This window comes from Thioclava sp. ISO4, from assembly GCF_058105145.1.
In genome coordinates this window covers 2533679-2645023 of record NZ_CM176571.1, presented here as the reverse complement: position 1 = coordinate 2645023, position 111345 = coordinate 2533679, and the positions used below count along the sequence as shown (strand labels likewise).

Sequence of the window (111345 nt, the reverse complement as noted above, 5' to 3'; positions counted from 1 at the left end):
GGCTCCGGTGGTGGTCGCGGCAGCCCCGGCGGTCAGCTCCAGCACCACGCCCGCCAGCGCGATGCCAAGCGCCAGCGAGACCTGACGGCTCATCGCGGTGAAGGCGGTGGCGGGGCTCATCTCGCGCGTGTCGAGATCGGCAAACCCGATGGAGTTGATCGCAGTGAAGACGACCGATTGCGCAGCGCCCCCGATCAGCAGAAGCGGGATCAGCTGCCAGTCATGGATGCTCGTCACGGTCATGAAGCCGAAGATCGTGACCCCCCGGATCACCGCCGCCCAGATCATCACCCATTTGAAGCCGAACCGGTCGAGGATGCGCGGCACGAAGGTCCGCAGACTGACCGCGCCCACCGCGTTCAGACCCGTCAGCGCGCCCGAGACCATCACCGAGGCCCCAAGCCCCAGCTGGAAGAACAGCGGCAGCAGCAGCGAGATCGCCCCGTTCGACAGCCGGAAGATCAGCCCGCCGGTGATCGAGACATCGAAAGTGCGGTGCCGGAACAGCCGCAGATCGAGAAGCGGCTCCTCCGTGTTGCGCGCCCGCAGCCAGTAGAGCACCAGAAGCGCCACGCCCGCGACGCTGAGGCCCGCGGCTGCCTGCCATGGCAGAATATGCTCGCCCAGCGCGGAAAACCCGGTCATCACCGCCGCCAGACCCACGGCGGACAGCAGGAAGCCCGGGAAATCGAACGGTTTCGGCTCAGGTGGGCCATCGGCGGGCATGTGGCGCAGCGTCAGCCAGATTGCCAGCGCGCCCAGCGGCAGGTTCATCAGGAAGATCGCGCGCCAGCCGAGGAAGGTCGTCACCGTCGCCCCCACGAAGGGGCCCAGCGCCGGGCCGATCAGCGCGGGCAGGGTGACATAGACCATCGCGCGGGTCATCTCCTCCTTGGACGTATGACGGAGCACGATCAACCGACCGACGGGGCTCATCATCGCCGCCCCGATGCCCTGCAGCGCGCGGGCCAGCACCAGACCCGTAAGGCTCGTCTGGATCGCACAGAGAAGCGAGGCCACGAGAAACACGCCCATCGCAGCGAGGAAGGTCCGCCGCGCCCCGATCCGGTCCGCGATCCAGCCCGAGATCGGCACGAAAGCCGCGAGCGCGATCAGATAGGTCGCCATCGCCATCTTCAGCGATAGGACGGGCACCGAAAGGTCCCGCGCGATCACCGGGATCGCGGTCGCCAGAACGGTCGCGTCGATCAGCTCCATCAGGAGCGACAGCGCTACCGTCAGCGGAATGATGTTGTCTCGAAGCCTGCTCAACATGACCGGGCATAGCTAGCACGCGGGCGACCGGTGTCACCCCGCGGCCGCGCGCAGGTTTGCGTGCTCTATCGCGCAACTGGGGCGGGCAAAGAAAACCCCGCCCGAGAGGGGCGGGGAGTTGGGAGTGAAGGGGCCTGCTTCCGGGCAAGAGAGACAGGAGAACCCGGAAGCAGGTCGTGCCGGAAACCCGGGCAGGGAGGGGTGGAGAGAGAAACCCGGCCTTTCCGTATGTCGCGAGGCATCGGCAGTGGACAGCGCTCCCCGGGGGGTGGCGTGTCCCGGTTTGCCATCTCGCCTATGCCCTTGCGTCTCGAGATGTGCAGGGTGAACCGATGCAGCAATGCCTCAGTTCCGATATTTCACCCGCCTCCCGCCCATGTGAGATCGGCTCTTCTTTGCGTGAGGAGTTGCGGCGGCGCGAACTCTTGCGTCAGGTCAAACCACTGTCATCGGTTTTGCGCTAGGGTCGGCGCGGAATCGCAACGCTAGGAGGCTGCGGGATGAAGGATCTGGCCGGGGACAAGACGCCGCCGCGCAAAGGGCCGCCGCGCAAGGGCGCGGGCAAGGCTGCCGGGAAAGCTGCGGGCAAATCTTCCAAGGCCGACACGCCTCAGGCCGAGGAGCACAGCGCGGCGCTGGCCTCGTTCGAGCGGCTCGACCGGTTGTCCCACGCGTTGAGGGGACGGGCCGAGGGCGGGCTGTCTCCGATTTCGCTCGGGCTCGCGTTTTCCGATTGGGCGACCCATCTTGCGCTCAGCCCCGGCAAGCAGGCCGAGCTGGGCTGGAAAGCGGGGCGCAAATGGATGCACCTGTTGCGCGAGATTGCGCCGCACCGGAGCGACGATGCCGAGGCGCAGCCACTCGAGCCGTTGCCGCAGGACCGCCGCTTCTCCGCGCCCGACTGGCAGCAGTTGCCCTATGCCCTCTATGCGCAGAGCTTCCTGCACGCCCAGCAATGGTGGCACAACGCGACGACGGACGTGCGCGGGGTCGAGGCGCGCCACGAGCAGATGATGCAGTTCTACGCGCGGCAATGGCTCGACATGGTGTCGCCCACGAATTTCATCGCGACCAATCCGCTGGTGATCGAGCGGACCTTGAAGGAAGGCGGGGTGAACCTGATGCGCGGGGCGCGCTATTGGGGCGAGGATGCGGTCAAGGTGATGACCGGCGACACCAAGCCGGAACCCACGCTGATCCCGGGAACCGATGTCGCGCTGACGCCGGGCAAAGTGGTGCTGCGCAACGATCTGATCGAATTGCTCCAATACGAGCCCAGCACGCCGAAGGTGCATTCGGTGCCGCTGCTGATCGTTCCGGCCTGGATCATGAAATATTACATCCTCGATCTGGAAGAGACGAATTCGCTGATCCGCTGGCTCGTGGGGCAGGGTTTCACCGTCTTCGCGATCTCGTGGAAGAACCCCGACGAGGGCGACCGCGATCTGGGCTTCGACGATTACCGCGAAGAGGGCGTGATGACGGCGCTCGATGCGGTCTGCGCGATCACCGGCGCGGAGAAGGTTCACGGGCTGGGCTATTGCCTTGGCGGTACGCTTCTGTCGGTCGCGGCGGCGGCGATGGCGCGCGATGGTGATGACCGGCTGGCTTCGCTCACGATGCTGGCGGCGCAGGTCGATTTCACCGAGGCCGGGGAATTGAGCCTGTTCACCAATGAAGACCAACTCAGCCTGATCGAAGACATGATGTGGGAGGAGGGCTATCTCGACAAGACCTCGATGGCGGGCACCTTCACCATGCTCAAATCGAAGGACCTGATCTGGTCGCAGGCGGTCCATACCTATCTGATGGGCGAGCGCGAGACGGATGGCGCGCTGGCTTCGTGGAGCCATGACGCGACGCGGATGCCCTACAAGATGCATTCGCAATATCTGCGGCGGTTGTTCCTCGACAACGATCTGGCCGAGGGGAGAATGGATACGCGCGGCACGCCGGTCTTCCTGCAAGATATCGAGACGCCGGTCTTCGCCGTCGCGACCCAGACCGATCACATCGCGCCGTGGCATTCGGTCTTCAAGCTGACATGGTCGCTGCCGGGTGCCGTCACCTTCGCGCTGGTCTCGGGCGGGCACAATACCGGGATCGTGCGCCCGCCGGGCGCGCCGCGCGCGAGCTACCGCTTGATGGAACATCGCTCCGGCATGCTGCATCCTTCCGCGTCGGACTGGGCCGCGGAATGCGCGCCCCGCGAAGGGTCGTGGTGGGAGCCTTGGGCGAAATGGCTGCGCAAGACGGGCGACGGGCAGGAGATCGCGCCGCCGCCCATGGGCAAGGGGCGCAAGTATCGCCCGCTCTGCGATGCGCCGGGTTCTTATGTGCTGATCCGTTAGGGCTGGTCCAGCTCGGGCAGCATCGCACGCAGGGTCTCGATCCGGTCGGCCTCGCCTGCGGGCTTGTCCCAGCGGATGCGCGAGATGCGCGGGAAGCGCATCGCCACGCCGGATTTGTGCCGGGTGGAGCGGTTGAGCCCCTCGAAGGCCACCTCCACCACCAGATCGGGCGACAGGGAGCGCACCGGGCCGAAGCGCTCTACGGTGTGATTGCGCACGAAACGGTCGAGCCGGCGCAGTTCCTCGTCGGTGAAGCCGGAATAGGCCTTGCCCACGGGCACCAGGAGGTCACCGTCCCAAACGCCGAAGGTGAAATCGGAATAGAAGCCCGAGCGTTTGCCATGCCCGCGTTGCGCATACAGGATCACCGCGTCGATGATGCGCGGATCGCGTTTCCACTTGAACCACGGCCCCTTGGGGCGGCCCGCCATATAGGGCGTGTCGCGGCGTTTGAGCATCACGCCTTCGATCACCACTTCGGGCGGCGCTTCGCGTAAGTCGGCGAGCTCGTCCCATGTGTCGAAGGGCAGCAGTTCCGAGACATCGAAGCGGTCGGAGTTCAGACCGGCCACGAAGGCCTCCAGCCGGGTGCGGCGGGTCTCGAAGGGCAGGGGGCGCAGGTCTTCCTCGCCCTCGATCAGGATGTCATAGAGCCGCAGCGCCGCCGGATGCGAGGCGAGCATCGCCTTGCCCGGAGATTTCCGCCCCAGCCGCTTTTGCAGATCGCCGAAGGGCGCGACCCGATCGCCGCGCCGCACGATCAACTCGCCATCGAGCGCGCCCTCGAAACCCATATGCGCAACGACATCGGGAAAGGCGCCGGAGATATCCTCGCCGGTGCGCGAATAGAGCCGCCGCTCGCCGCCCTCGGCCACGGCCTGCACCCGGATGCCGTCCCATTTCCATTCGGCGGCGAAGTCTCCCGGCGGCAGATCGGTCAGCGCCTCGAGATCGGTCGGCGTCGAGAGCATCACCGGCCGGAACGGCGCAAAGCCCGCGCGCTCGGGCTTCGCGCCGCCCTCGATCCAGTCGAAAAGCGGCTGATAGGGCGGCGAAAGCCCATGCCAGATTTCCTCGATCTCCTCCAGCTTCGGCGTGCCGACCGAGGCCAGCGCCACCCGCGCGAGCCGCGCCGAGACGCCGACGCGCAACCCCCCGGTCGCAAGCTTCAAGAGCGCATAGCGTTCCGAGGGTTCCAGCCGATCCAGCCAGCCCGCGATCAGCGGCCCGACGCGGGTCTTGGGCGTGTCCTGCAAGGTCTCGACGATTTCCGCGAGATCGACGTCCTGAGCCGTGTTCTCCTGCGGCCAGATCAGTGCGATCGTCTCGGCCAGATCGCCCACGTAGTCATAGGACAACGCGAAAAGCTCGGGATCGACCCGCTCGCCCACCATGGCGCGCAGGACCGCAGGCTGCGCGCGGCCCAGCTCCAGCTCTCCGGTCAGGGCCGCCAGCGCATAGCCGCGCTCGGGGTCGGGCGCATGGCGTAGGTAATCGGCCAGCACGTCGAGCTTGGCATTGCGCCCCGGCGTGAAGGCGAGCCGTTCGAGAAGGACCGCGAAGGCTCTCATTCCGGCTCCTCCTCGTAACCCACGAGGTGCAGCGGACGGGCCACGCGCCCCTCCAGTTCGGCCCAGCGCATCAGCGCCTCTTCGCGACCGTGGGTGATCCATAGCTCGGACGGGTCGATCTCGCGCACCGTGCGCGTCAGGTCCACCCAGTCGATATGGTCCGAGATCACCAGCGGCAGCTCGACGCCGCGCTGGCGGGCGCGGGCGCGGATCTGCATCCAGCCCGAGGCGAAAGAGATCACCGGATCAGCGAAGCGCTGCACCCAAGGGCTGGAAAAGGCGGAGGGCGGCGCGATGACCAGCGCCTGGCGCAAGCCCCGGGCCTCTGTCTTGTCCATCGTGGCGGGGCGCAGATCGCCCAAGGGGATGCCCTGTTCGATGTGATAGTCGCAAAGCCGCTGCAGCGCGCCATGGATGTAGATCGGCGCGTCATAGCCTGCCGCGCGCGCGAGCATGATGACCCGCTGTGCCTTGCCCAGCGCATAGGCCCCCACCAGATGCGGCCGCTCGGGGGCGGCCCGCATCGAGGCCATGAGCTTGGCCGTTTCATCTGCCGGGTCTGGATACTTGAAGACCGGGAGCGCGAAGGTCGCCTCGGTGATGAACGTATCGCAGGGCACCGGCTCGAAGGGCGCGCAGGAGGGATTGGCCACGCGGGCGTAATCGCCCGACGCCACGATCCGCTGCCCGCGATGCGTGATCGCGATCTGCGCCGAGCCCAGAACATGCCCCGCCGGGTGAAAGCTGACATCCACGCCGCCCACGGAGAGCGGCCCCTCGTAAGCCTGTCGCTGTCCGGCGAAATTTTCTCCATAGCGGATCGCCATGATCTCCAGCGTCTGGCGCGTGGCCAGCACATGCCCGTGGCCTGCGCGCGCGTGATCGGCATGGCCATGCGTGATCAGCGCACGGGCCACGGGGCGACTCGGGTCGATGTAGAAATCGCCGTTCGGGCAATAGAGCCCTTCGGGGCGCGGGATCAGAAGCGGCTCGGCCATGGGTCCTTCACTTACGCTAACGCTCGAAATGCATACGCGGGCGCGCGATCTCGGCCCAAACTTTCGGCATTTGCCCTGAGCCAAGCTTTTCGCGCTACGATTGTTCCAAATCAAACGCTGAGCGCCGCACCCATGCTACGCTCGCGCCATCCAGTCACAAGGGAGGCTGACATGGCACAGAAGAAATCCGCACCCGGTATGAATATGGCTGGCTGTATGCCAGTGCCTGACATGGGGTCGGTAAGCTCGGTGATGGCACCGCAGCTCAAGATGATGGAATCGATGATCGCGCAGAATATCGAGTTGCTCGAGTTTCTGAAGACCCGCTTCGAGCGCGATCAGGAGATGGTCACCCAGTTGGCGGAGACGCCCGATCCGATGCGCGCGATGAGCCTCTGGGGCGAATTCTGGCAGCGCACGGCGAGCGATTACACCGCCGAGATGACGAAGCTCGCGACCTCGATGACGGGGATTGCGGAGCGCGCGGTGCGCTCGGCCACCGAAGAGGGCGAAGCGCTCGCCAAGGCGGTCGGAAAAAAGTGACGACTCGGGCCGGCAAGCACGGGGTGAGCCTCAGCGACGTGCCGGTCTGAGCGATCCGACAGATAGATAGGCGCGGCAAGCCAAAGGGGCTCGCCGCGCGCAGTGCTGTCTGTGGGGCTGTTTGCGGGCGTTACTTCTTGTAGATCCAGCCGCCGCCGAAGATGCGGCTGTCCTCGGGCGCGTAGAACACGCAGGCCTGACCGGGGCTGACGCCTTCCTCCGGCACGACCAGTTCGACCTCGGCCTCGGTCTCCGAGATCGGTCGGATGATCGCTTCGCGCGGCGGGCGGGTCGAGCGGACCTTGACCTTCAGGTGCCATTCCTTGCGCGAGGTGAAGGGCTCGTCGCCCAGCCAGTTGATCTCGCGCACCGGGATGGTGCGGGTGGAGAGCGCCTCTTTCGGGCCGACGACCACATGGCGGGTGTCCGGATCGAGCTTCACCACGTAAAGCGGATCTTCGAGCCCGCCGATGCCAAGCCCGCGCCGCTGGCCGATCGTGTAATGGATCACGCCGCGATGCTGGCCGAGCACATTGCCCTCCATATCCACGATATCGCCGGGATCGGCCGCACCGGGGCGCAGCTTCTCGATGACGCTCGCATAGTTCCCGTTCGGCACGAAGCAGATATCCTGACTGTCGGGCTTGTCGGCCACCGCCAGCCCGTATTTCGCCGCCAGCTCCCGCGTCGCATCCTTCGAGGGCAGATGGCCCAGCGGGAAACGCAGATAATCGAGCTGCTCGGGCGTGGTCGAGAACAGGAAATAGCTCTGGTCGCGGTTCGCATCGGCAGCGCAATGCAGCTCGGGCCCGGCCGCACCGTCCTTGCGCTGGATGTAATGGCCCGTCGCCATGCAATCGGCGTCGAGATCCTTTGCCGTCTCCAGCAGGTCCTTGAACTTCACGCGCTCGTTGCAGCGGATGCAGGGCACCGGCGTCGCGCCGCCCAGATAGGCGTCGGCGAATTCGTCGATCACTGCCTCGCGGAAGGTGTTCTCGTAATCGAGCACGTAATGCGGAAAGCCCATCTCCTCGGCCACGCGGCGCGCGTCGTGGATGTCCTGCCCGGCGCAGCATGCGCCTTTCTTGGCCAGCGCCGCGCCGTGGTCGTAAAGCTGCAGCGTCACGCCCACGACGTCATAGCCTTCCTCGGCCAGTTTGGCGGCCACGACCGAGCTATCGACGCCGCCCGACATGGCGACGACGACGCGGGTGTCCGCGGGCGGTTTGGCGAAACCGAGCGAATTGAGCGGCAGATCCTTGGGCATGATGAAGCGTCCTTTAACGAGACGTGCAGCAATATAGGAAAATGCGACCCACTCTCAACCCCGCGTTTCACCCAGTGTTAAGGGCCCGCGCGCCAGTGTGGCCGGCGTGAAGAGCTTGAAGGGGTGAGCCCATGTATCTCAAGAAAGTCGATGGTCCGCGCGCGGTGACTCTCGCCGACGGCACGATCCTGACGCGCGCGGATCTGCCCTCTCCGAAAACCCGACGATGGGTGGCGAGCCGGAAAGCGGTGATCGTGCAGGCGGTCGCGCATGGGTTGATCGCCCGTGATGAGGTTCTGGAGCGTTACGCGCTCTCTGACGAGGAATTGGATCTTTGGATCGAGGGCGTCGAAAGGCACGGGATTCAAGGCCTTAAAGCCACCGCGATCCAAAAGTTGAAACAACTTTAGATTGCAACGTAACGGAAACGTGACAAGGTAACCCGGTGTTAACCATTTGGTGTAAGTCTCGACCCCGATCGAGGGATTAATGCGGAGAACCCAGGATGCGGATTTTATTGGTGGAAGACGACCCGACGACGTCGCGCAGTATCGAATTGATGCTGACGCACGCGAATCTCAACGTCTACTGCACCGATCTGGGGGAGGAGGGAATCGTTCTCGCGAAGCTCTACGATTACGATCCGATCCTTCTTGACCTCAATCTTCCCGACATGAACGGGCACGAGGTGCTGCGGCAATTGCGTCTGGCCAAGATCGACACGCCGATCCTGTTCTTACCGGCGCTGACGACACCGAGAACAAGATCAAGGGATTCGGATTCGGCGCCGATGGCTACATGACGAAGCCGTTTCATCGCCAGGAGCTGGTGGCGCGCATTCACGCGATCATCCGCCGATCCAAAGGCCATGCCCAATCGATCATCCGCACCGGCAAGATCTCGGTCAATCTCGATGCGAAGACGGTCGAGGTCGATGGCAAGCCGGTGCATCTGACCGGCAAGGAATACCAGATTCTCGAACTGCTCAGCCTCCGGAAGGGCACGACCCTGACGAAGGAGATGTTCCTCAACCACCTCTATGGCGGCATGGACGAGCCCGAATTGAAGATCATCGACGTCTTCATCTGCAAACTGCGCAAGAAACTCGCCGATGCCACCGAGGGTGAGAATTACATCGAAACCGTCTGGGGCCGCGGCTATGTGCTGCGCGATCCCGACCCGTCCGAGTTGGAGCAGCGCATCGCGATGGGTGCCTGACGTCCCGAAAGCCGATGATCTCCGTCGTCACGGCTCTTTACGCCCCCTCGGTGCTTGCCTAAACCAAGGTCAGCACGAGGGGGTCTTTTTATGTCCGAGCCAAGCCGCACCGAGATCGACGCGCTGAGCGAGGCCGAGGCTCGCGCCGAGCTGCCCGAGCTGATCGCGAAGATCGCGGCGGCGAATACCGCCTATCACACCCATGACGCGCCCGAGATTTCGGATGCGGAGTATGACGCGCTCAAGCAGCGCCTCGCGGCGATCGAAGCGAAATTCCCCGAACTGAAATCGGACAAATCGCCCAGCGTACAGGTGGGCGGGCAGCTGGCCGAAGGCTTCGGGAAGATCACCCATGCCATCCGCATGATGAGCCTCGCCAACGCGTTCTCCGACGAGGACGTGACCGAGTTCGACGAAAGCATCCGCAGCTTCCTCGGCCTGAAATCCGACGCGCCGCTGAACTACACAGCCGAGCCGAAGATCGACGGTCTTTCGCTGTCGATCCGCTACGAACACGGCAAGCTGATCCATGCCGCAACGCGCGGCGACGGCGCGGTTGGCGAAAACGTCACCGAGAATGCCCGCACCATCGACGACATTCCGACGTCGATCACGGACGCGCCCGACGTGCTCGAAGTGCGCGGCGAGGTCTATATGAGCCACGCCGATTTCGAGGCGCTCAACACCCGCAACGAGGCCGCGGGCGAGAAGCGTTTCGCCAATCCGCGCAACGCCGCTGCCGGTTCGCTGCGTCAACTCGACCCGAAAGTCACCGCCGCGCGCCCGCTGAAATTCTTCGCCTATGCCTGGGGGGAGCTTTCCGCGCCGCTGGCCGAGACGCAGATCGACGCCATCGCGCAGCTGCAATCGCTCGGCTTCCAGACCAACCCGATGACCGAGCTGTGCGACGGCCCCGACGATATGCTTAGCCATTACCGCGAGATCGAGGCCAGGCGCGCGACGCTCGGCTACGATATCGACGGCGTTGTCTACAAGGTGAACGATCTCGCGCTGCAGCGGCGTCTGGGGTTCCGCTCGACCACGCCGCGTTGGGCGATCGCGCATAAATTCCCCGCCGAGCTTGCCTGGACGCAGCTCGAAGGGATCGACATTCAGGTCGGTCGCACCGGGGCGCTCTCGCCGGTCGCGCGGCTGACCCCGGTGACCGTGGGCGGCGTCGTTGTCTCGAACGCGACGCTGCATAACGAGGATTACATCACCGGGCGCGACTCCAAGGGCGTCGAAATCCGCGGCGGCAAGGATATCCGCATCGGCGACTGGGTGCAGGTCTATCGCGCGGGCGACGTGATCCCGAAAATCGCCGATGTCGACCTCACGCGCCGTCCCGATGATGCGGTGCCCTACGACTTCCCGACCCATTGCCCCCGCTGCGGATCCGAGGCGATCCGCGAAGAGGGCGACGCGGTGCGCCGCTGCACGGGCGGTATGATCTGCCCCGCGCAAGCTGTGGAAAAGCTGAAACATTTCGTCTCCCGCGCGGCTTTCGACATCGAAGGTCTGGGCGCGAAACAGGTCGAGCAATTCTACGAGGATGGCTGGATCAAGGAGCCCGCCGACATCTTCACGCTCGAAGAGCGCTACGGTCAGGGCCTCCGGCAGCTCAAGAACCGCGAGGGCTGGGGCGAAAAATCGGCGCGCAATCTCTTTGCCGCCATCGCCGAGAAACGCAGGATTCCGCTTCAACGCCTGATCTTCGCGCTCGGCATCCGCCATGTCGGCGAGACCAGCGCGGGGATGCTCGCCACGCATTACGGCACCTGGGAGGCGTTCGAAGCCGCGATGACGCAGGCTGAGTGCGGGCAGGGCCCGGAATGGGACGATCTGATCTCGATCGACGGGGTGGGCGAGACGCTCGCGACCTCGGTTGTGATGACCTTCCAGCAGGAGGCCGAGCGCGCCTCGATCGACCGTCTCACCGCGCATCTGAGTGTCGAGGAGGCCGAGAAGCCGAAATCCGACAGTCCGGTTTCGGGCCTCACCGTCGTTTTCACCGGCACGCTGGAGAAGATGACGCGGGCCGAGGCGAAGGCGCGGGCCGAGGCGCTTGGCGCCAAGGTTTCGGGCTCGGTCAGCGCCAAGACCGACCTGCTCGTCGCAGGGCCTGGCGCGGGCTCGAAAGCCAAGAAAGCGGCCGAATTGAACATCCGCGTCATCGACGAGGATGAATGGATCGCGCTCGCGGGGGGCGCATGAGCACGCGGCCCGCAGAGCTTTTCGAGCTCTTCGCCGAGCTCGACAGTCTCGCGGGCGTCGGCCCGAAAACGGCCAAGCATTTCGAAGGGTTGGGGATCACCCGTCCGCGCGACGTGCTGTTCACCTTGCCCTATTCGGTGATCGACCGCCGCCCCGTCGCGACCGTGCAAGGCGTGCCCGCGGGCACCACAGTCACCGTCGAGGTGACCATCGGCGCCCATAGTCCTGCGCGCAAGCAAGGCGCGCCGGATCGGGTTCTGTGCCATGACGCGCAAGGCGATATCACGCTGGTGTTCTTCCGCGCGCGCGGCGACTGGCTCGCGAAACAGATGCCCAACGGGGCGCGGCGGATCATTTCGGGCAAGCTCGAGATTTACGACGGGCAAGCGCAGATCGTGCATCCCGATTACATTCTGCCGCCCGAAAATTCGGGTGAGATGCCCCGGTTCGAGCCGGTCTATCCGCTCACCGCGGGCGTCACGCAAAAGCTGATGGCGAAGGCGGCGGAGGGGGCTTTGGCGCGCGCGCCGGACCTGCCGGAATGGATCGACGATGCGCTCAAGCGCCGCGAGGTTTGGCCGGATTGGCAGGATGCGGTGCGAGCGGCGCATCACCCTGAAAAGATTGACGATCTTTCGGCCACCGCGCCGGCGCGCGCGCGTCTCGCCTATGACGAGCTTTTCGCCCACCAGATGACGCTCGCGCTCGCGCGGCGCCAGTCGCGGCGCAAGAAGGGCCGGGTGACGCGCGGCACGGGCAAGCTCTCGGCGCAGGTTCTGGCGAGCCTGCCTTACAAGCCGACCGGCGCACAGACCCGCGCGATTGCCGAGATCGCGGGCGATCTGGGCTCCGAGCGGCGGATGAACCGGCTGCTGCAGGGCGATGTCGGCGCGGGCAAGACGCTGGTCGCCTTCATGGCGCTGCTGACGGCGGTCGAGGCTGGCGGGCAGGGTGTGATGATGGCGCCCACGGAGATTCTCGCGCGCCAGCATCTCGAAGGTCTGGCGCCGCTGGCCGAGGCGGCGGGCGTCCGGCTGGAGATCCTGACCGGGCGCGACAAGGGGGCGGAGCGGGCGCGCAAGCTCGCCGATCTGGCCTCGGGCGCGATCGGCATCCTCGTCGGCACCCATGCGGTTTTTCAGAAAGACGTGGAATTTCAGGATTTGCGGCTTTCCGTGATCGACGAACAGCATCGCTTCGGCGTGGCGCAGCGGATGGAGCTGGGCGCCAAGGGGCAGGCGGTTGACGTGCTGGTGATGACCGCGACGCCGATCCCGCGCTCGCTCGCGCTGGCGCAATATGGCGACATGGATGTGAGCCTTCTCGACGAGAAGCCGCCGGGCCGGACGCCGGTCAAGACCGCGCTCGTCGCGATGGAGCGGATGGGCGAGGTGGTCGAGCATCTGCGCAAGGCGGTGGCCGAGGGGCGGCAGGCCTATTGGGTCTGCCCGCTGGTGGAAGAGAGCGAGCGCGTCGATCTGAGCTCTGCGACCGACCGTTTTCTGGCGCTGCGCGCGGCGCTTGGCGACGATGTCGTGGGGCTGGTGCATGGCCAGATGCCGTCGGCCGAGAAAGACGCCGCGATGGCGGCCTTCGTGAAGGGGCAGACCCGGGTGCTGGTCGCGACGACGGTGATCGAGGTGGGCGTGAACGTGCCCAACGCGTCGATCATGGTGATCGAGCGGGCCGAGAGCTTCGGTCTTGCGCAGCTCCATCAGCTGCGCGGGCGGGTCGGGCGCGGGGCTGTGGCCTCGACCTGCCTGATGATCTACCAGACGCCCTTGAGCGAGACGGCGGAACGACGCCTGTCGATCCTGCGCGAAAGCGAGGACGGGTTCCGCATCGCCGAGGAAGACCTCGCCATGCGCGGTGCGGGCGATGTGATCGGCACGGCGCAGTCGGGCCTGCCGCGGTTCCGCGTGGCTGACCTCGAACGCCAAGCCGGTCTGATGGCGGTGGCGCAGTCGGATGCGCGCAAGCTCCTGTCCGACGATCCCGAGTTGAGCGGCCCGCGCGGACAGGCGGCGCGGGTGCTTCTATGGCTGATGGAACAGGACCGTGCGATCCGACTGATCGGCATCGGCTGAGCCCAGTTCGACTCACGTTCTCCCCAGTGTTCTCAAATGTTCCTAAAAAGTTCTTTACACGCGACGTCAGGTGTGAGAACAAAGGGGCAACAGAGGGAATGGAGGTGCCAGATGGCCAAGGAAATCAAGGAACTTCTCGACCGCAATCACAGCACGCTGCTGGCCGACGCCGTGGGGGGCATCGCGCTTTGCGCAAGCTTCATCATGGCGCTTTGGCTGCCGGGGCTCCTCTAAGCCCGACCTGTCACATCGTTACTGCCTCGCGCTTTTTGGCTGCCGCACCTGTCCCAAACCTGCGGCTTCGCCTGTCCCCCAGGCCCGCCTGTCCGTAAAGCGCAACTTCAGCCGCCGCTCTTTCGAGTGGCGGCTTTTTTTATCGCGAGGGAGAGAGGGGTTAACGGCTCAGCACTGTTCGAGCGCTTCGAGCGTCGCCTCGGGGGCGAGCAGGATCGAGCCATGCCGGTTGGGATAGTCGCGCGCGGCTTGCAGAACCTCGTACTCGCCGAAAGGCGCCTCGGGGACGGGGCCGCCCTTGAGCATCTCGGCGAGCTGATCGCGCAGCTTTGCGACCTCGTCACGCGTGCGGCCCACGGCCTGCGTCCCGAAGATCGCAGCCGAGGCCTGACCCAGCGCGCAGGCATGCACGTTCTGGCTATAGCCGGTCACGCGGCCGTCCGCGCAGGTCAGCGAAACCTCGACCGTCGAGCCGCAAAGCGGTGCGCGCTTGCGCACGGTCACATCGGGCTCGGGCAGCGGATCGGTGCCCGGCATATCGGCGGCGAGCGCCAGAATACGCTGCGAATAGAGCTTGATCAGATCGGTGTCGCTCATCTCTTTCCCCTTCGGCCCGTCCGGCGTAGATAGGACCTGAGCCACAGGAAGGAAAGAGCCGATGCCATTCGATCCCGCCAGCTTGACCTATGACGCCAACGGTTTGATCCCCGCGATCGCGCAGGATGCGCTCTCGGGCGATATCCTGATGATGGCATGGATGAACGCGGAAAGCGTCGCAAAGACACTTGAAACAGGGCGCGTAACCTATTGGTCGCGCTCGCGGAAATCGTTTTGGGTAAAGGGCGAGACCTCGGGCCATGTGCAGCGCCTACGCGAGATGCGGGTGGATTGCGACCGCGATGCGCTTCTGGTGCTGGTCGAGCAGGAAGGCCCGGCCTGCCACACCAATCGCCGGTCGTGCTTCTACACCGCGATCCGCGATGGCGAAGAGGTCGAAATTCTCAAGCCGATGGAAGACTGAGGTCGGCCCTTCGGGGAGGGTATTTTCCTCAAGGAAAAACGGGCAGCCCAACCATGCGGCGAATGTCGTCGGGGGTGGCCCCATCTTCGCGGTATTTCGCGATGGCGCGGGCATCGTCGCGCTTGGCGAGGCGTTTGCCGCTCTCGTCACGAATTAGGTCGTGATGGCAATAGGTTGGCGTCGGAAGTTCAAGTAGAGTTTGAAGCAGAACATGGATCTGTGTGGCGCTGAACAGGTCCGCGCCGCGGGTGACATGGGTGATGCCCTGCGCGGCATCGTCGAGCACCACGGCGAGGTGATAGGACGTGCCCATATCGCGCCGCGCCAGCACGACATCGCCCACCTTGTCGATCAGATCGGCGCGGGAGACGTTATGCGTGCCTTTGTGTAGCGCGCAGATTTCCTCGAAATGGATATCGCGGGCGGCGCGGGTCATGTTCAGGCGTAGCGCGCTGTCCGGTAGTGCCGCGCCGGGGCGGTGCGCGCCACGCGCGCGGCAGGTGCCGGGATAGATCAACCCGTCGGGCCCGTATTGCACGCCTTCCTGCGGTGCGGAGGCTGCCGCCTCGATGTCGCGCCGCGTGCAGGTGCAGGCAAAGAGAAGGTCTCTTTCCCAAAGTCTTTCAAGGGTTTCGCGATAGATGTTCAAGCGGTCCGATTGGCGCAGAACCGGCCCGTCCCAGGTCAGTCCAAGCCAGCGCAGATCGTCGTAGATCTGCTCTTCCCAGTGCGGCCGCGCGCGGCTTTGGTCGATATCTTCGATCCGCAGCAGGAACGGGCCGCCGGCCTTGCGGGCCATGTCATGCGCGAGGATCGCGCTATAGGCATGGCCCAGATGCAGCGGACCCGTTGGCGAGGGAGCGAAGCGTGTGATCATCGACGCGCGCACCCCGCCAAATCAGCCGCCCGCGCGGCGATCCGCATGCGCCTGATAGATCAGGATCCAGGCGAGCAGGATGAACATCGGATGCGTCAGACCGCCCGAGAAGATGATCGCCGGAATCCAGATCACGAAGACGAGGATCGCAAGGAAGATGCGCCCGATCAGCAGGATCGAAAGTGGCGGCAGAAACAGGGCCAGAACGTAATTCATACAGTCTCTCCTTGCTGCGCCAGCCAATCGCCGAAGACCGTCTTGGCGCGATCGGTATAGGCCTTGTAGCGGTCTTTGCGGCCACGCCGCCCGCCCTTGGCGTCGATCGGCGGGAAGAGCCCGAAATTGACGTTCATCGGTTGGAAAGTCTTCGCCTCGGCCCCGCCGGTGATGTGGGTGATCAACGCCCCCATCGCGGTTTCGGGTCCCGGCGGCGGCAGTTCGCGGCCCTGAAGTTCAGCAGCAGCCATACGACCCGCCAGCAGCCCCATCGCGGAGCTCTCGACATAGCCCTCGACGCCGGTGATCTGGCCGGCGAAGCGCAGGTTCGGGTGCGATTTCAGTCGCATCTGCGCATCGAGCAGCGTCGGCGAGTTGATGAACGTGTTGCGGTGGATGCCGCCGAGGCGCGCGAACTTGGCGTCCTGAAGTCCCGGAATCATCCGGAAAACAGCCGCTTGCGCGCCGTACTTCATCTTGGTCTGGAAGCCCACGATATTATAGAGCGTGCCGAGCGCGTTGTCGCGGCGCAGCTGCACCACCGCCCAAGCCTTGGTTTGCGGATCGTGCTCATTGGTCAGACCGACCGGCTTCATCGGCCCGTGGCGCAGGGTCTCGCGGCCGCGTTCGGCCATCACCTCGATCGGCAGGCAGCCGTCGAAATAGCCCGCGGTTTCGCCCTCGTGGAACTCGGTCTTGTCGGCCTCGAGCAGCGCGTCGATGAAGGCTTCGTATTCGTCCTTCGTCATCGGGCAGTTGATATAGGCCGTGCGCTCTTCCTCGGTCTCGCCCTTGTCGTAGCGCGACTGACGCCACGCGACGGACATGTCGATCGTGTCGGCATAGACGATGGGCGCGATGGCGTCGAAGAAGGCCAGACGCTCTTCGCCGGTCGCTTTCAGGATCGCTTTGCCCAAGGATTCCGAGGTCAGCGGGCCGGTCGCGAAGATCCATTTTCCACTTGAAGGAAGCTCCGTAACCTCTTCCTCGGTAAAGGAAATATTCTCATGGGCGCGCAGTGCCTCGGTCACGGATTGCGAAAACGCCTCGCGGTCAACGGCCAGCGCACCGCCTGCGGGCAGACGATGCTGCCGCGCCGTGTCCATGATCAGCCCGTTCGCTGCTCCCATCTCCCAATGGAGCTGGCCCACGGCGTTGCGCTCGTGATCGTCCGAGCGGAACGAATTCGAGCAGACCATCTCGGCGTAGTTGCCGGTCTGGTGGGCGAAGGTTTCGACCTTGGGCCGCATTTCGTGCAGCACCACGCGGATGCCGGCATTCGCCGCCTGCCAGGCTGCTTCCGAGCCCGCCATGCCACCGCCGACGATATGGAGTTCTTCTGTCATGGCCGCTCATGTAGTGGTCAAAGCGGCAAAAGGGAAGGCCGATCGCAGCGGCTCAGTCCAGCGCGAAGGTGCCGCGCGCAAAGAGGCCGTCGAGCGGGCGGATCGGCGCGAAGCTCTGGTTGCGCACGCCGTGGCCGCGAGGGCCGAAGCGCAACGTGAGGCCGAGGGCGAGACGGGTCTCGTCGCGGCTGTCGGGGCGGCCGGTGAAATGGGCGCGCTCGATGCGGGTGAAGAGCGTCGCGGGGCCGTCGCCCAGCCGGTGGCGTATCCCGAGCGCGGCGGTGGTCTCGTGGGCGCTGAAGGCCAGCTCGGAGATGTCCACGACGGAAAGATCTGCGGTCAGCGCCGTGCGCGGGCTGACGTCCCACCGTCCGGCGAGGCCTGCGAAGACGTAATCGTTGCTGCCGGGTTTGACGGTGCCGAGCCCGGCCCGCGCCGCGACGCTGCCGCGCGCGCCCAGGGCCCAGATCGCTTCGGCGCCCGTCGCATAGACCGTTTGGCTGGCGTGGCTGGTATCGGAGACCGCGGCAAAGAGCCCATATTTTGCATGCTCCGTGGGCGCCAAGTAGAGATGCGCCGCCAGATCGCCGCGCCAGCGCGGACCGGCATTATTTGCGCCGAGGTCGAGTTGCAGCCCATGCGCCGGGGTCAGGGCGAAATCGGCGCTCAGATCGGCGCGGGCGGCTCCGAAGTCGCCGGTGGTATTCTGGATCGTCAGCTCGGCCCCGGTGAAGCCGAGCGCGCTTTGGGCGAACGCGGGGCCAGCGCTGACGGCTGCGGCGAGACAGAAAACGGCGCCCCGCAGGGCAGAGACAGGAGCGTGGCGCATGATCGGACCTCGTGACGCGGTAACTGAACAGGGCCGAGCTTCGCCGGCTGCGCCTCGGGCTCATGCTCCGCTGCGGCTTCGATCTCTTGTGACAGGCGGTCGGGTCTTAAGGAAGGCTTAAACTTTCTAATGGGTTAACGGCCCGGAGTGTTTCCAGTCCGGGCCGTTCGATAGGGTCTGACTTTGGGGTCGCGCGCTCAGAAATCGTCCAGCTTGGGCCGTGTGCCGATCGAGACGTGGTCGATATCTTCCAGCGCGAAGCCCTTTATGATCGAGGGGATCATCATCGACACGAGGATGAAGATCGGCAGCCCCACGACTGTGATGACCTGCTGCAGCGCGGTCAGTCCCGCATCGCCCGCCAGCATGATCAGCATCGCCGCGACGAGGCCCTCTGCCGCGCCCCAGAAGACGCGCTGATGGACCGGGCCGGGGGTCGGCGTGCCGGTGCAGAGCATATCGACCACCAGCGAGGCCGAGTCCGAGGAGGTCGCGAAGAAGATCGCGACCACGATCACGGCGATGCCCTGGACGATATGGACGAAGGGGAAATGCTCGAAGAAGGCGAACATCGCGAGCGGCACGCTATCCGAGACGGCCTGCGACAATTGCCCCGCCTGATCGCCCATCGCATCGCGTGCGGCTTGACCGATCCCGTCGAACTCCATCGCCTGCCAGCCGAAGATCGCGAACCAGATCAGGGTAAACAGCGACGGCGCCAGCAGCACGCCGAAGACGAATTCGCGCACCGTGCGCCCGCGCGAGATGCGGGCCACGAACAGCCCGATGAAGGGCGACCACGTCACCGTCCAGGCCCAGTAGAACACCGTCCACGACCCTTGCCAGCCCCAGCCGGGCGTGTCGGGGTTCTCATTGGCCAGCATGTCATTCCAGAAGGCCAGATGCGGCAGGTTGGTGAGATAGAGGCCGACGGTCTGCACGATCCCGCGCAGCAGGAACAGCGTCGAGCCGAAGATCAGCACGAAGACCATCAGCCCCACGGCCATGCCGATATTGATGTTCGAGAGCAGCTTCACGCCCTTGTCGAGCCCTGCCACGATCGAGGTGATCGCAACGGCGGTCAGCGCGGTGAGGATCGCGATCTTGACGAAGGTCCCGTCACCCGTGCCCAGAAGCGCGTTCAGACCGGCAGCGATCTGGCTGGAGCCGAGGCCGAGCGAGACGGCCACGCCGAACAGCGTGCCGAGGATCGAGGCGATGTCGATCGCCTTGCCGATCGGCCCGTTGATGCCTTCTTTCAGCAGCGGATAGAACACCGACGACACCCGCACCGGCGGGTCGTAGCGGTTGATGAAATAAGCAAATCCCAGGCCGGGCAGCGTGAAGATCGTCCAAGTATGCAGGCCGAGGTGATAGACCGCGATGGAGATCGCGTCTTTCGCGGCCTCGTCGGAATAGGGCGCTACGCCCGGCAGCGGCGGCTTGGAGAAATGGCTGATCGGCTCGGCCACGCCCCAGAACATCAGCACCGTGCCGATGCCGCCTGCGAAAAGCATCGTGAACCATGACAGGTTGCCGTATTCCGGGCGGCTGTCCTTGGGCCCGAGCCGGATATGGCCGTAGCGCGAGATCGCGGCCCAGATCAGGAAGCCCAGCCAGACATTGACGCCGAGAATGAAGAACCAGCCGAGCTTGGCGACGATCCAAGAACGGCCCGTGGCGAACGCATCGCCAATCGGGCCGGGGAAGATGACAAGCGCGAGCACGAAGAGGATCGTGAAGCCTGCCGATACGAAGAAAATGGTCGGGTCGGTTCTCAGACCGAGCCTGTCTGCAAAGGCTTTCATGAAACTCTCCCTGTTTCCAATAGTGCAACCGCAACGGGTGGCTTCAGGGGTGGTTCCGGGCAGATGGGGCGTTGAAGGAAAGAAAAATGCAAACGGCCCGGCGCGTGGTCCGGCCGCAACATAGGATCGCGTTTGCAATCAGGAGGTGGGTCGGGAGCGGAACAGCTTCTTGTTCGCGCCTTTGCCAAGCGCCATGCGCAGGCCGAAGTTCCAGACGTCGAACCTGTGCTGAAACAAGAAAAAAGCCCCCGTCCTTGCGGAGCGGGGGCTTGATGTCATTGCTTTTTGCGAAGCCGTTCGGAATTGGGAACAGCCTTCGCGGGATCAGCTTTCGCTATCCGGCGTGCCGCCGTCACCCGACGTGTCCGGCGCGTCCGGTGCATCGGTCGACCCTTCGGCGTCGGCGTCCAGATCGTCGTCCTCGCCCTGATCGGCGATCCGCGCGACCGAGACCACGACCTCGCCCTTGGCGGTGTTGAACACACGCACGCCACCGGCAGAGCGCGAGCGGAAGGAGATGTCTTCCACCGGGCAACGGATCGACTGACCCGTCGAGGTGGCGAGCATGATCTGATCGCTCATCTCGACCGGGAAGGAGGCCACCAGCGGACCGCCCCGCATTGCCTTGTCGATCGCCGTCACGCCCTGACCGCCGCGACCGCGGGTCGGGTAGTCATGGCTCGACGAGATCTTGCCCGAGCCTTTCGAGGTGATCGTCAGGATCAGATCCTCGGCGGCGGACATTTCGGCATAGCGTTCCATCGACAGCGGCCCCTCGGCCACGGCTTCCTCGTCCTCGTCGGGCTCGACCTCGTCCTCGGTCACGCCCGCCATCAGGCGACGTTGCTTGAGATAGGCCGCGCGCTCTTCCGACGTGGCCTCGAAGTGGCGGATGACCGACATCGAGACGACCTCGTCATCGCCCTTCAGCTTGATGCCACGAACGCCGACCGAGTTGCGCGAGTTGAACACGCGCACTTCCGGCACGGGGAAGCGGATCGCGCGACCGCTGGCGGTGACCAGCATCACGTCGTCGTCCTCGGAACAGATGCGCGCATTGATCAGGCGCATGCCTTCGTTCTCGTCTTCGAATTTCATCGCGATCTTGCCGTTGCGCATGACGTTGGTGAAATCGGACAGGCGGTTGCGGCGCACAGTGCCCTTGGAGGTCGCGAAGACCATCTGCAGGTCGTCCCATTCCGCCTCGTCGCGATCGACCGGCGTGATCGCCGCGATCGAGACGCCGGTGGGGATCGGCAGGATGTTGACGATCGCCTTGCCCTTGGACTGGCGCGAGCCGAGCGGCAGCTGCCAGCACTTCATTTTGTAGACCATGCCGCCGGTCGTGAAGAACAGAAGCTGCGTATGGGTGTTGGCGACGAACAGGGTGGTGACCGTGTCGTCATCCTTCAGCGCGCCGCCGGAAAGGCCCTTGCCGCCGCGCTTCTGCGAGCGGAAATCGGCCAGCGGCGTGCGCTTGATGTAGCCGCCCTGCGTGACGGTCACGACCATGTCTTCGCGCTCGATCAGGTCTTCGTCGGCCATGTCGCCGGCCCAGTCGATGATCTCGGTGCGGCGCGGCACGGCAAACAGCTCGCGCACTTCGCGCAGCTCGTCGGCGATGATGGCCATGATCCGCTCGCGCGAGGCGAGGATGGCGAGGTATTCGCGGATCTTCTCGGCCAGTTGCGCGAGTTCGTCCGTGACTTCCTTCACCCCGATCTGGGTCAGACGCTGCAGGCGCAGATCGAGGATCGCGCGGGCCTGCGTCTCGGACAGGTTGTAGGTGCCGTCATCGTTGACCGGATGCAGCGGATCGTCGATCAGCTTGAGATATTCGACGATGTCATGCGCGGGCCAGCGGCGCTCCATCAGGCGCGCGCGGGCTTCTGCCGCATCTGCCGAGGAGCGGATGGTCGCCACGACCTCGTCCACGTTCGACACCGCGACGGCCAGACCACACAAGACATGGCTGCGCTCGCGCGCCTTGCGCAGTTCGAACGCGGTGCGGCGCGCGACAACTTCCTCGCGGAAGCTGATGAAATAGCTGAGGAATTGGCGCAGCGTCAGCTGCTCGGGGCGGCCACCGTTCAGCGCCAGCATGTTGCAGCCGAACGAGGTCTGCATCGGCGTGAACCGGTAAAGCTGGTTGAGCACCACATCCGGCGTCGCGTCGCGCTTCAGCTCGATCACGACGCGCACGCCGACGCGGTCGGATTCGTCGGCGATGTTCGAGATGCCTTCGAGCTTCTTCTCGCGCACCAGATCGGCGATCTTCTCGATCATCGCCGCCTTGTTCACCTGATAGGGAATCTCGTCGAGGATGATCGCGAAGCGGTCTTTGCGGACTTCCTCCACGCGGGTCTTCGCCCGGATGATGACCGAGCCGCGCCCTTCAAGGTAGGCCTTGCGCGCGCCGCCGCGGCCCATGATCTGGCCGCCGGTGGGGAAGTCGGGGGCGGGGACGATCTCCATGATCGCCTCGTCCGACATGTCGGGGTTCTCGATCAGCGCCAGCGTGGCGTCGCAGACCTCGCCGAGGTTATGCGGCGGGATGTTGGTCGCCATACCGACCGCGATGCCGCCCGCGCCGTTGACCAGCATGTTCGGGAAGCGCGCCGGAAGCACTGTCGGCTCTTGCTGCTTGCCGTCGTAGTTGTCCTGGAAATCGACTGTGTCTTTCTCGATATCGGCGAGAATGTAATTGGCCGGTTTCGCCATGCGCACTTCGGTGTAGCGCATCGCAGCCGCGTTATCGCCATCCATCGAGCCGAAGTTGCCCTGACCGTCCAGAAGCGGCAGCGACATCGAGAAGGGCTGCGCCATCCGCACCAACGCGTCGTAGATCGCGGCGTCGCCATGCGGGTGATACTGACCCATCACGTCGCCGACCGGACGTGCCGATTTGCGATAGGGCTTGTCGAAGGTGTTCCCGGTCTCGTGCATCGCGAAGAGAATGCGCCGATGAACGGGCTTCAGACCATCGCGCAGATCGGGGATAGCGCGGCTCACGATCACGCTCATCGCGTAATCGAGATAGGCGGTTTTCATCTCGTCCGCGATGGACACAGTGGGGCCGAGATAAGCGGGCCGCCCGGGGCCTTCTTCTTCGGTTTCCGGCGGTTCAGGAGTGTCGGTCACGCGCGCCTCGATATTCTAGATATTGTTGTGGAACCTTATAAAGGCCGCAAGCGGCGGGTGCAATCATGGAGAAGGCCCCGGCGGGTGCGCGGGGCCTTCTTCGTGACGTCAGCTAGCGGTGATCCGGTGCGGCGCGGGCCGCAAGCGATCACGCTTCGCGCGCGGCGCGCTTACGCTCGTGCGGATCGAGGTGCAGCTTGCGCAGGCGGATCGATTTCGGCGTGACCTCGACGAGTTCGTCATCGTTGATATAGGCGATGGCTTCCTCGAGCGACATCCGCGTCGGCGGGGTCAGGCGGACCGCTTCATCCGTGCCCGAGGCGCGGACGTTGGTCAGCTTCTTGCCCTTGAGCGGGTTCACTTCGAGATCGTTTTCGCGCGAATGCTCGCCGATGATCATGCCGGTGTAGACCTGCTCCTGCGCACCGATGAACAGCTTGCCGCGCTCTTCGAGGTTCCACAGCGCGTAGGCGACCGAGGTGCCGTTCTCCATCGAGATCAGCACGCCCTGACGGCGGCCGTCGATCGGGCCCTTGTAAGGGGTCCAGCCATGGAACAGGCGGTTGAGCACGCCCGAGCCGCGCGTGTCGGTCAGGAACTCGCCCTGATAGCCGATCATGCCGCGCGAGGGGACATGGGCCACGATGCGGGTCTTGCCACCCTCGGCGGGGCGCATCTCGGCCAGCTCGCCCTTGCGGTAGCCGGTCAGTTTCTCGATCACGACGCCGGAATATTCCTCATCCACGTCGATGATGACTTCCTCGATCGGCTCCATGCGCTGGCCGTCTTCCTCGCGGAAGATCACCTTGGGACGCGAGATCGACAGTTCGAACCCTTCGCGGCGCATGTTCTCGATGAGAACGCCCATCTGGAGTTCGCCACGGCCCGAGACCACGAAAGCCTCGCCGCCGGGGGTGTCCTCGACGCGGATCGCGACGTTGGTTTCGGCCTCTTTCATCAGGCGGTCGCGAATGATGCGCGACTGGACCTTCGAGCCGTCCTTGCCGGCGAGCGGCGAGTCGTTGATGCCGAAGGTCACCGAGATCGTCGGCGGGTCGATCGGCTGCGCGTCGATCGGGGTGTCGACTTCGGGCGCACAGAGCGTGTCGGCCACGGTCGCCTTGGTCATGCCTGCGACGGTGACGATGTCGCCTGCGACGGCTTCGTCGATCGGCTGCTGCGACAGGCCACGGAAAGCGAGGATCTTGGTGCAGCGGAAGGCCTCGATGCGGTCGCCCTTGCGCGACAGCGCCTTGAGCTGATCGCCGACTTTCAGCGTGCCCGCCTCGATGCGTCCCGTGAGGATGCGCCCGATGAACGGGTCGGCCGAGAGCGTGGTGGCCAGCATCTGGAAGGGCTCGTCGGCGCGGAATTCCTGCTTCGGCGGCTCGACATGCTTCAGGATCAGATCGAACAGCGCGTCGAGGTTCTCGCGCGGGCCGTCGAGTTCTTCGTCGCACCAGCCGCCGATGCCGGAAGCGTAGAGATGCGGGAAGTCGAGCTGCTGCTCATCGGCGTCGAGGTTCGCGAAGAGGTCGAACACCTCGTCGAGCGCGCGATCGGGCTCGGCGGCGGGCTTGTCGACCTTGTTGAGCACCACGATCGGCTTCAGACCGAGCGCGAGCGCCTTCGAGGTCACGAATTTGGTCTGCGGCATCGGGCCTTCGGCCGCGTCCACCAGCAGCACAACACCGTCCACCATCGACAGGATACGCTCCACCTCGCCGCCGAAATCGGCGTGGCCGGGGGTGTCGACGATGTTGATGCGGGTGCCTTTCCACTCGACCGAGGTGGCCTTGGCGAGAATGGTGATGCCGCGTTCGCGTTCGATGTCGTTGCTGTCCATCGCGCGTTCGGCGACGGCTTGGTTTTCACGGAAAGCGCCCGATTGGCGCAGAAGCTGGTCCACGAGCGTCGTCTTGCCGTGGTCCACGTGAGCGATGATCGCAATGTTGCGAAGGTCCATGGGAGGTCGTCCTGTTCTTGAGTTGCCCCGCCCATAAAGGAAAGATTGCCTCTCGGCTAGCCCCCAGCGCGGCAATCCCGCCGCGATGCGGCATCACGTCAGTGGAAATGCGATTTCGAGAACAGGTTGATCACGATGATCCCCATCAGAATCAGCGCGATCCCGATCAGGGCGGGCAAATCCAGCCGCTGATTGAACATCAGCCAGCCCACGCCCGCGATCAGAACCATGCCGATCCCGGACCACAGCGCATAGGTGATCCCGAGCGGCAGTACCTTCAGCACCAGCGTGAAGAAATAGAGCCCGCCGATGAAGCCCACCGCCACGCCCACCGTCGGCCAGAAACGCGTGAATTGCTGGCTCGCCTGCAGACAGGCCGAGCCGAAGGTCTCGAAGGCGACCGCGATGAGCAGGAAGAGGTAGGTGTTGAACATGCCCGGCACTTTGCCGGATCACTCGGCGATATACCAGTCGCGACGGTGGTTCATCGCAACGATAAAGTTCAGCACCAGCGCGCCCAGAAGCGAGTAGAGCACCAGCGGCGGCGCGAGGATGAAGCTCGCGATGACAAACAGGCACAGGTCATGGATCAGCTGCGTCCAGCCGGCGCGGAAGCCGAACTTGTCTTGCAGGATCACGGCGACGATGGAGACACCGCCAAGGCTGCCCTTGTGGCGGAAGAGGCCGAGAAGGCCGACGCCTGCCGAAATGCCGAACAGCACGGCGGCCACGGCGGGGTGAATTTCCGCGACATGCAGCACGGGCTTGAGCGCCTCGGCCATCAGCGAAACGAGCGTCACGGTCACGAGGCTTTTCAGCGCGAAGCCTGCGCCGCGCGCATAATAGGCGAAGGCGTAGAAGGGGATGTTGATCACGAAGAACACGCCCCCGAAGCTGAACCCGGTGATATAGGACAGGATCAGCGCGGCGCCCGCGGTGCCCCCGGTCACGAGGCCCGCGGCGCGCAGCAGGTGGATCCCGAGCGCGGCTTGGGCTGCGGCCACGACGAGGCCCTGCAAATCCTCGAGCTTCGAGTAATGCGGACGGGTCGCCTCTTTGGCTGCGATCTGGTCGGCGGTGATATGTGCGTCAGTGGTCATGACCCACTAATAGGACATAATAGCTGACCTACCAAATCGCTGGGCGCAGGTCGGCTTTGCATCGCGCGAAAGGGTCGGGGCAGGGTGCGCGGACCCGTTGCCCGCAGATCACGCCCGGATCAGGTGGCGATATAGCGGTCGCGGCGGTGGTTGATTAGGATGATCACGTTCAGAACCATTGCGCCCAGAAGGGACCACAGCACCTTGTCGAGCGGCAGCACGAAGAGCGCGAAGAGGAACACGCCGCAATCGAACAGGATTTGCGTGCGGCCCGCTTTGAAACCGGTCTTGTCCTGCAGATAGAGCGCCACGATCCCCACGCCGCCGAGGCTCGCGCCGTGGCGGAACAGCGCCAGAAGGCCCGCGCCCGAGACGACGCCCGCCAAGATAGCCGCCGCGCCGGGGTGAAGGGTGGCGAAGCTCAGAAGGTTCGGAAGAATCTCGGTAAATACAGACAGGATGGCGACCGCGATCACCGTCTTCACCGTAAATCGCTTCCCCATCCGGCGGAAGGCCAGCCAGTAGAAGGGCAGGTTGAGCGTGAAGAAGATCGCACCGAAGCTCCATCCGGTGACGTAAGACAGCACCAGCGACAGCCCCGCGATTTGACCGGTGAACAGCCCCGCGCCATGCAGCAACGACACCGACAGCGCCACCAATAAGGTGCCGGTGAGAAGCCCCTGGGTGTCCTCGGGCAGGGTGTGGCGGTGCGGGTCTTGGATACGGGTCTCGCTCATGGCGCTCAGATGCCACGCGGCAACGCCAAGCGCAAGAACTGAGGCGCATCGGCAACAGAGGTGTCCAAATACCTGCGAGTCACAGTCGCGTGAGTTGCCGCCTTGTCTGCGATCGGGCCATGTGGCGTCATTCGCATTGCCCAATACAAGAGGAGGGCCGCCATGATGTCATATCGCCAAGCCCTCGCATCGCAGTGCGAAACCCGTATCGGTTTTTCGGGCACCACTCGCGTCGCACGACGCCAGGACTGACCCTCCCGATACGCCCCGGGGCCTAGGCCCCACTCCCGCAAACTGACCCGATTTCTGCGTCCCGACCCTGTCGCGACGCATCCTGGCCGCGCTCTCGCGGTCCCCGTCGGGTCTTCTTTCACATCAGTAGAAGAAAGGCCGGTTGCGGGCGGGGTCCCGCGCCGGGACATGACATGATCCAGACTCTCCAGCGTCCGAGCGACGCATTCACCATCGAAGCCACGATCGCCAAATTCGGCGCAGGCAAAGTTCTCCGTGCGGCGCTGTTTGCGCTGATCGCGCGTGGCGGTAAACCGCGCCCGCACGATGCGGGGCAACTCAGCGACCACTTGCGCAGAGATATCGGGCTCGGGCCCGCCGAGCCTCCGCCAGAGCCGTGGAGCATGATGCGGTAAGAGAAAGGGCCGGGCGTGTGATGCGCCCGGCCCATCCAAGGAGATGAGGGACGCGCCCGACCTCGGGTGGGCGCTGTGCCTCGTTCGTGGTTTGGCGCTTTATCGTGCAAGCCCGAATGACATGCGTGCCTGCGGAGACGCCGTCAATGCGCCCTCCCGGGGGGAGGTCGGGCGCGGCCCGGGGCTGGTCGCCCCGTGCCAGTTGGACTGCAGCCGCCTCGCCAAATGAAAAAGGCGGGGAGAGCCCCGCCTTCCTCAACCCGTTTCGCGCGCTTTACAGCGACAGCGACTTGTTCAGGTATTCGTCGATCTTCTCGAGGAAGCCCATCGTGGTCAGCCATTTCTGATCGGGGCCGACGAGCAGCGCGAGGTCCTTGGTCATGTGACCGTCCTCGACCGCCTGCACGCAGACCTTCTCGAGCGTTTCCGCGAAAGTCTGAAGCTGTGCGTTGTCGTCCAGCTTGGCGCGGTGCTTCAGGCCACCGGTCCAGGCGAAGATCGAGGCGATGGAGTTCGTCGAGGTCTCCTTGCCCTGCTGATGCTGGCGATAGTGGCGCGTCACCGTGCCGTGGGCTGCCTCGGCTTCCACCGTCTTGCCATCGGGCGTCATCAGGATGGAGGTCATCAGGCCCAGCGAGCCGAAGCCCTGCGCGACCGTATCCGACTGCACGTCGCCATCGTAGTTCTTGCAGGCCCAGACATAGCCGCCCGACCATTTCAGCGACGACGCCACCATGTCGTCGATCAGGCGGTGCTCGTACCAGATGCCCGCTTCCTTGAACTTCTCGGCGAATTCTTCCTCGAAGACCTGCTGGAACAGATCCTTGAAGCGCCCGTCATAGGCCTTGAGGATCGTGTTCTTGGTCGAGAGGTAGACCGGCCAGCCCTTCAGCAGACCGTAGTTCAGCGAGGCCCGCGCGAAGTCGATGATCGACTTGTCGAGGTTGTACATGCCCATCACGACGCCCGCGTCGGGGGCCTTGAACACTTCCTTCTCGATCACCTCGCCATCGTCGCCCACGAATTTCAGCGTGATCGTGCCCTTGCCGGGGAAGCGGAAATCGGTGGCCTTGTACTGGTCGCCATAGGCGTGACGGCCGACGACGATCGGCTTGGTCCAGCCCGGAACGAGGCGCGGGACGTTCTTGCAGATGATCGGCTCGCGGAAGATGACGCCGCCGAGGATGTTGCGGATCGTGCCGTTGGGCGAGCGATACATGCGCTTGAGGTTGAATTCCTCCATGCGCGCCTCGTCGGGGGTGATCGTCGCGCATTTGACGCCGACGCCGTATTGCTTGATCGCCTCGGCCGCATCGACGGTGATCTGGTCGTCGGTCGCGTCGCGGCTCTCGATGCCGAGGTCGTAATATTTCAGGTCGATATCGAGATAGGGCAGGATCAGCTTCTGCTTGATGAAGTCCCAGATGATACGGGTCATCTCGTCGCCGTCGAGTTCGACGACGGGGTTGTCTACCTTGATCTTGGTCATGCGCGTTCCTTCCATATGCTTTGGGCCGATGTCGCGGGCCAAACCCACGGGCCAAACCCACGGGCCAAATTCACGGGTTCGTGTTCCGGGGAGCCGGGAATCGAAAGGGGCGGCCCGCGCCGCCCCTTCTGTCTCAGTGCTCTCAGCCGATGATGGCGTTGAGCGTTTCGCTCGGGCGCATCACCGCGGCGAGCTTTTTCGGATCGGCGTGGTAGTAGCCGCCGATATCGGCGGGCTTGCCTTGGGCGGCTGCCAGTTCGGCCACGATCTTCGCTTCGCCATCGGCCAGCGCCTTGGCGATGGGGGCGAATTCGGCGGCCAGCTCGGCATCGCTCGATTGCGCCGCCAGCGCGTCGGCCCAGTAGCGGGCGAACCAGTAGTGGCTGTCGCGGTTGTCGGGCTCGCCGACCTTGCGCGAGGGCGAGCGGTCATTGTCGAGAATGCCCTGCGTCGCGGTCTCCACGGTTTCGCCCAGCACGCGCGCCTTGGCGTTGTCGGTCTGGTCGGCGAAGAACTTGAAGCTCTCGCCGAGGGCGCAGAATTCGCCAAGCGAGTCCCAACGCAGGTGGTTTTCTTCCACCAGCTGCTGGACGTGCTTGGGTGCCGAGCCGCCCGCGCCGGTCTCGAACAGACCGCCGCCCTGCATCAGCTTCACGATCGAGAGCATTTTGGCCGAGGTGGCAAGCTCCAGGATCGGGAACAGGTCGGTCAGGTAGTCGCGCAGCACGTTGCCGGTGATCGCGATGGTGTTCTCGCCCTTGGTGATGGTCTCGAGCGAGGCGATGGTCGCCTCACGCGGGGCCATGATCTCGAACTTGTCGGCCACGCCTTTGGCCTCCAGGATCGGCTTCACGAAGGAGATCAGCTCCGCATCGTGGGCGCGGCTTGCGTCGAGCCAGAAGATCGCGCGGTAGCCGGTCGCTTTCTGACGGTCGATGGCGAGGTTCACCCAGTCTTCGATCGGCGCTTTGCGGGCCGAAGCCGAACGCCAGATGTCGCCCTTCTTCACGTCATGCGAGTGCAGAACCGTGCCGTCGTCCAGAACCATCTTCACGGTGCCGTCGGCGGGGATCTCGAAGGTGGTTGGGTGCGAGCCGTATTCCTCGGCTTTCTGCGCCATCAGGCCGATGTTCTGAACGGTGCCCGCGGTGGCGGGGTTCAGTTTGCCGTTGGCTTTGAAATACTCGATCGTCGCATCGTAGACCGGCGCGTAGGAGCTGTCCGGGATCACGCAGACGCAGTCGTGTTCCTTGTTGTCCGGACCCCAGCCTTTGCCGCCAGCGCGGATCAGCGCGGGCATCGAGGCGTCGATGATGACGTCGGAGGGCACGTGCAGATTGGTGATGCCCTTGTCCGAGTTCACCATATACATCGGCGGGCGCTGATCGCGGACCTCTTCGATCGCGGCGAGGATTTCCGGCTCGCCTTTGACGCGCTCCAGCAGGTCGCCCATGCCCGAGGCCGGATCGACGCCGAGCGACTTCATCTTGTCGCCGTATTTCTCGAAGACCGGCTTGAGCCATTCCTTCACCGCGTGGCCGAAGATGATCGGGTCGGAGACCTTCATCATCGTCGCTTTCATATGCAGCGAGAACAGGACGCCTTCGTCCTTGGTCTTCTTGATTTCCTCGGCGAGGAAGGCATCGAGCTTGTCAGCCGACATGTAGGTCGCATCAACCACGGTGCCTTCGGGATAGCTCACGCCGTCCTTCAGAACGGTCTCGCCATCGGCGCCTTCCAGAACGATCTTCGCGGTGGACGCCTTCGGCAGAGTGGCCGAAACTTCGTTCGAGAAGAAATCGCCCTCCGACATGGTGGCCACGCGGGTCTTGCTGTCGGCGGTCCACTCGCCCATGCGGTGCGGGTTGTTCTGCGCGAATTTCTTCACGGCGGCGGCGGCGCGGCGATCCGAGTTGCCCTCGCGCAGCACCGGGTTCACGGCCGAGCCCTTGATCGAGTCGTACTTCGCGCGGACGGCTTTTTCCTCATCCGTCTTCGGCTCTTCGGGATAGTCGGGCAGGGCGTAGCCCTGACCCTGCAGCTCGCGCACGGCGGCGACCAGCTGCGGCACCGAGGCCGAGATGTTCGGCAGCTTGATGACGTTGGCCTGCGCCGTCTTCACGTAATCGCCGAGCCATGCCAGATCGTCCGACTGGCGCTGCTCTTCGCTGAGCGCTTCGGGGAAGGTGGCGAGGATACGGCCCGCGAGCGAGATATCCTTGGTGCCGACCGAAATCCCGGCCGCTTGCGCGAATTTGCGGATGATCGGCAGCAGAGATGCGCTCGCCAGTTCCGGGGCCTCGTCGACCTTGGTGTAAATGATGTCAGGAGTGTTCTTGTCGCTCATGGCACAGCCCTCTTCGGTTGAAGCCTCGGTTTGCTGCCTCTTACCCGATTCAGATGCGCTTGGCTAGACGGTATGCGATTGTATACGGAGGTTCCGCGAAATCCCCGAGGAACCCCGGCGGAATAGGGGGTGAGGGCCGGGCGCGGTCTTCAGCTGCGCGCCGCGAACCAGCCTTCGACCTTGGCGCGCACCCAGTCCCATACCGCAGGCGCGCCACGGGCGATCTTGGTGCCGATGCGCTCTTCGAGTTGCGGAAAGCTCACGTCGTACTCGATCCACGACCCGCCGCCCGACTGGTGGTTGAGCAGCACCGGCTGCACCCGGTCGAGCGATTTGGCGAAGATCGCGTCGGGGCTCTCGTTGGCCTCGAATTCGAGCCAGAGCGCCAGCATCTGTGCCCCCTGATCCTCGGGCAGCAGCCCGAAGATACGTTCGGCGGCGGCGGCTTCGGCTTTCTGGATGTCTTCCGCGCCATGCGCCGTGCCGCCCTTGGAATGGATCGGCACATCGCCCACGTCGATCTCGACCAGATCGTGCAGCAAAAGCATGCGGATCACCCGGTCGATCGAGACGCCTTCGGGCGCCTGCTCGGCCAGCGTCATCGCATAGAGCGCGAGCGACCAGCTATGCTCGCCCGAATTCTCGGGGCGCGAGGCGTCATGGATCGGCGTCGCGCGGGTCACCGATTTCAGTTTCTCGGCCTCGGCGAGGAAGGCGAATTGCTGGTCGAGCCGGGTCATGTGCGTCTCCAGAGCCGGGGTAGAAGCAGAAGCAGCGCCACGAAGGCGAAGAGACCGCCAGCGCGCCAGCTCAACGCGCGGTCGGTATAGCCGGAACAGTCGAGGTTCGGCGCCGCGAAGGCGTAGAACAGGACCGTGGCGAGAATCGAGAAGACGACGATGCCCATCCCCAGAACCGGCGGGATCGCGCGGTTCGCGGCCGCGAGCAACAACCCGGTCCAGCCCAGCCAGAGCGGAGCCACAACGAGGATCAGATGCATCGGGTTCGCGAGGAGTTCGCCGAGGCCCATGACCAGCGCCGCGCCACGCGAGGACGCGCCGCTCCACTCTCCGTCGCAAATCATGTGGCTTGCATGAAAGGCTGTCGCGATGATCAGCGACAGGGCGAGGGAGAGGGCTGCTGCGAAAACGACGCGCGCGGCCCCCGGGCTCATGATCCGGTCCCGGAGTCCGGTGTCTTCGCCGCTGCCTGCGCCCGCTTTTCCAGTTCCACCAGCTTGCGCTCGAAGAATTCGCGGCCCCGTTGCTCGGCCATATGCAGGCGACAGGCCGTGATATAGGCCTCCTGCAGCGAGGGCGACGACGTGCCGATATAGTTGCTCACCTCCATGAAGAGGCGATCGTCGTCGTATTTGCGCATCGCCTCCATCGTGTCGGTGGCGAGCTTCTCGGCCAGTTCGTCGATCAGCGCCATTAGCGCGTGCCCTCCGTAAGGCGGCGGCGGACATAGGTCTGAACCGTGTCGATCATCGGCTGCATATGGGCTTCTTCGTTCTTGAAGAAGTGATCCGCGCCTTCGATGACCTCATGGGTGATCGTGATGCCCTTCTGCTCCTGCAGCTTGGAGACCAGTTGCTCGGTCTCTTTGGGCTGCGCGATCCGGTCGTTCGTGCCGTTGATGATCAGACCCGAGGACGGGCAGGGCGCGAGGAAGGAATAGTCGTAATTGCCGGGGCCGGGCGACGAGGGGCCGGGCGGGGCCACGGAGATGAAGCCGGTGATCTCGGGGCGGCGCATCAGAAGCTGCATGCCGATCCACGCGCCGAAGGAATGGCCCGCGACCCAGCAATGCTTCGAATTGGGGTTCATCGTCTGCAGGTAGTCCAGCGCCGAGGCGGCATCGGACAATTCGCCCACGCCCTGATCGTATTCGCCTTGGCTGCGACCCACGCCCCGGAAGTTGAAGCGCAGAACGGTGAAGCCCATTTTGAAGAAGGCGTAATGCAGGTTGTAGACGACGCGGTTGTTCATCGTGCCGCCGAATTGCGGGTCGGGGTGCAGAATGATCGCGATCGGCGCGTCGGGTGCGGGCTGCGGGTGGTAGCGCCCCTCGAGGCGACCTTCGGGACCGGGAAAAATGACTTCGGGCATCGTCTCTCGTTTTTATTGCGCCAGCTCTGGGTTCCTTGGGCGCCTGCGCTCCTGCCTTTCTTGACGGGTCGGCGCGGCTGGCCTAGGAGAAAGCCTCCCCCGGCGCCATGCCGGGAGATCGGGCATTGGTGGAGGTAATCGGCCCTCGCGCTTGCGTCAATGCTTTAGCAATGATTCACTCCTGCGCGGGCGGTGTTTTCGAGCCGATTTTCGGCTAAATACGGGTTCGGATGGGTCTCGGGCCGAGGAGGGTGCATGAAACTGTCGACGAAAGGCCGTTACGCGATGGTCGCGCTGGTCGATCTGGCGCTGGCGGGCGAAGGCAGCCGGACCTCTCTGGCGGCGCTGTCCGAGCGTCAGGATATCTCGCTGCCCTATCTGGAACAGCTCTTCGTGCGGCTGCGCCGGGCGGGGCTGGTGAATTCGGTGCGCGGCCCGGGCGGCGGCTACCGGCTGGCGCGTTGCCCGTCGGAGATCCGCATCTCGGAGATTTTCGAAGCCGTGGACGAGACCGTCTCGGCGATGCATGTGGGCGCTGGCGCCTCGGGCGCGATTTCGGGCTCGCGGGCGCAGTCAATGGCGAACCGCCTCTGGGAGAGCCTGTCGGCGCAGGTCTTCGTCTTCTTGCACCAGACGACGCTGGAAGATGTGGTGAAGAACCGCATGAAACCCTGTCCGGCCGTGCCGAGCCTGTTTTCGGTCGTCGACGAGTAACTCCCACCGCCGGGGCGTGATGGCCTTTCGCGGACGCTCCGCGGGGGATATTTTTGCCAAGTCGAAGGCGCGCCCTTTCTTCTGGGGCGCGGCTGCCCTATCCCCGCCGCAGCTATCCGACATTTAACCAAGCGGAGCGTATCATGGCGCGCAGCTATCTCGACTGGAACGCGACAACCCCGCTGAGATCCGAGGCCCGCGCGGCGATGATCGAAGCGATGGATGTGGTGGGCAACCCGTCATCGGTGCATTCCGAGGGCCGGGCCGCGAAGGCGCTGATGGAGCGCGCGCGGGCTCAGGTCGCGGCGGCTTTGGGGGCCGAGGGGCAGGATGTGATCTTCACCTCCGGCGCGACCGAGGCGGCGGCGCTGGCGCTTGGCGGGCGCGAGGTGCATTGCGCGGGCGTCGAGCATGACGCGATCCGCAGCTGGTGCGTCGAGGATCTGCCCGTCGATCGGGCAGGGCGGATCACCGTCTCAGATCCGGCAAATTCGGCCCTGCAACTGGCCAATTCCGAGACCGGCGTGGTGCAGGATCTGCCCGAGGGGCTGTATCTGAGCGATCTCACCCAAGGCTTCGGCAAGATCCCGTTTGCGTTCAACTGGCTCGGCACCACCTGCGGCATCGTCTCGGCGCATAAGCTGGGCGGGCCGAAGGGCGTGGGCGCGCTGATCGTGAAGCGCGGTACGGATATCGCGGCGCAGCTCACAGGCGGCGGTCAGGAGATGGGTCGGCGGGCCGGCACGGAGAACCTGATCGGCATCGCGGGCTTCGGTGCGGCAGCCGAAGCCGCCTCGCGTGATCTTGAGGGCGGAATCTGGCGCGAGATCGAAAAACTTAGAAACATTCTAGAAAACGCCATTGCGGATCGGGCAAGCGAGACTATTTTTGTCGGGAATGAATCGCACAGGCTTCCGAACACCTCCTGCTTCATCACGCCCGGCTGGAAGGGCGAGACGCAGGTGATGCAGATGGACCTGGGCGGGTTCGCGGTTTCCGCAGGCTCCGCCTGTTCGAGCGGGAAGGTCAAAAGCTCTGCTGCGCTGGTCGCGATGGGCTTTTCGGAGACCGAGGCGGGATCGGCCTTGCGGGTCTCGCTGGGGCCGCAGAGCCGCGAAGAAGATGTCATGCGTTTCGCCGAACACTGGCTGAAATGCGAAGCGAAACACCGCGCACGGCGCGGGTAAGAGATGGGAGAGCCGGATATGGCGGGCGTTGATCAGGTGGAAGTACGTGAGGGCGTCGATCGCGAGACGGTCGAGACCGTCCAGAATATGGGCACCTACAAATACGGCTGGGACACCGATATCGAGATGGAATACGCGCCGAAAGGCGTGAACACGGATATCGTCCGCCTCATCTCGGACAAGAACAAAGAGCCCGAGTGGATGACCGAATGGCGTCTGCAGGCGTTTTCGCGCTGGGAAGATATGCCCAAGCCGAACTGGGCGCTGCTGAACGTCCCGGAAATCGACTTTCAGGACCAGTATTACTACGCGCGCCCGAAGAGCATGGTCGAGAAGCCGAAATCGCTCGACGAGGTCGATCCCAAGCTGCTCGCGACCTATGAGAAGCTCGGCATTCCGCTGAAGGAACAGATGATCCTCGCGGGCGTCGAAGGCGCGGAAGACATCAACCTCGAAGATCGCCAGATCGCGGTCGACGCTGTGTTCGACTCCGTCTCCGTCGGGACCACCTTCAAGGACAAGCTGGCCGAGGCGGGCGTGATCTTCTGCTCGATCTCGGAAGCGATCCAGGAACACCCGGAGCTGGTGAAGAAATATCTCGGCTCGGTCGTGCCGCAGGCGGATAACTTCTACGCCGCGCTGAACTCGGCCGTGTTCTCGGACGGCTCCTTCGTCTACGTGCCGCCGGGCGTGCGCTGCCCGATGGAATTGTCGACCTACTTCCGCATCAACGCGGAGAATACCGGGCAGTTCGAGCGCACCCTGATCATCGCCGACAAGGGCTCCTACGTGTCCTATCTCGAAGGCTGCACCGCGCCCAAGCGCGACACCGCGCAGCTGCACGCGGCCGTGGTCGAGATCATCGTCGAGGAAGACGCCGAGGTGAAATATTCCACGGTGCAGAACTGGTTCCCGGGCGATGAAGACGGCAAGGGCGGCATCTACAACTTCGTCACCAAGCGTGCCGATTGCCGCGGCGACCGCGCCAAGGTTATGTGGACACAGGTCGAGACCGGCTCCGCGATCACGTGGAAATACCCGTCCTGCATCCTGCGCGGCAATGAGAGCCAGGGCGAGTTCTACTCGATCGCCATCGCGAATAACTGGCAGCAGGCCGATACCGGCACCAAGATGATCCATCTGGGCAAGGACACCCGCTCGCGGATCGTGTCGAAGGGGATCTCGGCCGGTCAGGCGCAGAACACCTATCGCGGTCTCGTCTCGATGCACCCGAAAGCGACCGACTCGCGCAACTACACGCAATGTGACTCGCTGCTGATCGGCGACAAATGCGGCGCGCACACGGTTCCCTATATCGAGGTGAAGAACAACTCGAGCCGGGTCGAGCACGAGGCCACCACCTCGAAGGTCGATGACGATCAGCTGTTCTATTGCCGCGCCCGCGGGATGGACGAGGAAGAGGCCGTGGCGCTCGTCGTCAACGGGTTCTGCCGCGAAGTCCTTCAGGCGCTGCCGATGGAATTCGCGATGGAAGCTCAAAGCCTTGTGGCGATCTCGCTGGAGGGGAGCGTCGGGTGATCTTCACGCGCGCAAATATCGAAATTGCCGAGGATCTGCCGCATTTCGGGCATAATCCTTATGCATGTCTTAACCTGTCCAAATGGATAGGTGAGGGCCATGACGGTATCGAGCGCCAGTTTCAACGACCGCCTCGCGCGGATCGAGCAAACGCGGAAATCGGCGAAGGGCCGGATTCAGCTGCATATCGGGGATCAGGAAGCCTGGGTGGCGAACGATGCCGAGATGTTGCGTCAGGTCATGGCCAAGCCGCGTCACTCGCGGTTCGCTGTGCTGAAGGTCGTGCCGGCGCTGATGGTCGGGGTCTTGGGAATGGTGATCGTGACGGCGCTCAAGATGCGCTTTCTGACGCCGGAACTCGCCGAGAAAGTGGGCTCCAACCCGGATCTGGTCCTCGTGGTTGCGGCGGTGCTGACGGCCTGCGGGCTGGGTATGGTGCTGCGGCTCGCCTCGGTGAAGCTGATGGCGGTGCAATTGCTGGGCGTCGTGCTGGCCTTCGTGGGGCTGCACAATATCGCCTTCTGGGAACCGGATATGGCGGCGCTCGCCTTCACGCCCGACTGGGTGGAGCAGCAGACCGCGCATTTCGAGCCGCGCACCCTGCATTACGCCGAGACCACCATCCGCTTCTGACCCTTCGCGCGCCCGCCGCGGCCCGCATGGGTCGCCAAACGGGAGAGCGCGCATGATCGTCACCACCACCCCCACCATCGAAGGTCGCCCGATCGGGACCTATCATGGCATCGTCGTGGGCGAAGCCATCATGGGCGCCAATGTCGTCCGCGATATCTTCGCGCAGGTCACCGATATCATCGGCGGCCGCTCCGGCGCTTACGAATCCAAATTGCAAGACGCGCGCGCCACGGCGCTCGGCGAGCTTGAAGACCGCGCCCGCGAGCTGGGCGCGAATGCCGTTGTCGGCGTCGATCTCGACTACCAGGTCGTCGGCCAATCCATGCTTATGGTGTCGGCCTCCGGCACCGCTGTAACCGTATCCTGAGGAAGAACCATGCTTGATATCAAGAACCTGCACGTCAAACTGGAAGAAGAGGACAAGCAGATCCTCAAGGGCGTCAACCTGAGCGTCGAGTCCGGCAAGGTCCACGCGATCATGGGGCCGAACGGGTCGGGCAAGTCGACGCTGTCCTATGTGCTCTCGGGCCGCGATGGCTACGAGGTCACCGAAGGCGAAGCGCATCTCAACGACACCGACCTGCTGGATGCCGAGCCCGAAGAGCGCGCGGCGGCAGGCCTGTTCCTCGCGTTCCAGTACCCGGTGGAAATCCCCGGCGTCGGCAACATGACCTTCCTGCGCACCGCGCTCAACGCACAGCGCAAGGCGCGCGGCGAGGAGGAAATCTCGGCGGGCGACTTCCTGAAACTGGTGCGCGGCAAGGCGAAATCGCTCAAGATCGACGCCGACATGCTCAAGCGTCCGGTCAATGTCGGCTTCTCGGGTGGTGAGAAAAAGCGTAACGAAATCCTGCAGATGGCGATCCTCGAGCCGAAGATGTGCATCCTCGACGAGACCGATTCCGGCCTCGACGTCGACGCGATGCGTCTGGTGGCCGAAGGCGTGAACGCGCTGCGCGACGAGGGCCGTTCCTTCCTCGTGATCACCCACTACCAGCGCCTGCTCGACCATATCAAACCCGATGTCGTCCACATCATGGCGGATGGCCGCATCATCGAAACCGGCGGGCCGGAGCTGGCCCTCGAAGTCGAGAAGAACGGCTATGCCGACCTGCTCGCGAAACACGGGATCTCGGAGGTGATGGCGTAATGTCGGCAGTCGAGAAAATGACCCCCGCCGAGACGCGGCTGGCGCGCGTTTCTCTGCCCGACGGGTTCGGGCCGCAACGCCGCGCCGCGCTGGACCGTCTGACCGCGATGGGCCTGCCGGGCCGTCGCGACGAATACTGGCGCTGGACCAACCCGACCGATTTCATAGCGCCCGATCCGGTGCCCGCGGCGCCGTTCAGCGATGACGAGCCGGAGATTTTCGGCGATATCGATCGGCTCAAGATCGTGTTCCGCGACGGCGTGTTCGATGCTGAGGCCTCCGACGATCTGGCGATGTCCGGCGTCGAGATCCTGCGTCTGGCCGATGCGCCCGACGTGAACTGGGCCAGCAGCCTCTATGGCACGCTGGAAGCCAACGGTCAGGACCCGGTGAAGCGTCCCTTCGCGGCGCTCAACACGGCGTCCGCGACCGATGGTGTGCTGATCCGCGTGACCGGTGCCGCCGAGAAACCCGTGAGCCTGATTTACACCCATGAATCAGAGACTTCCGACCCGATCCTGCATCACCTCGTGAAGCTGGAAGAGGGCGCGGAGATCACGGTTCTGGAAAACGGCCCGGCGGGCGCGCGCTTCAACAAGCTGATGGAAGTGGACGTCGCCAAGGGCGCGAAATTCCAACACATCCGCGTGCAGGGCCGCGACCATGAGCGTCGGGCGATCACCTCGATCTTCACCCGCGTCGCGGAAGAAGGTCTGTTCAAGAGCTTCACGCTGACCTCGAACGGGGTGCTGACGCGCAATGAATGCGTGATCGACATCGTGGGCGACGACGCGAATGCCCATGTCGCGGGCGCGGCTCTTGGCGATGGCAAGACCGGCAAGTTCCACCACGACGACACCGTCTTCATCACCCACGGGGCCGAGCGCGGCGAGAGCCGTCAGGTCTTCAAGAAAGTGCTGAAGAACGGCGCCGAGGGCATCTTCCAGGGTAAGATCCTCGTGAAGCCGGGCGCGCAGAAAACCGATGGCTACCAGATCAGCCAGTCACTGCTGCTCGACGAGAACAGCCAGTTCCTCGCCAAGCCGGAACTCGAGATCTACGCCGATGACGTGCAATGCTCGCACGGCTCGACCACCGGTGCGATCGACGAGACCGCGCTCTTCTACCTGCGTTCGCGCGGCGTGCCGGAAGAGGAAGCCACCGCGCTTCTGGTTCTGAGCTTCGTGGCCGATGCCATTGAAGAGATTGAGGAAGAGCGGTTCCGCGATGCGATCCTGACCCGGTTGGAAGGGTGGCTCGCACGCCATCGCGGCTGAGGCGCAGCGATGTCCGCCACCGACGATATCCGGCGCAGCTATCGGCGTCCGCGCGTGGTGATGCGCGAGCATCTCGCGCGCCCGGCCTCCGAGCCGCGCGCGCTGGTCTTCCTGCTTGCGGCGCTGACCGTGATCTTCATCGCGCAATGGCCGCGACTGTCGCGGATCGCGCATGAGATGCCCGACCAGCCGATGGTCGGGCTGATGATGGGCACGGTGCTGGCGCTGCTCGCGACCGTGCCCGTCTTCTACGCGATTGCGGCACTGAGCCACCTTGTGCTGAGGCTCCTCGGCGGGCAGGGAAGCTGGTATGGTGCGCGCGTCGCGCTGTTCTGGTCGCTTCTGGCGGTCTCGCCGCTGATGCTGCTGCAAGGGCTCGTGGCGGGGTTCATCGGGCGCGGCGCGGAACTTTCGCTCGTTTCCGCGCTTGTGACCGTGGCCTTCGTCCTGCTATGGGGCGCAGCGTTGCGCGTGGTAGAATTCGAAGGAAAAACAAACTGATGCAGCCCGATCTTAAAGAATGGCTTATCCGTAGCTTCACCGATCCGAAATCGGTTGCGCGCGATTTGATCGGGCTGAATCTGAACGCCAATGCGCGGTTCATGGCGATGGTGCTGGTGGTCGTGATGACCGCAATCCTCGGTACGCTCGCGCAGCTGGTGTTCAGCTTCATCACCAAGGTGGATATCGGCACGGTGACGCCGCCGCTGACCGTGGTGGGGCTGCAGGGCGCGCTTCTGGTCTATGGTGCTTTCGCCATGTCTTTCGTCGGCCAACGCTTCGGCGGGCATGGGAAATTCCCGGATGCGCTGCTGCTTCTGACCTGGATCGAATTCGTTCTGATGATCGGTCAGATGATCCAGGTCGTGCTGATGGTCTTCTTCCCGATCTCGGCCACGCTGATGTCGGTGCTGCTGGTGGCGCTGATGTTCTACTTGCTGGTGCAGTTCACGATGGTTCTGCACGGGTTCGAAAATCCCGTGGCGACCGGCTTCGGGGTTATCCTGACCTTTCTGGGCTCGGCGATGATCGCGGGGATCGTGCTGGTCTCGACCGGCCTCGTGCAAATGCCCGCAGACCCCGCGTCACTCTGAGGTGCCCGATGTATGATATCGAAAAAATCCGCGGGGATTTCCCGATCCTGACGCGAGAAGTGAATGGCAAGCCCTTGGTTTACCTCGATAACGGGGCCTCAGCGCAAAAGCCGCGCGTCGTGATCGACGCAATGACGCAGATGTATGAGCACGACTATTCCAACGTGCATCGCGGGCTCCATACGCTGTCGAATATCGCGACCGAGAAATACGAGAGCGTGCGCGGGATCGTCGCGCGCTTCCTGCATGTCGCCGATGAAGAGCAGATCGTGTTCACTACCGGCTCGACCGAGGGGATCAACCTCGTCAGCTACGCCTGGGGCGCGCCGAACCTCGAGCCGGGCGACGAGATCATCCTGTCGGTGATGGAGCACCACGCCAATATCGTGCCGTGGCATTTCCTGCGCGAACGTCAGGGCGTGAAGCTGGTCTGGGTGGAGCCCGAGGCCGATGGTTCGCTGCCGCCCGAGAAGGTGCTGGAGGCGATCACGCCGCGCACCAAACTCATCGCGATCACCCATATGTCGAATGTTCTCGGCACCCGGGTGGATGTGAAACCGATCGCGCAGGCCGCACGCGCGCGCGGGATCGCGACGCTGGTCGATGGCTCGCAGGCGGCGGTGCATGGCGCCGTCGATGTCGACGATCTGGGCTGCGATTTCTACGTCATCACCGGACATAAGCTATATGGGCCAAGCGGTTCCGGGGCACTCTTCATCCACCGCGACCGGATGCTTGAGATGCGCCCCTTCCTTGGCGGCGGCGACATGATCGACACCGTGACCCGCAATACGGTGATCTACAACACGCCGCCGATGAAGTTCGAGGCGGGCACGCCCGGCATCGTGCAGCAGATCGGCATGGGCGTCGCGCTCGATTACCTGATGGGGATCGGGATGGAGAATATCGCCGAGCATGAGCGCGACCTGCGCGACTACACTGCCGCGAAACTGAGCGGGCTGAACTGGCTCAACCAGCAGGGCACCGCGGCGGATAAGGGCGCGATCTTCTCGCTCACGCTGAACGGCCCGGCCCATCCGCACGACATCTCGACCATCCTAGACAAGCGGGGCGTCGCGGTGCGCGCGGGGCAGCATTGCACCGGGCCGCTGATGGAATGGCTTGGGGTCACGGCGACGGCGCGCGCGTCTTTCGGGATGTACAACACCCGCGAAGAGGCCGATGCGCTGATTTCTGCGCTGGAACTCTGCCACGATCTGCTAGGCTGAGCGGGTCGCGAGGCGCGGGGACTTGCTTTTGCTGCGATGCAGCATAGCTTTGCGGCAGGGAGGCAGGGAGGCAGGGAGGCAGGGAGGCAGGCAGCGAAAGGCCCGAGCCGATGAACCGCAAGAGCATTAACCTCGCATTGCAAGGTGGGGGCGCGCATGGCGCGTTCACCTGGGGCGTTCTCGACCGTTTTCTGGATGAAGAGTGGCTGGACTACGCGGCGATCTCGGGCACCTCGGCCGGGGCGCTGAACGGGGCTGCGTTCAAGGCGGGCTATGCGCGGGGCGGTCGTCAGGGCGCACGCGAGGCTCTGGACGAGCTTTGGAGTCAGGTCGCAGAAAGCGTCGATCTGCGCATCGAGCGGCTGATGCCTGCGCAACTTCCCGGCACTGAGGCGTTGACGCGATGGTTCGACGCCTTCACGCCCGCGGCTTTCATCGACGGCATGTCGCGGGTCTTCTCGCCCTATGATGCGGGGCCGTTCTACGTCAATCCGCTGAGTTCGGTGGTGGAGCGGTTTCGCTATCGCGACGTCTGCGCGAGCGAGGGGCCGCGGCTGCATGTCTCGGCCACCAATGTGCGCACCGGCAAGATCCGCGTTTTCACCGGCGACGAGATCACCGCGGATGCCATTCTCGCCTCGGCTTGCCTGCCCGAGATTTTCCAGGCGGTCGAGATCGACGATCCGAAGACGGGTCGCACCGAGGCCTATTGGGATGGCGGCTACACCGGCAATCCGCCGCTTTTCCCGCTGTTCGAACCGGCCTATCCGCGCGATGTGGTGGTGATTTCGATCAACCCGCTTTTCCGCGACGAGGTGCCGAAGACCCCTGCGCAGATCGACGAGCGGATCAACGAAATCAGCTTCAACTCCTCGCTGCTGCGCGAATTGCGGGCGATCAATTTCGTGCATCGTCTGATCCGCGAAGACCGGCTGCCCGAAGGGGCGATGAAGGACGTGCTGATCCATATGATCGCCGATGACGACGTGATGGGCGAGCTGAGCGCGAAATCGAAGATCCTGCCCGAATGGGGGATGCTCGCGAAGCTGAAACTGGCGGGCCGGGCTGCGGCGGATCGCTGGCTCGACGCCCATGCCGACAAGATCGGCAAAGAGGCGTCGACCGATCTTCAGGCCTTGTTCGACTGAAGTTTCACCTTGGTTTTCTTCGCAGGCTTCGCCTCTTTCGGCTGCGGATAGACGAGCCCAGCCGAGATGATCAGCTTCGCCGCATCCTCGACCGACATGTCGAGATAGGTCACCTGCGATTGCGGCACGAACAGCAAGAACCCCGAGGTCGGGTTCGGCGTCGTCGGCAGGAAGACCGAGATCAGCGGATCGCCGTCTTCGGCCTGCGCCGCGACTTCGCCCTTCGCAGTCGAGGACACGAAGGCAATCGCTTTCAGCCCCTCGCGCGGATATTCGATCATGCAGGCGCGGTCGAATTTGCCCTCAGATTGGCTCAGCACCGTTTCCGCGATCTGCTTGAGGCCGTTATAGACCGTGCGCACGAAGGGCAGCCGATCGACGATGCTCTCGCCGAAGCGCAGCATCGTGCGGCCGAAAAAGCCCTTGGCGAGCCAGCCGACGATCACGGTGAAGACGAGGAAGATGATGACGCCGAGCCCGCGCACATTGACGCCGATATAGCGTTCGGGGCGCAGTTCGGGCGGCACCAGAGGCAGCACCCAGCCATCGACCCAGCCGGCCATCGTCCACATGAGCCAAATCGTCAGACCGATCGGCGCGACGACGATCAACCCGGTGAAGAAGGAGGCGCGCAGCGCGGCGAAACGCGAGCGGCGGCGCGGATGGGGGTCGTCTTTGGTCATGATCTGGATGCGCCCTCTCGTGGCGATGCGTTGCCTGCTATCTAGGCAGCGCCGCCACGATGGGCAATGGGCCGCGTATCAGGCGGCGCGCGCTGTGATGATTTCGCCCGCGATTGCGGCAGCCAGACGCGCGTTGTTCAGAACGAGGGCGATATTGGCTTCGAGCGAGCGGCCTTCGGTCAGCTCGAAGATGCGCGACAGCAGGAAGGGCGTGACCGCCTTGGCCGCGATGCCCTGCGCCTCGGCCTCTTGCAGCGCCTGTTCGATGACCGGCACGATTTCCTCGCGGGCGATTTCGGCGCTCTCGGGGATCGGGTTGGCGATCAGCTGACCGCCCGGCAGACCGAGCGACGCGCGTGCAAGTTGCGACTTGGCGATCTCGGCGGCGTTGTCTGCGCGCAGCGGCGCGGGCAGGCCGGAATTGCGCGACCAGAAGGCGGGGAAGGCGTCTTGCCCGTAGGCGATGACCGGCACGCCGTGGGTTTCCAGCACCTCGAGCGTCTTCGGCAGGTCGAGGATCGCCTTGGCGCCCGCCGCAACTACGCTGACCGGAGTCTGCGCCAGTTCCAGAAGATCGGCAGAGATGTCGAAGCTGTCTTCGGCGCCGCGATGGACGCCGCCGATTCCGCCGGTGGCGAAGACGTCGATGCCCGCGAGGTTTGCGCAGATCATGGTCGCGGCGACGGTCGTCGCACCGGTCGCGCCTTTCGCGAGGCACACCGCCAGATCGGCCCGGCTGACTTTCATCGCGTCCTTGGTCTGGGCAAGCGCTTCGAGTTCTTCCGGCTCCAGCCCAATATGGATCTTGCCGCCCATCACCGCGATCGTGGCCGGCACCGCGCCCGCCTTGCGGATCTCGGCCTCGACCGCCTGCGCGGTCTCGAGGTTCTGCGGATAGGGCATCCCGTGGGTGATGATCGTCGATTCCAGCGCGACGATGGGATGTTTTTTGGCTTTCGCGTCAGCGACTTCGGCGGCGAAGGTGAGGGGGGCGGTCATGTGGCGAGTTCTCCGGAAACATAGCGCGCGGCTGCGGTCAGGGCGCTCTCGAGCGCCTCCATGCGGTCCGCGCCGCGCTGTTCGGCCACGAGATGCGCGGCCATGAAAGTATCGCCCGCGCCAGTCACGCGGGTTACGAGGACAGGGGGCGGCGCGGAGGCGATCACATTGCCTGCGGCCGCACTGCCGTCGGCGGCCGCCTTGCCGCCATCGGTCACCAGCACGCGTTGCGCCCCGCGTTCCAGCAGGGTCTCGGCGGCATGTTCAGCGCTGTCGAAGCTGCCCTGACACAGGATGCCCGCCTCTTCGAGATTGACGTAAAGCGTCGCCGCCGGATGGGTCAGCAGCGGCGTCAGCCGTTCCGCCTTGCCGGGGCTTGCCGGGGCCACACGCAGATCGGCCTTGGCGAAAAGCGGCGAATGCGCGATCTGGCTCAGAAGCGCCTCGGTGAGATTGCCGTCGAGCGCGATGGCCCCGGTCCACGGCTCGTTTTCCGTGCCGAGCCGCCCATCCGCGAGCGGCGCGAGGATTTTCTCGCCCGCAGCCTCCAGCGAATGTGCATCCGCGATGGCGGCAATCAGCCCGTTCGCGCCTTCGATCGCCATATAGCGGTCGGTCGGCAGATCGTCGGAGCGGTAGAGATAGTTGCAATCGACGCCCAGCACCTCGGCGGACTGGATCAGATCGTTGCCCTGACTGTCGCGCCCCAGCGCGGTCAGCACCGCAGGTTTCAGCCCATAGCGGCGCAGCGTCATCGCGATATTCATCGCAACGCCACCGGGCAGCCGTTCGATCCGCCCCGGCACGTCGGAGCCTTCATGCATATGCACCGAGGCGCGGCCGATGATGTCCCACAGGACCGAACCGATGCACAGAATATCAGGTATGGATTCGCTCATGCGCGGTTCTTGGCGCGGTTTTCGGGGCGGAGCAAGGGGGCTTGGCCGCGCGCAGCGGCCTAGCCGATCCCCTCAGATCACAGGGCCGGGCGGCGCGATTTCAGGAAGGCCCAGAGCCAGATGCCTGCCAGCACGAGCGAGCCGACCGCGTTGAGGTTCGCCATGGTGATGCCGAAGATGTCCCACGGGATCTCGTCGCAGCGCACGAGCGGGGCCTCGTTGATCTGCTTGAGCAGGTCGGCGGCGGAGACGGTCGTGTCGACGGCGCTCGAGGTGCAATCGGTGGGGCCCTCGAAAATCTTCCGCTCGACGCCCGAGTGATAGAAGCCGATGACCGAGGTGGTCAGCGCGGCCAGCATGCCGAGAAGCGCGGTCCAGCCGGGCAGGCGGAAGGCGAGGATCGCAAGCCCGATGATCGCGGCGGCCAGATGCGGCCAGCGTTGCAACAGGCACAGATGGCAGGGCGCGTAGCCGAACGCCTGAAAGACGAAGGCCCCGGCGAGCACGAAGGCGGAGCCTGCGGCGGCGAAGCCCACGAGGCTGCGGAAGGAGGTCAGGGTTTGCATGCGATCTTGCATCGGGGGCCTCAGAGATATTTCAGAAGATAGAACCCGCCGATCAGCAGGATGACGAAGATGGTAAAGAGCGGGCCGAGCCAGCGCTCGATGAAGGTTTTGATCGGTTCGCCGAATTTCCACAAGAGCCCCGCCACCACGAAGAAGCGCAGCGCGCGGGCAATGAAGGAGACGCCGAGGAAGAGCACCGGGCTCAGGTTCGTGGCGCCGGCGAAGATCGTGATCACCTTATAGGGGAAGGGCGTGACGCCCGCGATCAGCACGGCCCATCCGCCCATCTCGTTGAACCGGGCCGCGAGCGTGTTGAAATCGTCGGCCTTGCCGTAGAAGTCCAGCACCGGCTTGCCGATCGCATCCATGAACCCATAGCCGATCAGATAGCCCAGACAGCCGCCCGCGACCGACGACAGCGTCGCCACCAACGCGATGCGCCATGCCGCCCAAGGCCGCGCGAGGATCATCGGGATCATCAGCACGTCGGGCGGGATCGGGAAAACCGAGGCTTCGATGAAGGCGACAGCGGCGAGATACCACATCGCATGCGGGTGGCTCGCGCGGGCCATCGTCCAGTCGTAGATGCGGCGGATCATGGCGGCATCCTTTTCCTTGCTGCTCGGTTCGCTTCATCTCCTGCGCGGGCCGCAAGGTCAAGTCACGCGCGTTGCACCTTTGCTTTTCCCGGCCTCACGCTAGACTTCACATAAAAGCGAGGGAGCATTCGCGAATGCAATGGCGAGGGCGGCGCGGCAGCCGCAATATCGAGGACCGGCGCGGCCAGCGCAGGGCAGGGGGCGGCGCGAGCCGTCTGGGCGGCGGCGGTCTCGGCGTGGTTGCGATCGTCATCGTGGCCTATTTCCTCGGGGTCGATCTGACGCCGCTTCTGAATGGCGGCGCGGGCGTTTCGGGCCCGATGGTCACGCAATCGGGCGAGCTGAGCGAGCGCGAGAAGGCGATGGGCGATTTCGTCTCAGTGACGCTGGCCGATACCGAAGAGGTTTGGCAGGGCGTGTTCCAATCCGATCTCGGACGGCAATACGATCCGGCGGTGCTGGTGCTCTATAGTGGGGTCACGCAATCGCCCTGCGGCAATGCGAGCGGCGCGACGGGGCCGTTCTACTGCCCGGGCGATCAGAAGATTTATCTCGACACCGCGTTCTTCGACACGCTGAGCCAGCAGCTCGGCGCGCGGGGCGATTTCGCCGCGGCCTATGTGGTCGCGCATGAGGTGGCCCATCACGTGCAGGATGAGCTTGGGGTTCTCGGTAAGGTTAATGAGGTGCGCGCGCAAAGCTCCGAGGCGCAGGCCAATGCGCTTTCGGTGCGGATCGAGTTGCAGGCCGATTGTTTCTCGGGGATCTGGGCGCGCCGCGCCGAGGATCAGATCGGCGCGATCGAACCGGGCGACATCGCGGAGGCGATGAACGCCGCCGCGCAAATCGGCGACGATACGCTGCAACGCGAGGCGGGCAGGGTGCCGATGCCCGACAGCTTCACCCATGGCAGTTCCGCCCAACGGCAACGCTGGTTCGAGCGGGGCTATCTCAGCGGCGATCTCAAGCAATGCGACACGTTTTCAACGCGTAACCTGTAAGCGTACTTGCCTCGGGCGCGGCTGCGCGCTAGAGGATTCGAACTGGGCCCGAGTGGCGGAATGGTAGACGCAGCGGATTCAAAATCCGCCGCAGCAATGCGTGTCGGTTCGAATCCGACCTCGGGCACCAGATCTTCCGAAAATGACAGATCTATGCGTCGACGGTGATCCCACCGGCGCGTTTTGCGCATGTCCGGCGCGGGTGTTTCCGCGCCCCGGGGCCTTTGTCCAAATCAGGCGAAATTGGCGCAGAACGCGGCATCGTGAAACGTGGTTATCAAAAGATGATTCGGAGAAATCTCGTTTCGTTCTCAGAACAAACGGGCATCAGATGCCGCATTGCGGCGAGGCCGAAGACAATTGGGACATATTTGCGAGGGAAATATTGTCGCGATTTGGGTCGCTCCGGGAAACAAATGAAATCCGGTATTGTCGCTAAATTGAAGACAGTTTTTCGCCTTTTAAGACGGGTCCTACAAAAGCGACACAACCGCGAGTTTAAAAGTGGCAAAACTTTGGCAAGTTTCCTGAACAAAAAGGGAGCTCGTCTTTTGCAAAATAGAAACGCTGTTTGAAAACAGGCACTTCGCGATTCGGAGTATTGGTGCTCGTTTTTCAAGCAATCCCCCGAAATGAGGCAAGAAAACGGCAAATTCCCCTTTTCTTTGTGGCGAGCAGAAGGGCAAATTGAGGCCAAGCCCTGCTGGGGGGCTTTTGGCCATGGGGGTGGCCGTAGAGAAGAGTTGTCGAAAGAGAGCTCGCCCGGCGCTGCCAAGGGGACCGATCCATAACGGCCTCGACCTTTAGGGTAAAGGAGACGCGGAGCGATCTGCGGCGACTTTGCTGGCAGCGCCCGCGTGCGCTGACGCCGGTCAATTCTTCTCGACATTCACGTTCGGACTTCGGGTCCGGCCACGTCATGGCGCTGCCGCTTTGCGCCAAAGGGAAGACACGGCGCGGGGCCACGGAGCCAAGCGGACGCCAAGGAGAGTTGGGGATGACTTTTTTCTACTATCATCACGACGACGATGATTGCGACAAGAACTCCGATCCGAACGCTGTCAACGACAGCGCGAACGTGAAGTACAACACCGCGCAGACGATTGCCGTGCTCTCGAATGACAGCGATCCCGACAGCGATCCGCTCAAGGTGACCTGGGCGAGCGATCCGGCGCATGGCTCGGTCACGGTGAATCCCGATGGCACGATCACCTACACGCCCGATCCCAACTATTCCGGCACCGACAGCTTTACCTATCAGATCTATGACGGGCAGGGCGGTTACGACACCGCGACCGTCACGATCGACGTGAGCGCGCCCGATGGCATCGTTGAAGGCACCTCCGGCAGCGATCTGATCGACGCTCACTACACTGGCGATCCCGAAGGCGACATGGTCGACAATAACGACGCGATCCTTCCGGGGGCTGCGCCGAATGACGATTACATCATCGCGGGCGACGGCAATGACACGGTCTATGCCGGTCAGGGCGACGACTCGGTCGAGGGCGGCCAGGGCAACGACCTGATCTTTGGCGAGGGTGGCAATGACACGCTCGAAGGCGGTGACGGCAACGACACGATCTATGGCGACAACGATCCCGCGGGCGGCCCGGCCTGCGATCCGGTCTCGGAGACCGTGGATTGGAGCCATTTCCAGACCGATTGCGGCGAGGTGAAGGATCAGACCGTCGATCTGGGCGAGACCAAGGTCCATTTCGACTTCCAGTCGCAGGATTTCGGTGCGAAGGCGACGCTGACCACGTCGGCGCAATATACCGAAGCGGGCGAAAACTTCGACAGCTGCTCGGCGCTGCAACTCTACGGTGCGGGCGGTGATTGCGGGGACGGCGTGTCGCCGACCTCGACGACCGTTCTGACCTTCTCGTCGGACAATAGCGACTACACCGGCGAAGTTCAGGGGCTGAGCTTCCGCATCAACGATCTCGACCGCTCCGACAGCTATGACGACCATGTCGATATCGTGACGCTTTCGGCGGTGGATGCCGATGGCAACCCGGTCGACATCACGATCGATCCCGAGGGCAACCAGACCGTCACCGACAATGGCGACGGCACCTACACGATCACCGGCGGCGATCAGGATACCGGCTCTCTGAATCAGGACGACCAGATCGGCTCGGTCAAGGTCACCATCAACGATCCGACGGCGAAGCTGACCATCGCCTACTCGAATGGTGGAGATACGGATCAGGCGATCTCGATCACCGACATGACCTACGACACCTGCCCGGTGCAAGACGATCCGGGCGAGCCCGGCGATGACAGCATCATGGGCGGTCTGGGCGACGACGTGCTCTACGGTCAGCAGGGCAATGACACGCTGGAAGGCGGCGCGGGGGCCGACCGCGTCTATGGCGGCGACGATCGCGACCTGTTCATCGTCGGCTCGTCCGAGGACGGGATCGGCGACACGCTGGATGGCGGCGAGGGCGGCGACGATTACGACACGCTCGACCTGCAGGGCGCGGGCCCGCTGCGCGTCCACTCGACGGTCACCGATTACGATCCGGTCTCGGGTGTCAGCACCTATGCCGGGACGGTCGATTTCCTCGATGGCGACGGCAATGTCACCGGGACGCTCGAATTCTCCAATATGGAGGATATCATTCCCTGCTTCACGCCGGGCACGCTGATCGCGACTCCGCGCGGCGAGGTTCCGGTCGAGACGCTGCGTGAAGGCGATAAGGTCCTGACCCGCGACAACGGCATTCAGGAAGTCCGCTGGGCGGGCCGCGCCGAGATGAGCCGCGAGCGCCTGCAGCACGCGCCGCATCTCAAGCCGGTGCTGATCCGCAAGGGCTCGCTGGGCAACGATTTGCCCGAGCGCGACATGATGGTTTCGCCGAACCACCGGATGCTCGTCGCCAATGACAAGACCGCGCTCTATTTCGAAGAGCATGAGGTTCTTGTCGCGGCCAAGCATCTCGTCGCCAACCGGGGCGTCGACACGGTGGAGACGCTGGGCACCAGCTACCTGCACTTCATGTTCGACCGCCACGAAGTACTGCTCGCGAACGGCTCCTGGACCGAGAGCTTCCAGCCCGGCGATCAGACGCTGGGCGGCATGGGCAATTCGCAGCGTCAGGAAATCTTCGAGATTTTCCCCGACCTGCAGACCGCGAAGGGCCGCGATTCCTATCACGCGGCGCGCAAGACGCTGAAGAAGCACGAAGCGAACGTGCTGCTGATGAGCTGACCCGCGCGCCCCATCGGGCCCGCGCCAGAGCAAAAATAGCGACCGCGTCCGGGGTGTCTCCGGGCGCGGCGTTCTCGTGTTGTTTCCGCGAAACGAACACTGCGTTTCCGTTGTCCCACACGTAGAAGTGGTGAAACACGTTTTCGCCTTAGGGTTTTGCCGCTATCGTGTCATTCTGGATCTCGTCTGTTGGGAGGCAGCAGGATCGGATGACGCGGAGCATGCGCGCAAAGGATATCGCGGAGATTTTGGCGCAATCGCCGGCCCAGGGGCTGCGATGCACCGCGATGGCGCGCACCGAGGCGTTGCGTCTGGAATTCGACAGCCATGACGAGACCGACGGCCATATCAGCGGCTATGACGCGACGGGCGAAACGGTGTTTTCCGGCTCCATCGCGGCGTTTCGCGCGGCCATTCCCTGCGTGACACCCGAGACGCGCGTGGCGACCGAGGCCGGTGGCGTCGCGGCGGGCGATCTGCGCCCCGGCGCGCGGCTCGTGACCCGGGAGTCCGGCGTTCAGGCGCTGCGCTGGGTCGGATCGCGAGTCTTTACCGCCTCCGATCTCGCGCTCAATCCGCTGCTGCGCCCGGTGTGCATCCGCGCGGGCGCGCTTGGCGAGGGGCATCCCGCGCAGGATCTGCGCGTCTCGCCCAATCACCGGTTGCTCGCGCCACTGCGCGGAAATGTGGTGATGGCACAAGAGCTTGTCGGGTTGGATGGGGTCGAGGCCGACAGGGGTGAGGACGGCGTGCGCTATCTGCAGCTGCTGCTCGACGCGCCGGAGATGCTGCTTTGCGAGGGCGTGTGGGTCGAGAGTTTCCGCCCCGTGACCGCCATGCTGGCGGGCTTCGATGCGGCGCAGCGGGCGGAGTTGCTTTCTCTGCGCCCCGATCTGTCACGGCGCGATGCGGGTGCCGCACCGGCCGAGATCCAGTCCAGCGATTGAGCTTCCATTAAACGGCAAAAAAGAGCCGGGCGCTGAGGCCCGGCCAAAAGACGATTCCGGTCAGGGGAATTGCCCGGATCGTTCGCGTCACAGGAAGCGGCGCCCTTCTTGCCGGGCAATCTCCCGGCTAACTCCGATATCTTCGAGCAGATGGTCATCGAGTTTTCCCAGCGCCATCCGCGTGCGGCGAGTTTCGAGGACGCGCGCAACGCGCGCGATCAGGCCCAGACGGCCATGACGGGCGGGAACGGGACGGGTCCGCGACAGGGTAAACATTGCGATGCCTTTCTGTATTGATACAATGTGATCTTTGTTGCTATAGAAGGGATACAATGACTCCTTTTTGGCAACCAGAGAAATATTGTGACTGATACAAGCTGGTCTCCCGAACTCGCCCATATCTCCGGCCCGAAATATCTCGCGCTGGTCCGTGCGCTGCGCGAAGGCATCCGCCGCGGCGACCTCAAGCCGGGCGCAAAACTTCCTACAGTCAGGGACTTGGCATGGTCTTTGGGGGTGACGCCCGGCACCGTGGCACGGGGGTATCAGATCGCCACGCAGGAGGGGTTGCTGGAGGCCAAGGTCGGGCGCGGCACCTTTGTATCGACACAAACGCAGCGACTCGGCCCCCGCGAGCCGCTCTATCGCCATACCGGAGAGGATGTCGACGCCACCCCGGACGATCTGGTCAATCTCAGATCGCCACAATTGCCCGATGTCGGCCAGACAAAAGCGTTACAATGGGCGATGACCGAAGCTGCCCGCGACATCGGCAAGACCTATCTGCAATATCCCGGCCTGCGCCGCGACGCCTATTGCCGCGAGGCGGTGATGGACTGGTTTCCAAAAGATTGCTCGCTCGCGTCGGAGCTCAATGCCGACGACCTCGTGCTGACCCATGGCGGGCAGAACGGGATCAACCTCGTGATGCAGACCTGCCTCCGCGGTGATCGCCCCGGCGTCTATATCGAGGAGCTGGCTTATCCCGGCTTCCGGCACGCGGCGCGGCTCAACCGCGCCGAGGTGCATCCTGTCGCGATCGACGCGCAGGGGATGATCCCCGATGCGCTCGACGCGGCCTGTCGCAAACATGGCGGCCAGATCGTCTGCATCACGCCCGATGCGCAGAACCCCACGGCGGGGCGGATGGACGCGGCGCGCCGCGAAGCGCTGGCCGAGGTCGCGCGCCGCCACGATCTGCAGATCATCGAGGACGATTGCTACACCGCGCCGGTGACCGGCCTGCCGAGTTTCCGCGTCATCGCCCCGGAGCGCAGCTGGCATGTCACCTCGCTGTCGAAGACGATCTCGGCGGGCATGCGTTTCGGCATTGTCGCAGCGCCCGAGGGCATGGGCGAAGTGGGGCGGCTGGCCGCCCAGCACAGCTTCTTCGGCCTCGCGCGTCCGATCACCGACATGGTGGCGCTGCTGTTCGAGAGCGGCGAGGCGATGCGTCTGCGTTACGCCGCGCAGGAGGAGATGGGGCGGCGGTTGCAGATGACGGTGCAATCGCTGGCGGGTCAGGATTTCAACTGGCTGCCGGGGCTGAGCTTCCTCTGGCTGAAATTGCCGATGGGCTGGCGCGGCTCCACCTTCGCGCGCATGGCGGAGATGGAAGGCGTGCTGCTGCGCTCGGCCGACGAATATGTCGTGCAGGACGGGCAGGCGCCCAACGCGGTGCGCATCGCGATGGCGGGCTCGGTGCCGGAGGAGCGCTTCCGCTCGGCTCTGCGCACGCTGACGGGTCTGCTGGAGCGGATGCCTGACGATCTGCCGGTCTGACGTTCGGTGCCAGACCCGGCACCCGGTCGCGCTGCACAAATTTACGGCACCTGCCTTGCCCTTACGCGTGCGGGGGCGGTTGCCCTCTTTTCACGCCCGCGACCTTGTGCTTTCGTGACATCCAACGACGCCCGAGACGGGTGCAAATCGGGAGAGATGGATGGCGGGTAAAGGGGAGAGCTGGCTGCGCAGCGAGTCCGCGCAGGGCTATGCGCTGATCTCGCCGCCCTTCCTCTATGCCGTTCTTTTACTGGCCGCGCCGCTGGTCACGATCCTTGCCTATTCCTTCTTCCAGGACGGCTATCTGACGGTGGTGCATGAATTCACCGTGCAGAATTACATCGCGACATGGACCGATCCGATCTTTCGCGTGATTCTGGTCCGCTCGCTCTTGGTGGCGGGGCTGGTGACGCTGGTCACGGTCGCGCTGGCCTTCCCGATTGCCTGTTATCTGAGCTTCGGTCTGGCGCCGAACCGCAAGGCGCGCTGGATCTTTCTGATCACCATTCCGTTCTGGACCTCCTACCTGATCCGCGTGTTCCTGTGGAAGGTGATCCTTGGCTATAACGGCGTGATCAACTCGGCGCTGGAGGGGATCGGGATCATCGGGCCGAACGGGTTGGTCGCGGATCCGCTGCAGATGCTCAATTCCGTGGGCGCGATCGCGCTGACGCTGGCCCATGCCTATGCGCCTTTCGCGATCCTGCCGATCTTCGTGAGCCTCGAGAAGATCGACCGCTCGTTGCTGGAGGCGGGCCAGGATCTGGGCGAGAGCCGCTGGCGTACCTTCCTGCGCGTGACGCTGCCCTTGGCGATGCCGGGCGTGGTGGCCGCGACCCTGATCGTCTTCATTCCGACAGTCGGCGATTACGTCACGCCCGAGCTGATCGGGGGCGGTAAAATGCCGATGGTCGCGAACCTCATTCAGGCGCAGATGCTGCCTCTGGACAACCGGCCCATGGGCTCGGCCATCGCGGTCAGTTCGCTTCTGGTGGTCGCCGCGCTGTCGCTGGTGTTTCTCTGGCTCAACCGCCGTTTCCTGAAGGCCGGAAAGTGAGCCGCGCATGAAAATCCCGTCCCTCAAGATCTACGCGATCGCTTACCTGATCTTCCTCTACGCGCCGATTTTCCTGCTGCCGCTGTTTGCCTTCAATGACGGCACGATCATCGCCTTTCCGCTGAAGGGCTTCACGACCGACTGGTTCGCGAAGATGGCCGAGAACGACACGCTGCGCCACGCGCTGTCGAATTCGCTGATCATAGCGCTGACCTCTTCCGCCGGCGCCACTATCCTCGCGGTTTTTGCCGCCCGCGCCTCGACGCGCTACCGTTTCAAGGGCAAGGGCGGGATCATGGGGCTGATCCTGCTGCCGATGGTGCTGCCCGATATCCTGATGGGGATGTCGCTGCTTCTGGTTATGCTCGAAGTGCTGAAGGTGAACCTGTCGATCGCGACGGTGATCTTGGGCCATGTGATCATCTCACTGCCCTATGCGATTGCGGTGCTGCAGACGGCTTTCGCCACGCTCGATCAGTCTCTGGAAGAGGCGGCGGTCGATCTGGGCGAAACCCGCATGTCCACCTTCCGGCTGATCGTTCTGCCGCTGGTGATGCCCGGCATCATCTCGGCCTTCCTGATCTCCTTCACGATCTCGCTCGACGAATTCATCGTGGCCTTCTTCCTCGCGGGCAACCAGCCCACGCTGCCCACCTATATCTTTTCCCAGCTGCGTTTCCCGTCAGCGATCCCGGTCATCATGGCGCTTGGCACTTGCCTCGTCGCGGCCTCGATCCTGCTTCTGAGCGTGGCCGAATTCTTCCGTCGGCGCGGGGTCAAACGGACCGGCGCCAAGGATACCGGAGGCTTCCTGTGACCGATAAACCGATGATCGCCTTTCAGGACGTTCATAAATATTACGGCGATTATCACGCGCTGCGCGGCATCACCGCCGAGATCCGCGCGGGCGAGTTCTTCTCGCTGCTCGGTCCGTCGGGCTGTGGCAAGACCACGCTTCTGCGCACCATCGCGGGGTTCGAGGAGATCTCGGAAGGCGCGGTGCTGATCGACGGCAAGACGATGGTGGGCGTGCCGCCGAACAAGCGACCCACTAATATGGTGTTCCAGTCCTACGCGATCTTCCCGCATCTGAGCGTGGCCGAGAATGTGGGCTTCGGCCTGCGCCGCGACCCGCGCTCGAAATCGGAGAAGGCCAAGCTGGTCGAGGAATCGCTCGAGATGGTGGGGCTTTCGGGCTATGGCGCCCGTGCGGCCCATGCGCTCTCGGGCGGCCAGCGCCAGCGCGTGGCGCTGGCCCGCGCGCTGATCCTTAAGCCTAAGGTTTTGTTGCTCGACGAGCCGCTCTCCGCGCTTGACCGCAAGATCCGCGAGCAGATGCAGGTCGAGCTGATCAAGCTGCAGCGCGAGGTCGGTATTACCTTCGTTCTCGTGACCCACGATCAGGAAGAGGCGCTGGTCATGTCGGACCGGATCGCGGTGATGTTCGAGGGCGAGATCGCCCAGCTTGCCGATCCCGAAGTGCTCTATGGCAGCCCCAATTCGCGGCGCGTGGCCGATTTCATCGGGGTGATGAATTTCCTGCCCGCCACAGTGACGGACGGGCCGGGCGATGCGGTCACGGCAGAGGTGGCGGGTCTTGGCCGGCTGGAGGTCGCACAAAGCCAGATCTCGAGCGCGCCCGCAGGCGATGGGGCCGCGGTGGGCTTCCGGCCGGAAACCCTAACGCTCCTTTACGAAGGTCAACAGGCCTCGGATCGCGAAGCACCCGGCACGATCGACGAGGTCGTCTATTACGGCGACATGACCTATTACGACGTGCGCCTCGACGGCACCGAAAAACCGGTCCGCATCTCGATGCGCAACGTCTTCGGGCGGCCCGTTCTCGAAGTTGGCACCCGCACCCGCGTCGCATGGTCGCCCGGGGCGCTGGTTCTGTTCCGGTGAGCGGGCAGGGGGCCTAGGCCGACATTTGTCGCCACTGCCGTCGCCGGATCGAAACGGCAATCAGCCTTGACCTAAGTCACTCATCTGAAGGCGAGTAGCCGTCGGTGAGGGTTTGGAGGAAGGCGACGATATCCGCCTGTTCCGCCTCGGTAAGCGCGTCGCCGTCCCCGGGCGCGCGTCCGAACGGCGCATCGGTGCGGTCGATATTTCCCTGATAGCGGGCGGGCAGATCGTTGAACCGCTTCACCTGACTGTCGCGTATGGGATAGATCGCGCGCGGGTCGCTGTCGCGCTTGGCGTAAAAGCGCAGCACCTGTTTCAGGCTCGTATAGACGCCGTTGTGAAAGAAGACGTGCCGGGTCGCGACGTTGCGCAGGCTCGGCGTCTTGAACATCCCGCAATTGCCGGGCTGCGTCGAAATCGCATCGTGGCGCAGCGGGCCGCACAGGCCGAGATCGACATAGTGCGGATCGGCATTGGCCGGAATCGCCGGGTTGCGCGGCACGCCGAGCGCCTCGTATTCGTAATCCGTGAATTGCGGCGGGCGACCGTCGGCGGACCGCGTGTCGAGATGGCAGGCCGCGCAATTTCCCTTCTTCGGATCGTCGAAAAGCGCACGCCCGCGCGCCTCTGCGGGCGACAGCTGCGCCTCGCCTGCGAGAACGGCATCGTATTTGCTTGTATAGGGGTGAAACTCCACTGCCTCGGTCTGGTAGCGCGACAGCGCGAAGGCGGCCTCGTCGATCAGCATCTTGTCGTCGTCACGCACGGCAGCGCCGAAGAGTTGCGCGAAGCGGTCGCCGTAGCGCGATCGCAGGGTCGCGGCGAGGGTTGCGCGGTCGGGCTCTGCCATCTCGAAATGGGTGAAGAGGACGGCCAGCGCCTGCTCTTGCAGCGTGTCCGCGCGCCCGTCCCAGAATAGACCGCCGCGCGGCACCGGGCTCGCGGCCGAGGGCGCACCGGCGGTTTTTCGCGGCGCGGGCTGTGTAGGTGCGCTTGGCCCTGCGGTCTCTTTCGCGCCTGCCCCTTGCTGTGCGACCGCCTGCGGCGCGGCCTCGCCTGCCTCTGAGGTCGGGTCGAGCATGCCGAAGGTGAAGGGCGGCGTCTGGCGCTTATAGGTAAGCGAGGGCACCGCGCGCAGCCCGGGCAGGTCGAGATGCGGCCCGCCAAGCTGCACCGCGCGGGCATTGGCCGGGGCGAAGTGATTTTTCGGGTCGTGGCAGCTCGCGCAGCTCATCTGGCCACTGGCCGAAAGCGTGGGGTCGGAAAACAGCGCCTTGCCGATCGCGGCCACGGCGCTCAGATCGGCATCGCCCTGAGGGGGCGCACCCGGCGCGGGATCGGTCGCGGCCCCGACGGAGGCGGCCGAAAGGAAGGCCGCGAGCGTGATGCTCGCGGCCCCCTCTGCCGAACGGATCGTCTTGGGAGTGATCAATCGTAGGTTCGGCAATTTCATCGCCTCAGCCCTTCGGAGTGCCGGTGGCCGGGTCGAGGATCAGCTTGCCATTGGCCGCTTTCGAGAAGTCGAACATGCCGTTCAGCTTGCCAGCCTGCGCGTCGAAGGAGCCCTGACCGATGCGCTGCCCATTCAGCCAGTTATCCTCGATGAACTTGGTGACCGAGGATTGATCGACCAGCGTGTGATCCACAGCGTTTTTCTTCGCATAGGGCGAGATCACCAGCATCGGGATGCGGGTACCGTAGCCGCAGCGGCCCTGCGCCGGCTTGCCGTCGAGACCGGGCAGCGTCTTGTCGCTGGCGCATTTGCCGCCATTGAGCACGTCATAGCCCGCGACCGGGATGTTCGAGCCGTTCACCACAGCCATCGCGTGGTCATACCAGCCGTCGGAGTCGTCATAGGTCACGACGATCGCCGTGTCCTTCCAGTCCTTCGATTTCTGCAGCGCGTTGACCGCGTTGACGATGAATTCCTGCCCGTCGAGCGGGTCGGAATAGCCGGCATGGCCATCCTGATAGGCGGACGCTTTCAGGAACGTCACCGCTGGCAGGTTGCCGTTCTTCAGCGCGGCGTAGAAATCCTTGCTGTCATATTGGTGGTTCGCGCCGCCATCGTCCGAGGTGCCGATCGCATCGACCGAGGAGGGCCGGGTGTGATCGAGATTCTGGGTCGATTTGTAATACTGGAAGGGCTCGTGGTGGGGGATGTAGTCCTTCGAGGTCTCGCCGGTCACCTGCGAGAGCGACGAGCGGTCGCATCCGGTGGTGCCGTTCCCGTTCACCGCGGTCAGATCGAAGCCGCCCTCGAACCAGCCCCAGGTGACGTTTTTCGCGTTCAGCAGATCGCCGATATTCTTGCCGCCCATCAGCGTCGTCGGGTATTTCGGGTTCGAGCAGACATCGCCGGTCGGGTCGAGATCCGCGATCATCGTCCAGCCGCCATTGCCGTCGGGCACGACGCGCCCCTTGTCATAGGTGCCATCGGCCGCGAGCTTGTAGCCCTTGGGCAGCACCGCGCCATTGGTCTGACCCGAGACGAGGTTGATCGCGCCGGGCGTCGAGGGGCCGAAGGTGCTCGAGAAGGCGTTGTCGTTCATCGCGTAGGCCTGCGCGTAGTTCCACAACGCGGTGACGGTGTTGCCGTCATAATAGCCCATGACCTGACCCTTGGTGCCGAAGGCGCCCGTGCCGCCCTTGGTGCCCTTGCCGGTATTGGCCGGGAAGGCATCCATCTTGCCACCGTGGAACGCGGCCTGCTCGGCGGTGTAGCCGTGGTTCTGGTCCGCAGTCGCGGCCTGCGTCCGGTCGAGGCGGAACGGGGCGGCGGCATTCGCGCCATTGGCGGCATTGGTCTTGTTGGGGTTGTTCTTCAGCAGACCGGCGCTTGCGAGCGTATCGACCTTGGGCGTGTTCTTCGCGGCGGTGAATTGCGGCTCGCCCTTGGGGTTCGCGGCCTTCGGGTAGGTTGCGAAGTAATGGTCGAAGGAGACGTTTTCCTGAAAGATTACCACGAGATGCTTGATCGGGGTGGCGGTCTGGGTGTCGGCGGCGGCGGTGGTGCCCGCTTGGGCGGTCGCGGCGGCGCAAGCCAGCGCGAGTGCGCTGACGGCACCGGTGAGGCGGAGCGTGTCGGTCATGTAAAGTCCCTCATTCAAATGGCAGCTTCCCCGAGAGCTACGGGGCGCGTGGCCTGTCGCTAGGGACGGTGTTTGGCAATTTGGTGACAGTCCCGCTCACGCGCCATCACCACTGGGTGAGACCCGTGCGGATGCACGCGGATGGGAGGCGGCGTGAGCGTTCGGTGATCGGTCTGGTCGATAAAGGGGGGCGGCGAAGGCGTCGCAGGAAGGCGACAATAAATAGAGAAAGAGGGGGCGCTGCCCCCGCTCCCTGCGGGAGCCCCCCGGGATATTTTACCCAAGAGGAAGGGGCTTAGGTTTTGGCCGCGACATGCGCCTTGCACGTTTGCTATTTGACCACCCCCTGCAACGCAGCCTAGATAGGGGCCAAGCGAGGCGCGGAGGCATTTGCCATGAAGGTCATCATCTGCGGTGCGGGTCAGGTCGGTTGGCAGATCGCGCGCCATCTGGCGGGCGAGCGCAACGACGTCACGGTGGTCGATTCCAATCCCGAACTGGTGCGGCGCGCGGCCGACACGCTCGACGTCCAGGGCGTGGTGGGCTTCGCCTCGCATCCGGACATTCTCGAGCAGGCCGGGGCGCGCGACTGCGATCTGATGATCGCCGCGACCCATTCCGACGAGGTCAACATGGTGACCTGTCAGGTCGCGATGTCGGTCTTCGGGATCACGCGCAAGATCGCCCGCATCCGGGCGCAGAGCTATCTGCAGCCGCAATATTCCGATCTCTACCGTCGCGATCACCTGCCGATCGACGTGATCATCTCGCCTGAGCGCGAGGTGGCCGAGGCCGCTCTGCGCCGCTTGGCGGCACCCTCGACCTTCGACACGGAAAGCTTCCTCGACGAGCAGCTGCAGCTTCTGGGGATCGAGCTGGACGCCGATTGCCCGGTGCTCGACACGCCGCTGCGTCAGCTGACCGATCTGTTCTCGACGCTGCGCGCGGTCGTGGTCGGCATTCGCCGCGAGGGGCGGCTGTTTGCGCCCGAGCCGGGCGATCAGCTGTTCGCGGGGGACCAGATCTATGTTTTCGCCCATGTCGAGGACGTGAACCGGACGCTCGATATCTTCGGCAAATCCACCCAGAAGCAGGAACGCATCGTCATCATCGGCGGCGGGAATGTGGGCCTCAGCGTGGCCAAGGCGCTCGAGGCGCGGACCGAGCGGGTGCGCGCCAAGATCATCGAACGCTCGCGCGGGCAGGCCGAGAAGGCCGCCGATGCGCTGGACCGGACCATCGTGCTCAACGGCGACGGGATGAGCTCGGAACTGCTGGAGGAGGCGAATATCGCCACCGCCGATGCGGTTCTGGCAATCACCGATGACGACAAGACCAACATCCTCGTCTCGGTGCGCGCCAAGCAGGCGGGCTGCCGGATGGCGATCTGTCTGATCAACGACCCCACGCTCGCGCCCTTGCTGAGTGCGCTCGATATCGACGCCTACATCAACCCGCGCGCGACCACCGTGTCCTCGATCCTGCGCCATATCCGGCATGGCCGGGTGCGCGCGATCTACTCGATCGGGGATGCCGAGGGCGAGGCGATCGAGGCGCAGGTCATGGGCACCTCGCCGATGTCGGGCAAGGCGGTGCGCGATGTCGATTTCCCCGAAGGCGTGCTGATCGGCGCGATCCGCAAGGGCCACAAGATCGTCAAACCCACCGGCAATACCCGCATCGAAGAAGGCGATATCGTGGTCCTGTTCGCGCTGACCTCCGATGTGCCCGAAGTGGAGCGCCTGTTGCAGGTCTCCATCGACTTCTTCTAAGGGCCGGTCCGCATGGAACGCATGATCAAGGCCTTGCCGCTGCCGATCCTCCTGATGGGAGTCTCGGCGCTGGCGATGTATGTGCCCGCGATCCATGCGCTTTTGACCCATCATCACCACACGGCGCGGGCGTTTTTCTACTCCGCCACGCTGTTTTTGTTCGCGACCGCGCTGATCGGCTTGGCCAACGGGTCGAACCCGCGGCCTGCGCGGGCAGGGCGGGCGAGCCTTCTGATCATGCTTGCCGCCTTCACGGTGCTGCCGTTGATGCTGGCGGTGCCGTTCTATATCGCGGTGCGCGACACCTCGTTCTTCAACAGCTGGTGGGAGATGGTCTCGGCCTTCACGACCACGGGCGGCACGCTCTACGAGCCCACCCGGCTGGTCGGGTCGGTCCATCTGTGGCGTGGGCTGGTCGCGTGGATGGGCGGGTTCTTCATCCTCGTGATGGCGATCGCGGTTCTCGCGCCGATGCGGCTTGGCGGCTTCGAGGTGTTCTTCTCGGGCGGCCCCTCGGGCGCGCCGGCCGCCGCGGCCCCGGCAGCCGATGGCGGGGCGGAGATGTCCGAGCGCATCGCCCATTACGCGGTGTCGCTCGCGCCGATCTATACCGGGCTGACGGTGCTGCTGTGGGTCTGCTTGCTGATGGCGGGGGACCGGTCGCTGACGGCGCTGATCCATGCGATGTCCACACTGTCGACCTCGGGGATTTCGCCGGTGGGCGGGATGGCCAATGCGCGGTCCGGAATGGCGGGCGAGATGGTGATCTTCGTCTTCTTCCTGCCCGCGCTGTCGCGCAGGCTCTGGCCGGGCGGGGGCGAGCTGCGCGCCTCGCCGAAGCTGATCGACGATCCCGAGCTGCGTCTGGCCGCGGCGCTGGTGATCCTCGTGCCGCTGTTTCTCTTCATCCGTCACTGGATCGCGGCGCTGGAAGTGCGCACGCCGGGCGATTTCGGCGCGATCTTCAAATCGATCTGGGGCTCGCTCTTCACCTCGCTGTCCTTCCTGACCACGACCGGCTTCGAATCGTCCGCGTGGCATGACGCGCGCGACTGGTCGGGTCTGGGCACGCCGGGTCTGATCCTCGCGGGGCTTGCGATCATCGGCGGCGGCGTCGCGACGACGGCAGGTGGCGTGCGGCTGCTGCGCGTCTATGCGCTTTTGCGCCACGGCGAGCGCGAACTCGACAAGCTGATCTACCCCAATTCCATCGCGGGCGGCGGCATGATGGCGCGCAGGTTGCGCCGGGAGGGCGCCTATATCAGCTGGATCGTGTTCATGCTGTTCGCGATCTCGATCGGCGGGGTGATGATGGCGGTCTCGCTGTTCGGCCTGTCTTTTGAGCCGGCGACGATCCTGACGATCGCGGCGCTGTCGAATACCGGTCCGCTGGCGGGGATCGCGGCGGATGTGCCGCTGAGCTGGGCCCATTTGAGCGAGCCCATCAAGGCTATATTCGCCTTCGCCATGGTGCTTGGGCGGCTCGAGACGCTGGCCATTATCGCGCTCTTCAACCCCGAGTTCTGGCGCTCCTGAAACCCGGATTTGATACGCAAATTCTGGCTCAGGGCCTAACAAACTGTTTTTTGGGCTGGAATCTCCCGCTGTGCACTGCATACTTGACTCAACTGGGTGTCTTTGACGCAGACGCCCGGACGCGAGACACGAACAAGGGCAAGAACAATATGGCTGGCGATAAACAGAACCTGCAGGACGCATTCCTCAATCACGTTCGCAAAACGAAGGTTCCGGTCACGATATTCCTGATCAACGGGGTGAAGCTGCAAGGCGTCATCACTTGGTTTGACAACTTCTGCGTGCTTCTGCGCCGCGATGGGCAATCTCAGCTTGTCTACAAGCACGCGATCTCGACGATCATGCCGGGACAGCCTATTTCGCTTTACGAAGGCGACGAATAAGCGTCGCGGCACGCGGCTTTAGCGATACATATCTTGAGCGAAACGACCTCTACCGAGACGCCCGACACGCGGGCCTACGTGATCCATCCCGACATTCCGTCGCGAGAGGGCCAACGGCACTTGCCCCAATTCGCGCTGTCCGAAGCGGTCTCGCTGGCCGCCGCCCTGCCGCATCTGGAGGTCGTGGGCGAGGAGATCGTGAAGCTGCGCAAGCCCGAGCCGGGCAAGCTGTTCGGTCAGGGCAAGCTCGCCGAGATCAAGGCGCGGCTGGAGGCGAACGAGATCGACCTCGTCTTCATCGACGGGCCGGTGACGCCCGTGCAGCAGCGTAACCTCGAGAAGGAATGGGGGGTGAAGCTCCTCGACCGGACCGGGCTGATCCTCGAGATCTTCGCCGACCGTGCACGCACCCGGGAAGGTGTGTTGCAGGTGGAGCTGGCCGCGCTCAGCTATCAGCGCACGCGGCTGGTGCGCGCCTGGACCCACCTCGAGCGTCAGCGGGGCGGGCTCGGCTTCGTCGGCGGCCCCGGCGAGACCCAGATCGAGGCCGACCGCCGTGCCATCGACGAGCAGATCGTGCGCCTGCGCCGCCAGCTTGCGAAGGTCGTGAAGACCCGCGAGCTGCACCGCGCCGCGCGCCGCAAGGTGCCGTTCCCGATCGTGGCGCTGGTGGGCTATACCAACGCCGGGAAATCCACGCTGTTCAACCGCGTGACCGGGGCGGAAGTGCTGGCGAAAGATATGCTGTTCGCCACGCTCGACCCGACGATGCGCGGGCTGGAACTGCCTACCGGGCGCAAGGTGATCCTGTCCGACACGGTGGGCTTCATCTCGGACCTGCCGACGCAGCTTGTGGCGGCCTTCCGCGCGACGCTGGAAGAGGTGCTCGAAGCCGATCTGATCTTGCATGTCCGCGACATCTCGCATCCCGAGACCGAAGAGCAGGCGGAGGATGTGAACGACATTCTCGCCAAGCTCGGCGTGGCCAAGGAAGTGCCGCTGATCGAAGTCTGGAACAAGATGGACGCCGTCCCGCCCGATCAGCGCCGCGCGCTGATGGTGCAGGAGGCGCGCGAGCCCGATCTGCAGGCGATCTCGGCGCTGACCGGGGACGGGCTCGACGCGCTTCTGACGGCGATCGACGAGAAGCTCTCGGAAGAACGCTACCACGAGGAAATCACGCTCCGCTTTGCGGATGGGCGCAAGCGCGCCTGGCTGCACGAGCAGAACGTGATCCGCGGCGAGACCCAGACCGAAGAGGGTTGGAGTTTCGAGGTCGAATGGACCGGCAGCCAGCGCAACCGGTTCCGGGCGCTGTAGGCTGGGTCGACCGGGGCAGGGGCGTTGCCCCTCTTCGCTGACTTCGCCGGCCCTCCGCTTACGCGTCGGGCGTTCGGCGGGCGTCCTTCCACAGGAAGGCCGCTGAGTCCGCCTCACCCCCGGGATATTTTTGCCACGCCGAAGCTGGCGCGCGCGCCTTGGTTTTCCCGGGGACGCCCGTGACCGGTAGGGGTTGCCAAGCCCGCGCGATGGGTCTATATCGCGCGCACTTCACAGGCGGAGGCGGGCCGATGGGGGGAGACATCCTCAAAGGTCCACCGGTTGGGGCATCTGCCCTGAGACCCTCCGCTCAGGCGCAAACCGGAAAAGGAATTGGACATGGCGCTTCCTGAATTCTCCCTGCGTCAGCTCTTGGAAGCTGGCGTTCACTTTGGCCACCAGACGCAGCGTTGGAACCCCCGTATGGGTCAGTACATCTATGGCGAGCGTAACGGCATCCACATCATCGATCTGACGCAGACCGTTCCGATGCTCGACCAGGCTCTGCAGGTCATCCGCGACACCGTTGCGAAAAACGGCCGCGTTCTCTTCGTCGGCACCAAGCGTCAGGCAGCTCGCCCGATCGCTGAAGCCGCTGAGAAATGCGCACAGTATTATATGAACCACCGCTGGCTCGGCGGCACGCTGACCAACTGGAAGACCGTCTCCCAGTCGATCAAACGTCTCAACGAGATCGACGAGAAGCTCGAGCAGGGCGCTGAAGGCCTGACCAAGAAAGAGCGTCTCGGCATGGAGCGTGACCAGGCGAAGCTTCAGGCGTCGCTCGGTGGTATCCGCGAAATGGGCGGTCTGCCGGACCTCCTGTTCGTGATCGACGTGAACAAGGAAGACCTCGCCATCGCGGAAGCCAAGAAGCTCGGCATCCCGGTCGTGGCCGTGGTCGACACCAACTGCCCGCCGAACGGCGTGGATTACGTGATCCCGGGCAACGATGACGCGGCGCGCGCCATCGCGCTCTATTGCGACCTCGCTTCGCGCGCAGCTCTCGACGGCATGTCGGCCCAGATGGGCGCGGCGGGCGTCGATGTCGGTGCCCTCACCGAGACCCCGGTCGAAGAGGCGCTGGCCGAGGCCGAGGCCGAGTAAGCCACGACCGTCACCCAGATGACATGAGGGCGGGGTATCCCGCCCTCGCAGAGTTCTTGAAGGAGATCCGACCATGGCGATTACCGCCGCTCAGGTGAAGGAACTGCGCGAAGCAACCGGCGCAGGCATGATGGACGCGAAAAAAGCGCTGACCGAGACCGATGGCGACATGGACGCCGCCGTTGACTGGCTGCGCACCAAGGGCCTCGCGAAAGCCGCGAAGAAATCCGGCCGCGTCGCGGCTGAAGGTCTCGTCGCTGTCGCCGTGAACAACGGCAAGGGCGTCGCGATCGAGATGAACTCGGAAACCGACTTCGTCGCGAAGAACGCCGATTTCCAGAAGCTCGTCTCCGACATCGCGGAAGTCGCGCTGGAAACCGGTGAAGATGTCGAGGTCGTCAAGACCGCCCATCTCAACGGCAAGAAGGTCGAAGACGTGATCACCGATGCCATCGCGCGTATCGGCGAGAACATGAACCTGCGCCGCATGCACATCCTCGAAGGCGACACGCTGGTGCATTACGTGCACAACGCCGCCGCCGAAGGCATGGGCAAGATCGGTGTGCTCGTCGCGCTGAACGGCGCCGACAACGGCATCGGCAAGCAGATCGCGATGCATATCGCCGCGACCAACCCGGCCGCGCTGTCGGAAGCCGATCTCGACCCCTCGGTCCTCGAGAAGGAAAAGCAGGTTCAGATCGACATCGCACGTGAATCGGGCAAGCCCGAGCAGGTGATCGAGAAGATGATCGAAGGCCGCATGAAGAAATTCACCGCGGAAGTCACGCTGCTGAACCAGCAATTCGTCGTCAACCCCGACCTCACCGTCGGTCAGGCTGCGAAAGAAGCTGGCGTCGAAATCACCGGCTTCGTCCGGATGGAAGTCGGCGAAGGCATCGAGAAGAAAGAAGAAGATTTCGCCGCCGAAGTGGCGAAGACCGCAGCTGGCAACTAAGCCCGCGCCTCTTCTTTGAAATCGGAAAACGCCGCCCTGATCGGGGCGGCGTTTTTCTTTTGCGGGTAGGCTGTTGCGCGGCGACGTTAACGCGCGGCCGCGGCATGCGAGGCGTTGAGGAAAATCTGCTTCTGAACCGAGGCTTTCATCACCGCCTGAGCGGTGGTGTCGACATCGAGCGCTTCGCGCGCGAGCCGAAGGTGCTTTTCCACCGTCGACGGCGTCAGCCCCATGATGATCGCGATATCGGCGGTCGTCTTCCCCTCGGCCACCCATTCGAGCACTTCGCGCTGCCGATCCGTCAGCGGACGGCGCCCGGTGGAATAGGGCATGGTGGAGATGCGCAGATGCACGAGGCTGTTCATCGCCATCAGCTCTCGTTCGTTCTCGCGCCAGATCCGGTCCACCTCGTCCTGGCTCAATCCCGGTCGACCCACGATTCCAATCGCGCCGCGCGCGTAGGAGAGCGGGTCGGAGAAGCCGATCGAATAGCCCGCGATGATGCCGAAACGGCGGTTGAGTTCGATCACCTCGATCTCGCCCGGGGTCAACTCGCCCCGCATCGCGCGATCCGCGACCACGCGCCACGAGCACGCGCCGTCATTCTCCGCAGTCCATTGGACCATCGGCGCGTGGCGGTATTTCGCCTCGCCGATGAAGATGTCGAGATATTCCTTTGCGTGGTTCGAAAGGATCAACAAATCGTCTTCGTGGCCAAAATTGTTTCCCTTACGGAAACTCGTGAATCCGTAGATCAAACGGTCGAACCCAAATCGTTCCATTTCGTGGCAATGACGCGTCCAGATCTCTTGAACGGATTTCGCGCGTAAGACTGCCTCGCAAAAGGATAACATCGCGTTTCACCTCACAATTCGGTAGGTCGCGTAGCTCGTTACTACTATTCCGGCGCACAACTACCCCGCGCCGGAAAATCTATCCGAATGTCTTATTTTTCGGGCGTCATGGCAACCCGCGTGGAGTGCAGAAATTCCTTAGCGATGGGTCTCGATGCGGGTCTCATGCGCACAGCCCTGAGTGGTCTCGGGGGCAAGCGTCGCGAGCGCGTCGTAATGGGTGAGGTAGATCTGCCCGGTCAGATGGGTGATCAGGTCCGAACGCGTGAGCCGGTCCATCACCGGGCCCTTCACTTCGGACAGGTGCAGCCGCACGCCCGCATCGTTGAGCTGGTCGTTCACCTCTTCCAGCGCCTCGAGCGCGGACATGTCGATGTGGTTGATCGCGGGGCAGTTCAGCACGACATGCTTGATCGACTCGTCGCTGGCGATGCGGTCGTAGATCATCTCCTCGACGAAGCGGGCATTCGGGAACCACAGGCTCTCGTCGATGCGCAGGCTGAGGACGCCCGGCGCGCAGCTGACGCGGTGGCGCTGGATGTTGCGGAAATGCTCGGTGCCGGGAACCTGACCCAGCTCGGCCACATGCGGGCGCGAGCTGGCCCACAACCGCAGCGCGATCGAGAGGATGACCCCGAAAGCGATGCCGTCCTCGACGCCCCAGATCAGCGTGACCAGCACGGTCAGCGCCATGCCGACGCCTTCGCGAGGTGCGTATTTGAACGTGCGCTTGAGCGCTTTGGTATCGACCAGCGTCAGCACCGAGACGAAGATCGTGGCCGCGAGCGTTGCTTGCGGCAGGTAATAGAGGGCCGGGGTCAGGGTGAAGGTCGCAAGCGCCACGCCGATCGCGGTGAAGGCCCCGGCGGCGGGCGTTGTGGCGCCGGCCTCGAAACTCACGACGGAGCGCGCGAAGCCGCCCGTGACCGGGAAAGCGCCCGAGATCGCGGAGCCGATGGAGGCGCCGCCAAGGGCGATGAATTCCTGATCCGGATCGATGCGCTGGCGTTTCTTCGCGGCCAGCGTCTGGGCGACGGAGATCGTCTCGACATAGCCGATGATCGCGATCAGCAGCGCGGGGACGAAAAGCTCTTTCCAAAGCGCGAGATCGGCGGGCGGAAGGCTCGGCGTCGGGAAGCCCAGCGGCACGGTGCCGACGACGCGGACGCCGCGCCCCTCCAGCCCGAAGAGCCAGGTGATTAGGATGGTCGCCGCCACGGCATAAACGGGGGCCGCGCGGGTCAGGATCGCCGCCAATCGCTCGGACAGTCCCGCTTTCAGCAGGCGCGGTTTCAACCCGCGCCGCGCCCAGAACAGGAAGACCAGCGACAGGATCGAGATGACGACCGTGTAGGCGTTGGTCTGGCCGAGATGCGCCCAAAGGCCGCCGAGAATGTCGAAGATCCCGCCGCTTTCGCCTTGGATGCCGAAGAAATGCTTCATCTGGCCCGCGGCGATCAGGATGCCGACGGCGGAGGTGAAGCCCGAGAGCACCGGATGGCTGAGGAAGGCCGTGATGAAGCCCATCCGCAGGAAGCCCATGATCACCAGCATCACGCCCGACAGGAAGGCCAGTGCCACGGCGGCGGCGATATATTCGGGCGTGCCTTGCGCCGCAACCTTGCCCACCGCGGCTGCCGTCATCAAGGAGATCACCGCGACCGGCCCCACGGCCAGAGGTCGCGAGGTGCCGAAGACCGCGTAGATCAAGAGCGGCAGCACCGAGGCATAAAGCCCGTATTCCGGTGGCATGCCAGCGAGCAGCGAATAGGCCAGCGATTGCGGGATCAGCATGATCGTCACAATCACAGCCGCGATCAGGTCGGCCTCGAAGGTCGGGCGATCGTAGTCGCGCCCCCAGCTGAGGATCGGCAGGTAGCGTTTGAGCATCTCGGTCTTCGGATTAGGCGCGGATCAAACCTTGCCGCGGCGCGTGGCGTAGAATTTCAGCACCGGCATCAGCGAGGAATGGTCATAGCCCGCATTGGCCGCAGCCTCGATGATCTTGTCGAGATCCATCCGACCCGCTTGGCTCATGCCCCAGAGATGCGACGAGCGCGTGCCCGAGCGGCAATAGCCGAAGGCGGGCTTCGGCGCGGTGTTCATGATCGCCTCGTAATCGTGGACCAGATCGAAGGTCATCTCGCCGGGGTAATAGGGCAGGTAATGATAGTTCAGCCCGTATTGCGCACAGAGCTTCGCGATATTGGTCGACAGATATTTGTCGTCCTCGACCTCTTCGTCGGGGCGGTTCGTGATCAGCGTGCGAAAGCCCATCTCGGCGAGCTTGGCGACGTCTTCGGGCTCGATCTGCGGGGAGACGGAGAAATCGTCGGAAAGTTTGCGCGGTTCCATATTGGTCCTGTTGTCCTGCCTGTAGGGGAGAGAAGGGCGGGTCTAGCCCGCCCCTTTAGGTTTGTCTGTTCAGAGCCCGTTCACCGGGACCTTGAGATAGGTCTTGCCCTCGTCATCGGCGGGCGGCATCTGGCCTGCGCGCATGTTCACCTGCAGCGAGGGGATGATCAGCTTCGGCATCGCCAGCGTCGCGTCGCGCTCGGTGCGCATCTTGACGAATTCGGCCTCGGACTTGCCGCCGCCGATATGGATGTTGCGGGCCTTTTCCTCGGCGACACTGGTTTCCCACGCATATTCGTCGCGGCCCGGGGCCTTGTAGTCGTGGCCCACGAAGATGCGGGTCTCGTCGGGCAGCGTGAGGATCTTCTGGATCGAGGAATAGAGCGTTTCCGCCGATCCCCCGGGGAAGTCGCAGCGCGCCGTGCCGAAATCGGGCATGAAGAGCGTATCGCCCACGAAGGCCGCATCGCCGATCACGTAGGTGAGGCAAGCGGGCGTGTGGCCCGGCGTGTGCAGAACGCGGCCCTCGAGCGCGCCCACGGTGAACGTGTCGCCTTCCTTGAAGAGCTTGTCGAACTGCGAGCCGTCGCGCTGGAATTCGGTGCCTTCGTTGAAGATCTTGCCGAACGTGTCCTGCACGACCTGGATGCGGTCGCCGATACCGATCTTGCCGCCGACGCGCTCCTGGATATAGGGCGCGGCGGAAAGGTGGTCGGCATGGACGTGGCTCTCGAGGATCCATTCCACCTCAAGACCGTGCTCTTGCACATAGGCGATGACCTCGTCGGCGGATTTGGTATCCGTCCGGCCCGAGGAATAGTCGAAATCGAGCACGCTATCGACGATGGCGCAGGATTTGCTGCCCGGATCTTTCACCACGTAAGAGACGGTGAAGGTCGCGGTGTCGAAAAACGCTTTAACGTCAGGTTTGATCATGGTGGCCTCCGTTAACCTGCCCAGCAGATATAGCCGGGGATAATCTTATGAAATTGCGGCACTCTGTCCCAGCCCTCTCGTGATCTCGGGCGGTAAGGGATGCGAGAGGTCGGGAAGAACCCACTCCGCGCTCGAGAAATCGCCCCCGTCGGTATAGGCCGAAGGGGTCACCAAGACGCGCAGCCCGGCCCCTTGCGCCGATTGTAGCCCCATTTCGCTATCCTCGAAAGCGATGCAGGTCTCGGGCGGCAGATGCAACCGGTTCAGCGCCAGCTCGAACACGTCCGGCGCGGGTTTCTTGGTCTCCACCTCGTCTCCGGCTGCAATCGCGTCGAACAGGTGATCGGGATCGGCGCCCAGCGTCGCGCGGATCAGCGCATCGACATTGGGCCGGTTCGTGGTGGTGGCGATGGCGAGCTTCATTCCCGCGTCGCGCGCATTGGCGATCAGCCGCGCCACGCCGGGGCGCAGCGGCACCTCGCCGTCAGTGATGATCTCGACATAACGCCGGGTCTTGATCTTGTGCAGATCGGCGATTTCGTCGTCAGAGGGGCCGAAGCCCATGACCTCGCGGTGGCGCGCCATGCGTTCCTTGCCGCCGGTGGTCTTCAGGAGTTCGCGGTACGTTTCCTGCGACCAGTTCCAGTCGACGCCACGCGCCGCGAAGGTCTCGTTGAAGGCGCGGCGATGCGCTTCTTCGGTCTCGGCCAGCGTGCCGTCGACGTCGAAGATCAGCGCGCCTACCATTTCCAGCCCTCCACCAGACCGGGCAGCATCGCCCAATCCGAGAAGGCCACGTCATGGGGCACTTCGGTCAGCGGCGTCTTGCGATAGCCCTCGGAATAGATCGCGAAGGGGGCCTGCGCGTTCACCGCCGTCTCCGCATCGACCTCCGAGTCGCCGACATAGATCATCGCGCCGCCGCCAAGTGCCTGATGGCAATGGTGCAGCATCTGCGGCTCGGGCTTGCGGGTGGGCATGGAATCCCCGCCCAGCGTCAGCTCGAAATACTCCCAGAGGCCGACATGGCGCAAAGCGGCCTCGGCGGGCGCGAAGGGCTTGTTGGTGCACACGGCCATCCGGCAGCCCATCTCCTGGAGCGTGTCGAGCGCGGCGATCACGTTCGGATAGGGCACGTTGCCCTCCACGTCCGTCTCGTAGCGTGCGATCAGGGCGTGCTCCACGCGGGCGAAAAGCGGCCCGTCCGGGTCTTCGCCCGAGGTGATGAGGAGTTGGCGCACGAGATTGGGCACGCCCTTGCCGACGAAGCTGCGGATCATCGGCAGCGAGAGCGGCCCGAAGCCCATCTCGCTCAGCACGGCATTCGAGACGGCATGGATCGCGGGCACGGAGTCGATCAGCGTCCCGTCGAGGTCGAAGATGACGGAAGGGGCGTCGCTCATGCGGCTTTCCACTTGATCGAGCAGCCCATCGACGGGATCTGATCGCGCGGGCCCTCGCCGGTTTCGACGACCATCATCATGCCCTCGTACAGCTCGCGCTTGGCATCTGCCGAAGCGGCCTGCTTGGTCGAGGCATCGAGACGCCCGCGATATTGCAGCCCGTCCTCGGCGTTGAAGCCGAAGAAATCGGGGGTGCAGGCGGCGCCGTAAGCCTTCGCCACCGCCTGGCTTTCGTCATAGAGATAGGGGAAGGGGAAGCCCTTCTCCTCGGCCAGCTTGGCCATGTTCTCGAAACTGTCCTCGGGGTAGTCGTCGACATCGTTGGCCGAGATCGCCACGACCCCGATCCCCGCCTTCTGCAACTCCGCCGCATCGCGCAGGATGCGGTCGAGGATCGACTGGACATAGGGGCAATGGTTGCAGATGAACATCACGAGCGTGCCCTTGGGGCCACGGATGTCGTCAAAGCTGTATTGCTTGCCATCGGTGCCGGGCAGGGTGAAGCCCGGAGCCTTCCAGCCGAAATCGCAGACGGGGGGTGTGACGGCCATGAGACCTCCTATTCGAATTCCATTTCCTCGTAGACGACGCCCGCGTTTTTCGTCGCCAGTTCCTCGAACGTGTCGAGGTTTTTGTAGGGGCTCTGATCCACGTAGTAGGCCTCGGTCAGATCGCCACCATTGTCGATATGCTCACCGATCTTGCCGCGCAGATATTTCAGGTAGCCCGTCGTGCCGCGCGTGACCTTGTCGAGATTGGTCGGGTGTCCGTGGCCGGGGATGATGAAGGCAGGCTCCAGCGGCGCGAATTTGGTCTCGAAGGTCTCGATCCAGCAGCTCGTGCAGGTGCCCGAGAAGATCGGCGGCATCCGTTCGGAAAAGGCGATATCGCCCGCGATCATGAACTTCTGCTCGGGCAGCCAGACCTGCGTATCGCCGGGGCTGTGCGCGGGGCCGAGATGCATCACTTCGATGGTCATGTCGCCCATCTCGATGACGCGTTTGTCCTCGAAGGTCTCGGTAGGCAGTTTCGGATCGGTGCCTTCGGCGGTCTCCTTGCCGTAATTTTTCAGCGCCTCGAAAGCGCCGCCCGCGTCATGCTCGAACTCGGCCGCCGCATCGACATGGGCGAGCACCGGCACACCCTGTTCGATCCAGTAATTATTGCCGAGCATCGCGTGGCCCTGACCGTTCTCGTTGATCACCAGTTTCACCGGTTGATCGGTCACCGCCTTGATCTCGTCATGCAGTGCCTTGGCGAGCTGATAGGACGCGCCGGAATTCACAACGACCACGCCATCGCCGGTAACGATGAAGCTGAGATTGTTGTTATGGCCCGAATTCTCATAGGTCGGCGGCGCGGTCGCGCCGATCGAGGTCCAGACGCCGGGGATCACCTCATAGGGCTTCGAATAGAGCACGGAGCCGGGATACATGTCCGGCACGTCCTCCGAGGCGAGCGCGGGACTCACATGAAGAATCGCCGCCAAGGCGCTGGTCAGGATGAGTTTTTTCATACTCAGACCTCCGCGACGTAACGATAGGCGTCGCCGTCGCGCTCGACCCGGCCCAGACCGCCTTCGGGCAGGTGATAGCCGATGATCGGCAGATTGTCGGTCGCGAGCTGATCCAGCAGCGCCACGCGCGTCGTTGCACCCAGCTCCGGGTTCTGATCCGAGCCCGCCTCCATGCCCGGCGCCGCGAAGGCGAGGTAGTGGTTCACGATCGCATCGCCGATGATGAAGGCCTGCGTGTTGCCGTTCTTGACGTGGAAGGACATGTGACCGGGCGTATGGCCGGGGGTCATCTGCGCCATGATGCCGGGCAGGATTTCCTCGCCATCTCCGAAGGTTGCGATCTGATCTTCAAGGATTTCGAGGCGCCGCAGCGCGCCCGCCGCGAAGGTCTTGCGACCGTCGTCGATCGTGTCGAGCGTCTCGGGATTGCGCCAGTACTCGAACTCGGCTTTGCCCATCATGTGCTGCGCATTGTAGAACAGCGGATCGTCGAAATCGTCGAGCACGCCCCAGAGGTGATCGGGGTGGCCGTGGGTGAAGACGATATGGGTCACGTCATCGGGCGCGACCTCGAGCGCATCCATCGCCTCCATCAGCTTGCCCGCGGTCGGCATGAAGTCATTGCCCGAGCCCACGTCGAACAGCACCGTGTTGGTGCCGTCGCGATAAAGCGTGACGTTGCAGGGCGGCTCGACCGCGTCGCCGGTGATGCCGTAGCTCTCGAGGATCGGCTTGGCGTCGGGGTTGTCGCTCACGAAGCTGAGCGGCAGGACGAGATTGCCATCAGACAGCGTGTCGAGCCGGGCCGACCCCATCTCGAGGGTCTGGGCAGCGAAGCTGAGCCGGGGAAGGGCGGTCATGGCGCCCATCGCCAGCCCTCCGCGCAGAATGGTGCGTCGCGTGAAAGTCATGCCAGTCCTCCCTTACTGGTATTCAATTCCACGAATATGACTGAGAGGTCGCCGCAGGGCAAGCGGTCAGATCACGGTTTTGCGACCGCGTCGCCCTGCGCCGATCCGGCCATCATTGCGCCGCTTTGAGAGCGCCCTGTGCCGCCTCGCGGATCGCGCGCATATTCGCGCCATAGACCTCGGGTTTGTCGACCGAACCGCCCTTGAAGACGGCCGAGCCAGCGACGAAGCAATCCGCGCCGGCCTCGACCAGCGGGCCGACCGTGGTCGGATCGACGCCGCCATCCACCTGAATGTGAATATCCCGATCACCAATCATTTCGCGGACTTGGCGCACCTTGTTGATGCTGGAGGGAATGAATTTCTGACCGCCGAAGCCGGGGTTCACGCTCATCACCAGAACCATATCGACGAGGTCGAGCAGTTCCGAGATCACGTTGGCGGGCGTGCCGGGGTTCAGCGAGATGCCGCATTTCACGCCCTGCGCCTTGATCGCCTGCAGCGTGCGGTGCGGGTGCGGGCCAGCCTCCCAATGCGCGACGATCATATCGGCGCCAGCCTCGGCATAGGCCTCGATGTAGGGGTCGACCGGCGCGATCATCAGGTGGACGTCCATGAAGGTCTTCACATGCGGTCGGAACGCTTTCACGGCGGGCGGGCCGAAGGTGAGGTTGGGCACGAAATGCCCATCCATCACGTCGATATGGACCCAATCGGCCCCCTGATCTTCGATGGCGCGGATCTCGGCGCCGAAATTGGCGAAATCGGCCGACAGGATCGAGGGCGCGATCTTGATGGAACGGTCAAAGCTCATGGGGTCCTCCGGGGATCATTTCGTCAGTTGCGCGAACAGGGTCGGCAGTTTCTCGGGCAGGCGCTCGACCTGATCGATCACGGTGAAGTTGTTGGCCCCGAAAATGCGCGACACATAGGCGTCGGCCTCGGAGTCCAGCGTCAGACAATAGCTGTTAATGCCGATCTGCTGGAGTTCCGCAACCGCCTTCTTGGCATCCGTGCGCAGATATTGCGGGTCGCGCTCGTCGATATCGGCCGGTTCGCCATCGGTGACGATCAGCAACAGCTTATGCGCCTCGGGGCGCAGGCTCAGGTGATGGGCGGCATGGCGCATCGCAGCCCCCATCCGGGTCGAGAGCCCGCCTTTCATGCCCGCAAGGCGGCCTTTGACCTCGGAATCGAGCTTCTGCTCGAAATCCTTGAACCGCTGATATTGCACGTCGTGGCGGCCATCCGAGGAAAAGCCGTGGATCGCGAACGGGTCGCCGATGCCCGAGATCGCCGAGGCCACGAGCGCCGAGGCCTCGCGCGTCAGCTCCAGCACGGTCTTGTCCGAGCCGCGCACGGTCTCGTTTGTGCTCTCCGACAGGTCGAGCAGAATGCAAACGGCCAGATCGCGCCGGTTGATGACGTTGCGCATGGTGATCCGCATGTCGGGCTGCATGCCGATGCGCTGCATCACCATCGCATCGACGGCGGCGTTGATATCCAGCTCGTCGCCATCCTCCAGCCGCCGCTGGCGCGAGATGCCCTGCGGGCGCAGCCGGTCCACGATCTGCTTGATGCGATGCCGGATGCCGCGATGCGCGGTCAGGATCGTGTCGATCTCGTCCGGGTCGCCCATCGGAGGACGGTGTTCATAGACGGTCGACCACGACGGGCGCATCAGCTGCACCTTGTAATCCCATTCGCCGTAATGAACCGGGTCCGAGATCGGGGCCTTGCCCTCCATCTCGTTATAGCTGACGCCCTCATCCTCGTAGGGGAACAGCTCTGACGACAGCACCCAGACCTCCTGCGCATCGTCGCCTGCGGTCTCGACATCGACCTCGTTGACGAATTCCATCAGGCCGACGCGCTTGCGCACTTGGCCTTGGTTGGGCTGGTAGGCGTTCTGGTTCGACCAGTCGTAATCCGAGAGCGACCAGATGAAGCGGTTGTCGTCGCGATACGGAATTTTCAGAGATTCGAGAATGCGAAGGGACGGCACCGCGCGGCGCTGCGCCAGCAGGTTGAACAGCTCGACCCCCAGCGACCACGAGAACATCGTCTCGCGCGCATTGCCTGCGATCTCGCCGTGGAAGGTCTCGACAAGATTGTCGATTTCCAGATCGCCGGTGCGGGTTCCGGGCGTGTTGAGCGCGCGGGCGACTTTTTCCAGGAGATACATCGTCTCGTGCTCGTAAGCTCCGGGAGGCGTGTCCGGCATCAGCCGGTCGAACATCGCGCGCAGCCCCGGAAAGGCCTGCGTCGCGCAATATTCGACGCGGGCATCCTCGATCATGCCGATCAGGAAAATCTGCGCAGGGTTGAGCGCTTCCTGCCCCAGCCCATGATCGGAATAGACGATATGGGCCGCCATATGGGCGCTCATCGCGCGGTAGAGATCGAGGCCGGAGGCGCCGTTGATCCCGTCCACCGCATCGGGCAGATGCAGCGCGCCGTCCTCGATGAAGGGGCGGAACCCCTCGAAGTCGGCGGCAGAGGGGCGCAGGAAGAAGTCGCGGGCCCAGAAGGCGCGGAGGTAGAAGTTCAGCCGGCGCTGGCTGTCGATGAAGAGCGTGCCGCGGCGCTCCTGTTTGAGCACCGCGCGGCTATCTTCCGAGACGAGACCGAAGTAATCCGCCTGTTTCGGCAGGTCGCGGCGATAGGCTTCGGCGCCGAAATCCACCCAGCGGCGCAGGCCCGAGAGCGTGAGTTTGCTCAGGAGTTCCTCGAGCACGCCGAACATCGGGCGCAGACCGCGCGGCGCGCGGGCCGCCAAACGATGCAGCAGCGCGAGATAGCCGCGCAGAAGCTCTGGGTCGCCGAAGCGGTTGGCGGCGCCGGGCAGCGTGTCGAGCATCAGCACCAGGATCTCACCCGACACCATCGAGGCCAGCTTCAGCACCGCACCCACGACATCGCGGATCACGTCCTCGCCGCATTCCTTGGCGACCTGAGGCATCTCGTCGAGATAGGAGATCAGCAGGCGCGGCCCCTTGCCGAGCGAGGTCATGGCCTTCGCGCCGTCCATGTAATCCTTCAGACCGGCGGGCGACATCATCCGCGCCGCCTCGTGGAAGAGCCCGTCGAGGGTTTCCTCCAGCTCCGGCGCGGATTTGATCAGATCGGCGGCGTAATCGTCGAGATCGACCTTCATCGGACGCGCTCCTTACGCCACCTTCGAACTGTCGGTGATCTCGGGGAAGAAGGTCTGGACGGCCGCCTGCAACGTGTCGCGCATATCGGCGTCATCGGTCAGCGGCTCCACCAGCGCCATCTGGCAGGCGGCGGGCGCGGGAATGTCCTGCGAGATCAGCTGGCCCGCATAGACCAGAAGGCGCGTGGACATGCCCTCATCGAGCCCGTGGCCCTTGAGGTTGCGCGAGCGTTCGGCCACCTGCACGAGGCGTTCGGCGGTCTTGAGGTCGATCCCGGCCTCGTGGCTGACGATCTCGGCCTCGGTCGCGGCCTGCGGGTAATCGAAGGACATCGCGCCGAAGCGCTGCTTGGTCGATTGCTTGAGGTCCTTCATCATCGACTGGTAGCCGGGGTTATACGAGATCACGACCTGAAAATCGGGATGCGCGTCGACCAGCTCGCCCTTCTTCTCCAGCGGCAGCTGGCGGCGGTGGTCGGTCAGCGGGTGAATGACGACGGTGGTGTCCTGACGGGCCTCGACGACCTCGTCGAGATAGCAGATCGCGCCGATCCGCGCCGCGACGGTCAGCGGGCCGTCCTGCCATTTCGTGCCGTTGATATCCAACAGGAACCGCCCGATCAGGTCGGAGGCGGTCATGTCCTCGTTACAGGCCACGGTGATCAGCGGGCGCTGCAATTTCCACGCCATATATTCGACGAAGCGCGACTTGCCGCAGCCCGTGGGGCCCTTGAGCATCACCGGCATGCGCACGTCATAGGCGGCAGCATATTGCTCGATCTCGTTGCCGACGGGCCGGTAATAGGGCTCGGTCTTCACACGGAACTGGTCAGGGTCGATATCGCTCATGGGTGGCTCTCCGTCGCGCTGGAAAATCCGGAAAAATGGGGCAGGGCGGGCCGCCGCGATCGGCAGCCCGCCCCTCGTGTCAGATCAGGCAGAGGCCGACATGTCGGCGCGGTGCACCACCATCGAGGTGCCCTGCGTCTGCTTGAAGTTGTCGTAGCCCACGAGGCGGACATGGTTGCCCGGGTTCGCCTTCTTGCACATCTCGATCTCGCGGAAGATCGCATCGACATCGGTTTCCCCGAACATCGGCAGCTTCCACATATACCAGAAGTTGGAGCGCATATTCTCGGGCTCGGTATGCTCGATGGCCGGATTCCAGCCTTTCGAGACGATGTATTCCACCTGCTTGCGCAGCTCGTCATCGTTGAGCTGGGGCAGATAGGAGAAGGTGCCCATCTTGCGGCTGTTCGGGTCCGAAATACGCGAGCCGTAATCTTGCATTTCACTCATGGTGTCAGTCCTTTCTCAGGCGTTGGTGGGAGGGGCGCGCCTTAGCGGTGCGCCACGTCCAGCTTGTCCACGGTGTCGAACTCGAACTTGATCTCTTTCCACGTCTCCATGGCGATCTTGAGTTCGGGCGAGTGCTTGGCGGCCGAGGTCATGATGTCTTTCGACTCCTTCTCGAGATCGCGGCCCTCGTTGCGTGCCTTGACGCAGGCCTCGACCGCGACGCGGTTGGCCGCTGCGCCGGCTGCGTTGCCCCAGGGGTGGCCCAGCGTGCCGCCGCCGAACTGAAGGCAGCTGTCATCGCCGAAGATGTTGACCAGCGCGGGCATGTGCCACACGTGGATGCCGCCCGAAGCCACCGGGAGAACGCCCGGCATCTGACCCCAGTCCTGATCGAAGAAGATGCCGCGCGAGCGGTCTTCCTTGACGTATTTGTCGCGCATCAGGTCGATCCAGCCCAGCGTCGCCTCGCGGTCGCCTTCAAGCTTGCCGACGACGGTGCCCGAGTGCAGGTGGTCGCCGCCCAGGAGGCGCAGCATCTTCGCGAGAACGCGGAAGTTGATGCCGTGCTTGGGGTGGCGGTCGATCACGCCATGCATCGCGCGGTGCACGTGCAGCAGCATGCCGTTGTCGCGGCACCAGCGGCTCAGCGAGGCCTGCGCGGCCCAGCCCATCGTCAGGTAGTCCGACATGATGATCGGCGAGCCGATCTCCTTGGCGAACTCGGCGCGCTTATACATCTCTTCGATGTTCGGCGCGGTGACGTTCAGGTAGTGGCCCTTGCGCTCGCCGGTTTCGCGCTCGGCCTTGTCGATCGCTTCCTGACAGAACTCGAAACGGTCGCGCCAGCGCATGAAGGGCTGCGAGTTGATGTTCTCGTCATCCTTGGTGAAGTCGAGACCGCCACGCAGCGCTTCATAGACCGCTCGGCCGTAGTTCTTGGCCGACAGACCCAGCTTCGGCTTGATCGTGCAGCCGAGGAAGGGGCGACCGTATTTGTCGAGCTTGTCGCGCTCGACCTGGATGCCGTGGGGCGGGCCGTCGCAGGTGGTCACGAACCACAGCGGGAAGCGCACATCTTCCAGACGCAGCGCACGGACGGCCTTGAAGCCGAACACGTTGCCCACGAGCGAGGTGAAGACGTTTACGACCGAGCCTTCCTCGAACAGGCCCATCGGGTAGGCGATGAACGCGTAGTAGCTCTCGTCGTCGCCCGGCACGTCCTCGATCGCATAGGCGCGACCCTTGTAGTAGTCGAGATCGGTCAGCAGGTCGGTCCAGACGGTGGTCCAGGTGCCGGTCGAGGATTCCGCGGCGACTGCGGCTGCGGCTTCCTCACGCGGGACACCGGCCTGCGGTGTGATCTTGAAGACGGCGAGCACGTCGCTGTCCTTCGGCGTGTAGTTCGGCTCCCAGTAGGTTTCACGGTATTCCTTGACGCCGGCGCTGTATTTACCGGGATTTGCATGCTGGTTCATCGGGGTCTCCTTGTCTCCCTAAATCCGATATCTGCGGCCCCGGGCGCTCGACTGCCGGGATCGCGGGTGTGTCAGGCGGCCTTGGCCGCGGAAATCACCGGATCGAGCGATCCGTCGGCATAGCGCTTGGCCATGTCGTCGAGGTCGATCACCTTGATCTTGCTGGCATTCCCGGCGGTGCCGAAGCGCTGGAAGCGGTCGAGGCAGAGCTTTTCCATCTCTTCCATCGCGGGAATCATGAATTTGCGCGGATCGAATTCGGTCGGCTTGCTTTGCGCGACCTTTCGGAACTGAGCCGTCAGCGCCATGCGGTTGTCGGTGTCGATATTCACCTTGCGCACGCCCGACTTGATGCCGCGCTCGATCTCTTCGACCGGGACGCCGTAGGTCTGGGGCATCTCGCCGCCGGATTCGTTGATCAGGTCCTGCAGATATTGCGGAACGCTGGACGAGCCGTGCATCACGAGGTGAACATTCGGGATCTTCGCGTGGATCTTCTCGATCTGGCTGATCGCGAGGATGTCGCCCGTGGGCTTGCGCGAGAACTTGTAGGCGCCGTGGCTGGTGCCGCAGGCGATGGCCAGCGCGTCGACCTTGGTCAGCTTCACGAAGTCGAGCGCCTCGTCGGGATCGGTCAGCAGCTGATCGTGGCTCAGCTTGCCCACCGCACCCGAGCCGTCTTCCTCTGCCGCTTCGCCGGTCTCGAGATTTCCGAGCACGCCCAGCTCACCCTCGACCGACGCGCCGACCCAATGGGCCATATCGGCCACGCGCTTGGTGATCGCGACATTGTAGTCCCAATCGGCGGGGGTCTTCATGTCTTCCTTCAGCGAGCCGTCCATCATCACGGAGGTGAACCCGTGGCGGATCGCGGTGAGGCAGGTGGCCTCGTTATTGCCGTGGTCCTGATGCATGCAGAGCGGGATATCGGGATACATCTCCGACAGCGCCTGGATCATGTGGCGCAGCATGATGTCGCCGGCATAGCTGCGCGCGCCGCGCGACGCCTGCATGATGACGGGGGCGTCGCATTTCGCCGCCGCCTTCATGATGGCGATACCCTGTTCCATGTTGTTGATGTTGAACGCCGGCACGCCGTAGCCGTATTCCGCGGCGTGATCGAGCAATTGTCTGAGCGTAATCAATGCCATATCAGGTGTTCCTTACGTTGTGGGCCAAACGGTTCGAACCGCGGTTAGAGGAGCTTTCCCATCGCGACGGCGGTGTCCGCCATGCGGTTGGAGAAGCCCCATTCGTTGTCGTACCAGCTGAGGATGCGGACCATCCGGCCGTCCATCACCTTGGTCTGGTCCATGTGGAAGACCGAGGAGTGAGGATCGTGGTTGAAGTCGCTGGAAACATTGGGTTTGTCGGTATAGCCGAGGATGCCTTTCATCGGGCCGTCGGCCGCCGCGCGGATAGCCGCGTTGACCTCTTCCACGGTGGTGTCCTTCGCGGCCTCGAAGACCAGATCGACGACCGAGACATTCGGCGTCGGCACGCGGATCGCGACACCGTCCAGCTTGCCATTGAGCTCCGGCAGCACCAGACCCACGGCTTTCGCGGCCCCGGTCGAGGTCGGGATCATCGACAGCGCGGCGGCGCGGGCGCGATACATGTCGGAATGCATCGTATCGAGCGTCGGCTGGTCGCCGGTATAGCTGTGGATCGTCGTCATGAAACCTTTCGAGATGCCGATGGCGTCATTGAGCGCCTTGGCGACCGGCGAGAGGCAGTTCGTGGTGCAGGACGCATTCGAGACGACCAGATCGTCCTTGGTCAGCGCACCGTCATTGACGCCGAACACGATGGTTTTGTCGGCACCGGCTGCCGGGGCGGAGACCAGCACGCGCTTCGAGCCGTTCTCGAGGTGGAAGGCTGCCTTTTCGCGCGCGGTGAAGATGCCCGTGCATTCCATCGCGATGTCCACGTCGCCCCAGGGCAGCTCCTTGGGATCGCGGATCGCGGTGACCTTGATCTTGCCGCGGCCCGCGTCGATCCAGTCCTCGCCGGTGGTGACCTCCTGCGGGAAGCGGCCGTGGACGCTGTCGAATTGCAGCAGATGGGCGTTGGTTTCGACCGGGCCCAGATCGTTGATCGCGATCACTTCGATATCGGTGCGACCCGATTCAATGATCCCGCGCAGCACGTTGCGGCCGATACGTCCAAACCCGTTGATGGCAACTTTAACCGTCATTCTCGTTAGTCCCTCAGATCAGTTCTTTTGCATCCGAAACAATCGCTTCGGACGTGATGTTGAAGTGTTTGTAGAGCGCCGGGGCAGGGGCCGAGGCCCCGAAACCGGTCATGCCCACGAAGCGGTCCTCGGGGCGCAGGAAGAGATCCCAGCCCTGACGGATCGCCGCTTCGCAGCCGACGCGCGGGGCGTCGCCTAGAACCTCGGCGCGATACGCCGCGTCCTGTTTCTCGAAGAGCTCGAAACACGGCGCGGAGACGACCGCCGCCTTGATCCCTTGCTCGGCCAGCTGGTCGGCTGCCGCCATCGCGATCTCGACCTCGGACCCAGTGGCGATCAGCGTCACGTCGCGGGCCTCGGGCGCACGCAGCAGATAGGCGCCGCGGGCGGTGAGGTTTTCGTCCGTATGTTCGGTGCGAACCGTCGGCAGACCCTGACGCGAGGCCACGATCATCGTCGGCGTGGCCGTCGAGGTCATGGCGATTTCCCAGGCCTCGGCGGTCTCCACCGCATCAGCCGGACGGAGGATGAGCAAGTTAGGAATGGCCCGGAGCGAGGCCAGATGCTCTACCGGCTGATGGGTGGGACCGTCCTCGCCGAGGCCGATCGAGTCATGGGTCATGACATAGCAGGTCGGCACGCCCATCAGCGCCGACAAACGAATAGCGGGGCGGCAGTAATCGGCGAAGGCCATGAAGGTGCCGCCATAGGGGCGCAGCCCGCCATGGAGCACGATCCCGTTCATCGCGGCGGCCATGCCGTGCTCGCGAATGCCGTAGTGGATGTAATCGCCGGTGAAATCGGTGGGCGTGATCGATTTCATGCCCGAGGATTTCGTGAGGTTCGAGCCAGTCAGATCGGCCGAGCCGCCCACGGTGAAGGGCAGGGTGGCGTTGACCACTTCCAGCGCCATCTGGCTCGCCTTGCGGGTCGCGACCTTGGGTTTGTCTTCCGACAGCTTGCGCTTGTAGGCGGCGATCGCGGCGGTCAGAGGGCTGGTGTCCGCTTCTTCGGCGGCGAGGAATTCGGCGCGGGCGGTTGCGGTGTTCAACCGCTGTTCCCACTCCGCCCGCGCACGCGCGCCTCGCGACGCGATCCGGCCCCATTCGTCGTAAATCGCCGCAGGGATTTCGAAGGGCGGGTGATCCCAATGCAGCTGCTTGCGCGCGGCGGCGATCTCTTCATCGCCCAGCGGTGCGCCATGCACATCGTGGCCGCCTTGCTTGTTCGGTGCGCCGAAGCCGATGATGGTGCGGCAGGCGATCATCGAGGGGCGCGGGTCCTGACGGGCAGCCTCGATCGCGTCGGCGATCTCGGTCGGCGTATGGCCGTCGCATTCGAGCACGTGCCAGCCAGCCGCCGCGAAACGCGCCTTCTGATCCATCGAGGTCGACAGATCCGTGTCACCGTCGATGGTGATCGAATTGTCGTCCCACATCACGATCAGCTTGCCGAGCTCGAGATGCCCCGCGAGGTCGATCGCCTCGTGGCTGATCCCTTCCATCAGGCAGCCGTCGCCCGCGATGACATAGGTGAAATGATCCACCAGATCAGCGCCATAGCGCGCGTTCTTCATCTTCTCGGCAATCGCCATACCGACTGCAGTGGCGATACCCTGACCGAGCGGCCCGGTGGTCACTTCGATCCCCTCGGCATGGCCGTATTCCGGGTGGCCAGCGGTGCGCGAACCCAGCTGGCGGAACGCCTTGATCTGGTCCATGCCCATGTCTTCATAGCCAAGCAGATGGTTGATCGCGTAGATCAGCATCGAGCCATGCCCCGCCGACAGAACGAAGCGATCGCGGTCGGGCCATTTCGGCGCGGTGGGATCGATATTCATGAAGCGGTTGAACAGAACGGTCGCCACATCGGCCATGCCCATCGGCATTCCGGGATGGCCCGAATTGGCCTTTTGCACCGCGTCCATCGCAAGCGCACGGATCGCATTGGCCATGCGCGTTTCTTGAGTGATTTGAATGTCTTTCATCACCTTGTTCATCCTTCTCAAGCCCGCTTCGATTCACGCACGATGCGCTCGATGAGGGGGGTGAGGATCAGCTGCATGGCCAGATCCTGACGGTTGCCGGGAATGACGATCGAGTTGGCGCGGCTCATCCAGGAGCCGTTGATCATCGAGGTGAGATAGGGGAAATCGATGCCGCGCGGGTTCTTGAAGCGGATCACTACGAGGCTTTCATCCGCCGTCGGGATCCAGCGCGCCACGAACGGGTTCGAGGTGTCGACGACCGGCACGCGCTGGAAGTTGATATCCGTCTCGGTGAATTGCGGCGTGATGCAGTTCACATAGGAATGCATGCGGCGCAGGATCACGTCGGTGACCGCTTCCGTCGTGTAGCCACGCGAGGCGCGGTCGCGATGGATTTTCTGAATCCATTCGAGGTTGATCACCGGAACCACGCCGATCTTCAGGTCCGCCAGCGCCGAGAGGTTCACCTCGTCATTGACCACGCAGCCGTGCAGGCCTTCGTAGAAAAGCAGGTCAGACTCGTCCTCGAAATCGCTCCATTCGGTGAAGTGACCGGGCGGCGTGCCCCATTTCTCGGCCTCGGCATCGTCATGGACGTAATGGCGGGTCTTGCCCTTGCCGGTCTCGCCATATTCGCGAAAGACGCGCTCCAACTCTTTGAGTTCATTGGCTTCATAGGAGAAATGCGAAAAGCCCTGATCGCCCGCGTCATAGCGCTTTTGCAGCTCTTCCTTCATGTCGGCGCGGTTGTAGCGGTGGAAGGCGTCCCCCTCGATCGAGACCGCGGAAATCCCTTCGCGCCGGAAGATCTGATCGAAGGTCGATTTCACCGTCGAGGTGCCTGCACCGGAGGAACCGACGACGGAAATGATGGGGTGTTTCTTGGACATGGATTAGCTCCGGAAGAGGCCGCGGGTGTTGAAGAGCGCGTGGGCTTCATCCTGCGGCAAGTCGTGATAGGCGGCGACGCGGGCGACCTTGCTGGCCGAGCCGAATACGAAGGGCGTGCGAGCATGCAGCCGGTCGGGCGTCGCAGACATGATGGGATCGGCGCCGTCGGTGGCCTCGCCGCCGAGCTGCTCGATCAGTATCGCGATCGGTGCGCATTCGTAGATGTGGCGCAGACGGCCGCGCTCGTAGCCGTCGCGGTCGTCGCCCGGATAGAGGAAGACGCCGCCGCGCGAGATGATGCGATGGGTTTCGGCCACCAGAGAGGCGATCCAGCGCATGTTGAAATTGCGCCCGCGCGGACCTTCGGCACCGGCGACGAGATCGTCGATGAAGGCGCGGATCGGCTGCGGCCAGTGGCGATAGTTCGACGCGTTGATCGCGTATTCCGAGGTCTCGGAGGGCAGGGGCTTCGGATCGGCCACGCGGCGCCAGATGTCGCTGCCGGGCTCGAGTACCCATTGCTGCACACCCTTGCCGAAGGTCACGACCAGCGCGGTCTGCGGCCCGAAGATGATGTAGCCGCCCGCGATCTGCTCATTGGCCGGGCGCAGGAAGCTGGCATCCATGTCGTCGGCGGCCTCGAAAATCGAGAAGATCGTGCCGATCGAGACATTCACGTCGATATTCGAGGATCCGTCGAGCGGATCGATGGCAAGCGCGAGCGTGCCCTCGCCGAAATCGACCACCTCGTCTTGTTCTTCCGAGGCGTAATGGCGGACCGCGCCACCGCGCAGCGCATCCATGAAGGCCTCATCCGCGATCACGTCGAGCGCTTTCTGACCGTCGCCACCCGCGTTGGTGCCTGCGGCTTCCGCCAGATTTCCCTCAAGCCCGTTGCGCGCAATCATGCGGGCAAGCTGGGCGCCGACGCTGGTCAGGCGGGTCATGGTGTCGGCAAGATCGGCAGAAATACCGAGGCCGTCGAAACTCACGGACATCTTCTCCTCCTCCAAAGTCGATGTTCTTGTGAGCCAGACCATTGCCCGGATCGTAATTTTATGAAATTTAAATAAAGGGAATGTGCGTTAAAGGAAATTGAATGCCGATGCGGATGAACGCTGTAACGCTAAAGCAATTGCGCGCGCTTGATGCGGTGGCGCGGGGCGGGTCGCTGACCGCTGCCGGGGAGAGCCTGAACCTTACGACGCCTGCGATTCATACGCAGATCAAGGGGTTGGAGGATGCGATCGCGATGAAGCTGATCCAGCGCGCCGTCGACGGTGCGGGATCCGAGCTGACCGAGGCCGGCAAGGCGCTGCGCGAAACCGCGCTGCGGATCGAGGACAACTTGTCGCAGGCCGAGGCGACGCTGAGCGCCATCGCGCGCGGGCAGGTGGGCCGTATCACGCTAGGCGTCGTCTCGACCGGCAAATATTTCGCGCCGCGACTGGTGAAGATGCTGCAAGACGCCCATCCCGAGATCGAGGTCGCTCTGCGCGTGGGCAACCGCTCGGCCATCATCGAGGGGATCGAGCGCGGCAGTTTCGACATCGCCGTGATGGGCCGTCCGCCGCGCCATCCGCCGGTCGTGGCGGAACCGATCGGCCAGCATCCGCATGCGCTGGTCGCACCGCCGGGCCATCCGCTGATCGCCAAGGCCGACGATCTGGAGCAGCTTTTCGGCGAGACCTTCATCTCGCGTGAGGAAGGGTCGGGGACCCGCATCCTGATGTCGCGCTGGCTCGACCGGGTCGGCGACGGGCGGCTCTACGACACGCTGGAGATGGACAGCAACGAGACGATCAAGCAAGCGGTTATGGCGGGTCTCGGCATCGCGTTTCTCAGCCTGCACACGGTGACGGACGAGCTGGAGACCGGACGCCTGGCGCTGATCCCGGCGCCGGGTTTGCCGCTGATGCGCCACTGGTTCCTCGTGCGCCGCGAGAGCGAACGCCCGCGCGAACTGGCGCTGCGCGTCTGGGATGAGATCGTCGAGATGAACGGCGCTTTCCTGCCGCACCCGATCCCGGATTGACGCCGGGGCCGCGCGGAGTACCTTTGCGCGGCAACAGGGAGGATATCATGGCTTATGCGATGGCAGTCGCGCGCCCCGGCGGGCGCGACCAGTTCCACAAGATCGAGATCGAGGCGCCCAATCCGGGCCCGGGTGAAGTCACTTTAAGGCATACCGCTATCGGATTGAATTTCATCGATGTTTACTTCCGAACGGGGCTTTACCCGTGGCCCGTGGAGAGCGATCTGATCACCGGCGGCGAAGCGGCGGGCATCATCGAGGCGGTCGGCGATGGCGTCGATCTGCAGGTCGGACAGCGCGTGGCCTATACGCAGCCCAATGGCGCTTACGCGAGCCACCGGGTGATGGCTGCGAAAAACGTCGTGCCGATCCCGGACGATATCTCCGATGAGGTCGCGGCGGCGGTGATGCTCAAAGGTCTGACCGTGCATTACCTGATCCATCACTCATATCCCGTAAAGTCCGGCGACACCGTGCTTTTCCATGCGGCTGCCGGTGGCGTCGGCTCGATCGCGGGTCAATGGCTGAATGCCAAGGGCGTGCGCGCGATCGGCACGGCTGGCGGGCCTGAGAAATGCGCGCGGGCGCTCGAGCACGGCTATGACGCGGTGATCGATTACCGGTCCGAGGATTTCGGCGCAGAGGTGAAACGGCTCACCGATGGCGCGGGCGTCGCAGCGGTCTATGACTCGGTGGGCGCGGATACGGTGATGACGTCGCTCGATGTGCTCAAGCGGTTCGGCACGCTGGTGTGCTTCGGGCAAAGCTCCGGGCCGGCGGATCAGTTCAAGATCAACGATCTGGCGCGCAACTCGCTGTTTCTGACGCGTCCGACCTTGTTCCAGCACACGGATCAGCCGGGGTGGCTGCGTAACTCCGCCGCAGAACTCTTTGAGATGATTGGGAAAGGCGAGATCAAGATCGACGTGCCGCAGAGCTTTTCTCTGGAGGATGTCGCCGCAGCCCATGAGGCGCTGGAGGGCCGGAAAACGGTGGGGAGCACGGTTTTGACCCCATAATGGGCACCAAATCGCATTCATAAGTTACATAATACCGATTATCGGTTGTGTGGTGAGGCTGACAATGACGTGACACGCCCTTATTGCAAGGGAAAAATGCGCTATGCGTGCGTCGAATCTGTCCAACACGGCGAAAAAAATAATGTCTACCCTAGAAGAAGCCGAAATTGCGCCCTTTCCGTCACGTTCCGATGATCGACCACAAGATATAGATCGCGATGATCTGCGCGCGATGCGCCAGGCGATCGCGGAATTGGAGCGCGCCGCCGCGATCCTGCGGCGTCAGATCCAGCAATCCGTCGATGCCAAGGTGCGCAAGCATCGGGCGCGGTCTCGGATCTCGGAATTGCGCCAGGCCGGCACGGCGGCATTGCGCCTGGAACGCGATGGAATCGATCCGAAAACGGCCGCGATCCGGATCGCCCAGGCGCGCGCCCTGCCCGTCGAATCTGTGATGCACTGGCAAAAGCACGCCCGCGACCGCTCAGACAAAGCGGATCGCGCGGCGCGCAATCGGGAGATTTTGCGCCTGGCCGGGCGCGGGTGGAGCAATGCGGCACTGGCCAAGCGGTTTGGCCTGTCGGAGCGCTCGATTACCCGGATCGTGGCTGAGGCGCTGCGGGCCTAGGCTTTGCCCTGGCCGAGAAGCCGGGCCACCTGGCCGCTTGCTTTTTCGACCGAGCGCCCACCGATATAGCCGCCGATCCCGACGGTGAGGAGCGTGAACAGCTTGCCCACCAGATCGGGCGATTGCACCAGGTAATCGGGCGCGAGGCCAAACCAATAGGCATCCAGGAGCGCCAGGAAATTCAGCATCGCAATCGGGCGCCAGGAGCGCGTAAGCCAGCCGCCGCTGGCCGCTTCCGTGGTGACGATCTTCGCCCGTGCCTGCTCGATCTGCTGGGCATTGGTCAACAGCGCCTCTGTCAGCGCCGCTTTCGCCTTGTCCTGTGCCGCCTTGTCGGGCAGCGCTTTCTCGATTGCGGGCATAATCATGCCCACCAGATCAGCCCACCACATCAGCTTGCCCCCCCGAAAATCCGGTGCTCGATCCGCTCGATGCGATCCGCAAAGCCCTTATGGGCGGCGGTGAGCGATCCCAGGCGGAAGAAAATGCCAGTGAGCACGCTCACCTGGACGAACTGAAACGCGGTCGAAATCATGTCTGTCATTTTGCCAGCCCGTTCTTGCGCGCGACCTGGTAGCCGACATAAAGCCCGCCCCCGATCACCGCCCACTTGACCAGCTTTTGCGATTTCTGCGCGGCATCGCCCGCTTCCCAAAGCGCGCCGATCCCTACGGCCCCGCCAATGATCCACAAGATCGGCACAATCGGCATGTCCTGTTCCCTTTCGTTAAACCTGGCGCAACGCACCCTTGATCGTGTCCACGCTCACGCGCGCCTTGTTCAGCCCGTCGCCGTGGTAGTAGCTGAGGCCCGCCTTGTCGCCGGTGACGACCGGAAGCGAGGCCCATTCCTTCGCGAGATTATTCGCAAACGCATCGGCAGACAGGTTGCCCGCCTGGTAGGACCGCAGGCCCCGTTGATCCAGGAGCGCCTGGGCAGCGCGATCCTGGGTTGCCTGGTCAAACCGATCATTGGGCGACACGACGCCCTGGGCGACCAGGGTTTTCAGGGTCGGGTTGATGATCTGATAGCGCCCCGCGGCGCTCGACCGGCTGCCCGCTTTCACGCTGCGGCGTTGCCAGTCCATCACCTGGGCGACCGTCATGGACGAGAGCGGGCGCGGCGGCGTCACTTTCGAGCCGCCATAGACCGTATCGTAACCGGCCCCCTCGCCCTGGGCGATCACGTCCAGGAGCGAACCGAGATTGCCGGGCTGGGTGCTGGCCCCGCCCATGCCGCCGATCCCGGCACTGGTCCCGAGCGGCCCGGCCTGGGCGGAAAGCCCGCCCTGGTCCGGTTGTGATTGGCCTGCGCCGCCCTGTGCGCGCGTCAGAAGGCCGAGAAGGCTTGAGAAGACCCCCATGGCGTCAATTCCTCCATTTGCGCCCCCCCGCCCGCTCTGCGGCGCTGTGAGGGCATTTCGCTTTGCTGTGTCGATGTAGCTCACCGGGACCACCTGCGGTATTCCCTGGCCCGCCCCGGTCCCGCCCTGGGCTTTCCAGAGCCGCCAGGCGGCGAACCCCGCGCCGCCCAGGGCCGCGAGGCCAAGGAGGTCGCGCCCGCTCATTTACACCGCGCCCGGATCGACCCACGCGCCGATGCTGACAGTTCCCGCCGCATCCGCCGCCTTGATCGCATCGAAAAGCTGCTGTGTGTCGAAGCCCGCGCCCTGATCGGCAGGGTCCACGGTGAACGGAATGGCCCCGTAAACCGGATGATGCCGGGTGATCGTGATCGTAGTTTGCGCCTGATCGGCCCATACCGGGCTTTGCCACGGAATGACGGCCACGGCAAAGCCGGACGGGTCAGTGATGATGGTATTTGTCCAAGCCATTATGCGATGCGCCTCCAGACGGAATGGTTATTTGAATAGGAATTGTCATTTGCGCCGATCAGCATCCAACTCCCAGCGGGAATATTCGTGCTAGAGAATGCCGAATAACCTGCTCCTCCAGCGGCCCCCTGATAGCCCGCGAATTTAAGCGAACTTCCGGCAACGACAGTTCCCGGCTCGCGCGTGGTCGCATTGGAGCGCAGGAAGGCTGTTGATCCGATATCGCCAAAGGCCAGACCGGCAACAGCCGCGCCGACCGTGGCCGAGGATAGAACGGCGGCAATGCCCGCGTCGGTCAGGTTCGCGCTGACGGTATTGTTGGACAGGACCGAGGCAATTTCGGCGTCGGTCAGCTTGTAGGGCGCAGGGGTGATATAGCTCATCTTACGCGCTCCAAGAGATTTCTAGGCCACGAACATTGAGCCCACCGGGAGCCAAACTTTGCGACACATAAATGTCTGCTGTGGTGTTCAGAGTAATAGAAGAATCTGTTTTCAAGACAATTCCAGATAAATTTCCATTATCTCCGCTTAAAAAACACGTCGCGCCAGATGCATTTTGCACAATGATCTCTTTGCGCAACGGATTTGCTGGTGCAAAAAGTATCGGTGAATTTTGCGGAATATTCTTATAGATTTTTTGTAACACATCCGGCGCGCCCTCGCGCACCGGGAGCGTGACGCCCGCATTGATCGTTACCCGCCCGTCGCGGATCGCGCCCGCGCCGATGCCAAGCTGCACCGTGATCGCGCTGGCATTCGGGTTGCGCATCGTCAGGCGCGAAAACCCCTCGCCCGGTTCATAGGTCAGACCGGCCTCGAAATCGCTTTCCGATCCGTCATCGAAGGAAATCCGAAACTTGTCCGAGGCCGCGAGACAGGCCACGAAATCCGCCTGGCGATAGATCGAAATCGTCTCGCCCGCGCCAATCGTATAATCAAGCGTCGCGTAGTTGATCCGGCTCATTTCAGCACCCCCGCGAGAAGGACCGCGCCGATCATCAGCACGGCGATGGATTGCAGATCGGACGTCGGCGCAGGATTGGTATTCTGCGACTGCGGCGTGATGATGATGGGCTGCGTCTGGACCTGCTGGCCCTGGATTTGCGGCGGGCCGAGATTGGCCCCCATGCCCTGCGCGATCGCGGCGAGGAAATCGGCAATGTTGCCGCTGTTGGATTGGGTCTGCATCGTCATTTCCCTTTCATCACGAACATGAGCGCGACCACCGGCAAGCCGATCTTGATGATCTGCTGTGCGATCTGGTTGCTGTCGGTGCGCGCATTGGCCTGGGTCGTCGCCAGCACCTGCGCGGAATTGGCCTGCGTGGTTTTCAGCGCTTCGCCCAGCGTTGCGGCGGTCGTGTCGAGCGCGTGCGCCGCCAGATCAAAAGCCGATCCCGGCACAACGTCGAGATTGATGACGCCCGAGCCGTTCGAGACGCCCAGGCCGTTTGCGCTCACGGTCTGGTCGGTCTTGCCCGCGTCGAGCGTGCCAACATCCTGCGCCGTGATCCCGCCATTGTCGGCCACCTGGCGCTTGTCGGTTGTGCTGTTGGTCGTTTGCTGTGCCGAAGACGAATGCGAACCCATCAGATATCCTTTTCCATCACATAGGACCGGCGATAGCCCAGGGCCTGCGCCTTGCGTACCAGCCCGTCGCGCTCAGTCCAGAACCGCAGGCGCTTGGCGCCTGCATTGCCGCCCAGGAAGGCAAACACCTGGTCAATGATCGCCGTTACGTCGCAATCGCGCTGTGGCGCGGCCCAGATCGCATGGATCACCAGGGCCAGCCCGTCTGCGTCTTCCTGGTGCGCCCAGATCAGCGCGCCGATGCGCTTGCGTGATCGCACCAGGTAAAGCGCCTGCGCCGATCCGTCCTCAATCATGGTTTCCCAGGCGGCGAGGTGGCGATGCGCCCCGCCGATCTGCGAGAGCATCGCCGCCAGGTCCGAAGACCAGGCGGCAGGCTCCAACATCATTTCCGGTTCCAGATCAGCCATGCCGCCCCCAGTGCCAGGATCGGAAACCAGGGCGCGAGGCTTTGCAGCGCCGAGCGGTTGCCTCCGGTATAGACGTTGAAGGCCCCCGTCGTGCCGGGACCGGCTTGGGGATTACCCCCAGAGACAGCCGGGCCGGAGGAGACCGAAAGCGGGATGGAAAGGCCGGGAGTATCAGGCATGATCGCGCCTCACTTCTTGAAGGCGAGATAGGCCACCAGCACGCCGCCGCCGATCAGCAGGGCGGGCATCATCGCCGCAAAGCCCGAGGGCTGCGGCGCGCTGCCCCAGGAGGCTTTTTGCACGGTCGGGTCGGCATTGTCGTTCTTCGCCCCGATCCACGCCAGAATGGAGGCCAGCGCGTTGGGCTGCGAAGACACATATCCCGCCTGGCCGTTGACCTGCGAGGTCGGCACAAGCTGTTGGCCGGGATGGAGGAGCGGGGTTGCCCCGCCTCCGCTGCTGCCCTGCGGCTTGCCCGAGAGCGAAAACAGCGCGCCGCCGAACTGGCCCAGGCCGAAGAAATCCGATGCCGAAACGGGAGGTTGATTGGAATAGGACACGGGCACGTTGTGACCGCCCACCGGGAGCGGATCAGCCACGCCCGAGAAGGACACATTTGCATGTTGTTGCGTCGGGACGCCGTAGCCAGGCACGGCCCAGGTATCGGGCATTTTGAGAACTCCTATGGATCAGAGCGGCGCGGCCCCGAGAGGCCGCGCCAGGGGGAGGATCAGTTCGCGCCTACCAGGCTTTCCGCGAGAATGTTGAAATTCCCGGTGGCCGCGAAATCCAGCTTGAGCCGGAAATCCTGCACGTTCATCGGCAGCGCTTCGGCCAGCCGGTCCTCGCCCACGAAATCGAGATGGGTAAAGCCGGTCTGCGGTGCGCGGTCGACCACGGCATAATGCGCGGCGCGAATGGCCTTGTCGCTTTCCATGATCTTGCGGTTGTCGGCCAGAATTTCGGCGGTGCCGATCTGGTCGGTATCCACATGCATCGCATACATCGCGTAATTGCCGCGCACGATGTCGGCAATCTCGGCGGTGCCGGTCACGCCCTGCTGGCGCGTGTAGCGCTGGATACGCAGATGCGAGCCCCAGGCGGTCGCCTTTGATTGCGAGGCATAGACTTCCAGCGAGTTGATCGTCTGGCCCGCTTTCACGTCCATTTCGAGCGAGAAGGTCGCCATGCCAACCGTGCCATAGCCCGATTGATCCTCGCCCACCGGCGTGCGCATCCAGGGACGCGAGAAGAAGATGGGCAACGCGCCCGCTTGCAGGGTCTGGCCGTAATACTGATTCAGCGCGACCAGTTGCGCGGCGCTGGCCGTGATCTGGGCATCCCCGTTGACCATCACCCGCATATCGCCAAAGACGGTATCCCAATCGGCGGCAGCGAGGTCTTTTGCGCTCCCGCCAATCTGTGCGTTGCAGCGGATATAAAGCCGCTCATAGGTCAGGCCCAGCGGCAGGTTTACCGTTGCCGTTTGGCCTGCGCCGATCCCCAGCGGGGTCGGCATTTTCTTGAGACTGCGCGTCATGTGTGGCTCCCGATCAGTTGTTGAAGCCGCCGCGCGCCTGATCGACCATCGCGTTGCCGCGAAGCTGGTTCATCAGGAAGCCCGCGATCATCACCGAGGTGACGACGACCAGGCCGGTTTTGAGCGTCGATTTATTCATACCCATGTTCCTTGGTTTGAGGGGGAAGAGGAAACCGGCCTGCGCAAGTGTTCGCGGATCGCCTCTGCGATCAGCGCAACGGCGATGCCAATGACCACTTGTTGAAGAATGGCTTTCGGTTTCATGGGCATAAAAAAACAGGCCCACGGGGGGCCTGTCGCATCGCTGCTCTTAAACTGATCTATTTAAGACACCGCCTAAAATTTGATTTTTTTCGCCGCGATCTTTCGGTCTTTCTCGACCAGGTAATCCAGATCGTTCAGCGCCTGGATTTTATCCAGGTCAACGTCGATTTCCGACGCCGCCGTTTCGCGGTCGCGCTTGCCCTGCTGGGCGAAAATCACCGTCATGTTGTTATTGCCGCGAAACCGGGTTGAGACTTCCGCGATCCGCTGCGAGACGCCCACCAGGGAAATTGCCCGATGCCGCCCGCGCGAACACAATTCGGCAAAGCCTGGGCATTTCTCAGGCCCGCCATTGAGCGGGAAACTGATATTCATTTCCTCGACTACCAGCGTGAGCAAGCGGCGTTTGTCTTTCGGCACTTCGTCTTGCAGCTCCACCAGCATCCAGGCCAGTTTATCGAGCGCCTCGATTTCCTTCCCGGCAGGCGGCACGTAGGCGATGCGAAACCCCGACCAGTTGTCGAGCATCGCCCGTTTCACCTTGCCCAGATCGCGCGGCGCAACATGGCGGATTTCCTGCATCCCTTCGGCCCCGTATTCGCCCAGCGGATCGAAGACCAGGACACGCTTTTTCGGTGCGACCTGCTGCTTGACGAAAGACGATTTGCCTGAGCCGGATCGGCCCCAGACGCCGACGCGCGGCACATGTTTGACGCTCATTGCATCCCCCCTTCGGTCGGCATCCAATCCAGGCCCCCGGCCCCGCCGCCCTCTGTTTCCGATTCGGTCACTGGCTGCACGCCCTGGGCGCGCTTGGCCGCTTTCGATTTTGCCAGGATCGCACCCGCGATCTGGACTTTGCCCAGGACGAACATCAGCGCGATCCCGGCCTCGATCCCCAGCATTCCCTCGCGTGGCAGCCAGCCCATTTTCGCGAGCCAATCATAGGTCAGATGCGCGGTTGTGACCGCCGCGTCCTGCTCGCCCGGTTGAATGTCGAAGGGTTCCCAATCCGGCCCCAGCATCAGTTTCGGCGCGCCGAACGATCCGAGGAAAAGCTGGGTGAACTCGTCGCGCCCAATAGGCTGTTTTGCGGGCGCACCCTCCTCGCCCTCCTGGTCTTCGTCGGTCGGCTCCAGGTGGATGCGCTGCACCCCCGACGCCGCCGATCCCATCTCGATTTCCGCCGGTTCCCAGGTTTCCGCCTTCGGCACGTAGTCGTCGCCCTGGTCTTCGGGCGCATCCGTCACCTGGTCAACCTCGACCGGATCGGCCTCGGTCGTCTGCTCTGTCTTAGAAGATAAGGCCATCATCGCCCCCCTTGTCCGAGCCGGTCACACTGTCGTCGCCGGTCGATTTCCTTTTAAGAGGATCGCCCGCCGCACGCGCGGTCTTCGCCTTGATTTTCTCGGTCGCCGGATAGCCGAAAAACACCTTCGTATAGCAGGGCTTTAAACTCTCCTGATCGGAAAATGGGCAGGTTGCATATCCCTTTCCATGCTTGTCCTCGCGCACCGTGATCTGCATTCCGCAGCCAGGGCAACGGGTCTGGCCGATTTCAAGACCGCTCATTTCGCTCCCCCTTCCTGATCTTCCAGCCGCGCGGCCATGTCTTCCAGAAGGTCGATCAGCCGCCCCGCGATCTTCGGCAGCGCAGACGCCTTTTGCAGCCAGGGCAGCTTGTCGATGTCGTGCAGATCGGCGCGCACATCGGCCACCTGTTCGCGGATCGTCTTGCGGGCATCCATCGCCCCGATATCGTCGCTCGATTTCATTCTCTCACCTTTCGATAGGACAGGCGCAGCGATCCCCCGCCGCGCCCGAGGATCATTCGCCGCGCGCTTCCAGTTCTTCGGCCAGCGCACTAACGGCAATCGACAATTCAATCACGGTCGTTGCCAGGGCTGCGGCAGCACTCCGCGCCGGGAGTTTCCCGTCATGCACCTTCTGGGCAATCGTTTCTGCGTTCTCGGCGTGGGTCTTCGCCAAAAACGTGCAGTCCCTGATTTCCTCGGTCGTCTCCCCTGCCTCGGTCGCGGTCTGCGCCTCGGTCGTCGTCTGGGTGGTGTCGTTCATCACTCTCTCCATTTTCTCTGCAATGCCCGGTCTGGGCTCTCTCCCCAGGTCGATCCTGGGCGCTTTATCCCCGTTGCCGCGCGGCTAGCGCGGCCCCGCGTTCCTGTTCCGCCCGTTTCTTGTCCGATAACTGACGGATGATCTCTTGCGGGTCGGCTCTCGGTTCTCCGTTCTCGGTTCTCGGTTCTCCTTCTAGGTTCTGTGTTCTGTGTTCTTGTTCTGGGTTCTCTCCTCTCGGTTCTCCTTTTCGTTCTCGTTCTCGTTCTCTTTCTTGTTCGCATGGTGCTGGCATCATGTCCCACACCATGCTCCAAACCGGATTTTCCCTTTTAAGTCCGAGGTTTGTAAGTGCATCTTCAACCAGGTGCGGCACCCGGTCGAACTCGCGCTGCATTTCCTTCGGCAAGTCCTGCATGAGCGCCGAAAACACCCGGCTGTCTTCCCAGGCCGACGCCTTGGCAAACACCTGATAGGCGAAGTCCAGGAAGGACCGCGTGCGGGCCGCGCTGTCCGCGATCTGCGCGCGATCCTGAAACTGCTTGAGCACCGCAATCGCGATGGACGGGTTGCGCGGGCTATGCTCTTTCGAGAACCACTGACAGATGCGCACCACGTCGTCGGGCGCGCGGTCGATCAGGTCGGCCCGGTCGAGCGCGTCAAGGATGCGCTCTGCGTCGTCCAGATCGCCCTCACAGAGCGCGAAGGCGAGATACATGGCGGGCATTTGGAAAATCCCGATGCCGTTGCCGTGGCGGCACCAGAGGAGCCAGGTATAGGCCAGGCGGCAGCGATCATCGGGTAGGGATTTCCAGCGCTTTGACTGATCGAGCGTGGCGGTGACTTTTCCGAACTTCCGGGCCATTATTCGCCCTCCCGCAAGCCGTAGGTTTCCGACCGATAGACCAGGAGCCTCTCGCTCCCGTCTATCCGCGTTACCTCGATGGTGACGCCGCCATAAATGAGCCCCTTTTTGCAAACCACCGAACTCACGCGGATTGCCTCGCGCAACGTCCTGGACGTGCCGCCGCCGCTCGATCCTTCTTTGGTGAAGGAATACCGATATTCAAACGTCGGCATCACATCACCCCCAGGTCAGTCACGACGCCCGGCAGACAGGCTTGATCCTCAGCACGCAGATGGACCGCGAAAAGATCGGGCTGCATTTCCACGCAGGCGAGAAGAACCGGCACGCCAGAGCGCCAATAGATCAGATTGAACAGATCGCGGCCCGCGTCGTCGCATCCCGCATCGTTCATCCGTCCGATCACTCGGCCGCGCGGATCGCGAACAGACCAGCGGGCACGCACCGGATCGCGCACGACTTCAAATTCAGGAATGGACGGATCGAGCGTGCGCCCGGTAAAGATCACCTGGGCGCGCTTTTCTGACAGAGCCTTGTGGCGCTGCATTTCTCCGATTTTGCTATGCATTGGCTGTTTTCCCTCGTGGTGAAGGGTGAAATTCGCAATGCCCAGCAGGGGGAAAACACGCCAAAAGGCCCCTGCTGGATCATTGCAGGCGCGACCGATGGACACGCCCTTTCCCCTTGGTCACCACTCCTCCGGGAAAACCACTATTTCAAACGGCCCCGAATCGGGGCAAACTGGCAAAAGGTCGGATTTCCGCGAAAGCGTGTCACCACCCGGCCCAAATCCCGACTGGCACACTCGGTTGTGTGGTAGCTACTTGGTGTGTCGGTCGGGAACATTCAGGAAACCTGTGGCTGCTCGCGTTTTTAGAAATACCGATTATCGGTATAACGCTGGTGTGAAAACGGGGGGCGATTTCAGCCCCCCGGCTTTGTTTTGCGGCTGGATTTACCGCCTGACGGGATCAGGTGATGACGTCGGGTTTCTCGCGCCCCGTGCGTTCGCGGACGCCCACCAGCGCCTCTGTCGCCCGGATGATCGGTGCCAGCGCCTCCTGCGGATCATGGTCCAGCCCATCCGGTCCCGGCGCATAGCGCTCGAGATACACGCGCAGCGTCGCGCCCTCGGTGCCCGTGCCCGACAGACGCAGCACGACACGCGAACCGCCTTCGAACAGAATACGGAAACCCTGACCTTCCGCGACCGAGCCATCGACCGGATCGGCATAGGAAAACTCGTCTGAGCTTTCGACCGTAAGCCCTTCGACCTGCGTCCCTTTCAGCTCTCCGAGGCGAGCGCGGAGATCGTCCAGCATCGCCTCTGCCTGCTCGGTCGGCAGCGCCTCGTAATCGTGGCGCGAATAGTAGTTACGACCGTAGCGCGCGAAGTGATCGGCCATGATTTCGGCCACCGACATCTTGCGCACGGCAAGGATGTTGAGCCACATGAGCACCGCCCAGAGCCCGTCCTTCTCGCGCACATGGTCGGAGCCCGTGCCGAAGCTCTCCTCGCCACAGAGCGACACGCGCCCCGCATCCATCAGATTGCCGAAGAACTTCCAACCCGTCGGCGTCTCGTAGCAATCGAGACCAAGCGCCTCGGCCACCCGATCCGCCGCCGCCGAGGTCGGCATCGAGCGCGCGACGCCCTTCAGCCCGTCCTTGTAACCCGGCACGAGATGCGCGTTCGCGGCCAGCACCGCGAGGCTGTCCGACGGCGAGACATAGGTGCCCGCGCCCAGGATCATGTTCCGGTCGCCGTCGCCATCCGAGGCCGCACCGAGATCCGGGGCGTTTTCGCCCTTCATCTCGTCCATCAGCTCATGCGCCCAGGTCGGGTTCGGATCGGGATGCATGCCGCCGAAATCCGGCAGCGGCGTGCCATGCGTGACGGTCCCTGCCGGCGCGCCGAGGCGGTTCTCGAAAATCTCCACCGCGTAAGGTCCGGTGATGGCGCACATCGAGTCCATCCGCATCCGGAAACCCGCTTTAAAAACATCCCGCAACGCGTTGAAATCGAATATCGTTTCCATCAGGTCGGCATAGGCGCTCACCGGGTCGACGACTTCGACGGTCATCTCTCCAAGCGGCGTCTCGCCAAGGCTGTCCAGATCGGGATCTGCTGTATCCAGAAGATGATATTCACGGATCTCCTGCGTGCGTTTGTGGATCGCCGAGGTGATCGATTCCGGCGCAGGCCCGCCATTCGCGGAGTTGTATTTGACGCCGAAATCCTCGTCCGGGCCGCCCGGATTGTGACTGGCCGAGAGGATGATCCCGCCATCCGCCTGACGCTGCCGGATCAGGTTCGACGCGGCGGGCGTGGACAGCCACGCACCCTGCCCCACGATCACCCGCGCGGCCCCGTTGGCGGCCGCCATTTTCAGGATCGTGCTTGCCGCTTCGCGTCCGAAATACCGTCCATCCCCACCGAGAACCAAGGTCTTGCCGCGCACGCCGCCGATCGCGTCGAAGGTCGATTGCACGAAATTCTCGAGGTAGCTTGGCTGCATGAAAACGCGGGTTTTCTTGCGCAGCCCCGAGGTGCCGGGTTTCTGGCCGTCGATGGGCTGGGTCGCGTGGCGGGTCATGATTTCTCCTGCACTGTGGCGCGGGTAAAGACTTGAACGGATTGTGCGGCAAGGCAAGCCTCGGGGCCGTCGATTTGTTCCGCTTCCCGTCCGGGCAAGGCGGAATCGAGCGTGCGCGTCCAGCGCCCCGGCGGCAATGTGATGTGCTGTTCTGGTCCTGCGTTGAGGATCACGTAGACGGCTTCGCTGCCGGCCTCGCCCGCGGGACCTTCGGCGGCGCCGCGGATTTCGACGCCGATGCAGCGCAGCTCGGGGTCGTTCCAATCATGCGGCTCGGGTTCCTCGCCGGAGGCAAGCCGCCAGATCAGATCGCGCATCCCGTCCTGCTTGCGGATCAGCGAGTGCAGATAGCGGTTTTGTCGCAGGACGCGGTGATCTTTTCGTATCTGGATCAGATGCTTGACGAAGGTTTTTAAAGTGTCGTCAGGCGCGCTCCAATCGACCCAGCCGATCTCGTTATCCTGCGCATAGGCGTTGTTGTTGCCGCCCTGCGAATTGCCGATCTCGTCGCCGGCCAGAAGCATCGGCACGCCCTGGCTCATCAGCAATGTCGCAAGCAGCGCGCGTTTACGCAGGGCCTGCGCCTCGACGCTCTCCAGCGCCTCCGAAAAATTCGCGTCATGGCCGTCTCGGTTTTCCTCGCCATTCGCGAGGTTCTGCTTTTCGCCATAGGAAACAAGGTCTTGCAATGTGAAACCGTCATGGGCGGTGATGAAATTCACCGAGGCCGTCGCGGGCCGTCCCATCTGGTCGAAGATCTCCGCCGAGCCCGCCACGCGCCGCGCCAGATCGCCCGCCATGCCCCGGTCACCGCGCCAGAACCGGCGCGCATCGTCGCGGAAACGGTCGTTCCATTCGGTGAACGGATACGGGAAGCCGCCCAGGAAATAACCGCCCGGCCCGATATCCCAGGGCTCCGCGATCAGCTTCACCCCCCGCAGCACCGGATCCTGCTCGATCGCAGTGAGGAACTGCGCATGCGCCTCGACGGCGCCCGAGGTGCCGCGCGCCAGTGTCGCGGCCAGATCGAAGCGGAAGCCATCGACGCCCATCTCCTCGACCCAATGGCGCAGGCAATCCATCACGAGCCGCAGACAGAGCGGGTTCGACAGGTCCAGCGTATTGCCGGTCCCGGTTTCGTCGATATAGGCGCCGTCGGGCGTCAGGCGGTAATAGCTCGCATTGTCGATCCCGCGCAGGCTCAGCATCGGACCGATCGCGTTGCCCTCGCCCGTGTGGTTGTAGACGACGTCGAGGATCACCTCGATCCCGGCGCTATGGAAGCGCCGCACCATCTCGCGGAATTCGCCGCGCGGATCGGCACCGGAATAGCGCGGCTCCGGCGCGAAATTGGCAATGGGTTGGTAGCCCCAGTAGTTGCTCAAGCCCTTCTCGACGAGGAAGCGGTCATCGAGAAAGGCGCAGCTGGGCAGCAGTTCGATCGCGGTGATCCCGAGATCGGTGAGATGCGACAGGATCGGATCGGAGGCGAGCCCCGTCCAAGTGCCGCGCAAGGCTTCGGGCACCTCCGGATGGGTCATCGTCAGCCCTTTGGGATGGGCCTCGTAAATGACCGTCTCCGACCAGCTATGCTGCGGCCGATCCCATTCGGGCCGCGCGATCTCGGCCACGACGGATTTCGGCGTGACGCTCGCGCTATTGCGCCGGTCCGGCTTGGATTTCCCATATTGCATGGGGGCTTGCCAGCTGATCTTCGAGTCGATCTCGCGCGCATACGGGTCGATCAGCAGCTTCACCGCGTTGAACCGATGGCCTGCTTCGGGCGCCCAGGGCCCATGCACCCGGTAGCCATAGCGCGCGCCGGGCTTGAGCCCCGCGACAAAGCCATGCCAGGTCGGCCCGGTGCGCCCCGGCAGGTCGATCCGCTGCTCGCCAGACTTGGTGAACAGGCACAGTTCCACCCGCTCGGCATAGGCCGAGGCCAGCGCGAAATTCACGCCATCCTCGCAGGGCGTGGCGCCCAGCGGGTCCGCTTTGCCCGGGCTTATCTTCATCGGGCGAGAAGCGCGTCATAGAGCGCGGCGTAGCGTGCTGCCGATCCGTCCCAGCCCCAATCGGTCTTCATCGCCCGGCGCTGCATCGCGGCCCAGCCCTTGGCGTCACCGTAAAGCGCGATCAGCTTCATCAGCGCCTGCCGCAGCGCGAGATCGTCGACGGGATGGAAGACGATCCCGGTCGATGCGCCTGCGGCCTCGGTCGCGGGCGTCGCGCCCACCACCGTGTCGGCCAGGCCGCCCACGGCGGAGACCACCGGCAGGCACCCATAGCGCAGCCCGTAGAGCTGGGTCAGTCCGCAGGGCTCGAAGCGCGAGGGTACCAGCACCGCATCGCCGCCCGCATACATCCGATGGCTCAGCGCCTCGTCATAGCCGATCTTCACGCCGACCCGGCCGGGGTGACGCGCGGCAAGGTCGCGCATCGCGTCTTCCGCCCAGCCATCGCCCGATCCCAGCACCGCAAGACCGCCGCCCGCCTCCAGATAGGGCCCGAGCGTCGGAGCGATCAGGTCGATGCCCTTCTGCGGGGTCAGCCGCGAGATCAGGATCGCCAGCGGTCCCGGCACATCGAGATCAAATTCGGCCTCCAAGGCTTTGCGGTTCTTCGATTTTCCGCCGGGTTTCGCCGCCGAGAAAGACGTCACTTCCGGATCGGTCTCGGGGTTCCAGACATCCAGATCGATGCCGTTGAGAATTCCGTGCAGATCACCCGCACGCGCCTGGATGACACCTTCCAACCCCATGCCGAACTCGCCCCGCATCAGCTCGTCGGCATAGCGCGGGCTGACCGTGGTGATTGCGCTCGCCGCGATCAGCCCGGCTTTCAGCGTCGAGATATCGCCCCAGAATTCCACACCCTCGCGGGTGAAGTCCCAGGTCTGCAGCCCGAGCGCCGCCAGCTTGTCGCGGCCGAACCGGCCCTGAAACGCGATGTTGTGGATCGTCATCACGGTCGGAATGCCAGTGCCGCGCAGATACCAAGGCACGAGCCCGGTCTGCCAATCGTGGCAATGCACCAGATCGGGCTGCCATTTGCCCGCGCCCTCGCGCGCGATCTCGGCGGCGACGAAACTGAGCGCGGCGAAGCGTTCGGCATTGTCGGCATAGTCGCGCCCGTCTTGCGAATACGGGCCCCCGTCGCGGTCGAACAGGTGGTCGGCCTGCAGCGCCAGCACTTCCATGCCGCCCGCTTTGCCCAGCACCAGCCGCGCCGGGCCGCCATAGAGGCTCTCGCTTTCCCATACCGGTTTCGGCGATTTCAGCTTTTTCAGAATCCCGCGATAGGCCGGGATCATCACCCGCATCTCCCAGCCCTGCCTTTTGAGCGCGGCTGGCAAGGCGCCCGCCACATCCGCGAGGCCGCCCGTCTTGATCAGTGGGACCGCTTCCGAGGCCACCGAGAGAACGCGTTTCATATCTTCGCTCTTTCCAAATATCCCGGGGTGCGGGGCAGCGCCCCGCTCTCTGACCCCGTTAGTCCAATGCCGCCGCGCGTTTGTCGAGCATCGTCTGCGTGATCAGCACGACGCCGCCTTCCGACCGGCGGAACCACTTCTCGTCCTCCTCCGGGTCTTCGCCCACGATGAGCCCTTCGGGAATATACACGCCGCGGTCGATCACGCATTGGCTCAGCCGCGCATGCCGCCCGATATCGACGTATGGCAGCACGACGGCCTCCTCCAGGCTCGCGAAACTATGCGCGCGCACGCCGGTATAGAGCAGCGAGTTGCGCACCTCCGCGCCCGAGACGATGCAATCGCCCGAGACCAGCGAGGAGATTGCCGAGCCGCGTCTACCATCCTCGTCATGGATGAATTTCGCGGGCGGCACGATCTCGGCATAGGTCCAGATCGGCCATTCGGTGTCATAGAGATCCAGCTTCGGCGTGAAATCGGTCAGGTCGATATTGGCCTGCCAGAAGGCATCCACCGTGCCCACGTCGCGCCAGTACGGCTCGGTTTCCAGTCCCGTCGTCACGCAGCTATCCGAGAACTTATGCGCCATCGCCTTGCCGTGTTTGACGATCTGCGGGATCAGGTCATGGCCGAAATCATGGCTCGAATTCGGGTCTTCCATGTCGCGGATCAGCAATTCGCGCAGGAATTGCCAGTCGAAGACATAGATCCCCATCGAGGCCAGCGCGTGCTCGGGATCGCCGGGCATCCCGGGCGGATCGGCGGGTTTTTCGAGGAAATCGGTGATCTGGCCGGTCTTGTCGATATCCATCACGCCAAAGGCGGTCGCTTCCATCCGCGGCACGGTCAGACAGCCGATGGTGACATCGGCCTTGGTCTCGACATGCTGGCGCAGCATCACCTCGTAATCCATCTTGTAGATGTGGTCGCCGGCAAGGATGATGACGTATTTCACCCCGTAATCTTCAATAATATCAATGTTCTGCGCCACCGCATCGGCGGTGCCTGCATACCAGCGGCTGTCGGCCACGCGTTGGCTCGCAGGCAGGATGTCGAGATATTCGTTCCGCTCCGCGCGGAAGAAGTTCCAGCCGCGCTGGACGTGCCGGATCAGCGAATGGGCCTTGTATTGCGTGGCGATCGCCATCTTGCGGATGCCGGAATTGAGCGCGTTCGATAGGGCGAAGTCGATGATCCGGGTCTTGCCGCCGAAATAGACGGCCGGTTTCGCGCGCCGGTCGGTCAGTTCCTTCAGGCGGCTGCCGCGGCCGCCCGCCAGAACGAAGGCCATGGCCTGTGCGCTGAGGCGTGTGTTGGGCTGTGGTTTCATAATCCTCCCCCTCCTCTGGGCATCGCTTATGCGGGCGTGAACATCACGACTGAGAGCGGCGGCAGATAGACCTCCGCGCTCTGGGCGCAGCGGCCCTGCGCGTGGTCTTCGGCTTGGATCGCACCGAGATTGCCGCGGTTCTCGCCGCCGTAGAAACCGGAATCCGTGTTGAGTATCTCGCACCACTCGCCGTCCTCCGGCAGGCCGATGCGGTAGCTGTGCTCGACCGGGGTCAGGTTTGCGACCACCACGACCGGATCGGCATCGGGCGCGCGGCGCTCGAAGATGAAGACCGAGGCCTCGGAATCGTCGGCGGCGATCCATTCAAACCCGTCCGGCTCGCAATCGCCCCAATGCAGCGCGGGCGTCTCGCGATAGAGCCGGTTGAGGTCGCGCACCAGCGCGCGCAGCCCGTCGTGGCGCGGATCGTCGAGCAGATACCAGTCCAGCTCGCGCTCATGGCTCCATTCCGACCATTGGCCGAATTCCTGCCCCATGAAGAGAAGCTTCTTGCCCGGATGCGCCCATTGGAACGCGTAGAAGGCGCGCAGATTGGCGTATTTCTCGGGGTCGTTGCCGGGCATCTTGCCCAGCATCGAGCCCTTGCCGTGCACCACCTCGTCATGGCTGATCGGCAGGATGAAATTCTCGCTGTAAATGTAGGAGCTCGCGAAGGTCAGCTCGTTATGGTGGAACTTCCGATAGAGCGGATCGCGCGCGAAATAGCGCAAGCTGTCATTCATCCAGCCCATGTTCCACTTGTAGCCGAAGCCCAAGCCATCCTCATGCACGGGGCGCGTGACACCGGGATAGGCAGTGCTTTCCTCCGCCACAGTCATGATGCCCTCCGCCCCGCCGTAAGAGGCCGCGTTCATGTTTTGCAGGAACTCGATCGCTTCGAGGTTTTCGCGCCCGCCATATTTGTTGGGCACCCATTCGCCCGCGGCGCGCGAATAGTCGCGGTAGAGCATCGAGGCCACCGCATCCACGCGCAGCCCGTCGAGGTGATATTCCTCCAGCCAGAACAGCGCATTGGCCAGCAGGTAATTCGAGACCTCACGCCGCCCGTAATTGTAGATCAGCGTGTTCCAGTCCTGATGGAAGCCCTCTTTCGGGTCGGCATGCTCGTAAAGCGCCGTGCCGTCGAAATGTCTCAGCCCGTGATCGTCGGTCGGGAAATGCCCCGGCACCCAGTCGAGGATCACACCGAGGCCCCGCCGATGCGCCGCATCCACGAATTCCGCGAATTCCTCGGGGCGGCCGTGGCGGATCGTGGGCGCGTAAAGCCCGATCGGCTGGTAGCCCCAGGAGCCGTCGAACGGGTGCTCGGTAATGGGAAGCAGCTCGATATGGGTGAAGCCCATATCACAGACGTAATCGACCAGTTTCTCGGCCAGTTCGTGATAGGAGAGCGGCCTGCCCCCCTCGTCCCAGACCCGCATCCAACTCCCGAGATGCACCTCGTAGACCGAGATCGGCGCGTGGCGTTCCTGCGCCTCGGCGCGGGTCTGACACCATGCGCTGTCGCCGAAGCGATGCCGCCCGAGCTTGCGCACGACCGAGGCCTGCGCGGGCGGGTGCTCTGCACCGAAACCGACCGGGTCGGCCTTAAGCGGCAGCACCGTGCCCTCCGCGTCGAGCAGCTCGTATTTGTAAAGCGCGCCTGCATGGATGCCGGGGACGAAAATCTCCCACACGCCGGACGCGCCGATCCGGCGCATCTGGTGGCGGCGGCCGTCCCAGAAGTTGAAATCGCCCACGACCGAGACGCGGCGCGCATTGGGCGCCCAGACCGCGAAATGCACGCCTTCGACGTCCTGATGGGTGATCACATGGGCGCCGAGTTTCTCCCAGAGCCGCGTATGCGTCCCCTCCCCGATCAGGTATTCGTCGATCGCACCCAGCACCGGCGCGAAGCCGTAAGGGTCGTCGAAATCCCATGTCGTCTGATCGTGCCGCGCGCGCAGGCGGTAGGTTTCCTCGGTCCATTTTCCGGTGAATATCCCCGGCACGACGGGTTCCAGCGCGACCTCTGTCTTGCCAAGCGCCCAGACCTCTTCTGCGCCGGGCACCAACGCCACGATTTTCCCGTCATGCAGCCCCAGCAGGGGAAACGGGTCGGGATGTTGCGCGTGGATAAGCGCTTCGGCCTCGTCGCGGGAAAGTGTCATAGCGCTCCTTGGTTCACAGGGCCGATTGCGTGGTCCAGATCTCGTCCATGTAGCCCTTGATCGCCCGGTCGGAGGAGAAGAACCCCATCCGCGCGGTGTTCAAAACAGCCATCTTCGCCCAGCCTGCGCGATCGGCGAAGGCCGTGTCCACCTCTTTCTGGGCCGCCGCGTAGGCCTCGAAATCGGAAGCGACGAGGAAATAATCGCTATGCCACATATTGTGAACAAGATCGTGATAGCGTTCTGGTTCCTCAGGAGAAAAACGTCCCTCGGCGATCATCTGCAGCACGTCCTGCAAAGGCTGGCTTGCAAGGATCGCGTGGCGCGCATGTTCGGGATCGCGGCGGCGCTCCATCACCTCGTCGGCGGTCATGCCGAAGAGGAAGAAGTTCTCCGCGCCCACCTGTTCACGAATTTCCACATTCGCGCCATCGAGCGTGCCGATGGTCAGCGCGCCGTTCAAAGCGAACTTCATGTTGCCGGTGCCGGAGGCTTCCTTGCCCGCGGTCGAGATCTGCTCTGACAGGTCCGCCGCCGGGATCAGCCGCTCGGCCATGGAGACGTTGTAGTTCGGCGGATAGACGATCTTGAGACGGCCATCGACGTACGGGTCGTTATTGACCACTTCGGCCACGTCATTGATCAGCCGGATGATCTGCTTGGCCGTGTGATAGCCCGGCGCCGCCTTGCCGCCGAAGATCTTCACGCGCGGCTGGAAATCGGCCTGCGGGTTCTCGCGGATCGCGTGCCATTCGGCGATTGTCTGCAGGATGTTGAGAAGCTGACGCTTGTATTCGTGGATGCGCTTGACCTGAATGTCGAAAATCGCATCGGGGTCGAGGGTGATCCCTTGCGTGTCGCGCACCCAATCCGCCAGATGCACCTTGTTGCGCCGTTTCGCGGCCATGAAAGCGTCGCGGAAGCTCGCATCCTCGGCGTAAGCCTCCAGTCCGCGCAGCTTGTCGAGATCGGCCTCCCAGCCATCGCCGATCGTGTCGATGATCAGATGCGACAGCTCGCCATTGGCCATGCGCAGCCAGCGGCGCGGCGTGATCCCGTTGGTCTGGTTGATGATGCGCCCCGGATGCAGCCGATCGAGTTCGGGAAACAGGTTGCGCTTGATCAGCTCGGTATGGAGCGCCGAGACTCCGTTCACCTTATGCGAGGTGATGAAGGCCAGCTCGCCCATCCGCACCTCCTGATGCTTCACGATCCCCACATAATGCGCGCGTTTGGGGAATTTGCGGCGGTGCCAGCTATCGATCTTCTCGATGATCTGCATATGGCGCGGCAGCACCGTCCCCATCAGATAGGTCGCCCAACGCTCCAGCGCCTCGGGCAGCAGTGTGTGATTGGTGTAGCCCAGACATTGCATCGTGATGTCGAGCGCGGCGTCGAACTCCATGTCATGCAGATCGGTGAGGATACGGATAAGCTCCGGGCCCGCGATCGCCGGATGCGTGTCGTTCATCTGGATCGCGACGAACTCTGGCAACTCTTCGATGGTGTGACCAGCGGCCAGATGGCGGCGCATGATGTCCTGCAGCGCGGCGGAGGTCAGGAAATACTCCTGCTTGAGGCGCAATTCCTTGCCCGCATAGGTCGTGTCGTCGGGATAAAGGACGCGGGATAGCGTGCGCGCCAGCGCCTCGGGTTCGGCGGCGGCGGCGTAATCGCCATGATTGAACCGCGCGAGGTCGAACTGCTCGGTGGGCTTGGCCGACCACAGACGCAGCGTGTTCGCCCATTTGCCCTCCCAGCCGATGATCGGCATGTCATAAGCTTCGGCCAGAACCGTCTCGCCCGGCACCCAATGCGGCTTGCCGTCCACGGTCTCGATATGCCCCTTGAAGCCGATCTCATAGGCGGCTTCGGGCCGCTCGAATTCCCACGGGTGGCGCTGCTTGAGCCAGTCCTCAGGCGTCTCCACCTGACGCCCGCCCTCGAAGCGCTGCTTGAAGAGGCCGTGTTCATAGCGGATGCCGTAGCCGTAGCCCGGGCAGCCCAGCGTCGCCATGCTCTCCATGTAGCACGCGGCCAACCGCCCTAGCCCACCGTTGCCGAGCGCGGCATCGGGTTCGTTCTCGACCACGGCCTCCCAGTCCTGCCCCAAGCCTTCCATCGCCTCGCGGCAGGTGGCGCGCAGACCGAGGTTGATCGCGGCATCCTCCAGCATCCGCCCGATCAGGAATTCCATCGAGAGATAATAGACCCGCTTGCGCCCCTCTTCCCATGTTCGCCGGGTCGCTGCGAACCACGGCGCCACGACCCGGTCGCGGATCGCCAGAGACAGCGCCATGCGCCAGTCATAGACCGAGGCGTGGTCGGGATCCTTGCCCATCGAAAAAGTGATGTGGTGCAAAATTTCTTCGCGAACTGTCTCGGCACTGGGCAATTGGGTGTCTTTCAAGGGGGAGGTCTCCGGAACTCGTCAGATAGCAATTGATTGATGAGCCGCCCCCTGCTCAAGGTCAAGCGAAGGCGCAGAAACGGCCCGAGCGGCGGTTGCCGTTTGCGCTAACAATTCTATCCTTGCCGCGATAACGGGCAACAGGAAACTGAAAGAGGAGCGATTCATGGCAAAGGATTGGTGGCGCGGGGCGGTTATCTACCAGATTTATCCGCGTAGCTTTCAAGACGACTCGGGCGACGGGATCGGCGATCTGAAGGGGATCACGCGCAGGCTCGATCATGTCGCCTCGCTGGGCGTCGATGCGATCTGGCTGTCGCCGATCTTCACCTCGCCGATGGCGGATATGGGCTATGACGTCTCCGATTATCGCGGCATCGATCCGCAATTCGGCACGCTGGAGGATTTCGACGCGCTGGTGGCGCGCGCCCATGAGCTGGGCCTGAAAGTCGTGATCGATCAGGTGATCTCGCACAGCTCCGATCAGCATCCGTGGTTCAAGGACGCCAAGAAAGGCGGTGCGAAGAAGGACTGGTATGTCTGGGCCGATCCCAAGCCCGATGGCAGCCCGCCCAATAACTGGCAGGCGGTGTTCGGCGGCTCGTCGTGGGAATACGCCCCCGAGCGCGGCCAGTATTACCTGCACAACTTCCTGATCGAGCAGCCCGACCTGAACCTGCACAATCCCGAGGTGCAGGAAGAATTGCTCGACGTGTTCCGCTTCTGGCTGGATCGCGGGGTCGATGGCTTCCGCCTCGATACGGTGAACTACTACTTCCACGACCCCGAGCTGCGCGACAACCCGGCGATGGACCCCGATCCCGAGCGCTGGCCGCCGGTCTCGACCTACGACATGCAGGACCACGAGTTCGACAAGAACCGCCCCGAGAACATCCCCTTCCTCAAGAAGATGCGCGCGGTGATGGACGACTACGAGGCGCGCATGCTGATCGGCGAAGTGGGCGAAGCGCCCC

At 63.8% G+C, this 111345-nt stretch carries 112 protein-coding genes, 1 tRNA gene and 1 pseudogene (2 of these 114 only partly in view); 38 read left to right on the top strand and 76 right to left on the bottom strand.

Annotation, left to right across the window (positions count from 1 at the left end):
• On the bottom strand, window positions 1–1275 hold the 5' portion of the coding sequence (locus AC2TZ7_RS12995; protein ID WP_489864555.1) for an MFS transporter. It extends 201 nt beyond the left edge of the window; only the first 1275 of its 1476 coding nucleotides appear in the window; the start codon lies at window positions 1273–1275; its stop codon lies off the left edge, out of view.
• Between the two features lie 500 nt (window positions 1276–1775).
• On the opposite strand from AC2TZ7_RS12995, the gene AC2TZ7_RS12990 reads away from it, so the two are divergent.
• Entirely contained in the window at window positions 1776–3626 is a 1851-nt protein-coding gene (locus AC2TZ7_RS12990; RefSeq protein WP_489864554.1) for a PHA/PHB synthase family protein, read from the top strand.
• On the opposite strand, the gene AC2TZ7_RS12985 is transcribed toward AC2TZ7_RS12990, so the two are convergent.
• Both AC2TZ7_RS12985 and AC2TZ7_RS12980 read right to left on the bottom strand, forming a co-directional pair.
• The gene (locus tag AC2TZ7_RS12985) at window positions 3623–5197 is read right to left on the bottom strand and encodes a cisplatin damage response ATP-dependent DNA ligase (RefSeq protein WP_489864553.1); all 1575 of its coding nucleotides are present in this window, start codon (window positions 5195–5197) and stop codon (window positions 3623–3625) included. The two genes, AC2TZ7_RS12990 and AC2TZ7_RS12985, sit on opposite strands and share 4 nt — an antisense overlap.
• Complete coding sequence (locus AC2TZ7_RS12980) at window positions 5194–6195, bottom strand: ligase-associated DNA damage response exonuclease (protein ID WP_489864552.1); 1002 nt, start codon at window positions 6193–6195, stop codon at window positions 5194–5196. Before AC2TZ7_RS12980 ends, AC2TZ7_RS12985 begins: the two co-directional genes overlap by 4 nt.
• Before the next feature lie 171 nt (window positions 6196–6366).
• Here AC2TZ7_RS12980 and AC2TZ7_RS12975 point away from each other — a divergent pair, with 171 nt between their 5' ends.
• A complete protein-coding gene (locus AC2TZ7_RS12975; protein WP_165756948.1) occupies window positions 6367–6738 on the top strand; it encodes a phasin family protein in 372 nt (123 codons plus the stop codon).
• A gap of 130 nt (window positions 6739–6868) precedes the next feature.
• Here AC2TZ7_RS12975 and mnmA read toward each other — a convergent pair whose 3' ends face one another.
• On the bottom strand, window positions 6869–8005 hold the full coding sequence (gene mnmA / locus AC2TZ7_RS12970) for a tRNA 2-thiouridine(34) synthase MnmA (protein WP_078550271.1): 1137 nt from the start codon (window positions 8003–8005) through the stop codon (window positions 6869–6871).
• 131 nt (window positions 8006–8136) lie between these two features.
• On the opposite strand from mnmA, the gene sciP reads away from it, so the two are divergent.
• The 5 genes and pseudogenes from sciP to AC2TZ7_RS12945 all read left to right on the top strand — a co-directional run bounded on the left by sciP (window position 8137) and on the right by AC2TZ7_RS12945 (window position 13758).
• A complete protein-coding gene (sciP, locus tag AC2TZ7_RS12965) occupies window positions 8137–8415 on the top strand; it encodes a CtrA inhibitor SciP (protein ID WP_489864551.1) in 279 nt (92 codons plus the stop codon).
• Window positions 8416–8510: 95 nt separating this feature from the next.
• Window positions 8511–9223, top strand: a pseudogene (gene ctrA / locus AC2TZ7_RS12960) (response regulator transcription factor CtrA).
• A 90-nt stretch (window positions 9224–9313) separates the two neighbouring features.
• Window positions 9314–11437: an NAD-dependent DNA ligase LigA gene (gene ligA, locus AC2TZ7_RS12955; protein ID WP_489864550.1), complete on the top strand. Its 2124-nt coding sequence runs from the start codon at window positions 9314–9316 to the stop codon at window positions 11435–11437.
• Window positions 11434–13524: an ATP-dependent DNA helicase RecG gene (gene recG, locus AC2TZ7_RS12950; RefSeq protein WP_489864549.1), complete on the top strand. Its 2091-nt coding sequence runs from the start codon at window positions 11434–11436 to the stop codon at window positions 13522–13524. The genes ligA and recG overlap by 4 nt, the downstream gene beginning before the upstream one ends.
• Window positions 13525–13635: 111 nt before the next feature.
• Window positions 13636–13758, top strand: coding sequence for a hypothetical protein (locus AC2TZ7_RS12945; RefSeq protein WP_255266459.1), 123 nt, complete (start codon window positions 13636–13638; stop codon window positions 13756–13758).
• Window positions 13759–13926: 168 nt separating this feature from the next.
• Here the strand turns inward: AC2TZ7_RS12945 and AC2TZ7_RS12940 are convergent, their stop codons facing one another.
• Complete coding sequence (locus tag AC2TZ7_RS12940; protein ID WP_489864548.1) at window positions 13927–14355, bottom strand: iron-sulfur cluster assembly scaffold protein; 429 nt, start codon at window positions 14353–14355, stop codon at window positions 13927–13929.
• A 61-nt stretch (window positions 14356–14416) separates the two neighbouring features.
• Between AC2TZ7_RS12940 and hisI the strand changes: the two genes are divergently transcribed.
• Entirely contained in the window at window positions 14417–14779 is a 363-nt protein-coding gene (gene hisI, locus AC2TZ7_RS12935; protein WP_098411019.1) for a phosphoribosyl-AMP cyclohydrolase, read from the top strand.
• Window positions 14780–14807: 28 nt separating this feature from the next.
• Here hisI and gluQRS read toward each other — a convergent pair whose 3' ends face one another.
• From gluQRS to AC2TZ7_RS12885, 10 genes are all read right to left on the bottom strand, one after another.
• Window positions 14808–15656: a tRNA glutamyl-Q(34) synthetase GluQRS gene (gene gluQRS / locus AC2TZ7_RS12930; protein WP_489864547.1), complete on the bottom strand. Its 849-nt coding sequence runs from the start codon at window positions 15654–15656 to the stop codon at window positions 14808–14810.
• 21 nt (window positions 15657–15677) lie between these two features.
• Window positions 15678–15872: a hypothetical protein gene (locus AC2TZ7_RS12925; protein ID WP_489864546.1), complete on the bottom strand. Its 195-nt coding sequence runs from the start codon at window positions 15870–15872 to the stop codon at window positions 15678–15680.
• Complete coding sequence (gene trmFO, locus AC2TZ7_RS12920; protein WP_489864545.1) at window positions 15869–17218, bottom strand: methylenetetrahydrofolate--tRNA-(uracil(54)-C(5))-methyltransferase (FADH(2)-oxidizing) TrmFO; 1350 nt, start codon at window positions 17216–17218, stop codon at window positions 15869–15871. The genes AC2TZ7_RS12925 and trmFO overlap by 4 nt, the downstream gene beginning before the upstream one ends.
• Before the next feature lie 52 nt (window positions 17219–17270).
• Window positions 17271–18047, bottom strand: coding sequence for a hypothetical protein (locus tag AC2TZ7_RS12915; RefSeq protein WP_489864544.1), 777 nt, complete (start codon window positions 18045–18047; stop codon window positions 17271–17273).
• A gap of 197 nt (window positions 18048–18244) precedes the next feature.
• Window positions 18245–19855 carry a BCCT family transporter gene (locus tag AC2TZ7_RS12910; RefSeq protein ID WP_489864543.1) on the bottom strand — a complete coding sequence of 537 codons (1611 nt, stop codon included), beginning with the start codon at window positions 19853–19855 and terminating at the stop codon, window positions 18245–18247.
• A gap of 324 nt (window positions 19856–20179) precedes the next feature.
• Window positions 20180–22996, bottom strand: a complete 2817-nt coding sequence (gyrA, locus tag AC2TZ7_RS12905; RefSeq protein ID WP_489864542.1) for a DNA gyrase subunit A — start codon at window positions 22994–22996, stop codon at window positions 20180–20182.
• Between the two features lie 148 nt (window positions 22997–23144).
• Window positions 23145–24962 (bottom strand): translational GTPase TypA, encoded by a 1818-nt coding sequence (gene typA, locus AC2TZ7_RS12900; protein WP_489864541.1) that lies wholly within the window; start codon window positions 24960–24962, stop codon window positions 23145–23147.
• A gap of 98 nt (window positions 24963–25060) precedes the next feature.
• Complete coding sequence (locus tag AC2TZ7_RS12895; protein ID WP_489864540.1) at window positions 25061–25396, bottom strand: DMT family transporter; 336 nt, start codon at window positions 25394–25396, stop codon at window positions 25061–25063.
• Window positions 25397–25414: 18 nt separating this feature from the next.
• Entirely contained in the window at window positions 25415–26062 is a 648-nt protein-coding gene (locus AC2TZ7_RS12890) for a YitT family protein (RefSeq protein WP_489864539.1), read from the bottom strand.
• 119 nt (window positions 26063–26181) lie between these two features.
• A complete protein-coding gene (locus tag AC2TZ7_RS12885; RefSeq protein WP_489864538.1) occupies window positions 26182–26799 on the bottom strand; it encodes a YitT family protein in 618 nt (205 codons plus the stop codon).
• Between the two features lie 425 nt (window positions 26800–27224).
• Here AC2TZ7_RS12885 and AC2TZ7_RS12880 point away from each other — a divergent pair, with 425 nt between their 5' ends.
• On the top strand, window positions 27225–27446 hold the full coding sequence (locus tag AC2TZ7_RS12880; RefSeq protein WP_489864537.1) for a hypothetical protein: 222 nt from the start codon (window positions 27225–27227) through the stop codon (window positions 27444–27446).
• A 274-nt stretch (window positions 27447–27720) separates the two neighbouring features.
• Here AC2TZ7_RS12880 and AC2TZ7_RS12875 read toward each other — a convergent pair whose 3' ends face one another.
• From AC2TZ7_RS12875 to AC2TZ7_RS12850, 6 genes are all read right to left on the bottom strand, one after another.
• A complete protein-coding gene (locus AC2TZ7_RS12875) occupies window positions 27721–28935 on the bottom strand; it encodes an NADP-dependent isocitrate dehydrogenase (protein WP_078571048.1) in 1215 nt (404 codons plus the stop codon).
• A 142-nt stretch (window positions 28936–29077) separates the two neighbouring features.
• Entirely contained in the window at window positions 29078–31282 is a 2205-nt protein-coding gene (locus AC2TZ7_RS12870) for an NADP-dependent isocitrate dehydrogenase (protein ID WP_489864536.1), read from the bottom strand.
• Window positions 31283–31431: 149 nt separating this feature from the next.
• Window positions 31432–32022: an HD domain-containing protein gene (locus tag AC2TZ7_RS12865; protein WP_489864535.1), complete on the bottom strand. Its 591-nt coding sequence runs from the start codon at window positions 32020–32022 to the stop codon at window positions 31432–31434.
• The gene (locus AC2TZ7_RS12860; RefSeq protein WP_489864534.1) at window positions 32019–32456 is read right to left on the bottom strand and encodes a hypothetical protein; all 438 of its coding nucleotides are present in this window, start codon (window positions 32454–32456) and stop codon (window positions 32019–32021) included. The genes AC2TZ7_RS12865 and AC2TZ7_RS12860 overlap by 4 nt, the downstream gene beginning before the upstream one ends.
• A complete protein-coding gene (locus AC2TZ7_RS12855; protein ID WP_347432019.1) occupies window positions 32453–32716 on the bottom strand; it encodes a hypothetical protein in 264 nt (87 codons plus the stop codon). The genes AC2TZ7_RS12860 and AC2TZ7_RS12855 overlap by 4 nt, the downstream gene beginning before the upstream one ends.
• Window positions 32716–33393, bottom strand: coding sequence for an alpha/beta hydrolase (locus AC2TZ7_RS12850; RefSeq protein ID WP_078540872.1), 678 nt, complete (start codon window positions 33391–33393; stop codon window positions 32716–32718). The genes AC2TZ7_RS12855 and AC2TZ7_RS12850 overlap by 1 nt, the downstream gene beginning before the upstream one ends.
• 255 nt (window positions 33394–33648) lie before the next feature.
• Here AC2TZ7_RS12850 and iscR point away from each other — a divergent pair, with 255 nt between their 5' ends.
• From iscR to AC2TZ7_RS12795, 11 genes are all read left to right on the top strand, one after another.
• Window positions 33649–34107 (top strand): Fe-S cluster assembly transcriptional regulator IscR, encoded by a 459-nt coding sequence (iscR, locus tag AC2TZ7_RS12845; protein WP_098411006.1) that lies wholly within the window; start codon window positions 33649–33651, stop codon window positions 34105–34107.
• 143 nt (window positions 34108–34250) lie between these two features.
• A complete protein-coding gene (locus AC2TZ7_RS12840; protein ID WP_489864533.1) occupies window positions 34251–35294 on the top strand; it encodes a cysteine desulfurase family protein in 1044 nt (347 codons plus the stop codon).
• An 18-nt stretch (window positions 35295–35312) separates the two neighbouring features.
• Window positions 35313–36833 (top strand): Fe-S cluster assembly protein SufB, encoded by a 1521-nt coding sequence (gene sufB, locus AC2TZ7_RS12835; RefSeq protein WP_134332570.1) that lies wholly within the window; start codon window positions 35313–35315, stop codon window positions 36831–36833.
• Between the two features lie 99 nt (window positions 36834–36932).
• On the top strand, window positions 36933–37466 hold the full coding sequence (locus tag AC2TZ7_RS12830; RefSeq protein WP_489864532.1) for a hypothetical protein: 534 nt from the start codon (window positions 36933–36935) through the stop codon (window positions 37464–37466).
• 52 nt (window positions 37467–37518) lie between these two features.
• The gene (locus AC2TZ7_RS12825; RefSeq protein WP_489864531.1) at window positions 37519–37833 is read left to right on the top strand and encodes a heavy metal-binding domain-containing protein; all 315 of its coding nucleotides are present in this window, start codon (window positions 37519–37521) and stop codon (window positions 37831–37833) included.
• Between the two features lie 9 nt (window positions 37834–37842).
• The gene (gene sufC / locus AC2TZ7_RS12820) at window positions 37843–38616 is read left to right on the top strand and encodes a Fe-S cluster assembly ATPase SufC (protein WP_489864530.1); all 774 of its coding nucleotides are present in this window, start codon (window positions 37843–37845) and stop codon (window positions 38614–38616) included.
• A complete protein-coding gene (gene sufD, locus AC2TZ7_RS12815) occupies window positions 38616–39893 on the top strand; it encodes a Fe-S cluster assembly protein SufD (protein ID WP_489864529.1) in 1278 nt (425 codons plus the stop codon). The genes sufC and sufD overlap by 1 nt, the downstream gene beginning before the upstream one ends.
• Before the next feature lie 9 nt (window positions 39894–39902).
• Window positions 39903–40394 (top strand): Yip1 family protein, encoded by a 492-nt coding sequence (locus AC2TZ7_RS12810; protein ID WP_078520714.1) that lies wholly within the window; start codon window positions 39903–39905, stop codon window positions 40392–40394.
• Window positions 40394–40987 carry a YIP1 family protein gene (locus AC2TZ7_RS12805; protein WP_158522163.1) on the top strand — a complete coding sequence of 198 codons (594 nt, stop codon included), beginning with the start codon at window positions 40394–40396 and terminating at the stop codon, window positions 40985–40987. Before AC2TZ7_RS12810 ends, AC2TZ7_RS12805 begins: the two co-directional genes overlap by 1 nt.
• An 8-nt stretch (window positions 40988–40995) precedes the next feature.
• Window positions 40996–42216 carry a cysteine desulfurase gene (locus AC2TZ7_RS12800; protein ID WP_489864528.1) on the top strand — a complete coding sequence of 407 codons (1221 nt, stop codon included), beginning with the start codon at window positions 40996–40998 and terminating at the stop codon, window positions 42214–42216.
• A 110-nt stretch (window positions 42217–42326) separates the two neighbouring features.
• Window positions 42327–43364 carry a patatin-like phospholipase family protein gene (locus tag AC2TZ7_RS12795; RefSeq protein WP_489864527.1) on the top strand — a complete coding sequence of 346 codons (1038 nt, stop codon included), beginning with the start codon at window positions 42327–42329 and terminating at the stop codon, window positions 43362–43364.
• Here the strand turns inward: AC2TZ7_RS12795 and AC2TZ7_RS12790 are convergent.
• The 5 genes from AC2TZ7_RS12790 to AC2TZ7_RS12770 form a co-directional block, all read right to left on the bottom strand.
• A complete protein-coding gene (locus AC2TZ7_RS12790; protein ID WP_489864526.1) occupies window positions 43346–44047 on the bottom strand; it encodes a DUF502 domain-containing protein in 702 nt (233 codons plus the stop codon). The two genes, AC2TZ7_RS12795 and AC2TZ7_RS12790, sit on opposite strands and share 19 nt — an antisense overlap.
• 78 nt (window positions 44048–44125) lie before the next feature.
• On the bottom strand, window positions 44126–45046 hold the full coding sequence (locus tag AC2TZ7_RS12785) for a pseudouridine-5'-phosphate glycosidase (protein WP_489864525.1): 921 nt from the start codon (window positions 45044–45046) through the stop codon (window positions 44126–44128).
• A complete protein-coding gene (locus AC2TZ7_RS12780) occupies window positions 45043–45945 on the bottom strand; it encodes a PfkB family carbohydrate kinase (RefSeq protein ID WP_489864524.1) in 903 nt (300 codons plus the stop codon). The genes AC2TZ7_RS12785 and AC2TZ7_RS12780 overlap by 4 nt, the downstream gene beginning before the upstream one ends.
• Window positions 45946–46022: 77 nt before the next feature.
• Window positions 46023–46523, bottom strand: a complete 501-nt coding sequence (locus AC2TZ7_RS12775; protein WP_489864523.1) for a disulfide bond formation protein B — start codon at window positions 46521–46523, stop codon at window positions 46023–46025.
• An 8-nt stretch (window positions 46524–46531) separates the two neighbouring features.
• Window positions 46532–47110, bottom strand: coding sequence for a YqaA family protein (locus AC2TZ7_RS12770; RefSeq protein WP_489864522.1), 579 nt, complete (start codon window positions 47108–47110; stop codon window positions 46532–46534).
• 134 nt (window positions 47111–47244) lie between these two features.
• Here AC2TZ7_RS12770 and ypfJ point away from each other — a divergent pair, with 134 nt between their 5' ends.
• The 4 genes from ypfJ to AC2TZ7_RS12750 all read left to right on the top strand — a co-directional run bounded on the left by ypfJ (window position 47245) and on the right by AC2TZ7_RS12750 (window position 52278).
• Window positions 47245–48111 (top strand): KPN_02809 family neutral zinc metallopeptidase, encoded by an 867-nt coding sequence (gene ypfJ / locus AC2TZ7_RS12765; protein WP_489864521.1) that lies wholly within the window; start codon window positions 47245–47247, stop codon window positions 48109–48111.
• A gap of 46 nt (window positions 48112–48157) precedes the next feature.
• Window positions 48158–48241 (top strand) — tRNA-Leu (locus AC2TZ7_RS12760).
• A gap of 867 nt (window positions 48242–49108) precedes the next feature.
• Window positions 49109–51331: a Hint domain-containing protein gene (locus AC2TZ7_RS12755; protein WP_489864520.1), complete on the top strand. Its 2223-nt coding sequence runs from the start codon at window positions 49109–49111 to the stop codon at window positions 51329–51331.
• Window positions 51332–51540: 209 nt separating this feature from the next.
• Window positions 51541–52278 carry a Hint domain-containing protein gene (locus AC2TZ7_RS12750; RefSeq protein WP_489864519.1) on the top strand — a complete coding sequence of 246 codons (738 nt, stop codon included), beginning with the start codon at window positions 51541–51543 and terminating at the stop codon, window positions 52276–52278.
• Between the two features lie 87 nt (window positions 52279–52365).
• On the opposite strand, the gene AC2TZ7_RS12745 is transcribed toward AC2TZ7_RS12750, so the two are convergent.
• Complete coding sequence (locus AC2TZ7_RS12745; RefSeq protein ID WP_098410993.1) at window positions 52366–52554, bottom strand: DUF1127 domain-containing protein; 189 nt, start codon at window positions 52552–52554, stop codon at window positions 52366–52368.
• Between the two features lie 87 nt (window positions 52555–52641).
• On the opposite strand from AC2TZ7_RS12745, the gene AC2TZ7_RS12740 reads away from it, so the two are divergent.
• The 4 genes from AC2TZ7_RS12740 to AC2TZ7_RS12725 all read left to right on the top strand — a co-directional run bounded on the left by AC2TZ7_RS12740 (window position 52642) and on the right by AC2TZ7_RS12725 (window position 57022).
• A complete protein-coding gene (locus AC2TZ7_RS12740; protein WP_489864518.1) occupies window positions 52642–54060 on the top strand; it encodes an aminotransferase-like domain-containing protein in 1419 nt (472 codons plus the stop codon).
• Between the two features lie 160 nt (window positions 54061–54220).
• Complete coding sequence (locus AC2TZ7_RS12735; RefSeq protein WP_489864517.1) at window positions 54221–55117, top strand: ABC transporter permease; 897 nt, start codon at window positions 54221–54223, stop codon at window positions 55115–55117.
• A 7-nt stretch (window positions 55118–55124) separates the two neighbouring features.
• A complete protein-coding gene (locus tag AC2TZ7_RS12730) occupies window positions 55125–55934 on the top strand; it encodes an ABC transporter permease (RefSeq protein ID WP_075774834.1) in 810 nt (269 codons plus the stop codon).
• An 11-nt stretch (window positions 55935–55945) separates the two neighbouring features.
• Window positions 55946–57022: an ABC transporter ATP-binding protein gene (locus AC2TZ7_RS12725; protein WP_489866813.1), complete on the top strand. Its 1077-nt coding sequence runs from the start codon at window positions 55946–55948 to the stop codon at window positions 57020–57022.
• 76 nt (window positions 57023–57098) lie between these two features.
• Here AC2TZ7_RS12725 and AC2TZ7_RS12720 read toward each other — a convergent pair whose 3' ends face one another.
• Both AC2TZ7_RS12720 and AC2TZ7_RS12715 read right to left on the bottom strand, forming a co-directional pair.
• Window positions 57099–58478, bottom strand: a complete 1380-nt coding sequence (locus AC2TZ7_RS12720; protein ID WP_489864516.1) for a cytochrome-c peroxidase — start codon at window positions 58476–58478, stop codon at window positions 57099–57101.
• 4 nt (window positions 58479–58482) lie between these two features.
• A complete protein-coding gene (locus AC2TZ7_RS12715) occupies window positions 58483–60117 on the bottom strand; it encodes a phospholipase C (protein WP_489864515.1) in 1635 nt (544 codons plus the stop codon).
• A 395-nt stretch (window positions 60118–60512) separates the two neighbouring features.
• Between AC2TZ7_RS12715 and trkA the strand changes: the two genes are divergently transcribed.
• The 6 genes from trkA (at window position 60513) to tsf (ending at window position 67190) form a co-directional block, all read left to right on the top strand.
• Window positions 60513–61889, top strand: coding sequence for a Trk system potassium transporter TrkA (gene trkA / locus AC2TZ7_RS12710; RefSeq protein ID WP_489864514.1), 1377 nt, complete (start codon window positions 60513–60515; stop codon window positions 61887–61889).
• Window positions 61890–61901: 12 nt separating this feature from the next.
• Complete coding sequence (locus AC2TZ7_RS12705; protein ID WP_134332554.1) at window positions 61902–63425, top strand: potassium transporter TrkG; 1524 nt, start codon at window positions 61902–61904, stop codon at window positions 63423–63425.
• A gap of 149 nt (window positions 63426–63574) precedes the next feature.
• The gene (hfq, locus tag AC2TZ7_RS12700) at window positions 63575–63808 is read left to right on the top strand and encodes an RNA chaperone Hfq (protein ID WP_489864513.1); all 234 of its coding nucleotides are present in this window, start codon (window positions 63575–63577) and stop codon (window positions 63806–63808) included.
• A 33-nt stretch (window positions 63809–63841) separates the two neighbouring features.
• On the top strand, window positions 63842–65128 hold the full coding sequence (gene hflX, locus AC2TZ7_RS12695) for a GTPase HflX (RefSeq protein ID WP_489864512.1): 1287 nt from the start codon (window positions 63842–63844) through the stop codon (window positions 65126–65128).
• 339 nt (window positions 65129–65467) lie between these two features.
• Window positions 65468–66235, top strand: a complete 768-nt coding sequence (gene rpsB / locus AC2TZ7_RS12690) for a 30S ribosomal protein S2 (RefSeq protein ID WP_098410987.1) — start codon at window positions 65468–65470, stop codon at window positions 66233–66235.
• A gap of 73 nt (window positions 66236–66308) precedes the next feature.
• Complete coding sequence (gene tsf, locus AC2TZ7_RS12685) at window positions 66309–67190, top strand: translation elongation factor Ts (RefSeq protein WP_098410986.1); 882 nt, start codon at window positions 66309–66311, stop codon at window positions 67188–67190.
• An 86-nt stretch (window positions 67191–67276) separates the two neighbouring features.
• Here tsf and AC2TZ7_RS12680 read toward each other — a convergent pair whose 3' ends face one another.
• The 19 genes from AC2TZ7_RS12680 to AC2TZ7_RS12590 all read right to left on the bottom strand — a co-directional run bounded on the left by AC2TZ7_RS12680 (window position 67277) and on the right by AC2TZ7_RS12590 (window position 87169).
• The gene (locus AC2TZ7_RS12680; RefSeq protein WP_489864511.1) at window positions 67277–68044 is read right to left on the bottom strand and encodes a helix-turn-helix transcriptional regulator; all 768 of its coding nucleotides are present in this window, start codon (window positions 68042–68044) and stop codon (window positions 67277–67279) included.
• A gap of 138 nt (window positions 68045–68182) precedes the next feature.
• Window positions 68183–69934, bottom strand: a complete 1752-nt coding sequence (locus AC2TZ7_RS12675; RefSeq protein ID WP_489864510.1) for a SulP family inorganic anion transporter — start codon at window positions 69932–69934, stop codon at window positions 68183–68185.
• Between the two features lie 24 nt (window positions 69935–69958).
• A complete protein-coding gene (locus tag AC2TZ7_RS12670; protein WP_489864509.1) occupies window positions 69959–70399 on the bottom strand; it encodes a protein tyrosine phosphatase family protein in 441 nt (146 codons plus the stop codon).
• Between the two features lie 69 nt (window positions 70400–70468).
• Window positions 70469–71332 carry an MBL fold metallo-hydrolase gene (locus tag AC2TZ7_RS12665; protein WP_489866812.1) on the bottom strand — a complete coding sequence of 288 codons (864 nt, stop codon included), beginning with the start codon at window positions 71330–71332 and terminating at the stop codon, window positions 70469–70471.
• Between the two features lie 48 nt (window positions 71333–71380).
• Entirely contained in the window at window positions 71381–72082 is a 702-nt protein-coding gene (locus tag AC2TZ7_RS12660; protein WP_489864508.1) for an HAD family hydrolase, read from the bottom strand.
• Window positions 72076–72738, bottom strand: coding sequence for a phosphoglycolate phosphatase (locus tag AC2TZ7_RS12655; protein WP_489864507.1), 663 nt, complete (start codon window positions 72736–72738; stop codon window positions 72076–72078). Before AC2TZ7_RS12655 ends, AC2TZ7_RS12660 begins: the two co-directional genes overlap by 7 nt.
• Complete coding sequence (locus tag AC2TZ7_RS12650; protein ID WP_078520688.1) at window positions 72735–73289, bottom strand: thioredoxin family protein; 555 nt, start codon at window positions 73287–73289, stop codon at window positions 72735–72737. The genes AC2TZ7_RS12655 and AC2TZ7_RS12650 overlap by 4 nt, the downstream gene beginning before the upstream one ends.
• 8 nt (window positions 73290–73297) lie before the next feature.
• Entirely contained in the window at window positions 73298–74254 is a 957-nt protein-coding gene (locus AC2TZ7_RS12645) for an MBL fold metallo-hydrolase (protein WP_489864506.1), read from the bottom strand.
• A 2-nt stretch (window positions 74255–74256) separates the two neighbouring features.
• Window positions 74257–75165: an MBL fold metallo-hydrolase gene (locus AC2TZ7_RS12640; protein ID WP_489864505.1), complete on the bottom strand. Its 909-nt coding sequence runs from the start codon at window positions 75163–75165 to the stop codon at window positions 74257–74259.
• Window positions 75166–75277: 112 nt separating this feature from the next.
• On the bottom strand, window positions 75278–75979 hold the full coding sequence (gene rpe / locus AC2TZ7_RS12635) for a ribulose-phosphate 3-epimerase (RefSeq protein WP_098410977.1): 702 nt from the start codon (window positions 75977–75979) through the stop codon (window positions 75278–75280).
• Window positions 75980–75994: 15 nt separating this feature from the next.
• Entirely contained in the window at window positions 75995–78322 is a 2328-nt protein-coding gene (locus AC2TZ7_RS12630; RefSeq protein WP_489864504.1) for a nitric oxide reductase activation protein NorD, read from the bottom strand.
• A gap of 12 nt (window positions 78323–78334) precedes the next feature.
• Entirely contained in the window at window positions 78335–79171 is an 837-nt protein-coding gene (locus AC2TZ7_RS12625) for a CbbQ/NirQ/NorQ/GpvN family protein (protein WP_078550355.1), read from the bottom strand.
• Window positions 79172–79255: 84 nt separating this feature from the next.
• Complete coding sequence (locus AC2TZ7_RS12620) at window positions 79256–79621, bottom strand: ribulose bisphosphate carboxylase small subunit (protein ID WP_078520682.1); 366 nt, start codon at window positions 79619–79621, stop codon at window positions 79256–79258.
• 41 nt (window positions 79622–79662) lie between these two features.
• Window positions 79663–81096, bottom strand: a complete 1434-nt coding sequence (locus tag AC2TZ7_RS12615; protein ID WP_489864503.1) for a form I ribulose bisphosphate carboxylase large subunit — start codon at window positions 81094–81096, stop codon at window positions 79663–79665.
• A 71-nt stretch (window positions 81097–81167) separates the two neighbouring features.
• Window positions 81168–82247, bottom strand: coding sequence for a class II fructose-bisphosphate aldolase (gene fba / locus AC2TZ7_RS12610; protein ID WP_274963159.1), 1080 nt, complete (start codon window positions 82245–82247; stop codon window positions 81168–81170).
• 44 nt (window positions 82248–82291) lie between these two features.
• A complete protein-coding gene (gene gap / locus AC2TZ7_RS12605; RefSeq protein ID WP_078601427.1) occupies window positions 82292–83293 on the bottom strand; it encodes a type I glyceraldehyde-3-phosphate dehydrogenase in 1002 nt (333 codons plus the stop codon).
• Window positions 83294–83306: 13 nt separating this feature from the next.
• Complete coding sequence (gene tkt / locus AC2TZ7_RS12600) at window positions 83307–85280, bottom strand: transketolase (protein WP_489864502.1); 1974 nt, start codon at window positions 85278–85280, stop codon at window positions 83307–83309.
• Between the two features lie 17 nt (window positions 85281–85297).
• A complete protein-coding gene (locus tag AC2TZ7_RS12595) occupies window positions 85298–86170 on the bottom strand; it encodes a phosphoribulokinase (protein ID WP_078520678.1) in 873 nt (290 codons plus the stop codon).
• Window positions 86171–86173: 3 nt separating this feature from the next.
• Complete coding sequence (locus tag AC2TZ7_RS12590; RefSeq protein ID WP_489864501.1) at window positions 86174–87169, bottom strand: class 1 fructose-bisphosphatase; 996 nt, start codon at window positions 87167–87169, stop codon at window positions 86174–86176.
• A gap of 107 nt (window positions 87170–87276) precedes the next feature.
• On the opposite strand from AC2TZ7_RS12590, the gene cbbR reads away from it, so the two are divergent.
• From cbbR to AC2TZ7_RS12575, 3 genes are all read left to right on the top strand, one after another.
• On the top strand, window positions 87277–88206 hold the full coding sequence (gene cbbR, locus AC2TZ7_RS12585) for a LysR family regulator CbbR (protein ID WP_489866811.1): 930 nt from the start codon (window positions 87277–87279) through the stop codon (window positions 88204–88206).
• Window positions 88207–88253: 47 nt separating this feature from the next.
• Window positions 88254–89225 carry a quinone oxidoreductase family protein gene (locus AC2TZ7_RS12580; protein WP_489864500.1) on the top strand — a complete coding sequence of 324 codons (972 nt, stop codon included), beginning with the start codon at window positions 88254–88256 and terminating at the stop codon, window positions 89223–89225.
• Between the two features lie 103 nt (window positions 89226–89328).
• A complete protein-coding gene (locus AC2TZ7_RS12575; protein WP_489864499.1) occupies window positions 89329–89853 on the top strand; it encodes a hypothetical protein in 525 nt (174 codons plus the stop codon).
• On the opposite strand, the gene AC2TZ7_RS12570 is transcribed toward AC2TZ7_RS12575, so the two are convergent.
• The 28 genes from AC2TZ7_RS12570 to AC2TZ7_RS12435 all read right to left on the bottom strand — a co-directional run bounded on the left by AC2TZ7_RS12570 (window position 89850) and on the right by AC2TZ7_RS12435 (window position 110371).
• Window positions 89850–90245 carry a 3TM-type holin gene (locus AC2TZ7_RS12570; protein WP_489864498.1) on the bottom strand — a complete coding sequence of 132 codons (396 nt, stop codon included), beginning with the start codon at window positions 90243–90245 and terminating at the stop codon, window positions 89850–89852. The two genes, AC2TZ7_RS12575 and AC2TZ7_RS12570, sit on opposite strands and share 4 nt — an antisense overlap.
• The gene (locus AC2TZ7_RS12565; RefSeq protein WP_489864497.1) at window positions 90245–90397 is read right to left on the bottom strand and encodes a hypothetical protein; all 153 of its coding nucleotides are present in this window, start codon (window positions 90395–90397) and stop codon (window positions 90245–90247) included. Before AC2TZ7_RS12565 ends, AC2TZ7_RS12570 begins: the two co-directional genes overlap by 1 nt.
• The gene (locus AC2TZ7_RS12560) at window positions 90394–90564 is read right to left on the bottom strand and encodes a hypothetical protein (protein WP_489864496.1); all 171 of its coding nucleotides are present in this window, start codon (window positions 90562–90564) and stop codon (window positions 90394–90396) included. Before AC2TZ7_RS12560 ends, AC2TZ7_RS12565 begins: the two co-directional genes overlap by 4 nt.
• Before the next feature lie 16 nt (window positions 90565–90580).
• Window positions 90581–91300, bottom strand: coding sequence for a lysozyme family protein (locus AC2TZ7_RS12555; RefSeq protein WP_489864495.1), 720 nt, complete (start codon window positions 91298–91300; stop codon window positions 90581–90583).
• A 120-nt stretch (window positions 91301–91420) separates the two neighbouring features.
• Window positions 91421–91687: a hypothetical protein gene (locus tag AC2TZ7_RS12550; protein WP_489864494.1), complete on the bottom strand. Its 267-nt coding sequence runs from the start codon at window positions 91685–91687 to the stop codon at window positions 91421–91423.
• Window positions 91687–92070: a hypothetical protein gene (locus tag AC2TZ7_RS12545; protein ID WP_489864493.1), complete on the bottom strand. Its 384-nt coding sequence runs from the start codon at window positions 92068–92070 to the stop codon at window positions 91687–91689. Before AC2TZ7_RS12545 ends, AC2TZ7_RS12550 begins: the two co-directional genes overlap by 1 nt.
• A gap of 1 nt (window position 92071) precedes the next feature.
• Entirely contained in the window at window positions 92072–92653 is a 582-nt protein-coding gene (locus AC2TZ7_RS12540; RefSeq protein ID WP_489864492.1) for a hypothetical protein, read from the bottom strand.
• Window positions 92650–92883: a hypothetical protein gene (locus AC2TZ7_RS12535; protein WP_489864491.1), complete on the bottom strand. Its 234-nt coding sequence runs from the start codon at window positions 92881–92883 to the stop codon at window positions 92650–92652. Before AC2TZ7_RS12535 ends, AC2TZ7_RS12540 begins: the two co-directional genes overlap by 4 nt.
• Window positions 92880–93278, bottom strand: a complete 399-nt coding sequence (locus AC2TZ7_RS12530) for a hypothetical protein (protein ID WP_489864490.1) — start codon at window positions 93276–93278, stop codon at window positions 92880–92882. The genes AC2TZ7_RS12535 and AC2TZ7_RS12530 overlap by 4 nt, the downstream gene beginning before the upstream one ends.
• Window positions 93278–93688, bottom strand: coding sequence for a hypothetical protein (locus tag AC2TZ7_RS12525; protein ID WP_489864489.1), 411 nt, complete (start codon window positions 93686–93688; stop codon window positions 93278–93280). Before AC2TZ7_RS12525 ends, AC2TZ7_RS12530 begins: the two co-directional genes overlap by 1 nt.
• On the bottom strand, window positions 93664–93867 hold the full coding sequence (locus tag AC2TZ7_RS12520; protein WP_489864488.1) for a hypothetical protein: 204 nt from the start codon (window positions 93865–93867) through the stop codon (window positions 93664–93666). The genes AC2TZ7_RS12525 and AC2TZ7_RS12520 overlap by 25 nt, the downstream gene beginning before the upstream one ends.
• 9 nt (window positions 93868–93876) lie before the next feature.
• Window positions 93877–94359, bottom strand: a complete 483-nt coding sequence (locus tag AC2TZ7_RS12515) for a hypothetical protein (protein ID WP_489864487.1) — start codon at window positions 94357–94359, stop codon at window positions 93877–93879.
• A gap of 59 nt (window positions 94360–94418) precedes the next feature.
• Entirely contained in the window at window positions 94419–95228 is an 810-nt protein-coding gene (locus tag AC2TZ7_RS12510) for a major capsid protein P2 (protein ID WP_489864486.1), read from the bottom strand.
• Between the two features lie 13 nt (window positions 95229–95241).
• On the bottom strand, window positions 95242–95367 hold the full coding sequence (locus tag AC2TZ7_RS12505) for a hypothetical protein (protein WP_489864485.1): 126 nt from the start codon (window positions 95365–95367) through the stop codon (window positions 95242–95244).
• Window positions 95368–95564: 197 nt separating this feature from the next.
• Window positions 95565–96239, bottom strand: coding sequence for a helicase HerA domain-containing protein (locus AC2TZ7_RS12500; protein ID WP_489864484.1), 675 nt, complete (start codon window positions 96237–96239; stop codon window positions 95565–95567).
• Entirely contained in the window at window positions 96209–96802 is a 594-nt protein-coding gene (locus AC2TZ7_RS12495) for a hypothetical protein (RefSeq protein ID WP_489864483.1), read from the bottom strand. The genes AC2TZ7_RS12500 and AC2TZ7_RS12495 overlap by 31 nt, the downstream gene beginning before the upstream one ends.
• Window positions 96786–97064: a hypothetical protein gene (locus AC2TZ7_RS12490; RefSeq protein WP_489864482.1), complete on the bottom strand. Its 279-nt coding sequence runs from the start codon at window positions 97062–97064 to the stop codon at window positions 96786–96788. Before AC2TZ7_RS12490 ends, AC2TZ7_RS12495 begins: the two co-directional genes overlap by 17 nt.
• Window positions 97061–97267 carry a hypothetical protein gene (locus tag AC2TZ7_RS12485; protein WP_489864481.1) on the bottom strand — a complete coding sequence of 69 codons (207 nt, stop codon included), beginning with the start codon at window positions 97265–97267 and terminating at the stop codon, window positions 97061–97063. The genes AC2TZ7_RS12490 and AC2TZ7_RS12485 overlap by 4 nt, the downstream gene beginning before the upstream one ends.
• Before the next feature lie 52 nt (window positions 97268–97319).
• Complete coding sequence (locus AC2TZ7_RS12480) at window positions 97320–97568, bottom strand: hypothetical protein (protein ID WP_489864480.1); 249 nt, start codon at window positions 97566–97568, stop codon at window positions 97320–97322.
• A gap of 64 nt (window positions 97569–97632) precedes the next feature.
• Window positions 97633–98430, bottom strand: a complete 798-nt coding sequence (locus tag AC2TZ7_RS12475; RefSeq protein WP_489864479.1) for a hypothetical protein — start codon at window positions 98428–98430, stop codon at window positions 97633–97635.
• A complete protein-coding gene (locus AC2TZ7_RS12470) occupies window positions 98430–98645 on the bottom strand; it encodes a hypothetical protein (protein ID WP_489864478.1) in 216 nt (71 codons plus the stop codon). The genes AC2TZ7_RS12475 and AC2TZ7_RS12470 overlap by 1 nt, the downstream gene beginning before the upstream one ends.
• Window positions 98645–99103 carry a hypothetical protein gene (locus AC2TZ7_RS12465; protein WP_489864477.1) on the bottom strand — a complete coding sequence of 153 codons (459 nt, stop codon included), beginning with the start codon at window positions 99101–99103 and terminating at the stop codon, window positions 98645–98647. Before AC2TZ7_RS12465 ends, AC2TZ7_RS12470 begins: the two co-directional genes overlap by 1 nt.
• Window positions 99104–99401: 298 nt before the next feature.
• Complete coding sequence (locus AC2TZ7_RS12460; protein WP_489864476.1) at window positions 99402–101027, bottom strand: alpha-D-glucose phosphate-specific phosphoglucomutase; 1626 nt, start codon at window positions 101025–101027, stop codon at window positions 99402–99404.
• Entirely contained in the window at window positions 101024–103042 is a 2019-nt protein-coding gene (glgX, locus tag AC2TZ7_RS12455; protein WP_489864475.1) for a glycogen debranching protein GlgX, read from the bottom strand. Before glgX ends, AC2TZ7_RS12460 begins: the two co-directional genes overlap by 4 nt.
• On the bottom strand, window positions 103039–104460 hold the full coding sequence (gene glgA, locus AC2TZ7_RS12450) for a glycogen synthase GlgA (RefSeq protein WP_489864474.1): 1422 nt from the start codon (window positions 104458–104460) through the stop codon (window positions 103039–103041). The genes glgX and glgA overlap by 4 nt, the downstream gene beginning before the upstream one ends.
• Window positions 104461–104518: 58 nt before the next feature.
• Window positions 104519–105790 carry a glucose-1-phosphate adenylyltransferase gene (gene glgC, locus AC2TZ7_RS12445; RefSeq protein WP_489864473.1) on the bottom strand — a complete coding sequence of 424 codons (1272 nt, stop codon included), beginning with the start codon at window positions 105788–105790 and terminating at the stop codon, window positions 104519–104521.
• A 26-nt stretch (window positions 105791–105816) separates the two neighbouring features.
• Window positions 105817–107961, bottom strand: a complete 2145-nt coding sequence (gene glgB / locus AC2TZ7_RS12440) for a 1,4-alpha-glucan branching protein GlgB (protein ID WP_489864472.1) — start codon at window positions 107959–107961, stop codon at window positions 105817–105819.
• A gap of 13 nt (window positions 107962–107974) precedes the next feature.
• Window positions 107975–110371 carry a glycogen/starch/alpha-glucan phosphorylase gene (locus AC2TZ7_RS12435; RefSeq protein ID WP_489864471.1) on the bottom strand — a complete coding sequence of 799 codons (2397 nt, stop codon included), beginning with the start codon at window positions 110369–110371 and terminating at the stop codon, window positions 107975–107977.
• Window positions 110372–110537: 166 nt separating this feature from the next.
• Between AC2TZ7_RS12435 and AC2TZ7_RS12430 the strand changes: the two genes are divergently transcribed.
• Window positions 110538–111345: the 5' portion of an alpha-amylase family glycosyl hydrolase gene (locus AC2TZ7_RS12430; protein ID WP_489864470.1), read on the top strand. 779 nt of this gene lie beyond the right edge of the window; the window shows 808 of its 1587 coding nt (coding positions 1–808); it begins with the start codon at window positions 110538–110540; its stop codon lies beyond the right edge, outside the window.

Excerpts from the sequence above, each read along its gene's own strand:
- AC2TZ7_RS12875 (WP_078571048.1), bottom strand. The coding sequence starts at position 28,935 with ATGACCAAGATCAAGGTAGACAACCCCGTCGTCGAACTCGACGGCGAC.
- iscR (WP_098411006.1), top strand. The coding sequence starts at position 33,649 with ATGAAACTGTCGACGAAAGGCCGTTACGCGATGGTCGCGCTGGTCGAT.
- AC2TZ7_RS12800 (WP_489864528.1), top strand. The coding sequence starts at position 40,996 with ATGTATGATATCGAAAAAATCCGCGGGGATTTCCCGATCCTGACGCGA.
- AC2TZ7_RS12625 (WP_078550355.1), bottom strand. The coding sequence starts at position 79,171 with ATGAGCGATATCGACCCTGACCAGTTCCGTGTGAAGACCGAGCCCTAT.
- glgB (WP_489864472.1), bottom strand. The coding sequence starts at position 107,961 with ATGACACTTTCCCGCGACGAGGCCGAAGCGCTTATCCACGCGCAACAT.
- AC2TZ7_RS12570 (WP_489864498.1), bottom strand. The coding sequence starts at position 90,245 with ATGTGGTGGGCTGATCTGGTGGGCATGATTATGCCCGCAATCGAGAAA.
- mnmA (WP_078550271.1), bottom strand. The coding sequence starts at position 8,005 with ATGCCCAAGGATCTGCCGCTCAATTCGCTCGGTTTCGCCAAACCGCCC.
- glgX (WP_489864475.1), bottom strand. The coding sequence starts at position 103,042 with ATGAAGATAAGCCCGGGCAAAGCGGACCCGCTGGGCGCCACGCCCTGC.
- AC2TZ7_RS12595 (WP_078520678.1), bottom strand. The coding sequence starts at position 86,170 with ATGTCCAAGAAACACCCCATCATTTCCGTCGTCGGTTCCTCCGGTGCA.
- tsf (WP_098410986.1), top strand. The coding sequence starts at position 66,309 with ATGGCGATTACCGCCGCTCAGGTGAAGGAACTGCGCGAAGCAACCGGC.
- hfq (WP_489864513.1), top strand. The coding sequence starts at position 63,575 with ATGGCTGGCGATAAACAGAACCTGCAGGACGCATTCCTCAATCACGTT.
- AC2TZ7_RS12895 (WP_489864540.1), bottom strand. The coding sequence starts at position 25,396 with ATGTTCAACACCTACCTCTTCCTGCTCATCGCGGTCGCCTTCGAGACC.
- trkA (WP_489864514.1), top strand. The coding sequence starts at position 60,513 with ATGAAGGTCATCATCTGCGGTGCGGGTCAGGTCGGTTGGCAGATCGCG.
- AC2TZ7_RS12990 (WP_489864554.1), top strand. The coding sequence starts at position 1,776 with ATGAAGGATCTGGCCGGGGACAAGACGCCGCCGCGCAAAGGGCCGCCG.
- AC2TZ7_RS12770 (WP_489864522.1), bottom strand. The coding sequence starts at position 47,110 with ATGATCCGCCGCATCTACGACTGGACGATGGCCCGCGCGAGCCACCCG.
- AC2TZ7_RS12890 (WP_489864539.1), bottom strand. The coding sequence starts at position 26,062 with ATGACCACTGACGCACATATCACCGCCGACCAGATCGCAGCCAAAGAG.
- sufD (WP_489864529.1), top strand. The coding sequence starts at position 38,616 with ATGTCGGCAGTCGAGAAAATGACCCCCGCCGAGACGCGGCTGGCGCGC.
- gap (WP_078601427.1), bottom strand. The coding sequence starts at position 83,293 with ATGACGGTTAAAGTTGCCATCAACGGGTTTGGACGTATCGGCCGCAAC.
- AC2TZ7_RS12750 (WP_489864519.1), top strand. The coding sequence starts at position 51,541 with ATGACGCGGAGCATGCGCGCAAAGGATATCGCGGAGATTTTGGCGCAA.
- AC2TZ7_RS12980 (WP_489864552.1), bottom strand. The coding sequence starts at position 6,195 with ATGGCCGAGCCGCTTCTGATCCCGCGCCCCGAAGGGCTCTATTGCCCG.
- AC2TZ7_RS12645 (WP_489864506.1), bottom strand. The coding sequence starts at position 74,254 with ATGAAAAAACTCATCCTGACCAGCGCCTTGGCGGCGATTCTTCATGTG.
- AC2TZ7_RS12985 (WP_489864553.1), bottom strand. The coding sequence starts at position 5,197 with ATGAGAGCCTTCGCGGTCCTTCTCGAACGGCTCGCCTTCACGCCGGGG.
- AC2TZ7_RS12910 (WP_489864543.1), bottom strand. The coding sequence starts at position 19,855 with ATGAAAGCCTTTGCAGACAGGCTCGGTCTGAGAACCGACCCGACCATT.
- AC2TZ7_RS12830 (WP_489864532.1), top strand. The coding sequence starts at position 36,933 with ATGACGGTATCGAGCGCCAGTTTCAACGACCGCCTCGCGCGGATCGAG.
- AC2TZ7_RS12535 (WP_489864491.1), bottom strand. The coding sequence starts at position 92,883 with ATGACGATGCAGACCCAATCCAACAGCGGCAACATTGCCGATTTCCTC.
- AC2TZ7_RS12560 (WP_489864496.1), bottom strand. The coding sequence starts at position 90,564 with ATGCCGATTGTGCCGATCTTGTGGATCATTGGCGGGGCCGTAGGGATC.
- AC2TZ7_RS12855 (WP_347432019.1), bottom strand. The coding sequence starts at position 32,716 with ATGGCGCTGATCGACGAACTGGCCGAGAAGCTCGCCACCGACACGATG.
- AC2TZ7_RS12655 (WP_489864507.1), bottom strand. The coding sequence starts at position 72,738 with ATGAGCGACGCCCCTTCCGTCATCTTCGACCTCGACGGGACGCTGATC.
- AC2TZ7_RS12670 (WP_489864509.1), bottom strand. The coding sequence starts at position 70,399 with ATGGAACCGCGCAAACTTTCCGACGATTTCTCCGTCTCCCCGCAGATC.
- typA (WP_489864541.1), bottom strand. The coding sequence starts at position 24,962 with ATGGACCTTCGCAACATTGCGATCATCGCTCACGTGGACCACGGCAAG.
- AC2TZ7_RS12865 (WP_489864535.1), bottom strand. The coding sequence starts at position 32,022 with ATGACCCGGCTCGACCAGCAATTCGCCTTCCTCGCCGAGGCCGAGAAA.
- AC2TZ7_RS12720 (WP_489864516.1), bottom strand. The coding sequence starts at position 58,478 with ATGAAATTGCCGAACCTACGATTGATCACTCCCAAGACGATCCGTTCG.
- sciP (WP_489864551.1), top strand. The coding sequence starts at position 8,137 with ATGTATCTCAAGAAAGTCGATGGTCCGCGCGCGGTGACTCTCGCCGAC.
- AC2TZ7_RS12840 (WP_489864533.1), top strand. The coding sequence starts at position 34,251 with ATGGCGCGCAGCTATCTCGACTGGAACGCGACAACCCCGCTGAGATCC.
- AC2TZ7_RS12470 (WP_489864478.1), bottom strand. The coding sequence starts at position 98,645 with ATGCCGACGTTTGAATATCGGTATTCCTTCACCAAAGAAGGATCGAGC.
- cbbR (WP_489866811.1), top strand. The coding sequence starts at position 87,277 with ATGCGGATGAACGCTGTAACGCTAAAGCAATTGCGCGCGCTTGATGCG.
- AC2TZ7_RS12640 (WP_489864505.1), bottom strand. The coding sequence starts at position 75,165 with ATGACTTTCACGCGACGCACCATTCTGCGCGGAGGGCTGGCGATGGGC.
- AC2TZ7_RS12945 (WP_255266459.1), top strand. The coding sequence starts at position 13,636 with ATGGCCAAGGAAATCAAGGAACTTCTCGACCGCAATCACAGCACGCTG.
- recG (WP_489864549.1), top strand. The coding sequence starts at position 11,434 with ATGAGCACGCGGCCCGCAGAGCTTTTCGAGCTCTTCGCCGAGCTCGAC.
- hisI (WP_098411019.1), top strand. The coding sequence starts at position 14,417 with ATGCCATTCGATCCCGCCAGCTTGACCTATGACGCCAACGGTTTGATC.
- AC2TZ7_RS12675 (WP_489864510.1), bottom strand. The coding sequence starts at position 69,934 with ATGCTCAAACGCTACCTGCCGATCCTCAGCTGGGGGCGCGACTACGAT.
- AC2TZ7_RS12530 (WP_489864490.1), bottom strand. The coding sequence starts at position 93,278 with ATGGGTTCGCATTCGTCTTCGGCACAGCAAACGACCAACAGCACAACC.
- AC2TZ7_RS12850 (WP_078540872.1), bottom strand. The coding sequence starts at position 33,393 with ATGCCCGAAGTCATTTTTCCCGGTCCCGAAGGTCGCCTCGAGGGGCGC.
- AC2TZ7_RS12745 (WP_098410993.1), bottom strand. The coding sequence starts at position 52,554 with ATGTTTACCCTGTCGCGGACCCGTCCCGTTCCCGCCCGTCATGGCCGT.
- AC2TZ7_RS12615 (WP_489864503.1), bottom strand. The coding sequence starts at position 81,096 with ATGAACCAGCATGCAAATCCCGGTAAATACAGCGCCGGCGTCAAGGAA.
- AC2TZ7_RS12870 (WP_489864536.1), bottom strand. The coding sequence starts at position 31,282 with ATGAGCGACAAGAACACTCCTGACATCATTTACACCAAGGTCGACGAG.
- AC2TZ7_RS12650 (WP_078520688.1), bottom strand. The coding sequence starts at position 73,289 with ATGGCCGTCACACCCCCCGTCTGCGATTTCGGCTGGAAGGCTCCGGGC.
- AC2TZ7_RS12785 (WP_489864525.1), bottom strand. The coding sequence starts at position 45,046 with ATGACCGCCCCCCTCACCTTCGCCGCCGAAGTCGCTGACGCGAAAGCC.
- AC2TZ7_RS12520 (WP_489864488.1), bottom strand. The coding sequence starts at position 93,867 with ATGCCTGATACTCCCGGCCTTTCCATCCCGCTTTCGGTCTCCTCCGGC.
- AC2TZ7_RS12810 (WP_078520714.1), top strand. The coding sequence starts at position 39,903 with ATGTCCGCCACCGACGATATCCGGCGCAGCTATCGGCGTCCGCGCGTG.
- ligA (WP_489864550.1), top strand. The coding sequence starts at position 9,314 with ATGTCCGAGCCAAGCCGCACCGAGATCGACGCGCTGAGCGAGGCCGAG.
- AC2TZ7_RS12630 (WP_489864504.1), bottom strand. The coding sequence starts at position 78,322 with ATGAAGGTCGATCTCGACGATTACGCCGCCGATCTGATCAAATCCGCG.
- fba (WP_274963159.1), bottom strand. The coding sequence starts at position 82,247 with ATGGCATTGATTACGCTCAGACAATTGCTCGATCACGCCGCGGAATAC.
- AC2TZ7_RS12925 (WP_489864546.1), bottom strand. The coding sequence starts at position 15,872 with ATGAATTACGTTCTGGCCCTGTTTCTGCCGCCACTTTCGATCCTGCTG.
- rpsB (WP_098410987.1), top strand. The coding sequence starts at position 65,468 with ATGGCGCTTCCTGAATTCTCCCTGCGTCAGCTCTTGGAAGCTGGCGTT.
- AC2TZ7_RS12735 (WP_489864517.1), top strand. The coding sequence starts at position 54,221 with ATGGCGGGTAAAGGGGAGAGCTGGCTGCGCAGCGAGTCCGCGCAGGGC.
- tkt (WP_489864502.1), bottom strand. The coding sequence starts at position 85,280 with ATGAAAGACATTCAAATCACTCAAGAAACGCGCATGGCCAATGCGATC.
- AC2TZ7_RS12480 (WP_489864480.1), bottom strand. The coding sequence starts at position 97,568 with ATGAACGACACCACCCAGACGACGACCGAGGCGCAGACCGCGACCGAG.
- AC2TZ7_RS12580 (WP_489864500.1), top strand. The coding sequence starts at position 88,254 with ATGGCTTATGCGATGGCAGTCGCGCGCCCCGGCGGGCGCGACCAGTTC.
- AC2TZ7_RS12755 (WP_489864520.1), top strand. The coding sequence starts at position 49,109 with ATGACTTTTTTCTACTATCATCACGACGACGATGATTGCGACAAGAAC.
- AC2TZ7_RS12510 (WP_489864486.1), bottom strand. The coding sequence starts at position 95,228 with ATGACGCGCAGTCTCAAGAAAATGCCGACCCCGCTGGGGATCGGCGCA.
- AC2TZ7_RS12460 (WP_489864476.1), bottom strand. The coding sequence starts at position 101,027 with ATGACCCGCCACGCGACCCAGCCCATCGACGGCCAGAAACCCGGCACC.
- AC2TZ7_RS12680 (WP_489864511.1), bottom strand. The coding sequence starts at position 68,044 with ATGTTATCCTTTTGCGAGGCAGTCTTACGCGCGAAATCCGTTCAAGAG.
- AC2TZ7_RS12545 (WP_489864493.1), bottom strand. The coding sequence starts at position 92,070 with ATGAGCTATATCACCCCTGCGCCCTACAAGCTGACCGACGCCGAAATT.
- AC2TZ7_RS12725 (WP_489866813.1), top strand. The coding sequence starts at position 55,946 with ATGATCGCCTTTCAGGACGTTCATAAATATTACGGCGATTATCACGCG.
- AC2TZ7_RS12860 (WP_489864534.1), bottom strand. The coding sequence starts at position 32,456 with ATGAGCCCGGGGGCCGCGCGCGTCGTTTTCGCAGCAGCCCTCTCCCTC.
- sufB (WP_134332570.1), top strand. The coding sequence starts at position 35,313 with ATGGCGGGCGTTGATCAGGTGGAAGTACGTGAGGGCGTCGATCGCGAG.
- glgA (WP_489864474.1), bottom strand. The coding sequence starts at position 104,460 with ATGAAACGCGTTCTCTCGGTGGCCTCGGAAGCGGTCCCACTGATCAAG.
- AC2TZ7_RS12825 (WP_489864531.1), top strand. The coding sequence starts at position 37,519 with ATGATCGTCACCACCACCCCCACCATCGAAGGTCGCCCGATCGGGACC.
- gluQRS (WP_489864547.1), bottom strand. The coding sequence starts at position 15,656 with ATGATCACACGCTTCGCTCCCTCGCCAACGGGTCCGCTGCATCTGGGC.
- AC2TZ7_RS12790 (WP_489864526.1), bottom strand. The coding sequence starts at position 44,047 with ATGACCAAAGACGACCCCCATCCGCGCCGCCGCTCGCGTTTCGCCGCG.
- AC2TZ7_RS12490 (WP_489864482.1), bottom strand. The coding sequence starts at position 97,064 with ATGAGCGGTCTTGAAATCGGCCAGACCCGTTGCCCTGGCTGCGGAATG.
- AC2TZ7_RS12485 (WP_489864481.1), bottom strand. The coding sequence starts at position 97,267 with ATGAAATCGAGCGACGATATCGGGGCGATGGATGCCCGCAAGACGATC.
- rpe (WP_098410977.1), bottom strand. The coding sequence starts at position 75,979 with ATGAGCTTTGACCGTTCCATCAAGATCGCGCCCTCGATCCTGTCGGCC.
- AC2TZ7_RS12525 (WP_489864489.1), bottom strand. The coding sequence starts at position 93,688 with ATGGCTGATCTGGAACCGGAAATGATGTTGGAGCCTGCCGCCTGGTCT.
- AC2TZ7_RS12780 (WP_489864524.1), bottom strand. The coding sequence starts at position 45,945 with ATGAGCGAATCCATACCTGATATTCTGTGCATCGGTTCGGTCCTGTGG.
- sufC (WP_489864530.1), top strand. The coding sequence starts at position 37,843 with ATGCTTGATATCAAGAACCTGCACGTCAAACTGGAAGAAGAGGACAAG.
- AC2TZ7_RS12940 (WP_489864548.1), bottom strand. The coding sequence starts at position 14,355 with ATGAGCGACACCGATCTGATCAAGCTCTATTCGCAGCGTATTCTGGCG.
- AC2TZ7_RS12795 (WP_489864527.1), top strand. The coding sequence starts at position 42,327 with ATGAACCGCAAGAGCATTAACCTCGCATTGCAAGGTGGGGGCGCGCAT.
- AC2TZ7_RS12505 (WP_489864485.1), bottom strand. The coding sequence starts at position 95,367 with ATGAATAAATCGACGCTCAAAACCGGCCTGGTCGTCGTCACCTCGGTG.
- AC2TZ7_RS12880 (WP_489864537.1), top strand. The coding sequence starts at position 27,225 with ATGATCCAGACTCTCCAGCGTCCGAGCGACGCATTCACCATCGAAGCC.
- AC2TZ7_RS12590 (WP_489864501.1), bottom strand. The coding sequence starts at position 87,169 with ATGTCCGTGAGTTTCGACGGCCTCGGTATTTCTGCCGATCTTGCCGAC.
- AC2TZ7_RS12975 (WP_165756948.1), top strand. The coding sequence starts at position 6,367 with ATGGCACAGAAGAAATCCGCACCCGGTATGAATATGGCTGGCTGTATG.
- AC2TZ7_RS12575 (WP_489864499.1), top strand. The coding sequence starts at position 89,329 with ATGCGTGCGTCGAATCTGTCCAACACGGCGAAAAAAATAATGTCTACC.
- AC2TZ7_RS12565 (WP_489864497.1), bottom strand. The coding sequence starts at position 90,397 with ATGACAGACATGATTTCGACCGCGTTTCAGTTCGTCCAGGTGAGCGTG.
- AC2TZ7_RS12915 (WP_489864544.1), bottom strand. The coding sequence starts at position 18,047 with ATGCGCCACGCTCCTGTCTCTGCCCTGCGGGGCGCCGTTTTCTGTCTC.
- AC2TZ7_RS12805 (WP_158522163.1), top strand. The coding sequence starts at position 40,394 with ATGCAGCCCGATCTTAAAGAATGGCTTATCCGTAGCTTCACCGATCCG.
- AC2TZ7_RS12515 (WP_489864487.1), bottom strand. The coding sequence starts at position 94,359 with ATGCCCGATACCTGGGCCGTGCCTGGCTACGGCGTCCCGACGCAACAA.
- AC2TZ7_RS12550 (WP_489864494.1), bottom strand. The coding sequence starts at position 91,687 with ATGGCTTGGACAAATACCATCATCACTGACCCGTCCGGCTTTGCCGTG.
- AC2TZ7_RS12620 (WP_078520682.1), bottom strand. The coding sequence starts at position 79,621 with ATGAGTGAAATGCAAGATTACGGCTCGCGTATTTCGGACCCGAACAGC.
- AC2TZ7_RS12775 (WP_489864523.1), bottom strand. The coding sequence starts at position 46,523 with ATGCAAGATCGCATGCAAACCCTGACCTCCTTCCGCAGCCTCGTGGGC.
- AC2TZ7_RS12885 (WP_489864538.1), bottom strand. The coding sequence starts at position 26,799 with ATGAGCGAGACCCGTATCCAAGACCCGCACCGCCACACCCTGCCCGAG.
- AC2TZ7_RS12540 (WP_489864492.1), bottom strand. The coding sequence starts at position 92,653 with ATGAGCCGGATCAACTACGCGACGCTTGATTATACGATTGGCGCGGGC.
- AC2TZ7_RS12495 (WP_489864483.1), bottom strand. The coding sequence starts at position 96,802 with ATGGCCTTATCTTCTAAGACAGAGCAGACGACCGAGGCCGATCCGGTC.
- ypfJ (WP_489864521.1), top strand. The coding sequence starts at position 47,245 with ATGCAATGGCGAGGGCGGCGCGGCAGCCGCAATATCGAGGACCGGCGC.
- AC2TZ7_RS12730 (WP_075774834.1), top strand. The coding sequence starts at position 55,125 with ATGAAAATCCCGTCCCTCAAGATCTACGCGATCGCTTACCTGATCTTC.
- AC2TZ7_RS12475 (WP_489864479.1), bottom strand. The coding sequence starts at position 98,430 with ATGGCCCGGAAGTTCGGAAAAGTCACCGCCACGCTCGATCAGTCAAAG.
- glgC (WP_489864473.1), bottom strand. The coding sequence starts at position 105,790 with ATGAAACCACAGCCCAACACACGCCTCAGCGCACAGGCCATGGCCTTC.
- trmFO (WP_489864545.1), bottom strand. The coding sequence starts at position 17,218 with ATGACAGAAGAACTCCATATCGTCGGCGGTGGCATGGCGGGCTCGGAA.
- AC2TZ7_RS12705 (WP_134332554.1), top strand. The coding sequence starts at position 61,902 with ATGGAACGCATGATCAAGGCCTTGCCGCTGCCGATCCTCCTGATGGGA.
- AC2TZ7_RS12715 (WP_489864515.1), bottom strand. The coding sequence starts at position 60,117 with ATGACCGACACGCTCCGCCTCACCGGTGCCGTCAGCGCACTCGCGCTG.
- AC2TZ7_RS12660 (WP_489864508.1), bottom strand. The coding sequence starts at position 72,082 with ATGGTAGGCGCGCTGATCTTCGACGTCGACGGCACGCTGGCCGAGACC.